Source organism: Arthrobacter sp. SW1, assembly GCF_001766675.1.
In the GTDB taxonomy this organism is placed as follows: Bacteria; Actinomycetota; Actinomycetes; order Actinomycetales; family Micrococcaceae; genus Arthrobacter.
This window is the reverse complement of record NZ_MJLT01000002.1, coordinates 1-115,343: the sequence shown is the minus strand read 5'-3', so window position 1 is coordinate 115,343 and position 115,343 is coordinate 1. Positions and strand designations below refer to the sequence as shown.

General features: G+C 61.9%; 91 protein-coding genes and 1 tRNA gene (1 of these 92 running past the window's edge). 47 read left to right on the top strand and 45 right to left on the bottom strand.

The annotated features are described in order from the left end of the window. From BIU82_RS03635 to BIU82_RS03620, 4 genes are all read right to left on the bottom strand, one after another. Positions 1-1,294, bottom strand: partial view of a DUF726 domain-containing protein gene (locus tag BIU82_RS03635; protein ID WP_070348106.1) — the 5' portion only. The gene continues 329 nt to the left of window position 1, outside the view; 1,294 of the gene's 1,623 nt are visible here — the first part of the coding sequence; it begins with the start codon at positions 1,292-1,294; its stop codon lies beyond the left edge, outside the window. Between the two features lie 93 nt (positions 1,295-1,387). Next, on the bottom strand, positions 1,388-1,909 hold the full coding sequence (locus BIU82_RS03630) for a hypothetical protein (RefSeq protein WP_070348105.1): 522 nt from the start codon (positions 1,907-1,909) through the stop codon (positions 1,388-1,390). Between the two features lie 86 nt (positions 1,910-1,995). Continuing rightward, positions 1,996-2,616 carry a hypothetical protein gene (locus tag BIU82_RS03625; protein WP_070348104.1) on the bottom strand — a complete coding sequence of 207 codons (621 nt, stop codon included), beginning with the start codon at positions 2,614-2,616 and terminating at the stop codon, positions 1,996-1,998. 54 nt (positions 2,617-2,670) lie between these two features. Continuing rightward, positions 2,671-3,255 carry a hypothetical protein gene (locus tag BIU82_RS03620; protein ID WP_070348103.1) on the bottom strand — a complete coding sequence of 195 codons (585 nt, stop codon included), beginning with the start codon at positions 3,253-3,255 and terminating at the stop codon, positions 2,671-2,673. 242 nt (positions 3,256-3,497) lie between these two features. Here BIU82_RS03620 and BIU82_RS03615 point away from each other — a divergent pair, with 242 nt between their 5' ends. The 7 genes from BIU82_RS03615 to BIU82_RS19250 all read left to right on the top strand — a co-directional run bounded on the left by BIU82_RS03615 (position 3,498) and on the right by BIU82_RS19250 (position 16,595). Beyond that, positions 3,498-5,600 (top strand): hypothetical protein, encoded by a 2,103-nt coding sequence (locus tag BIU82_RS03615; protein WP_070348102.1) that lies wholly within the window; start codon positions 3,498-3,500, stop codon positions 5,598-5,600. Beyond that, on the top strand, positions 5,600-7,222 hold the full coding sequence (locus tag BIU82_RS03610; RefSeq protein WP_070348101.1) for a class I SAM-dependent DNA methyltransferase: 1,623 nt from the start codon (positions 5,600-5,602) through the stop codon (positions 7,220-7,222). Before BIU82_RS03615 ends, BIU82_RS03610 begins: the two co-directional genes overlap by 1 nt. Positions 7,223-7,341: 119 nt before the next feature. After that, positions 7,342-8,442 (top strand): restriction endonuclease subunit S, encoded by a 1,101-nt coding sequence (locus BIU82_RS03605; RefSeq protein WP_216098988.1) that lies wholly within the window; start codon positions 7,342-7,344, stop codon positions 8,440-8,442. A 180-nt stretch (positions 8,443-8,622) separates the two neighbouring features. Then, positions 8,623-9,756, top strand: coding sequence for a PDDEXK nuclease domain-containing protein (locus BIU82_RS03600; protein ID WP_070348137.1), 1,134 nt, complete (start codon positions 8,623-8,625; stop codon positions 9,754-9,756). Next, positions 9,753-12,962, top strand: a complete 3,210-nt coding sequence (locus BIU82_RS03595; protein WP_253182673.1) for a type I restriction endonuclease subunit R — start codon at positions 9,753-9,755, stop codon at positions 12,960-12,962. Before BIU82_RS03600 ends, BIU82_RS03595 begins: the two co-directional genes overlap by 4 nt. A gap of 104 nt (positions 12,963-13,066) precedes the next feature. Continuing rightward, positions 13,067-13,672: a DUF4230 domain-containing protein gene (locus BIU82_RS03590; protein ID WP_070348099.1), complete on the top strand. Its 606-nt coding sequence runs from the start codon at positions 13,067-13,069 to the stop codon at positions 13,670-13,672. Positions 13,673-13,817: 145 nt separating this feature from the next. After that, positions 13,818-16,595: a DUF4365 domain-containing protein gene (locus BIU82_RS19250; RefSeq protein WP_074466403.1), complete on the top strand. Its 2,778-nt coding sequence runs from the start codon at positions 13,818-13,820 to the stop codon at positions 16,593-16,595. Positions 16,596-16,707: 112 nt separating this feature from the next. On the opposite strand, the gene nrdF is transcribed toward BIU82_RS19250, so the two are convergent. The 4 genes from nrdF to nrdH all read right to left on the bottom strand — a co-directional run bounded on the left by nrdF (position 16,708) and on the right by nrdH (position 20,711). Beyond that, positions 16,708-17,682 (bottom strand): class 1b ribonucleoside-diphosphate reductase subunit beta, encoded by a 975-nt coding sequence (nrdF, locus tag BIU82_RS03570; RefSeq protein WP_070348095.1) that lies wholly within the window; start codon positions 17,680-17,682, stop codon positions 16,708-16,710. Between the two features lie 112 nt (positions 17,683-17,794). After that, the gene (gene nrdE / locus BIU82_RS03565; protein ID WP_074466402.1) at positions 17,795-19,942 is read right to left on the bottom strand and encodes a class 1b ribonucleoside-diphosphate reductase subunit alpha; all 2,148 of its coding nucleotides are present in this window, start codon (positions 19,940-19,942) and stop codon (positions 17,795-17,797) included. A gap of 8 nt (positions 19,943-19,950) precedes the next feature. Then, on the bottom strand, positions 19,951-20,421 hold the full coding sequence (nrdI, locus tag BIU82_RS03560; RefSeq protein ID WP_070348094.1) for a class Ib ribonucleoside-diphosphate reductase assembly flavoprotein NrdI: 471 nt from the start codon (positions 20,419-20,421) through the stop codon (positions 19,951-19,953). Between the two features lie 47 nt (positions 20,422-20,468). Continuing rightward, complete coding sequence (nrdH, locus tag BIU82_RS03555; protein ID WP_070348093.1) at positions 20,469-20,711, bottom strand: glutaredoxin-like protein NrdH; 243 nt, start codon at positions 20,709-20,711, stop codon at positions 20,469-20,471. Between the two features lie 483 nt (positions 20,712-21,194). Here nrdH and BIU82_RS03550 point away from each other — a divergent pair, with 483 nt between their 5' ends. Further along, positions 21,195-22,172, top strand: coding sequence for a LysR family transcriptional regulator (locus tag BIU82_RS03550; protein ID WP_070348092.1), 978 nt, complete (start codon positions 21,195-21,197; stop codon positions 22,170-22,172). A 50-nt stretch (positions 22,173-22,222) separates the two neighbouring features. Continuing rightward, positions 22,223-22,729: a DUF2004 domain-containing protein gene (locus BIU82_RS03545; protein ID WP_070348091.1), complete on the top strand. Its 507-nt coding sequence runs from the start codon at positions 22,223-22,225 to the stop codon at positions 22,727-22,729. Between the two features lie 42 nt (positions 22,730-22,771). Here BIU82_RS03545 and BIU82_RS03540 read toward each other — a convergent pair whose 3' ends face one another. From BIU82_RS03540 to BIU82_RS03515, 6 genes are read right to left on the bottom strand one after another with little or no spacing between them, the layout of a single operon-like run. After that, positions 22,772-23,485, bottom strand: a complete 714-nt coding sequence (locus tag BIU82_RS03540; protein ID WP_070348090.1) for a hypothetical protein — start codon at positions 23,483-23,485, stop codon at positions 22,772-22,774. Continuing rightward, positions 23,482-24,477 carry a VWA domain-containing protein gene (locus tag BIU82_RS03535; RefSeq protein ID WP_253182672.1) on the bottom strand — a complete coding sequence of 332 codons (996 nt, stop codon included), beginning with the start codon at positions 24,475-24,477 and terminating at the stop codon, positions 23,482-23,484. Before BIU82_RS03535 ends, BIU82_RS03540 begins: the two co-directional genes overlap by 4 nt. Further along, a complete protein-coding gene (locus tag BIU82_RS03530) occupies positions 24,474-25,463 on the bottom strand; it encodes a VWA domain-containing protein (RefSeq protein WP_070348089.1) in 990 nt (329 codons plus the stop codon). Before BIU82_RS03530 ends, BIU82_RS03535 begins: the two co-directional genes overlap by 4 nt. Continuing rightward, the gene (locus BIU82_RS03525; protein ID WP_070348088.1) at positions 25,454-25,909 is read right to left on the bottom strand and encodes a hypothetical protein; all 456 of its coding nucleotides are present in this window, start codon (positions 25,907-25,909) and stop codon (positions 25,454-25,456) included. Before BIU82_RS03525 ends, BIU82_RS03530 begins: the two co-directional genes overlap by 10 nt. After that, positions 25,899-26,828, bottom strand: coding sequence for a DUF58 domain-containing protein (locus tag BIU82_RS03520; protein WP_070348087.1), 930 nt, complete (start codon positions 26,826-26,828; stop codon positions 25,899-25,901). The genes BIU82_RS03525 and BIU82_RS03520 overlap by 11 nt, the downstream gene beginning before the upstream one ends. Before the next feature lie 7 nt (positions 26,829-26,835). After that, positions 26,836-27,801, bottom strand: coding sequence for an AAA family ATPase (locus tag BIU82_RS03515; RefSeq protein ID WP_139146497.1), 966 nt, complete (start codon positions 27,799-27,801; stop codon positions 26,836-26,838). 159 nt (positions 27,802-27,960) lie between these two features. Between BIU82_RS03515 and BIU82_RS03510 the strand changes: the two genes are divergently transcribed. Next, positions 27,961-28,164 (top strand): hypothetical protein, encoded by a 204-nt coding sequence (locus BIU82_RS03510; protein WP_253182671.1) that lies wholly within the window; start codon positions 27,961-27,963, stop codon positions 28,162-28,164. Between the two features lie 162 nt (positions 28,165-28,326). Further along, on the top strand, positions 28,327-30,258 hold the full coding sequence (locus BIU82_RS03505; RefSeq protein WP_070348085.1) for a PKD domain-containing protein: 1,932 nt from the start codon (positions 28,327-28,329) through the stop codon (positions 30,256-30,258). Here the strand turns inward: BIU82_RS03505 and BIU82_RS03500 are convergent, their stop codons facing one another. From BIU82_RS03500 to BIU82_RS03485, 4 genes are all read right to left on the bottom strand, one after another. Further along, positions 30,259-31,119, bottom strand: a complete 861-nt coding sequence (locus BIU82_RS03500) for a carbohydrate ABC transporter permease (RefSeq protein ID WP_070348084.1) — start codon at positions 31,117-31,119, stop codon at positions 30,259-30,261. Then, entirely contained in the window at positions 31,116-32,063 is a 948-nt protein-coding gene (locus BIU82_RS03495; protein ID WP_083292176.1) for a sugar ABC transporter permease, read from the bottom strand. Before BIU82_RS03495 ends, BIU82_RS03500 begins: the two co-directional genes overlap by 4 nt. Positions 32,064-32,087: 24 nt before the next feature. Continuing rightward, entirely contained in the window at positions 32,088-33,428 is a 1,341-nt protein-coding gene (locus tag BIU82_RS03490) for an extracellular solute-binding protein (protein WP_070348131.1), read from the bottom strand. Between the two features lie 140 nt (positions 33,429-33,568). Then, a complete protein-coding gene (locus tag BIU82_RS03485; RefSeq protein WP_070348083.1) occupies positions 33,569-34,768 on the bottom strand; it encodes an ROK family protein in 1,200 nt (399 codons plus the stop codon). Positions 34,769-34,943: 175 nt separating this feature from the next. Between BIU82_RS03485 and BIU82_RS03480 the strand changes: the two genes are divergently transcribed. Next, positions 34,944-35,840 (top strand): aminoglycoside phosphotransferase family protein, encoded by an 897-nt coding sequence (locus BIU82_RS03480; RefSeq protein ID WP_070348082.1) that lies wholly within the window; start codon positions 34,944-34,946, stop codon positions 35,838-35,840. A 15-nt stretch (positions 35,841-35,855) separates the two neighbouring features. Here BIU82_RS03480 and BIU82_RS03475 read toward each other — a convergent pair whose 3' ends face one another. The 3 genes from BIU82_RS03475 to BIU82_RS03465 form a co-directional block, all read right to left on the bottom strand. Beyond that, positions 35,856-37,007, bottom strand: a complete 1,152-nt coding sequence (locus BIU82_RS03475; protein WP_070348081.1) for a methyltransferase — start codon at positions 37,005-37,007, stop codon at positions 35,856-35,858. Between the two features lie 69 nt (positions 37,008-37,076). After that, a tRNA-Ala gene (locus BIU82_RS03470) sits at positions 37,077-37,149 on the bottom strand. Between the two features lie 290 nt (positions 37,150-37,439). Beyond that, the gene (locus BIU82_RS03465) at positions 37,440-38,378 is read right to left on the bottom strand and encodes an NAD-dependent epimerase/dehydratase family protein (protein WP_171906487.1); all 939 of its coding nucleotides are present in this window, start codon (positions 38,376-38,378) and stop codon (positions 37,440-37,442) included. 79 nt (positions 38,379-38,457) lie between these two features. Here BIU82_RS03465 and BIU82_RS03460 point away from each other — a divergent pair, with 79 nt between their 5' ends. Then, positions 38,458-39,060, top strand: a complete 603-nt coding sequence (locus tag BIU82_RS03460; protein WP_070348079.1) for a ScbR family autoregulator-binding transcription factor — start codon at positions 38,458-38,460, stop codon at positions 39,058-39,060. 33 nt (positions 39,061-39,093) lie between these two features. Here the strand turns inward: BIU82_RS03460 and BIU82_RS03455 are convergent, their stop codons facing one another. After that, positions 39,094-40,002: a ScbA/BarX family gamma-butyrolactone biosynthesis protein gene (locus tag BIU82_RS03455; RefSeq protein WP_070348078.1), complete on the bottom strand. Its 909-nt coding sequence runs from the start codon at positions 40,000-40,002 to the stop codon at positions 39,094-39,096. A 170-nt stretch (positions 40,003-40,172) separates the two neighbouring features. Between BIU82_RS03455 and BIU82_RS03450 the strand changes: the two genes are divergently transcribed. The 5 genes from BIU82_RS03450 (at position 40,173) to BIU82_RS03430 (ending at position 48,280) form a co-directional block, all read left to right on the top strand. Continuing rightward, on the top strand, positions 40,173-40,841 hold the full coding sequence (locus BIU82_RS03450) for a hypothetical protein (protein WP_070348077.1): 669 nt from the start codon (positions 40,173-40,175) through the stop codon (positions 40,839-40,841). Positions 40,842-40,873: 32 nt separating this feature from the next. Beyond that, complete coding sequence (locus BIU82_RS03445) at positions 40,874-42,493, top strand: DNA polymerase Y family protein (RefSeq protein ID WP_070348076.1); 1,620 nt, start codon at positions 40,874-40,876, stop codon at positions 42,491-42,493. A gap of 48 nt (positions 42,494-42,541) precedes the next feature. Beyond that, positions 42,542-46,012, top strand: a complete 3,471-nt coding sequence (locus tag BIU82_RS03440; protein WP_070348075.1) for an error-prone DNA polymerase — start codon at positions 42,542-42,544, stop codon at positions 46,010-46,012. Between the two features lie 109 nt (positions 46,013-46,121). Beyond that, on the top strand, positions 46,122-47,321 hold the full coding sequence (locus tag BIU82_RS03435; RefSeq protein WP_070348074.1) for an aminotransferase class I/II-fold pyridoxal phosphate-dependent enzyme: 1,200 nt from the start codon (positions 46,122-46,124) through the stop codon (positions 47,319-47,321). Further along, complete coding sequence (locus BIU82_RS03430) at positions 47,318-48,280, top strand: D-glycerate dehydrogenase (RefSeq protein ID WP_070348073.1); 963 nt, start codon at positions 47,318-47,320, stop codon at positions 48,278-48,280. The genes BIU82_RS03435 and BIU82_RS03430 overlap by 4 nt, the downstream gene beginning before the upstream one ends. 75 nt (positions 48,281-48,355) lie before the next feature. On the opposite strand, the gene BIU82_RS03425 is transcribed toward BIU82_RS03430, so the two are convergent. Next, positions 48,356-49,366, bottom strand: a complete 1,011-nt coding sequence (locus BIU82_RS03425) for a hypothetical protein (RefSeq protein WP_070348072.1) — start codon at positions 49,364-49,366, stop codon at positions 48,356-48,358. 144 nt (positions 49,367-49,510) lie between these two features. Further along, positions 49,511-50,728: a formaldehyde dehydrogenase, glutathione-independent gene (gene fdhA / locus BIU82_RS03420; RefSeq protein ID WP_070348071.1), complete on the bottom strand. Its 1,218-nt coding sequence runs from the start codon at positions 50,726-50,728 to the stop codon at positions 49,511-49,513. Between the two features lie 953 nt (positions 50,729-51,681). Here fdhA and BIU82_RS19580 point away from each other — a divergent pair. After that, positions 51,682-52,620, top strand: coding sequence for an ETEC_3214 domain-containing protein (locus BIU82_RS19580; RefSeq protein ID WP_139146491.1), 939 nt, complete (start codon positions 51,682-51,684; stop codon positions 52,618-52,620). Positions 52,621-53,564: 944 nt separating this feature from the next. Here the strand turns inward: BIU82_RS19580 and BIU82_RS03410 are convergent. The 5 genes from BIU82_RS03410 to BIU82_RS03390 form a co-directional block, all read right to left on the bottom strand. Continuing rightward, positions 53,565-55,496: an ATP-dependent helicase gene (locus BIU82_RS03410; RefSeq protein WP_070348070.1), complete on the bottom strand. Its 1,932-nt coding sequence runs from the start codon at positions 55,494-55,496 to the stop codon at positions 53,565-53,567. Further along, on the bottom strand, positions 55,493-57,439 hold the full coding sequence (locus BIU82_RS03405; protein WP_070348069.1) for an AAA family ATPase: 1,947 nt from the start codon (positions 57,437-57,439) through the stop codon (positions 55,493-55,495). The genes BIU82_RS03410 and BIU82_RS03405 overlap by 4 nt, the downstream gene beginning before the upstream one ends. An 815-nt stretch (positions 57,440-58,254) precedes the next feature. Beyond that, a complete protein-coding gene (locus tag BIU82_RS03400; RefSeq protein WP_070348068.1) occupies positions 58,255-59,592 on the bottom strand; it encodes a cyclic GMP-AMP synthase DncV-like nucleotidyltransferase in 1,338 nt (445 codons plus the stop codon). Further along, complete coding sequence (locus BIU82_RS03395) at positions 59,589-60,551, bottom strand: CBASS cGAMP-activated phospholipase (RefSeq protein ID WP_070348067.1); 963 nt, start codon at positions 60,549-60,551, stop codon at positions 59,589-59,591. Before BIU82_RS03395 ends, BIU82_RS03400 begins: the two co-directional genes overlap by 4 nt. A 706-nt stretch (positions 60,552-61,257) precedes the next feature. Then, positions 61,258-62,244, bottom strand: coding sequence for a hypothetical protein (locus tag BIU82_RS03390; RefSeq protein WP_139146490.1), 987 nt, complete (start codon positions 62,242-62,244; stop codon positions 61,258-61,260). A gap of 773 nt (positions 62,245-63,017) precedes the next feature. Here BIU82_RS03390 and BIU82_RS19810 point away from each other — a divergent pair. The 5 genes from BIU82_RS19810 (at position 63,018) to BIU82_RS03365 (ending at position 68,551) form a co-directional block, all read left to right on the top strand. Further along, positions 63,018-63,194, top strand: a complete 177-nt coding sequence (locus BIU82_RS19810) for a hypothetical protein (RefSeq protein ID WP_171906486.1) — start codon at positions 63,018-63,020, stop codon at positions 63,192-63,194. Between the two features lie 990 nt (positions 63,195-64,184). Next, a complete protein-coding gene (locus BIU82_RS03380; protein ID WP_070348064.1) occupies positions 64,185-64,760 on the top strand; it encodes a hypothetical protein in 576 nt (191 codons plus the stop codon). Continuing rightward, entirely contained in the window at positions 64,757-66,181 is a 1,425-nt protein-coding gene (locus tag BIU82_RS03375; protein WP_070348063.1) for a hypothetical protein, read from the top strand. Before BIU82_RS03380 ends, BIU82_RS03375 begins: the two co-directional genes overlap by 4 nt. A gap of 183 nt (positions 66,182-66,364) precedes the next feature. Continuing rightward, a complete protein-coding gene (locus BIU82_RS03370) occupies positions 66,365-67,042 on the top strand; it encodes a DUF3846 domain-containing protein (RefSeq protein ID WP_139146489.1) in 678 nt (225 codons plus the stop codon). Between the two features lie 516 nt (positions 67,043-67,558). Then, on the top strand, positions 67,559-68,551 hold the full coding sequence (locus tag BIU82_RS03365) for a hypothetical protein (RefSeq protein ID WP_070348061.1): 993 nt from the start codon (positions 67,559-67,561) through the stop codon (positions 68,549-68,551). Positions 68,552-68,573: 22 nt separating this feature from the next. Here BIU82_RS03365 and BIU82_RS03360 read toward each other — a convergent pair whose 3' ends face one another. Continuing rightward, a complete protein-coding gene (locus tag BIU82_RS03360) occupies positions 68,574-68,855 on the bottom strand; it encodes a hypothetical protein (protein WP_070348060.1) in 282 nt (93 codons plus the stop codon). A 175-nt stretch (positions 68,856-69,030) separates the two neighbouring features. Between BIU82_RS03360 and BIU82_RS03355 the strand changes: the two genes are divergently transcribed. After that, positions 69,031-69,462: a hypothetical protein gene (locus BIU82_RS03355; protein ID WP_070348059.1), complete on the top strand. Its 432-nt coding sequence runs from the start codon at positions 69,031-69,033 to the stop codon at positions 69,460-69,462. A gap of 670 nt (positions 69,463-70,132) precedes the next feature. Here the strand turns inward: BIU82_RS03355 and BIU82_RS20300 are convergent. The 4 genes from BIU82_RS20300 to BIU82_RS03335 all read right to left on the bottom strand — a co-directional run bounded on the left by BIU82_RS20300 (position 70,133) and on the right by BIU82_RS03335 (position 74,085). Beyond that, on the bottom strand, positions 70,133-70,843 hold the full coding sequence (locus BIU82_RS20300) for a trypsin-like serine protease (protein ID WP_074466400.1): 711 nt from the start codon (positions 70,841-70,843) through the stop codon (positions 70,133-70,135). Beyond that, on the bottom strand, positions 70,816-71,202 hold the full coding sequence (locus BIU82_RS03345) for a hypothetical protein (protein ID WP_139146488.1): 387 nt from the start codon (positions 71,200-71,202) through the stop codon (positions 70,816-70,818). The genes BIU82_RS20300 and BIU82_RS03345 overlap by 28 nt, the downstream gene beginning before the upstream one ends. 210 nt (positions 71,203-71,412) lie before the next feature. Continuing rightward, positions 71,413-72,621 (bottom strand): hypothetical protein, encoded by a 1,209-nt coding sequence (locus BIU82_RS19575; protein WP_139146487.1) that lies wholly within the window; start codon positions 72,619-72,621, stop codon positions 71,413-71,415. A 1,074-nt stretch (positions 72,622-73,695) separates the two neighbouring features. Next, entirely contained in the window at positions 73,696-74,085 is a 390-nt protein-coding gene (locus BIU82_RS03335) for a DUF5956 family protein (protein WP_070348055.1), read from the bottom strand. Positions 74,086-74,486: 401 nt separating this feature from the next. Here BIU82_RS03335 and BIU82_RS19805 point away from each other — a divergent pair, with 401 nt between their 5' ends. From BIU82_RS19805 to chrA, 5 genes are all read left to right on the top strand, one after another. Beyond that, positions 74,487-74,660 carry a hypothetical protein gene (locus BIU82_RS19805; RefSeq protein WP_171906485.1) on the top strand — a complete coding sequence of 58 codons (174 nt, stop codon included), beginning with the start codon at positions 74,487-74,489 and terminating at the stop codon, positions 74,658-74,660. 3 nt (positions 74,661-74,663) lie between these two features. Beyond that, positions 74,664-75,566: a hypothetical protein gene (locus BIU82_RS03330; RefSeq protein ID WP_139146486.1), complete on the top strand. Its 903-nt coding sequence runs from the start codon at positions 74,664-74,666 to the stop codon at positions 75,564-75,566. A 226-nt stretch (positions 75,567-75,792) separates the two neighbouring features. Further along, the gene (locus BIU82_RS03325) at positions 75,793-76,737 is read left to right on the top strand and encodes a peptidoglycan-binding domain-containing protein (RefSeq protein ID WP_070348053.1); all 945 of its coding nucleotides are present in this window, start codon (positions 75,793-75,795) and stop codon (positions 76,735-76,737) included. Continuing rightward, on the top strand, positions 76,734-78,668 hold the full coding sequence (locus tag BIU82_RS03320; protein WP_070348052.1) for an ATP-binding cassette domain-containing protein: 1,935 nt from the start codon (positions 76,734-76,736) through the stop codon (positions 78,666-78,668). Before BIU82_RS03325 ends, BIU82_RS03320 begins: the two co-directional genes overlap by 4 nt. Before the next feature lie 422 nt (positions 78,669-79,090). Then, positions 79,091-80,311 carry a chromate efflux transporter gene (chrA, locus tag BIU82_RS03315; RefSeq protein WP_070348051.1) on the top strand — a complete coding sequence of 407 codons (1,221 nt, stop codon included), beginning with the start codon at positions 79,091-79,093 and terminating at the stop codon, positions 80,309-80,311. 51 nt (positions 80,312-80,362) lie between these two features. On the opposite strand, the gene BIU82_RS03310 is transcribed toward chrA, so the two are convergent. From BIU82_RS03310 to BIU82_RS03300, 3 genes are all read right to left on the bottom strand, one after another. Continuing rightward, on the bottom strand, positions 80,363-81,259 hold the full coding sequence (locus tag BIU82_RS03310) for an IS3 family transposase (RefSeq protein ID WP_139146485.1): 897 nt from the start codon (positions 81,257-81,259) through the stop codon (positions 80,363-80,365). A 165-nt stretch (positions 81,260-81,424) separates the two neighbouring features. Continuing rightward, complete coding sequence (locus BIU82_RS19480) at positions 81,425-81,718, bottom strand: helix-turn-helix domain-containing protein (RefSeq protein ID WP_171906483.1); 294 nt, start codon at positions 81,716-81,718, stop codon at positions 81,425-81,427. A 58-nt stretch (positions 81,719-81,776) separates the two neighbouring features. Further along, a complete protein-coding gene (locus BIU82_RS03300; RefSeq protein ID WP_070348048.1) occupies positions 81,777-82,373 on the bottom strand; it encodes a TetR/AcrR family transcriptional regulator in 597 nt (198 codons plus the stop codon). A 161-nt stretch (positions 82,374-82,534) separates the two neighbouring features. On the opposite strand from BIU82_RS03300, the gene BIU82_RS03295 reads away from it, so the two are divergent. The 8 genes from BIU82_RS03295 to BIU82_RS03260 all read left to right on the top strand — a co-directional run bounded on the left by BIU82_RS03295 (position 82,535) and on the right by BIU82_RS03260 (position 90,499). Further along, positions 82,535-83,308, top strand: coding sequence for an SDR family oxidoreductase (locus tag BIU82_RS03295; protein ID WP_070348047.1), 774 nt, complete (start codon positions 82,535-82,537; stop codon positions 83,306-83,308). A 75-nt stretch (positions 83,309-83,383) separates the two neighbouring features. Next, complete coding sequence (locus BIU82_RS03290) at positions 83,384-84,298, top strand: hypothetical protein (protein ID WP_139146484.1); 915 nt, start codon at positions 83,384-83,386, stop codon at positions 84,296-84,298. After that, positions 84,295-85,905, top strand: a complete 1,611-nt coding sequence (locus tag BIU82_RS03285) for an FAD-binding protein (RefSeq protein ID WP_083292170.1) — start codon at positions 84,295-84,297, stop codon at positions 85,903-85,905. The genes BIU82_RS03290 and BIU82_RS03285 overlap by 4 nt, the downstream gene beginning before the upstream one ends. Next, positions 85,880-87,052 (top strand): acyltransferase, encoded by a 1,173-nt coding sequence (locus BIU82_RS03280; protein ID WP_070348045.1) that lies wholly within the window; start codon positions 85,880-85,882, stop codon positions 87,050-87,052. Before BIU82_RS03285 ends, BIU82_RS03280 begins: the two co-directional genes overlap by 26 nt. A gap of 1 nt (position 87,053) precedes the next feature. Further along, the gene (locus BIU82_RS03275) at positions 87,054-88,229 is read left to right on the top strand and encodes a sedoheptulose 7-phosphate cyclase (RefSeq protein WP_070348044.1); all 1,176 of its coding nucleotides are present in this window, start codon (positions 87,054-87,056) and stop codon (positions 88,227-88,229) included. Then, positions 88,226-88,942 carry a cupin domain-containing protein gene (locus BIU82_RS03270; protein ID WP_070348043.1) on the top strand — a complete coding sequence of 239 codons (717 nt, stop codon included), beginning with the start codon at positions 88,226-88,228 and terminating at the stop codon, positions 88,940-88,942. Before BIU82_RS03275 ends, BIU82_RS03270 begins: the two co-directional genes overlap by 4 nt. A 2-nt stretch (positions 88,943-88,944) precedes the next feature. Further along, positions 88,945-89,295, top strand: coding sequence for a hypothetical protein (locus tag BIU82_RS03265; RefSeq protein WP_070348042.1), 351 nt, complete (start codon positions 88,945-88,947; stop codon positions 89,293-89,295). Between the two features lie 46 nt (positions 89,296-89,341). Next, positions 89,342-90,499, top strand: coding sequence for an MFS transporter (locus BIU82_RS03260; RefSeq protein ID WP_070348041.1), 1,158 nt, complete (start codon positions 89,342-89,344; stop codon positions 90,497-90,499). Positions 90,500-90,673: 174 nt separating this feature from the next. Here BIU82_RS03260 and BIU82_RS03255 read toward each other — a convergent pair whose 3' ends face one another. The 3 genes from BIU82_RS03255 to BIU82_RS03245 form a co-directional block, all read right to left on the bottom strand. Beyond that, complete coding sequence (locus BIU82_RS03255; protein WP_070348040.1) at positions 90,674-91,255, bottom strand: class F sortase; 582 nt, start codon at positions 91,253-91,255, stop codon at positions 90,674-90,676. 304 nt (positions 91,256-91,559) lie between these two features. Beyond that, complete coding sequence (locus BIU82_RS20015) at positions 91,560-92,867, bottom strand: hypothetical protein (RefSeq protein ID WP_216098987.1); 1,308 nt, start codon at positions 92,865-92,867, stop codon at positions 91,560-91,562. Positions 92,868-93,296: 429 nt separating this feature from the next. Next, a complete protein-coding gene (locus BIU82_RS03245; protein WP_139146483.1) occupies positions 93,297-93,914 on the bottom strand; it encodes a hypothetical protein in 618 nt (205 codons plus the stop codon). Between the two features lie 291 nt (positions 93,915-94,205). Between BIU82_RS03245 and BIU82_RS19565 the strand changes: the two genes are divergently transcribed. Further along, the gene (locus BIU82_RS19565) at positions 94,206-94,940 is read left to right on the top strand and encodes a hypothetical protein (protein WP_139146482.1); all 735 of its coding nucleotides are present in this window, start codon (positions 94,206-94,208) and stop codon (positions 94,938-94,940) included. A 55-nt stretch (positions 94,941-94,995) separates the two neighbouring features. On the opposite strand, the gene BIU82_RS03240 is transcribed toward BIU82_RS19565, so the two are convergent. Both BIU82_RS03240 and BIU82_RS03235 read right to left on the bottom strand, forming a co-directional pair. Further along, the gene (locus BIU82_RS03240) at positions 94,996-95,223 is read right to left on the bottom strand and encodes a helix-turn-helix transcriptional regulator (RefSeq protein WP_070348037.1); all 228 of its coding nucleotides are present in this window, start codon (positions 95,221-95,223) and stop codon (positions 94,996-94,998) included. After that, entirely contained in the window at positions 95,223-95,855 is a 633-nt protein-coding gene (locus tag BIU82_RS03235) for a hypothetical protein (protein WP_070348036.1), read from the bottom strand. Before BIU82_RS03235 ends, BIU82_RS03240 begins: the two co-directional genes overlap by 1 nt. A 434-nt stretch (positions 95,856-96,289) precedes the next feature. On the opposite strand from BIU82_RS03235, the gene BIU82_RS03230 reads away from it, so the two are divergent. From BIU82_RS03230 to BIU82_RS03205, 7 genes are all read left to right on the top strand, one after another. Continuing rightward, a complete protein-coding gene (locus tag BIU82_RS03230; protein ID WP_139146481.1) occupies positions 96,290-97,090 on the top strand; it encodes a VOC family protein in 801 nt (266 codons plus the stop codon). A 1,184-nt stretch (positions 97,091-98,274) separates the two neighbouring features. After that, positions 98,275-100,809, top strand: a complete 2,535-nt coding sequence (locus tag BIU82_RS03225) for a SpaA isopeptide-forming pilin-related protein (RefSeq protein ID WP_171906482.1) — start codon at positions 98,275-98,277, stop codon at positions 100,807-100,809. Between the two features lie 152 nt (positions 100,810-100,961). After that, the gene (locus tag BIU82_RS03220; protein ID WP_290439146.1) at positions 100,962-102,404 is read left to right on the top strand and encodes a SpaH/EbpB family LPXTG-anchored major pilin; all 1,443 of its coding nucleotides are present in this window, start codon (positions 100,962-100,964) and stop codon (positions 102,402-102,404) included. 109 nt (positions 102,405-102,513) lie between these two features. Further along, positions 102,514-103,455 carry a class C sortase gene (locus BIU82_RS03215; protein ID WP_070348033.1) on the top strand — a complete coding sequence of 314 codons (942 nt, stop codon included), beginning with the start codon at positions 102,514-102,516 and terminating at the stop codon, positions 103,453-103,455. A 169-nt stretch (positions 103,456-103,624) separates the two neighbouring features. Continuing rightward, positions 103,625-103,942 (top strand): Lsr2 family protein, encoded by a 318-nt coding sequence (locus BIU82_RS19230; protein WP_074466399.1) that lies wholly within the window; start codon positions 103,625-103,627, stop codon positions 103,940-103,942. A 292-nt stretch (positions 103,943-104,234) separates the two neighbouring features. Then, a complete protein-coding gene (locus BIU82_RS20115; protein WP_070348032.1) occupies positions 104,235-106,775 on the top strand; it encodes a LuxR C-terminal-related transcriptional regulator in 2,541 nt (846 codons plus the stop codon). A gap of 873 nt (positions 106,776-107,648) precedes the next feature. Then, the gene (locus BIU82_RS03205; protein ID WP_139146479.1) at positions 107,649-110,207 is read left to right on the top strand and encodes a LuxR C-terminal-related transcriptional regulator; all 2,559 of its coding nucleotides are present in this window, start codon (positions 107,649-107,651) and stop codon (positions 110,205-110,207) included. A gap of 700 nt (positions 110,208-110,907) precedes the next feature. On the opposite strand, the gene BIU82_RS03200 is transcribed toward BIU82_RS03205, so the two are convergent. The 3 genes from BIU82_RS03200 to BIU82_RS03190 form a co-directional block, all read right to left on the bottom strand. Then, entirely contained in the window at positions 110,908-112,119 is a 1,212-nt protein-coding gene (locus BIU82_RS03200; RefSeq protein ID WP_070348030.1) for a Gfo/Idh/MocA family oxidoreductase, read from the bottom strand. A 209-nt stretch (positions 112,120-112,328) separates the two neighbouring features. Further along, positions 112,329-113,330: a sugar phosphate isomerase/epimerase gene (locus BIU82_RS03195; protein WP_070348029.1), complete on the bottom strand. Its 1,002-nt coding sequence runs from the start codon at positions 113,328-113,330 to the stop codon at positions 112,329-112,331. Between the two features lie 10 nt (positions 113,331-113,340). After that, the gene (locus tag BIU82_RS03190) at positions 113,341-114,528 is read right to left on the bottom strand and encodes a Gfo/Idh/MocA family oxidoreductase (protein ID WP_083292164.1); all 1,188 of its coding nucleotides are present in this window, start codon (positions 114,526-114,528) and stop codon (positions 113,341-113,343) included. Between the two features lie 106 nt (positions 114,529-114,634). On the opposite strand from BIU82_RS03190, the gene BIU82_RS03185 reads away from it, so the two are divergent. Then, positions 114,635-115,343 (top strand): MFS transporter (locus tag BIU82_RS03185; protein ID WP_253182669.1); only part of this gene is annotated, 709 nt, incomplete at its 3' end.

Below are 115,343 nucleotides of genomic sequence, written 5' to 3'. Positions count from 1 at the left end.
GGCCAATGAGAACATATGAGTCAGTGGTTGTCCGGGCAAGCAGGTCCGCAACGATAGCGCCCGTCTTCTCGGCCCGGTTCTTGGCCACATGCCACGGATTCTTTGCTAAGTCGACTGCAAGCAAGGCCGGAGCCAGGGGACCAAGCTTCTTGGCAGCCAACTTCGCGGCTTTCGCCGCCGATTCTTTCAGTGCCGCGATGCCGAGTAACTTCACCGCACCTTCGCCGCCGAGCACAGTCAGGTGTTTGAGTTCCTTCGCGCCCCAATGGACCCGATATACGGGGGAGTCTGGGTATCGCTTTGTCACGAGCTCCCGCCATTCGCCCCAGCCCTTCCCGGTTTCGCTGAGGAATCCGTTGCAGACGATCACGGGCACCCCCGAACCACCCTGCAACATCTCAATATGGAACGACTTGTCCTGCCGGACATACGCATTCATGACGGAGGCACCCAAGGCGCCGCCCAATGCAGCACCGCATGCAGTGACAACCAAAGTCCCCCCGGCCATGCCCAAGCCGCCAGCGGCCACTGCACCACCACCGAGAAGGGCCAAGCCGTAGCTGGTGGCAGCCGCACCGGAGAATCCTCCAAGCAGCGATCCCACCGCCCCTCCAATAGCTGCTGCCCCCAGGTAGGCAAGCGGACCACCCGCGACAAGTCCCATACTGGTGAATCCCGCAATCTTGGTGGCGCGGGCGAGGTTCGGTTTGTCGTATTTCAGGAAATGTTTGTAATCCCCAAGGTCCCCTATCTTCCGGTCTGCCTTATCGAAGCCCGGAATCTCATGACGATGCTCCGCGCAATACCGCGGTACTTGGACGGCCCCGCGTCCACGTACCGCCATGTTGTTACAACCGATGCCCGCACAGGGCAGGGTGGGCGTGCCGCACTCGACGCACACAAACGCCGGGGTCTGCCCGACCGACAGCTTCGCCTTCCTATGCGGGTGCTCACCAAAGCAAGCAGAACACCAGCCCTGCTTTTCCTCATCAGTCAATTCGTCTGACACGACGGCGATCCACTCGGCTTCTTTTCGCAGAGATTCGGCCCGTTTCTCTGCGTTCCGCTGTAGTTCCTGCTCTGGCAGGCTGACAGCTTCCTGCCTAGCCCTCGCAAATGCCCAAGCCGTGCTCACCAGAACGCGGTTGGCTCCGAGGCCGGCCTCGTCGAAAGTGGGATTAGCGTCCGCAATATCACCGGACAGCACGAGCCGCTGACCGCTGGGCGAAGTGACCCGGCATTCGAGACGGTCACCGTCAATGACCCGGGCAACGACCTCTGACGACTTCTGCATGTTAGATAACCCCCATAGCGTTCCCCACTCGGAGTGGTGGGACGATGTCAATCTTTGCACTTCAAACCGTTGCAGAAATGCCTGCCTGGATTGTTACTCCGCCACGAAGGCTGATTCGTAGGCCTTCGCCTGAGTGGGTGTGAGTTTGCCGTTTACCCGCAACATAGCTGTCCCGGAGAAGTAGTGATATTCCGTGCCGGCCACCGGGCCCATTTCCTTCAGCATCTTCTGGATGTAGTCGGACCTGGTTTTCATATCTTCAGCGTTCGCGAACACTTCGATGACAGCTCCACCGTCGATGCCGCTCCTTTCGGGCATCGCGCGCTTGTCGCCAATCCACGCGAGCGAGACGTACTGGCCAGGACGCCCGAGGAGGTTATTTTCATCTGTAGCCTCGGTTACTGCCGTGACCTTTGCGATTTCGGGAATCCTCGCCTTCAGGGCGCTCGCCAAAGCGGTAGCGTCGGCGGGTTTTTCCTCCGGAGCCGGAGCCTCGCTCACCACGGCCGCTGAGGATTGTGCAGGCGCCGCATCGTTCCCACCACCAGTAGAGCAGCCCGTAAGGCTGATGGCGCCCACCACCAGCAAGATTGCGTACAACTTGAGCCTTTTCATGGTTCTCCTGTTTGTTTAGCCGTTCATGTTTAACGGCGCACGGATTCTGCCCGCCCCGCAGCCGCCTGGCTGCGGGGCGCCTTTGATCATCCGGGAATCTGGATCCGGGCCGCTTCCTTAAAGAGCGGATCCGAGATCGAGATCGTCACAGGCCCGGCAGTAATGTCGAAGACGATCAGCCCACGGGACTTGTCGCCTGGGAGGACATCCCCGACGGCCAGCTGGCCTTCAGCGAACATGTTCAGGGCTCCTTTGCGGCCGTTGGAGTCTTTTGCGGCGAAGTACAGCGGGTTCGAGCTCGTGGAGCCGGCTTCGGTCTCCCAGAGAACGTCGAGCACCAGGTAGCTTCCGTTCTTCGGCGGCGTGGAGAACGCCGAGTCCAGCGATGCCACCCGCTTCGCCGAAACGATGGTGATCCGGGCGGTGTTGCCGTTGCGCATATTCGCGCTAAAGGGCTTCCCGACCACCGCGCCCTTGGCTTCGGCGGTTGCAGCTTCCTTTGCATCCGGCGCCTGCGGGGCCTCCTTCGGCGCGTCCTTGGACGCAGCTACTTTGGGTGCCTCAGCGGACGATGCATTGCCCGCTTCCGGGCTGGTGCCTCCGGAACCGGCGGAGCAAGCACCGAGGCCCAGGCCGACGGCCAGGAAGCCGATTGTGGCGATCGCTTTGGCCCGCAGGCCGAAGGAAGAAGTGTGTTCGAGAGACATGGGAATCCTTTCCGTTGTGAGTTAATGCCGTTGAAAATCGCCGCAGGTAGCGGCCTACTGCTTTTCCCAGGTACCGCAGCGGCTGGACTTGAAGTCCTGGCCGGCGGCAACGGTCACGCTGGGCCGACCGCCGCCCGGCAGGTCGTTTTCGATGATGTCCCCGCCATTGGAGCCGCTCGTATAGAGGCCCCAGTAGCAAGAGGAGCCAACGTCGGCGGTCGCGCGGTACGTGCCCGGCGCGATGTCCCGGCCTACCGTCCAGGTGCCGTCGCCGACGGTATTCTTGGCCTTCTCCTTCTCGGTGGCAGTGACCGCCTCTTCGCGCTTCTTGACTGCGGCCTGCGCGGTCTTGAGTTCGGCTTCCGCGGCGGCAACATCCGTCTCGCGCTGGGCTGCCTTTGCCTCACGGGCAGCGATGCCGTCCTCCAAGGCCTTGTATTTGGCTGCCAGCTCTTCGAGCTGGCTCTGTGTGCCGGCCTTTTCTTCGACCACCACTTTGTATTCCGGGCTGGCCTTGGGATCGTGCAAGGCAGTCCCGACGACGACGGCGGCAACCAACAGCGCAAGCACGCCCACCGTCGCTGCGGCGACCTTCGCCGTCGTGCGTTTTGCTGCCGGCTTGCCGGTCTGTGCGTCCATGAATGTCCCCCATTCGTGTGTGCGATGAAAGTCGCGGAGGCGGAAATCCGGTCCCCATTCATCCGGTTTCCCGGCCTCCGCTCGACGCCAGGCTCGCATTCCCGGCGTCGTGGAATCACCGTAGAAGGCCGCCTGGAACAACAAACAAGAATTGCTTGATAACCCGGGTTATCAGCCAAACTGCCCGAAAATGTCCAGCGTCACCGATAGCCTGTCCCTACAACGCACGGAAGGGGGCCGCAATGGACAAGCTCAAGGCAGAGCTTCGGATGACGCTCAGCGATGTCGCTGCGCTTGCCAAAGTCCAGCGCCCCGTGGTGTCGATGTGGCGGAGCCGCAGCCTCGGAACAGCAACACCCTTCCCTGCTCCCGTATCCAGTGAGCGGGGGCGCGATCTATTCAGCGCAGCTGAGATCGTCACCTGGTTGCAGGCAACCGGGCGTGGGAACAATCCCGAGGCCGCCGGCGACGTCGCTGCGTTTGCGAGCCGTCCGGGCGCAGGTCCCGGAAACCGCCATGATTTTGAGGCCCTCACAGCGTGCCTGGCGCTGCGTTCCCTCGAAGGAACCTCACTTGCCGCCTTGGACCGGGACGAGCTGCTCGATCTTGCTGACGAACATGATCCCGACGATTCGTTCCTCTATTCCGAGCTGGAAACCGCGCCGGAAGTAGAAGCCTTGGCGGCGCACGCTGACGTGCTTGTCGACAGCCACTACAGTGCCCCTGCCGCGTTCGAAGCATTGCTCCAGGACCGGTTCCGGTCCGGAATCCGGGAACACGCCAGCATCGCTTTGACCGAACCCGCAATGGACCTTGTTGCCGCACTCGCGGTGGAGCTGGCCGCCGGCTTCGGGACCGATCCTGTTTTTGTTGATCCCACTGCGGGCGGCAGCGACCTGCTCCTGCAGATTGTCCAGCGCATTGACGACACCCGCCCGGTTTCCGTGCTGACCATGGAGGACGACCGCGCCGCGGCCCGTTTGGTGCGCCGCCGCCTCCTCGTGCACGGCGTGGACCACTCGGTGCTGGCTGTCCGGCCGGAAGGCATCTTTGAGTTTGAAGGGCCGGCAGTCTGGGTAGCCCAGTTCCCATCTCCGGGAGCCCCTGACCTGGACGGTTCAGGAATCCTCAACTCCATCCACCGTCTCGTGTACTCCATGGACCACACCCAATGGGCGGTAGTCATTGCCCCGGCGGCCGTCTTGAGTGATAGCCTGCCGCGCAAACTCGAGCTGGCACGGGCGGAACTGATTCGCTCATCTCGGGTCCGCGCCGTCGTTCGTTTGCCGCAGGGGCTGGTCCGCCAGAAGCCCCGTGAGGCACAGGCGCTGTGGGTGCTCGGCCCGCAAAACGATGTGGAGATCGCCGAACGCTGGACCATGGTGGCGGATATCAGCGTCCGCGATCTGTCCCCGGCAGTCAGCGGGAACCTTGTGAGCGACATCGTGGCCTCGGCGGGTAGCCGGGAAACAGTACGCGCCCACGCTTTCAGTTATGCCAAGCTTGTGCCCACCCGCCACCTTCTTGCCCGCAGCGGCGGCCTCACCTGGTCCATGCCCTCCCGGCGGGCTGTCCCGGAAAACCGGCAAGCGGAGACCGAGCTCAGGCTTGAGGCCCTGCTCCGCCGGCTGGACCTGGGCTCCGAGCTTGGCCGGTCCTTCGCCACCGCCGCGCATAGTACAGCTCCCCCGCCTGGCCCCGTCGCCGTCCAGGACATGCTCGCGGCCGGCCACCTCAAGTACATCAACGGGTCTCGCCTGGATGCGGCTGACCTGAACCCGGAAGAACCGCGGGGGCAGCGTCCGCCGGGCCTCCCCGTCATTGGTGTTCCCGAACTCCTTGACCGGGACGGCACTGTGCCGCAAGTGACTGTGCCGCAAGTGGTGAACCTGATCGGCCTGAGCCGGAAATACCCTTCCGCAAGGCTTACCCGCCGGGGCGACATCATTTTCTGTACCAGCCCGCACCCGAGGGCGATGGTGGATACGGAAGGCGGCTCCGTCATCGCGTTTCCGGCCCGGATCTTGAGGATCGACGACGGCGACCCCGGCGGGCTGAGCGCGGCTGTCGTGGCCGCTGACATCAACTCTGTCCCGGCCGCCGACAAGCTTTGGCGCCAGTGGCGGCTGCGCCGCACGCCGGACCGCCAGCACCAGGCGCTTGCCGCCGTCTTGGGCAGCCTGCAACACGAACGGGCCCGGGCACGGCAACGCCTCGAAGACCTCACTGAACTGGCTACGCTGATCCTTGACGGCGTAGCCGATGGAAGCCTGGCCCTGGCTGAAACAGGGCCAAACACCGCCGATCCCGGCACGCCCGCAGCACCGAAAGAAGGAACACCCTGATGCCCCCGAAAGCCAAGCCGAAGGTGGACGCCGCGCCGTCCACCATGAAGGAACTCAAGGACACCCTGTGGAAGGCCGCGGACAAGCTGCGCGGCTCCATGGATGCCTCGCAGTACAAGGATGTGATCCTGGGCCTGGTGTTCCTGAAGTACGTGTCCGATGCTTTCGAGGAACGGCGCGGAATCATCGCCGCCGAGCTGGAAGCGGACGGCCTCGATGAGGACCAGATCGCCCAGTTTATCGACGACGTGGACGAGTACACCGGCCACGGCGTGTTCTGGATTCCGGCCCGCGCCCGCTGGGGCTACCTTGCCGAAAACGCCAAGGGCCTGCCCGCCGCGATGGGTGAGCCCGCGAAGTCGGTGGGGCAGCTGATCGATGAAGCCATGGACATGGTCATGGACTCCAACCAGACCCTGAAGGCCACTCTCCCCCGCATTTTCAACCGGGACAACGTGGACCAGCGCCGCCTGGGCGAACTGCTGGACCTCTTCAACTCGGCGCGCTTCACGGGCGTTGGAGGCGGCCGTGCCCGCGATTTGCTGGGCGAGGTGTACGAATACTTCCTGGAGAAGTTCGCCCGTGCCGAAGGCAAGCGAGGCGGCGAGTTCTACACACCCGCCGGCGTGGTCCGTGTGCTGGTGGAGGTGCTGGAACCGCACAGCGGCCGCGTGTACGATCCGTGCTGCGGCTCGGGCGGCATGTTCGTGCAGACGGAGAAGTTCCTGGATGCGCACAACGAGGACCGCACCGCGATCTCGGTCTATGGGCAGGAGCTGAACGAGCGCACCTGGCGGATGGCCAAGATGAACCTTGCCATCCACGGCCTGAACGCCAACCTGGCCAACCGCTGGGGCGACACTTTCGCCCGGGACCAGCACCCGGACATGCAGGCCGACTACATCATGGCCAACCCGCCCTTCAACATCAAGGACTGGGCCCGTTCCGAGTCCGACCCCCGCTGGAAGTACGGCGTCCCGCCGGCCGGCAATGCCAACTACGCCTGGATCCAACACATCCTGTCCAAGCTGGCCCCTGGCGGATCCGCGGGCGTGGTGATGGCCAACGGTTCCATGTCCTCAAACTCCGGTGGCGAGGGCGATATCCGCGCCCAGATCGTGGAGGCGGACCTGGTCTCCTGCATGGTGGCGTTGCCCACGCAGCTGTTCCGCAGCACGGGCATCCCGGTGTGCACTTGGTTCTTCGCGAAAGACAAGACAGCCGGCCCTAAGGGTTCCGTGGACCGCACCGGCCAGGTGCTGTTCATCGACGCGCGGAACCTGGGCCACATGGTGGACCGCGCCGAGCGAGCCCTGTCCGATGAAGACATCGCGAAGATCGCGAACACCTTCCACGCCTGGCGCGGGACCGCTTCCGCTCTTTCCGCCGGGTTGGAGTACGACGACGAGCCCGGCTTCTGCTATTCAGCCACCCTCGCCGAGATCAAGGCAGCCGACTACGCGCTGACGCCCGGCCGTTACGTCGGAGCCGCCGAGGTAGAGGACGACGGCGAGCCGATCGACGAGAAGATCGCACGACTTTCCAAGGATCTGTTCGAGCAGTTCGAGGAATCGGAGCGCCTGGCGAAGGTTGTGCGCGAGCAGTTGGGGAGGGTGCTGTGAGTTGGACAAAGACAACTCTTGGTGAAGTGTGTGCCTCGGGCGGAGGAGCCATCCAGACCGGACCGTTCGGAAGCCAACTCCATGCTTCTGACTACGTCGAGACAGGCGTCCCAAGCGTGATGCCACAAAACATCGGTGACAACGCAATCGTCGAAGAAGGAATCGCCAGGATCACGGAGGCTGATGCCACCAGGCTCGCCAAGCACAGACTTCGCCCCAATGACATCGTCTACTCCCGCAGAGGAGATGTTGAGCGCCGCGCACTTGTCCGTCCCGAGAATGCAGGATGGTTGTGCGGGACCGGATGTCTCAAAGTAAGTTTCGGCGACGCCCCGGTAGTTAGTCCCGCCTTTATCTCTTACTACCTCGGCACCGAGGAATCTCGGGAATGGATTGTTCGGCATGCAGTCGGTGCCACGATGCTCAATCTCAACACAAAGATCCTCGCCGCAATTCCGCTAACGCTCCCGCCGCGCAGTGAACAGGAAGCCATCGCCGAAGTCCTCGGCGCCCTCGACGACAAGATCGCCGCCAACACCAAACTCGCCACCACTGCGGATAGCTTGGCGGTGGCCGAGTTCCAGCACGCCGTCCGAGATGTCGCCTTGTCCGAGCAAACATTCGCGGATCTCGCGACTGTTTCGGGAGGAGGAACTCCTAGTACCAAGGTGCTCGAATACTGGGATGGAAATATCTCTTGGGCAACCCCGACAGACGTGACGCCCCTTTCGGGCCCCTATCTCGAATCAACAAGCAGGTCCATTACCGAGGCCGGCTTGACTGCATGCGCTTCATCGCTTTATCCGGCCGGCTCAATTCTCATGACGTCGCGGGCAACCATTGGCGCTTTTGCATTCGCTCAGAAACCCATGGCAGTGAACCAGGGATTCATCGTTGTCCAACCGACAGATACTGAGCTCAGTCCGTGGATCTTCCATGAAATGCGCAGCCGTGTCGACGAATTCATCGCCCACGCAAACGGCGCAACCTTCCTGGAGCTCAGTCGCGGGAAATTTAAGAGTTTCAAGGTACGCCTCAGCACTTCTGCCGCAATGAATGCATTCGGCAAGGAAGCAGCAAGGCTCCATGAAGTTGCTTCACATGCTCTCCGTGAGAACCGCACTCTCGCCGCCACCCGCGACGCCCTCCTCCCCCAGCTCATGTCCGGCAAACTCCGCGTCAAGGACGCGGAGGCCGTCTTGGAGCAGGCCGGGGTGTAGGCATGCAACACATCTCGCGTAGGGAACCGTCAATTGGGCAACGCCTTGCACAATCTCTACAGCCCCTTCGCCAGGTCATAATGTCCGAGCCCATCGGTAGCTTGAAGGCAAGCAAGCCGACCGCGGAAAGGGACTCCCATGACGACTCCGAGTAAGCAGAACCCGGCAGATTCGAACAAGATGGGCATTGGTCCCGGAACGCGCAAGCACGCGGGCGGTGCCTCGTTCCCCGGGACTCCAGCGAAAAGCACCATGCCGCAGTGGTACCCGGAGTTGCTGGCGGCTGTCTCCAACGAAGTCTATTCAGGTCGTTCAAGGGCAGTATCGGCAGCCAACCACGAGATGCTGCTGTCATACTGGGCCGTCGGCAATGAACTGGTGAAGCGCGAGTCGGCAGAAGGCTGGGGCAGCAAAGTAGTTGTGCGACTGTCGGCAGACCTACGCTCGTCATTTCCTGGAGCCAGTGGTTTCTCGCCTCGAAACCTCCGCTACATGAAGTCGTTCGCTGAAGCATGGCCGGACTTCCCAATGTTGCAAGCGCCGCTTGCAACATTGCCCTGGTACCACCAGATCGCTTTGTTGGAGAAGCTCAGCGATCCCGGAGCCCGCCTCTGGTACGCGGCGGCCGCCGTCGAACACGGCTGGTCCCGCAACGTCCTGGTCCACCAAATCGAGGCCAAGGCGATGGAACGCTCCGGAAAGGCTGTCAGCAACTTCGTCGCGACGCTTCCGCCGGAGGATTCTGACCTGGCGCAGCAGTCATTCAAGGATCCTTACGTCTTCGATTTTGTCTCCATGACGGACAGGCGAAACGAACGCGAACTCGAAAACCAGCTCGTGGACCACATCCAAAAATTCCTGCTGGAACTCGGCCAGGGCTTCGCCTTCGTCGGCCGCCAGGTGCGGCTGGTCATCAACGAAGACGAGTTCTTCACGGACCTGCTCTTCTACCATTTGAAGCTCCGCGCCTACGTGGTCATCGAACTCAAAGCGACGAAATTCGACCCCAGCTACCTCGGCCAGCTTGGCATGTATATGGCCGCGGTGGACGACCTGCTGGCGCACAAGGATGACAAACCGACCATCGGCCTGCTCCTGTGCAAATCCAAGAATGACCTCGTGGCGGAATACGCCCTTCGGACCACGCAAATGCCCATCGGCGTCTCCGAATGGAAAACCGAAATCGTGGAATCATTGCCGGAAGAATTCGCAACAACCTTGCCCAGCGTCGAAGAGCTCGAAGCAGAGCTCTCCCAGGACATCCCGGCGCAGGACATCAGCAACACAACGGTTAATCAGGGGGACTCACCGTGACAGACACCATTGCAGGACAATTCCATCCGGCCGGCTTTTCCGAAGCCGACTGGGAGGGCCTTACGCTCGACCTCCTGGGTGACCTCGGCTGGGAGCCAAAAACCGGCGATCAGATCGCCCCCGGCACCGACGAACGCGACAGCTGGGACGAACTGCTCATCAGGCCTCGCCTCATGGAAGCGCTCCAGCGTCTGAACCCGCACGTGCCGGTCCAGTACCTCCACCAGGCCCTCTCCGAAATCGCCGCCCCCGGATCCAACGACGCCATCACCGAGAACCACCGCATCCACAACTACTTTGTAGACGGCTACCGGCTCAGCTACATCGACTCCGACGGAAGCGAAGTCAACCCCACCATCCGCCTCATCAGCGCCGAACCGAGCGAGAACAACTGGCTCGCAGTCAACCAAATAACGCTCGTCCAGGGCGATTACCGCCGTCGCCTGGACGCGGTTCTCTACCTCAACGGCATGCCCGTCAGCATCATCGAACTCAAGAAAGCCGGCAACCTCCACGCCGACGTCGCCGCCGCGCACGCCCAGCTCCAGACCTACCTGCGCGAATTCCCCATGGCATTCCGCTTCTGCGTCCTCACCCTCGTCTCCGACGGGATCGACGACAAATATGGAACGCCTTTCACTCCCCTTAATCACTTCTCGCCATGGAACGTCGACGACGACGGCGTCCCGGTTCCGCGCGGAACCCTCGACGAAAACGGCGACGCCGTCACCCCTCTGGAGACCGCCCTCGCCGGCCTGTACAACCCGGAGCGCTTCCTCCAGTTGCTCCGCAACTTCACCGCCTTCGACCAGGGATCCGACGGTCTGACGAAGCGGATCGCCAAGCCGCACCAGTACTTCGCCGTCACCAAAGCGGTGGGCAGCACCGTCCAGGCCGTCGAGAGCAATGGCAAGGCCGGCGTCGTCTGGCACACCCAGGGCTCCGGCAAGTCCATGGAAATGGAGCTGTACAGCAACTTGGTGGCGCGCCACCCCAAGCTGAAGAATCCCACGGTGGTGGTCATCACCGACCGCAACGAACTGGACGGCCAGCTTTACGAAGGTTTCGCGCGCAGCCTGCTCCTCGCCGAATCGCCCAAGCAGATCCGCCGACGTTCCGAGCTCCGCGAAGAACTGAGCAACCGCACCACCGGTGGCATCTACTTCACCACGCTGCAGAAGTTCGGACGCAGCAAGGCCGAGAGGGACTCCGGCACCGAGCACCCGCTGCTGTCAGACCGGCGGAACATCATCGTCGTCGTCGACGAAGCCCACCGCTCCCATTACGACGACCTGGACGGATACGCCCGCCACCTGCGCGACGCGCTGCCCAATGCCACCCTGATCGCCTTCACCGGAACGCCGATTACCTTCGAAGACCGCAACACGCGCGAGGTGTTCGGCGACTACATCGACATCTACGACCTCAGCCGTGCGGTGGAGGATGGCGCCACGGTCCCGGTTTACTTCGAGCCCCGGCTCATCAAGGTGGGGCTGGCCTCCGACATCACCGAGGACACCCTTGACGAAGCGGCGGACGAGGCGACCTTCGGCCTGGACGATACCGAGCGTGCACGCATCGAGGCGAGTGTCGCCGTCGTGAATGCCGTGTACGGTGCGCCGCAGCGCATCGCCGCCCTGGCGGAAGACCTCGTGGCCCACTGGGCGAACCGCCGCCAGCGCATGCACCAGTACGTGGAATCACCCGGCAAGGCGATGATCGTCGGCGCAACCCGGGAAATCTGCGCCAAACTGTACAACGCGATCGTGGAACTGCGCCCCGACTGGCACTCCGACGATCTCAGCCAGGGCAAGATCAAGGTGGTCTATTCGGGCACCGCATCGGATGTTGCGCCGGTTTCCATGCATGTCCGCCGCGACTCCCTGAACGCTGTGGTCAAGGAACGTCTCAAGGACGCCGAGGATGAACTCGAACTGGTGATCGTCAAGGACATGATGCTCACCGGTTTCGATGCTCCTCCCTTGCACACCCTGTACCTGGACCGTCCACTCAAGGGCGCCTTGCTCATGCAGACCCTGGCGCGGGTCAACCGCACTTTCCGCGGTAAGGAAGACGGACTGCTGGTGGCCTATGCCCCTCTGGCCGACAATCTGGCGAAGGCGCTGAGCGAGTACACGCAGGCGGACCAGGAACACCGGCCTGTGGGTCGGAACATCGATGAGGCCGCCGCGCACACCCGCCAGCTCGTTGACATTCTCCGCGGACTGCTTGCCGGGTATGACTGGAAGACAGTCTTGATGAAGGGCGGCCCGAAGGCTTACATCAATGCGGTCACCGGCGCCGTGAACTACCTGCGCGCTCCCGAAACTCCCGGCAATCAGCCGGCTGAAGGCGAAGAGTCGCTGGCTTCACGCTACCGCCGGCATGCAAGCCAGCTCTCCCGTGCCTGGGCAATTTCCTCCGGATCCGAAACTCTCGCCGAGCTCAGGCCGGAAATCCAGGTGTACGAGGAAATCCGGGTGTGGATGGCCAAGTACGACGCCATCGACCGCCAGGCTTCAGGCAAGCCAGTGCCGGAAGAAATCCGACGCCTGCTGGGTGAACTGATCGCTTCCGCTACCAGTTCCGGCGAGGTGCTCGACATCTACGAGGCCGCGGGTATGCCGAAGCCGTCCCTGGACGACCTGACCCCGGAATTCATGGCGAAAACGCAGAAGGCGAAGAATCCGCAGCTGGCCATCGAGGCGCTGCGCAAGCTGATTGCCGATGAGACTGTGAAGTCGACGCGCAACAACATCATCCGGCAGCGCGCCTTTTCGGAGCGGATCAACGAGCTCATGAGGAAGTACACCAACCAGCAGCTCACATCGGCCGAGGTCATCGCGGAGCTGGTGGAGCTCGCCCGCGAGGTGGCGGCCGAATCTAAGCGCGGCGAGCACTTCACTCCCCCGCTGAACTCGGACGAACTCGCCTTCTACGATGCCGTGGCACAGAACGAATCCGCCGTGGAAATCCAGGGCGAAGGCGTGTTGGCCGACATTGCCCGGGAGCTTGTCGCTGTAATGCGGCGAGACGTCCGCACCGACTGGACAGTCCGCGACGACGTCCGCGCGAAGCTCCGCTCATCCATCAAACGCCTTCTGGTCCGCTTCGGGTATCCGCCGGACAAGCAGCCCGAGGCCATCAAGCTCGTGATGGAACAGATGGAGTCCATGGCGCCGCGGTATGCGGAGAGCCACTCCTAGAATTTCCGCTAAGCAAGACTGAAAGCACTACGAAAAATGGGGAAAATGACTAGCTTTGGTGCAAGCAGAATCCGGCCGGTCCGGCAGCGGAAGGACGGATACCGATGATCAAGCGTCTTCTTGTTGTCTTTATGATCCTTGCCTTGGGCGGCCTCGGCGCGGCAAACATGTTCGGGGTCAATCCGCTTGCGTTCCTCCAGATCAACCAAGACCGACCAGCGCTGCTGAAATCCATCACCACCGTCAGCCAGCACCACGGCGCGATCGGCAACTTTGAGGTGATTCTCGATGAAAAGGACAGCAATGCCGAATGGCTGCCAACCTTTTTCGTGGGAAGGCGGACCTTGTTCGTCGCGGCGGGAAGTGTGAACGCCTATGTCGATCTTTCGGGCCTCACCGAGAATGACCTGACAGTGTCCCAGGACGGCAAATTGGTCACAGTACGCCTACCCGAAGCGCAACTCGACAAGCCGAAGCTTGATCTCGAGCGGTCGTATGCATTTTCGGAGGAACGTGGCGTTTTCGACCGGCTTGCGGACACGGTTCAGGCACCCCAACAGGCCCCGATTTACAAAGCCGCGGAAGAGAAAATCACCGCTGCTGCTGAAGAGTCGGAGCTTCGGACAAGGGCTTACGAAAGCACCAAGGCCATGCTGAGCGGGATGCTGAAGTCATTAGGGTATGAAGCGAAATTCGAGACTGGCCAGTGAGGCTAGCAACTACGTGTCTGGCCGAAGGAAACTATCTCTTGCCTGTATGCGCGATTCGCCCACAAATCTGGATCAAGGGGAGCCATAAGACCTTGATCCCACCACCAGGGCGGGATGGAATGAACAGCAGCGAAGGACTGCGCCGTTGAAACAGCCAAAACGGGTTCAACTGGGCGATGCCGGCGAAGACGCGGTGGGGGTTTTCTTCAAGCAGCTTGGATGGGGCCCGATTCCAACTAACCGGCAAGACTTGGGGACCGACCTCTTTATTCAGCTTCGCACTGAAGAGCAAGTCGATCTTGGAATGCTGCTGGGGGCGCAAATAAAGACCGGTGATAGCTGGCTCAGCGAACCAGCTATCTACAAGGGTCGTGAAGGCTATTGGTTTCGCGAAAAGGGGCGCGCCCATGCCTCGTACTGGACCAACCACGATGTACCGCACATCTTAGTTCTCCAAAGCGCGGACCTAGCCACGACCCGAGTTTGGGCCGCATTGAACAAACGGAACATCGTTCATACCCGCCGTGGCTTCAAAGTCTTCGTCCCAGCCGATCAGCGGCTTGATAGGACCTGGACCAACGAATGGCTCGAGCTTGCAGCCAAGGCTCGCGAAAAAATAGTCTTGGAAGGAAGCCGCTGGTCATTCTCCAAGGAAGATCTGGCTGAATCAGAATGGCCCAGGTTTTCCCTGATTGCTCCGCGCCTCATGTCCCCACACCCGAACAGAGGCTATGCGGAACCCATTGGATGGCCAGAGGCCGTCGCGATTTGTATCGAGGCGCATCCGGACCGGTGGGACTACTTTGCGGCCAAGCACGAATCGGTTCCTGATGTGGCGTCAGCTCTCCTCAGTACAGAACCCGGTTGGCGTTTCGCCTCAGCAGTCCACGCATGGATCACCGAAGGAGAATCTCGTGCCTTGCGCGGCCTCAATCTTGACGATGGTGGCCGCGAACTCCGCGTTGCTCGTGCGATCTGCCTGTCCGCAGCGGAGAGTGACAGGTTCGCATTCGACGAAGCCCTGAAGGCCCTCGAATCTGAGATGGTCGATGACGAGATTTCCGCCGAACAAGCATGGCTGAATCTTTATTATGCAAGGCTCTTGACTGAACGCGGCGAACCTATGAAGGCCTTATCCATACTTAGGCGTACCAGCGATCTGATTGCCGCCATCACCCCCGACGTTACAGTTTCCGCTCTCAGATCCGCCGCCCTCTGGGGAATCTACGAACTAACCGAGGACATCGGTACAGACTTCGCAAATGTAGTAACCGCGATGGACACCGCCACCGCATGGTGGCGGAATCAGGCCCTAGCGAGTGGGCTTGAGTCCGCAGCAGAACGCAGATTCGACACGTGGGCGAAATCCCAGGCGATCCATCTCGCTGGCACTCATTCAGCACACAACGAATTGCTAGCTGCCGCGATTTCTGCTCGCTTGGCCGGTAACCATGGAGGCTGGCGACACGCCCTTGGACTACTCGCGATGGTGGATCTATCAATGAGCCCGGTGAAGACTCTCGGAAGCAGCGGCATCTCCGTAGCTGACAGCCTGGATGCCATGCGAAAGGCAGGCGATCACAACAAGCTAGCCTTGGCCTTAAGGAAGATACGCGAAAACGGACCACTCACGGATCTCCAGCAATTCATGTCAACGATCCGCCCCAAGACCATCACCCGGACCACGTGGCGGGCAGACCTCGCGGCGTTGAATATTGCCGGCAGCTATTGCACACCAGAGACGGCGACTGAACTCATTTCCTTCCTCGCGGATGGGCTAGAAAACGAAGCAATGCACGGGGCAGCATTTGGTGACGTGCTCCCTGGAGATCGAATCTGTGAAGCACTGAATGGACTAAGCGATTTCTTCACGGCCTCAGACGAAGAACGACTGATTCACTATGCTTTGGGCCTTGAAGGCGACGCAACCGCGCTGCTAGAACGGCCTCTCTCAGGCCTCCTGCGGAAAATTACCCCCGAGATCCTTCAAGGGCACGAAGATGCGTTCGCTTCAAGAGCCAACGATGCGACGCCTGAGTGGCTACATCGTCTTTACGCGCTCTATTCGCCCAGAGCACGGGAAGTCCTGCACGAGGCCCTCATCCAAGGCGATTTGAGAGCAGTGGAACTTCTCGGACGATACGACCGACTCACTCTGGAAGAGGTCAACGCCCTAGTAGGAACATGTGCAAATTCGTTTGAACAGTTCAATCGAGCCAGTGGAAGAATCGCGGGACCTGGGATCGATGCCGGACACCTATGTGCCGCTCTCGCAATCAATTTCCCTGGTTCACAGGCATGGGATGTTCTCGTCGACTTCCTATGTGATTACGACGCCCACAAGGCACCAAAGCGCCGCGCTTGCAAAGCTGTTGCTGGAAATATCGAAGACCTTCCCGAAAGATTTCGAGCTCGGCTTGTGGAAGCTCTCAGGGCCTCAATAGCCGATCAACGACCTGACCAATCTGAACCGTTCTACCCAAACATTGGAGGAGCGTTTCACGAATTGCTTCTGAGTCTGCTCCCGGATTCCGATACGACTCGGTCCATTCTTGAAGGAGCTCTGCTATCCGGGACCGCGAATGCACGCTGCGACGCGGCTGACTATTTCTTCAGGAAAGAGGGTTCGGAGACGGTTCTGCTCGCACTCGCCGGTGACTCTCAAGATGAGGTCGCTGCACATGCGATCTTCAATCTCGCCAGAGCCGTGGCCCGAAATAGCGACGTCCACGCTGTCTACATAGAAGCTTTGAAGACGTTCTCGACCTTCGACGGAGAAAGAACCGCCCTGCAGATCATAGACGGGCTGGAAACGGGCACGGCACGGGAGGATCTCACTGAGCTCCTGAGTCGCCTCAGCAAGCATCCCAGCGTGGCTATCCGCCGTCGTGTGGACATCCTAGTACAGCAATTAGACGCCTAACGATCATTCACACTTGGTGGCTGGAGGTAGGGGACGATCCAAACTCAAGAAGTGGAACGGCGGCCGATTGGCCGAAGCCAACCAACCGCCGTCGTACATCACAAACGGAAGACTAGAACTCCCAGTCCTCGTCCTCGGTGTTCACGGCCTTGCCGATTACGTAGGAGGAACCCGAACCGGAGAAGAAGTCGTGGTTCTCGTCCGCGTTCGGGGACAGCGCCGAAAGGATCGCCGGGTTCACATCGGTCACGGAGGCCGGGAACATGGCCTCGTAGCCGAGGTTCATGAGGGCCTTGTTGGCGTTGTAGTGCAGGAACTTCTTGACGTCCTCGGCCAGGCCCACGCCGTCGTAGAGGTCGTGGGTGTACTGGACTTCGTTTTCGTACAGCTCGAAGAGCAGTTCGAAGGTGTAGTCCTTGATTTCCTGGCGCTTCTCCTCGGACACCTTTTCCAGGCCGCGCTGGAACTTGTAGCCGATGTAGTAGCCGTGGACGGCCTCGTCGCGGATGATGAGGCGGATCAGGTCAGCCGTGTTGGTGAGCTTGGCGCGCGAGGACCAGTACATGGGCAGGTAGAAGCCCGAGTAGAACAGGAAGCTCTCCAGCAGGGTGGAGGCCACCTTGCGCTTCAGCGGATCGTCGCCCTGGTAGTAGTCCATGACGATCTGCGCCTTCTTCTGCAGGTTCTCGTTCTCGAGGGACCAGCGGAAGGCGTCGTCGATCTCCTTGGTGGAGCACAGGGTGGAGAAGATCGAGGAGTAGCTCTTGGCGTGCACCGACTCCATGAACGCGATGTTCGTGTACACGGCTTCCTCGTGCGGGGTGAGCGCGTCCGGGATCAGCGACACCGCGCCGACCGTGCCCTGGATGGTGTCCAGCAGGGTCAGGCCCGTGAACACGCGCATGGTGAGCTGCTGCTCCTCCGGGGTCAGCGTGTGCCAGGACTGGACGTCGTTGGACAGCGGCACCTTCTCCGGCAGCCAGAAGTTGTTGACCAGGCGGTTCCACACCTCCACGTCCTTGTCGTCCTGGATGCGGTTCCAGTTGATCGCTTCGACGTGGCTGAGCAGCTTGACCTTCTCGGTCATTTCGTCCCCTTAACGTATGTGTTCTTTAAGGTAAGCGTACGACGCCGGGCGCGCGCCCGGCGTCGTACTCTTCAGTTTTTGAGGGTCTCGACAGGCTCGACCATCAGCGGCGTCAGAGCATGCAGCTGACGCAACCCTCGACTTCCGTTCCTTCCAGCGCGAGCTGGCGGAGGCGGATGTAGTAGAGCGTCTTGATGCCCTTGCGCCAGGCGTAGATCTGGGCCTTGTTGATGTCACGCGTGGTGGCGGTGTCCTTGAAGAACAGCGTCAGGGACAGGCCCTGGTCCACGTGCTGCGTGGCAGCGGCGTAGGTGTCGATGATCTTCTCGTAGCCGATCTCGTACGCATCCTGGTAGTAGTCCAGGTTGTCGTTGGTGAGGTACGGCGCCGGGTAGTAGACGCGGCCGATCTTGCCTTCCTTGCGGATTTCGATCTTGGCGGCCACCGGGTGGATCGACGAGGTGGAGTTGTTGATATAGCTGATGGAACCCGTGGGCGGCACGGCCTGCAGGTTCTGGTTGTAGATGCCGTGCTCCATGACGGAAGCCTTCAGCTCGCGCCAATCATCCTGGGTGGGGATGTGGTGGTTGGCGAAGAGCTCGCGGACACGCTCGGTGGCCGGAACCCATTCCTGCTCCGTGTACTTGTCGAAGAACTCGCCACTGGCATACTTGGAGTTCTCGAAACCGCCGAACTTCTCGCCGGTCTCCATGGCGAGCTTGTTGGAAGCGCGCAGCGCGTGGAACAGCACCGTGTAGAAGTAGATGTTGGTGAAGTCCAGGCCCTCTTCGGAACCGTAGTGGACCCGCTCGCGGGCCAGGTAGCCGTGCAGGTTCATCTGGCCGAGGCCGATCGCGTGGCTCTGGGCGTTGCCCTGGGCGATGGACGGCACCGAGTTGATGTAGGACATGTCCGACACCGCAGACAGCGCACGGATGGACGTCTCGATCGAGGCGCCGAAGTCCGGGGAGTCCATGGTCTTGGCAATGTTCATCGAGCCCAGGTTGCAGGAGATGTCCTTGCCGACAGTCTCGTAGCTGAGGTCTTCGGCGTAGATGGACGGCGTGGACACCTGCAGGATTTCCGAGCACAGGTTGCTCATGGTGATCTTGCCCGCGATCGGGTTGGCCCGGTTCACGGTGTCCTCGAACATGATGTACGGGTAGCCGGATTCGAACTGGATCTCCGCGAGGGTCTGGAAGAACTCGCGGGCGTTGATCTTGGTCTTCTTGATCCGGGAGTCGTCCACCATCTCGTAGTACTTCTCGGTGACCGAGATGTCGGAGAACGGCACACCGTAGACGCGTTCGACGTCGTACGGGGAGAACAGGTACATGTCCTCGTTCTTCTTGGCCAGCTCGAAGGTGATGTCCGGGATCACGACGCCGAGCGAGAGGGTCTTGATGCGGATCTTTTCGTCCGCGTTCTCACGCTTGGTGTCCAGGAAACGGTAGATGTCCGGGTGGTGCGCGTGCAGGTACACGGCGCCTGCGCCCTGGCGGGCACCGAGCTGGTTGGCGTAGGAGAAGCTGTCTTCGAGGAGCTTCATGACCGGGATGACGCCGGAGGACTGGTTCTCGATCTGCTTGATCGGCGCACCGTGCTCACGGATGTTGGTCAGGGACAGCGCCACGCCGCCGCCGCGCTTGGACAGCTGCAGGGCGGAGTTGATGCCGCGGGCAATCGACTCCATGTTGTCTTCGATGCGCAGCAGGAAGCAGGAAACCAGCTCGCCGCGCTGGGCCTTGCCGGCGTTGAGGAAGGTGGGGGTGGCCGGCTGGAAGCGGCCATCGATGATCTCGTCCACCAGGCGGGTGGCGAGCTCCTCGTTGCCGCGGCCCAGGTGCAGGGCCACCATGCAGACGCGGTCCTCGTAGCGTTCCAGGAAACGCTTGCCGTCGAAGGTCTTCAGCGTGTACGAGGTGTAGAACTTGAAGGCGCCCAGGAAGGTCTCGAAGCGGAACTTCTTCTTGTAGGCGCGGTTGAACAGCTCACGGATGAAGTTCATCGTGTACTGGTCGAGGGTTTCGCGCTCGTAGTACTGGTTCTTCACCAGGTAGTCGAGCTTCTCTTCCAGGTCGTGGAAGAACACGGTGTTGTTGTTGACGTGCTGCAGGAAGTACTGGTGGGCAGCTTCACGGTCGGCTTCGAACTGGATCTTTCCGTCCGCGCCGTACAGGTTCAGCATGGCGTTGAGCTCGTGGTAGCCCAGGCCCTTGTAGGCCTCGGGGAGCGGCTTCTTGTCCTGTCCTGTTTCCACGGAAGGCGCTACTCCTGCTTCTGCGACAGTCGATTCCAAAACGTGTCCAACCCTTCGTTGACACGGTGCACGTCTTCCGGCGTGCCCATGAGTTCGAATTTATAGAGATGCGGAACCTTGCACTTGGCGGCAATGATGTCGCCGGCCGCGCAGTAGTTGTCCGCGAAGTTCGTGTTGCCCGCTCCGATCACCCCGCGGATCAGGGCCCTGTTCTGCGGGTTGTTCAGGAACCTGATGACCTGCTTCGGCACCGAACCTTCACCGTTGGTGCCGCCATAGGTCGGCACTACCAGCACATAGGGTTCCAGCGCGAGCAGCGGGGCGTCTTTGGCGTAGAGGGGAATCCGGGCGGCATCCCGTCCCAGTTTCCGGACGAAACGCCGGGTGTTCTCCGAGGTGGAGGAAAAGTAGATGAGGTGACTCCTCGTGCTGACGGTTTCACCGTCGGTACGTGCAGTTGCTGTTGCCAGCGCTGCCATGGGGGTCACCTCATCTGTGTAAATCCTTGGTGGCCGGTGCGGTAGTCCTAGGCCACGGAAGCGGCCGCGACGGCCAGTTCTTCGATCTTGTCCGGGCGGAATCCAGACCAGTGGTCCTTTTCGGTCACCACAACGGGGGCCTGCATGTAGCCGAGGGCCTTCAGCCGCTCCAGTGCCTCAACATCCTGGGAGATGTCGACGCTCTGGTAGGCGATGCCCTTCTTGTCCAGCGCCCGGTACGTGGCGTTGCACTGAACACAGGCCGGCTTCGTGTAAACCGTGACGGTCATGATCCCTGTTCCCCTCAGTTGAAGTCTTGTTCTCGTATTCAGCAGGCACCTGCCGGAAGCTACTGCTGAATCCGATCCCGGCCCGCTTGCTGCAGTGGCGGCCAATGCTCTTTGCCGGCCCTGTTTGCCTTGGGTCCGTCTTGCGCGGCTTCCCGCCCAATCCGTAAATCGATACTACATGTAGTGCAAGGCGCTGGTGCGGACCCCAAGATGATGTATTACAAGTATGTCATTTAACGCACCGTTAGTCCACAGGCGGGGGCAGGAAAAATGGCCGGAAATCCGCCAAAAGCGCCTCCTCCGTCCACACCCTGTGGATGGGTTAATCACATTTGAATCCCCGCGTGTCGCGGCGCGCCGGGCGTGTCGCGGATAGTGTCCGCAGGCGTCCCGGATCACACCACGAAGGGAGCCGCAGCGGCCCGGCTACACTGGCTGGGCACGGATTCGCGCTCCCACATCTGACTCGCCGAAGGATCACTGATGGTCAACCTGCTCCACCTGCGCACGCTGCTTGAAGTGACGCGGCTCGGGTCCTTTGCCGCAGCCGCCGCACGGCTGGGGTACACGGCGTCGGCGGTCTCCCAGCAGATGGCCGCGCTGGAACGCGACACCGGCGTCGAACTCTTCCACCGCTCGGCCCGCAGCGTGGTTCCCACCGAGGCGGCGTCCACCATGGTGCGGCACGCGTCCAAGGTGCTCACCGACGTCGAAGCCCTGCTCGCGGCAGCGTCCCGCAGCCACGACTCCCCCGCCCAGGAACTCCGCCTGGGCATCTTCCCCAGCCTTGCCACCTACGTCCTCCCGGACATCCTGCGGAACCCACGGTGGAACGACCTCGGCATCGAACTGCGGGTTTCCGTGGCCGAACCCGCCCAGACCATCCAGGGCCTGCGCACCGGCGGCGATCTTGACGTGGCCCTCGTGTACCAGGTGGGCCAATCGGGCCTCGCCTGGCCGCACACCTTGGACCGCCAATGGATCGGCGACGACGACTTCCGGGTGGTGCTGCCCGCATCCTGGGGCATCCGCGAAGACGCCGAAATGCAGGCGAGCCAGCTTTCGGACATGCCGTGGATCATCCACCACCCGGGAACCAGCGACGCCCTGGTGATCGAACGCCTCTTCGCCAGCTGCAATCTGCATCCGCGGGTGGTGGCCTACAGTGACGACTTCCATGCCAGCCTCGAAATGGCGGCAGCGGGCCTCGGCGCGGCGCTGGTACCGGAACTGGCGCTGCGGCACCGGCCGGCCGGCGTCGTCGTCCTGGATGTTCCGGACATCCGCCTGGCCCGCAACGTCTTTGCCTTGCTCATCAATGAAAAGCGCACCGCGCAGGTGCAGCTCTTCACCGAACTGCTGGCCGATACGCTCCGAAGCACCTCGCTGGCTCCCGCCGTCAAGACCCAACCGGGCACCAAACGGCAGGCCGGAAAGTCACAAGCGGGACGCCTTCCCTGATTTCCTCCCGGATGCTGGAACAGCTCCGGTCTTGGGTCTACATTGTTGGCATGAGCAAGGTAGCGAGCAAACATTTCGGGGAGATTGAGCTCAACCACGGGCGGGAACACTGCTATGTGGCCTCGCACGAACTCGCCGGAACTCCCCTGGAACTTGACCTGAATGTGGGCGCGCACGACCACTTCGACGAGCGCGCTCTGCACAAGGTGGACTACCGTCTGGGCTATCTTCCCGAACTGGTCGAACAGATCCGCGACATGATCGCGGACGAGCTCGCACAGGAGGGCACCAACTCGCAGCAGTTCCTGCACTTCCACTCCACGCAGCTCAAGGAAGAGCAGCTGGAGGCCGTGTTCGGCGTCCGCGACAAGGACGAACTGACCCACGACGTATTCCTGAAGGCCCTCAGGCTCGGACACGTTGCCATCTATCCCGGGCAGCCCGAGCGGTACTTCGTACTGGACTTCACCCTCGGCTCGCACTTCACCGATGAAGTGCTGGTGGCGGCCGCCGATGAGGACGGGGTGGTGGATGACGAAATCCTCTGGGAGTCCTGAGTCCCTGACTTAAACCGCGCCCTTAAACCGCGACGCCGGGGCTCACCACGGGCGTTCGACCGTGCTGTTGGTCTCCGGGTTGCGGAGGTACTCGCTGCGCTGTTCGCTCTTCAAGCGCTCCTGCCGGGCTTGGCGCTGCGACTCTTCGAGCCGCTTCAGCTGCTCCTGTTCCGTGGCGTTTTCCTCCGGGGCGTCACCCCCGTCGCCGCCTTCGCCTCCGGCGTCACCGGACTTGGCGGCGAGGCGCTCCCGGGCATCGGACAACCGCCTGCCTTCGCCCGCAGCGTTGCCTGCTCCGCCCGCGTCGAAGCACCCGGCGGGCGCGCCCCGGACCACCTCGAGGCCTTCCGCGTACAGGGCTTTGGCGCCGGCGTCGTCACCCGCGGAGCGTTGTCCATCGCCGAGCCGCTCGATGCCGAGGACCAGGTTCACCCGGATCCTGCAGCCGTCGTTCTCCGGCGCAGAACGCAGGGCAGCTTCGAAGGACGCCCTGGCGGCAGCGAAATCACCGCGGAGCACGTGGGCGTCGCCCGTGGCGAAATCGGCCTTCCACGGCTCAATGAGGTTCACGGCACCAAGCCAGGCGGCTGCCGTCTCCAGCGCCCCGGCATCCTTGCCGTCGAAGGCATCGGCCGCGGCGGTGCCCAGCGGTCCGAGCGACAACATCTTCGCGGACGCGGCCAGCACCACGACGGCCGGCAACGCTGCCCACGCGAGGCGGCGCCGCCGTCGCACGTTCTTCGGTGAGGCATTCATGCGGAACCTCCCTTCCCGGGTCCGCGGAGCCGTCTCAGTTCCCCGAAGTGCCGCACTGGGCCGGGCAGTGCGAAGCCGAAGGCCAGGAGCGCGAGGATCCAGTACAGCTCCGTCCGGCCCGTTGCGTCCTCCTCGGAGGCGCTGAGGGTTCCGGGAGCGGCCTTGGCCAACGCCGGCGCGATGGCGTCGCCGGCGGACCGGTGCACGTACGGGACTCCAAGGCCATCCGCGATCCTGCGGAGTTGGGTCTCATCGATGCGGGAAAGCGCGTCCCGCCTGCCGCCGTCGGCGTTTTCCAACAGGTACGAGCCGTCCCCGCCGACGTCCTTCATGCGGCCGCCCTCCGCGGTTCCGTAGCCAAGCACCGCTCCCCCGGCCACCATGGCGCGGTCGATGCCGAGGTCCGGTGCGCCGGGCTTGGCGCTGGTGTTCTCGCCGTCGCCAAGATAGAACACGACGGCGGGCCGGCCGGGATGCTGCTCTCCCGCGGCCTGGAGCCGCTCCGCCAGGAGGGGGCCCGCCGCGGTGACGCTGCTCCCCTGGGAATACACCGCCGGCTGCGGTTGCAGCACCTCGACTGCCGCGGCCAGTGCGTTGGCGTCCTGGGTGAGCGGCATGCGCACGGCGGACGTGCCGTCGAAGGTGAGCAGGGCGAACTTGGCGCCGGCCAGCTCCCGGGCGATGGCCGCGATATCGGAGCGGACGCCATCGAGCCTGGGGACAGCGTCGCCGTAATCCTCGGCGGCCATGCTGGTGCTGCTGTCCACCACAAAGAAGACATCGAGTTCGGCGGTGGCGGCGCGGGCGTCCCCGCCCGGCCAGCCCGGCCGGAACGCGGCCGCGATAAGGAGCAGGGCGGCAAGCGAACGCAGCAGGACAGCGCGGCGGTGCGCCGGCGGACGGGCCAGCAGGATGGCGCTGACAACGACCCCCAGTGCCGCCGCGGCGAGCAGCCACCAGGGCAGGACCGGAGCAAAGCTCAGCGGGCTCACCGTTCAATCCTCCAGGCCGCGACCAGGAGCACCGCAGCGGCAAACAGCGCCGCGAGCAGCGGGAGCTCCGGCCGGTCGGACACGATCAGCTGCGGGGCACCTTTCAAGGCCGTGGCTTCGCCTTCCTGGACCTTCTGCACGATTCCGGGAACGGCTTCGGGACTGTCCGGCGCGAAGTAGCTGCCGCCACTGGCCTCGGCGACGGCCCTCAGCCGGGCGCCGGGCTGGTCCTTGCGGCCCCCGTAATCGAGATCGCCCGGATTGAGGGCATGGATCCGGATGTTCCTGGGCTTGGCGAGCTGTGCGGCTTGTTCCAGCGTGAAGATCGGGGCACCGGAAACGTAGTTGTCCGTAGCCAGGATGATGCTGCGGGAACGCTTGCTGTCCTCGCCGCCGGCGGCTGCTGCTGCCGGGAAGCTTCGGATGCAGCCGGCCAGTCCATCACCGATCAGCGATGTGCCGCTGCCACCCCACGTGCCGCTGAAGAAGGAGTCGCCGCCGTCGTCGAAAGCTTTGCGGGCCGTGGCAAGTTCCTGGGCAATGTAGTCGTAGTCGTCGCTCAGCGGGAAAAGCTGCACGGCGCGGCTGTCGAACATGACCATGCCGATACGTTCGCCGTCGAACTCCTTGGCGAGTTTTTCGAACACGGCGGTGATGGCGGCATCGGTGCTTGCCATCGACCCCGAGACGTCCAGGCACAGGATGATGTCGCGGTTGCGCAGTTCCGGCTGGGTGGTGGTCCGTTCCGCCGGGCGGGCGGCCGCGAGGGCTGTTGCCGCGATGAACAGGAATCCGGAGGCGACGGCGGCGGCGAGCCAACGGCGGTGACGTCGCAGGGCGCGCCGGTATTCCGGGAGGGCGGTGAGCCGTTCGCCGTGCGCGACCGGCCGGGCGTCATGGGTGCTCCTGCGCCGTGCGGCCAAGAAGAAGGCAAGGGCCACCGCCGCGGCGGCCAAAGGCAGCACCCACCAGAAGGTCAGTTCCATGTGTGCACCGCCTGCCGGGCGAGGGCTGCGGAGCGCTCCACGCTGGATTGCGTGGCGGCCGCGAATTCGGCCGGGTACATGCCCGCGACACCCTCGGCCACGGCTCCGAGCCCGTGGTCCCGCAGTTCAGCAAGGGTCATGTGTGTGGCGTTGACGCCGCGTACCTCGCCCGCGAAGCCGCGCAGCAGGAGGCTGAGCCGCTGATGCGCTTCGCGTTCCGGCACGCGGCCCGCGGCTGCATCAGCCACCACGGCGTCAATGGCGGCAAGGTAACGCGACCGCAGGGTGGACATGTCCGCCGGAGGCGTGCCAGGCGCTGCCGCCCTGCGCTCCTGCCGGGCCGGTCTCAGGAGCCAGGCGATGACGGCCGCCAGCAGCACGAGGCCCAACCACATCCATTGGCTTCCGTACTGCAGCGGGGCGTAGAAACCCAGGTCATCCTGCACGTTGCTGCCCCCTGCCCGCGGCGCGTCCCCCGGTGGAATGCGGGGGACGGGAGCGGTGCCGCTCCAGCATGGCGAAAAGCGCGGCGACTACCTCGGTACTGCTGCCGGCGCGGCCTTCGGCAATGCCAAGCCGACGGAAGAGATCCTGCCTGCGCTGCTCGCGTTCCCGCGAGGCCTGGTGGTAGGCCGCCCTGACCGCGGCGTTGCCCGCGAGGGCCGCCGGAATGCCGGAACCGTCGGCGACGTCGAAGGCATCGGCCGGATTGGATGCCGCCAGCTCGGCATCCCGGACGGTGAACCACAGCAGCTCATGCCTGGCCTGCAGGCGGCGCAGCAGCAGTTCCGTCCCGGCGTCGGGCATGACCTCATCGGCGACGACCACCACCAGCATCCGTCGCTTGAAGGTACGCAGCACGTCGTCGAGCTGCCGGCCGATGCCGCTCGGCCCGCCGTCGAGCGTTGTGCTGCGGTGGACCTCCTGCAGGAGGCGCTCGAGGTGGTCTTCGCCGCTGCGCGGCGGGATGGTGGAGGAGCCGACGGCGGTGCCGTGCACGAGGCCGACGACGTCGCCGTGCCGGTGTGCGAGATAGCCGAGGACGCCGAGGGCCTGGACGGCGATATCGCGCTTGGCTTCACCGGAGACGGCGAGCGCAGACATGTTCCGTCCCGTGTCCGTGACCAGCAGGACGGTCTGCCGGCGGATGGCGACGTAGCGCTTCACGAGGGGCGAGCCGTGGCGGGCGGTGGCTTTCCAGTCGATGTCGCGGACTTCGTCGCCGGGCGTGTAGGCGCGGAGTTCGTCGAAGTCAAGGCTGCGGCCCTTGAAGACGGAACCGTATTCGCCGTCGAGCAGTCCAAGGGTTTTGCGGTGCGCGAAGATGAACATCTTCGACTGCACCCGTTTGAGAAGGCTCGCCACGGGCGCCTCAGGGAGTCTGTACCGCGGCGAGGACGGCGTCGATGACCGTCTCCACCCGGATGTTTTCCACGACGGCGTCAAAGCCCAGCACCACACGGTGGCGCAGGATGCGGTGGGCGAGGTTCTTCACGTCCTCGGGGATCACATGGTCCCGCCCATTGAGCAGGGCCTGGGCCCGGGCGGCCTGGCTGAAGGCGATGCTGGCGCGCGGGCTGGCACCGAACTCCACCAGGTTGGCAAGCCTTGGTTCGAGGTATTGGGCGGCGTTCCGGGTGACGTAGGAGATCCCCACGATGTAGCGGACGATCGCGGGGTCGATGTAGATCCGGCGGACAATGTCCTGCGCTTCGACGATGGCGTCCAGGGACGCGGCCGCCGGGGGCTTCTGTGCCGCACTGTAGACCCCGGCGTCGATCCTGCGGATGATCTCCGCTTCCTCGGCCGGGCCCGGGTAGTCCAGCACGTCCTTGAGCATGAAGCGGTCCATCTGGGCTTCGGGGAGCCGGTAGGTGCCTTCCTGCTCAATGGGGTTCTGGGTGGCGAGCACCAGGAACGGCGAGGGCAGCGGATAGCTCTGCCCGCCGATGGAGGTCTGGCGTTCCTGCATGGCTTCGAGCATGGCGCTTTGGGTCTTGGCGCTGGAACGGTTGATTTCGTCCAGGAGCACGATGTTGGCGTGCACGGGCCCCAGCTGTGTGACGAAGGTGCCCTTGGCGGCGTCGTAGATCTGGGTGCCGGCGATGTCGCTCGGAAGCAGGTCCGGGGTGCACTGGATGCGGCGGAAGTCGGCGCTGACCGATTCTGCGATGGCCTGGGCCGCCGTGGTCTTGGCCAGGCCGGGCACGCTCTCCAACAGGACATGTCCACCCGTGAGGAGGGCGATCAGCAGGGTTTCACGCAAACGGCCCTGGCCCACCACCTTGGCGTCGAAACTGCGGGAAACGGCGGCAACGAGCTGCTGGGCCCGGGCCATTTCACCCGCTTCAATGCTGACTGTGGCGGTGTTCTGAAGCACCCGTTGCCCCCTCCGCTGGATTGCTTGTTCGATGTGCCGTTCCAGCCAAGCCGAACGGCTCCGGACCGGCAATGGGGAGCCCTCCCCATGACGGGTCCTGAGGTCTATCCTTTAGCCATGATTGAGCTCCCAGACAGTTACCAAGCGTATCTTGATGGCCAGGCTGAGCGGACCATCCAGGCCGTGCGCCCCATCCTGATGCAGTCGGCCGCGGACCAGCTCCACGGTGTCCGGATCACCTACAACCCCGGAGCAACCGGCCATCAGGCCCACCTCGACGAGAGCCTCCCCTACGGGACCATCGTGGAGGATATCGACTGACAGCGCGGCGGCCGGCCCGTTATCCACGCCGGCCACTGCGAGCGCCTCGAGCGGTCTCACGCCACGGACTCCCCCAGCCCCGGTGCTCCGTGACGGCATCGCCCTTCCCGGGCCGTGGCGCCGGACAGCGACGTCCGGAACGGCGGGCCGGAGGAGTGCGTGATGCGAAACGGACGGATTCCGGCGGCACTGGCCGCCGTCGTCGTGCTGTTGTTCGGCGGGGTTCCGCAGCAGCCGGGCGGCGCTCAACAGGCTGTAGTCGAAGCACAAGCAGTACCGGGGCAGTTGCACGTCACGGCCGCCGGCGACTACTCGGCGTCGGACGCCGCGGCAGGGGTGCTCTCCCGGATCGCTGCGCTGGGCCCGGAGCTGCACCTCGCCCTGGGCGACCTCTCCTATACGGCCGCCGCGCCTGAGCAGGCTTGGTGCGATTTCGTCACCGCCCGTACCGGCGCCGGGTTCCCCTTCGAGTTGGTGGCGGGTAACCACGAAAGCAACGGCCAGCACGGCTTCATCAACAACTACTCGGCGTGCCTGCCCAACCAGTTGCCCGGCGTCGTCGGAACTTACGGGCGCCAATACTACGTTGACGTTCCGCAGCAGGAACCGCTGGCGCGCTTCATCGTCATCTCCCCCGGCATCCCTTTCGAGGCGGGCAACCTCAACTACGCTCCCGGGAGCAGCAACTACCTGTGGACGTCCAACGCCATCGATTCCGCCCGTGCTGCCGGTATTCCCTGGGTGGTGGTGGGCATGCATACGCCGTGCCTGTCCGTGGGCCAGTACGTGTGCGCGTCCGGGGAAGCGATCGCCAACCTCCTGATCGCCAAGAAGGTGGACCTGGTTCTGAACGGGCATGAGCACTTGTACCAGCGCAGCAAGCAGCTCTCGACGGCGGCCGGCTGCACCGGGATCACCCCGGACGTTTACAACCCGGCATGCGTGCGCGACGCGGACAACGCCCTCGCCAAAGGCGCGGGCACCGTCTTCGCGACTGTTGGCACCGGCGGCGTGGCGCTGCGTGATGTCAACCCGGCCGACCCCGAGGCGCCGTACTTCGCGGCATGGTCCGGGCTGAACGCGAGCCCGAGCCATGGCCTCCTTGACCTGCAGTTCACCACCACGGCCTTGAGCGCGGCGTTCACCGCCACCAGCGGCAGCTTCAGCGACTCCTTCACCATCGCCCCGGCCGGCAGCAACACCCCGCCGCAGGCGTCGTTCACCAGCAGTTGCACGGGTCTGGGCTGCACCTTCGACGGAGGCGCGTCCCAGGATCCGGACGGCAGCATCGCCGGATACCTCTGGGACTTCGGCGACGGCACCACCTCCACCGCCCAGCCGGCAAGCAAGAACTACGCTTCCTCCGGGACCCGGACAGTGCGCCTGACCGTCACGGACAACCAGGGCGCGACGGCGGTCGCCACCCAGGCGGTCACCGTCACCGCCCCGGGCGGCCTGGCCGCGGACGGGTTCGGCAGGACGGTCAGCAACGGCCTGGGCACCGCGGATTCCGGAGGCACCTGGTCCACGACGGGCAGCACCGCGAACTACTCGGTCTCCGGCGGTGCCGCACGCCTGCGGCTGGCGGCCGCCGGAACCGGCAACTATGCCTACCTCCCCGCAGTGTCCTCCGCCGCGACGGAACTGTACGTGGAGGCCGCAAGCGACAAACCGGCCAGCGGATCCGGGATGTATCTCTCGGCGGTCGGCCGCAGGATTGCAGGAGCGGGCGAATACCGGTGCAAGGTGACGGTTTCCGCCAGCGGCGCCGTAGCGCTCTCCCTGGTCCGGACCGGCGCGAGCGGCGCGGAGACCACCATCCAGTCCGCGGTCGCCGTGCCGGGCGTGAGCTATGCCGTGGGCGACAGGCTCTCCATCCGGCTGCAGGTGACAGGCACGGGTCCCACGACCATCAGGGCCCGGGTGTGGGAGACGGGCACGCCCGAACCCGGAACGTGGCAGCGCAGCATCACCGACAGCACGGCCGCCCTCCAGGCGCCGGGTGCCATCGGCTTCACGAACTACCTCTCCGGCTCCGCCACGAACGCGCCCGTGACGGTACTGCTGGACAACCTCCAGGCGAACGTGCCGTAGTCAGCCCTTCATCGCCCCGGACATGGCGAAGGCGTTGCCGGAGCCGCGGGACATCAGCGTGTAGAGCAGCAGCACGGGCAGCGAGTAGAGGATCGAAAACGCGGCCAGCTCGCCGTAGGCGATGGCACCGTGCTGGCCGAAGAAGCTGAAGATGGATACGGCCGCCGGTTGCTTGGACGGTGAGAGCAGCAGGATGAAGGGGACGAAGAAGTTCCCCCAGGCCTGGATGAACACGAAAATGAACACCACGCCCAGGCCTTGCCGCATGAGGGGCAGCACCACCGTCCGCAATGCCGCCATGGCGGAGGCCCCGTCCACCCAGGCCGCTTCCTCCACCTCCAGGGGGACGGAGTCCATGAAGTTCTTGGTCATCCAGATGGCCATGGGCAGCGTGGTGGTGGCCATGAAGAAGATGGTCGCAGGCACCGAGTCCAGGAAGTTCAACTGCACGAACAACCCGTAGACCGGCACCATGATGGCGGTGACCGGCAGGGAAGTGCCGAAAAGCACCGAGTACATGAACGGCTTGTTGAAGCGCGAAGGATGCCGGGACAAGGGATACGCCGCCAGGACGGCTGCCAGGAGGTTCACGACGGCGGTCCCGCTCGCCAGCAGGAAGCTGTTCCACAGCGGAAGGAACAGGAGTTCCGGGGTCAGGACCGCGCCGAAGTTCTCCAGGGAGGGCTGCCGCGGGACCCGGGTGCCGTGCCCCGCCTCGGCATCCAGCGAGGCGAACACCAGCCACAGCAGCGGCAACAGGAAAGCGGCCCCGACGACGGCGAGCGCGGCGTTGGCGCCCCACCGCACCCGGCGGCGTCCGCGCAAGGCCGGGACCGGCGTCGTCGTTCCCTTCCGGCTCATCGCTTCGCCTCCCGCAGCAGGCGGACGTACACGATGCCGAACACCATGCCCACCAGGATCAGCACCGAGGCGATCGCCGTGCCATAGCCGATGTCGCCGAACTTGAACGCCTCCTGGTAGGCCAGGACGGGCAGCGTGGAACTTGCACCCGCGGGTCCGCCGGCGGTCATGACCCAGATCAGTGTGAAGACGGCGAGCGTCTGCAGGGTGATGAGCATGAGGTTGCTGGCGATGCTGTTCCGGATCATGGGCAGCGTGATGAAGAACAGCCGCTGGAGTCCGCCGGCGCCGTCCATGAGCGCGGCTTCCATGATGTCGGCGGGCACCTCGGCCAAGGCGGCGCGGTAGACGAGCATCGAGAAGGCGGTTCCCCGCCAGATGTTGGCCAGCACCACAGCCGCCATCGGGTAGGAGTAGAGCCAGTCGGCGCCCTCAAGGCCGGCCGTGCCGAGGATCTGGTTCAGGGTGCCGTCCCGGCTGAAATACGCATAGGCGGCGAAGGCGGCCACGATTTCCGGCAGCACCCAGGCGGCGACGACGGCGGTCCCCACCACGCGGGACAAGGCCCGGTTGCCCCGCTGCATCAGCAGGGCAAGGGCCAGGCCCAGGAGGTTCTGGCCGATGATCGCGGACGCGCCCACGAAGACAACGGTGAGCCAGAGGGCAAGCGGGAAGCCCTCTTCGTTGATCATCCGGCCATAGTTGTCCAGGCCGATCCAGGAAGGTTCGCGCGCGGCCTTGCCGCTCAGGGCAACGTCGGTGAAGGAGGCGTAAAAAGACCAGGCGACGGGGGCCAGCAGGAACAGGGCGAGCAACAGTACCGAAGGGAGGACCGGAAGCAGCCGGAGCCGCCGCCGCAGGGCACTGCCGCGCGGTACCGTGGGGCGCCGGACTTCACGGGAGCGCGGCTCTTCCGGAGAAGGCCCGCGGTCAAGGAAAAGCATGGGTCATTTCCGCAAGGACCATGGTCACTTCCGGATGACCTTGTCTTCGCCCACGATCTTCTTCACCGCGGCGCCATAGGCTGCCGCTGCTTCCGCGGGGCTCTGCTTCCCGGTGATCACGGCCTCCGTGGCTTCCTGCACGGCGCTGGAGATCCGCGGGTAGTCGGCAGTGGCGGGGCGGAAGTGCGTCACGTCCACCAGTGCGGACACATCTTTCACGAAGGGGTTGGCGGACTGGTATCCGGGGTCCGCCGCAACATCGCTGCGGACCGCGATCTGGGAGTTGGCGGTGTCGAAGGCCAGCGCGTTCTTGCGGTTCAGGGCGGTGGCCAGGAACTTGAAGGCCAGGTCCGGGCTCTTGGTCTTCGCCCCCACCGCCAGTGTCCAGCCGCCGGACATGCTTACGCCGCCCGGTTCCTGGCCGTTCTGGGTGGGGAACATCGCCACGCCCATGTCCTTGGCATAGCCGGGCCATTCGTAGGCGCCGCCTTTCTGCCAGAACGATGGCGTGTAGGAGCCTTCCACGGTGGCGCCCATCTTCCCCTTGGGAAGCCACTCGCCAAAGACCCGCTTCCAGACATTCGGGTCCAGTGCTTCCGCCGGCGTGACGGCGAGCTTCTCGTCATAGAGGGTCTTGAGGAACTGCAGCGAATCGGTGAAACCCTTGGAGCCCACTACCCACTTCTTTTCCTGCTCGTCATAGAGCGTGCTGCCCGTTCCATAAAGCAGTTCGTAGAAGCTCTGCATCACGGTGCCTTCGCCCGTGGCCTTGCCGGCGTACATGTTGAACGGGACGACGGCGGGGTCCGCAGCCTTCATTTTCCGGGCCGCCGTGAGGATGTCCTCCCAGGTCCTGGGCTGCCAGGGCACGGCGATGCCCGCTTTCTGCAGCACGGTCTTGTTGTACCAGATGGCCCGGGTGTCGGTACCGAGCGGCACCGCGTAGATTCCGCCGTCGTCCGCGCGGCCGGCGGCTTTGGCGGCGTCGGTGAAGTTGGCCCAGTCCGGCCAGGCGGCCAGGTGCTCGTCGAGTTTAAGGAGGTATCCGGCGTCGACGTCGGAACGCACCTTGAAGGTGTCCTCATAGAAGACGTCCGGCGCGGTTTCCGCCGAGCGGTGGGACAGCGCGAGCTTGGTGCCGTAATCGTCGTCATTGGCCTGGATGGGTTCCAACTGCACGGTGACACCGCTGTTGGCGGCCTCGAACTCCGTCTTCGCCGCTTTCAGGACGTCGTCCAGCGCGGTGAAGGAATCGGTCTTCTGGTAGACGACCTTGAGGGTCTTCGCTTCGGTGCCTTGCGGCGTACCTGGTGAGCACGCGGACAGGGCCAGCAGCCCGGCCGCTGCCAGCAATGCTGTCCCCATGCGGAACCGGCCCGAACGTGGCCGGCGCCGGCTGGTCTTCTCTTGGCTGGTCATGGCGCTCCGATCTCTCACGGCTGCAGCCCCCACACTCCATTCGGCCCAGCCAGTTCCCGATATTCAGATATGGTGATGCGGGCCTTTCAGCCCTCCAGCAGCAGGCGCTGCGCGCGGGGTGCCAAGGTGTGTTCAAGCACGAGGCACGCCGCCCCGATGGCGCCGACATCTTCGCCGACGCCCGTTCCGACAACTTCGATTCCATGGATGCTGTTGGCCGCACTGTTCGACGCGAGCAGCGGCGGCACGAGATCCAGGTAGCGGGAGGCCAGGCGGCCCCAGAACGGCCCGCCGAACACTACGCGTTCGACGTCCAGGGTGTTCGTCACGACGGCGACCGCGCGGGACACCAGCACCGCGGATTTGTCGATGATCGCCAGGGCGCGCTCGTCACCGGCGTCGGCGGCATCGCACAGGCGGGCGAAGCCTTCCTGGACTTCCGGCCCGTCGCTGCCATAGGGTCCGCCGGTGAGGATGCCCTGCTGCACGGCCGCGTTGACCAGCACCTGGGGGATCGCCGAGGACTTCACGCAGCCGTTGAGGCCGCAGTCGCAGGCGGGGCCGCCCGGGTCCACGATGATGTGGCCGATTTCGCCTGCGTTGCCGGAGGTGCCACGGACCACCTCGTCGTTCATCACGATTCCGCAGCCGATACCGGTACCCATGTACATGAAAACGAAGCTGCCGGTCCCGCTGATGCCGCCGGCCCAGGTCTCGGCGACGGCGGCGCTGGTGACGTCCTTGTCCACGAGGGTTTCCAGGCCGGTTGCTTCGGCAAGGGCCTCCCGCAGGTGGACACGGTGCCAGCCGCTGAGCAGCGGCGGATCCACCACGGTTCCTTCGTCCAGGTCGATCGGACCAGGAGCGGCAACACCCAGGCCGGCGATCCTGGACTGGTCCACGCCGGAATCCTTGATGAGGGTCTTGATTTCCCCGGCAATCGCGTCGATGATCACCGGCGGAGCGCCCGCAGGGGTGGCAATCCGGGAATGCCGGACAACATTGCCCACCAGGTCCAGCACCACGAAGGTAATGACGGCGGGGTCGAGGTGCACACCCACGGCGTACATGCCGCCGGGATTGAGCTGCAGGATGGTGCGCGGCTTGCCGGGGCCGCTGCCCTCCTTGCCGGCTTCCACGATCAGGTCCTGGTCCAGGAGCCTGCGGGAGATATTGGAGATGGTCTGCGGGGAAAGCCCCACGATCTGGGCAAGCTCCACCCGGCTCAGGCCGCTGGCCGAGCGCCTGATCGCATCCAGGATGACGGTGAGGTTGAAGTCACCCATGCGTGGCAGATTGGTTCCGCGCCTCGGAGTGGGCTGGCGGATCTCAGTCAAGGATTTCCCCTAAAATCAAACGGATGCGGTACTTGCATCTGCATCGTACGTCACGTGCGCCCCTGCCGGTATGTTCACACGCGGGCGCCTGCAAAGCGGCCCGGAGCGATGCGCCGGGGATGCCATGGCGCTGATGCCCGCGGCCGACGTCGAAATCACGCCGGGCCTGGTCCGCCGCCTGCTCCGCGAGCAGGTGCCGGCCCTCGCGTCCGAGCCTCTGGAGCCGGTGGCGAACGGCTGGGACAACGCCGTGTACCGCTTGGGCAGCACGCGCGCCGTCCGCTTGCCGCGGCGCGATGCCGCGGCAGGACTGGTGCTCCATGAACAGCGCTGGCTGCCCGGCTATGCCCGCCGCTCCCCCGTACCGCTTCCGGCGCCGCTGTTCGCCGGCCGGCCCGGAGCCGGATATCCCTGGCATTGGAGCGTCCTGCCGTGGTTCGAAGGCATTCCGGCCATGAGGCTGCCCCCTGTGGAGCGGAAGGCGGCTGCCGAAGAACTCGCTGCGTTCCTGGCCGCCATCCACGCACCGGCCCCGGCCGATGCCCCGGTCAATCCGTTCCGCGGCGTACCGCTCGCACACCGGTCGGCCGCGGTGCTGGAACGGCTTGGGGACAGGGATCGGTTTCCCGGAGCGGAACGCCTGCGTGCTGTCTGGGCGCAAGCCTTGGAGGCGCCGGTGCATGCGGGGCCGCCGCTGTGGTTGCACGGGGACCTGCACCCGGCCAACGTGCTGTTCACTCCGCCGCACGCAAGGGGCCCGGCGCTGGCCGCCGTGATCGATTTCGGCGATCTCGGCGCCGGGGACCCCGCCGTCGACCTCGCGGCCGCCTGGCTGATGTTCGACGACGGCGGCCGGCAGCGCTTCATGGCCGCCTACGGCGGTACCGGGGACATGTGGGAGAGGGCCAGGGGCTGGGCGCTGAACCTTGGGACCGCGCTCCTGGCGCATTCCGACGACAACCCGGCAATGCTGGAGACCGGCCGCTTCGCGCTGGGGGAACTCCTTGCGGAGCAGCGCTGACGGAGGACCGGACGCCTAGGCCTTGATGCTCCGCGTGACGGTGAACTTCGGATTCCGGCCGAGCTCTGTTGTGGCGCCGATCAGCCGCTCCAAGGCGGGGCGGTACTGCAGGTGGCTGTTGTACACCGTCCACAGTTCACCTCCCGGAGCGAGGACGCGTGCCGCGGCCTCGAACATCTTCAGGGCCGCCCCGGCATGGACGCTGGCACCCAGGTGGAAGGGCGGGTTGAGCAGGATCAGGTCCGCACTCCCCTCCCCGAAGCCGGACATCGCGTCGTCATGGACGACGGCGATGCGGCCGGCCAGTCCGTTGGCCACCGCGGTGGCGGTTGACGATGCGACGGCGGCGGCGGACTGGTCTGTGGCCGTGACCCGGGCGCGGGGATGGCTCCGGGCGTACATTGCGGCGAGGATGCCCGTTCCGCAGCCGAGATCCACGGCGTGCCGGGCGTCAGGCATACGGTCCAGGAAGGACAACAGGAAGCGGGTGCCGATGTCCAGTTTCCCGCCGGAGAACGCGGCACCGTGCGAAGCGACGGTGATTCCGAGTTCCGCTACCTCGTCCAACACCGGGAAGCGTGGCGGTCCGGCCGGCCGCTTCGGCCCGCGGGCCACCAGGACCCGGGACTTGCGTTCCGCCAGCTGCGGCTGGACACTCTCGAAAAAGCGTTCCAGTACGGAATTCATGCCCAGGGACATGTGCTTGACGCGGCCGCCGGCCAGCAGGACTGCATCGTCGGGCGCATGGCGCGCTACGGCATCGGCGATCTCCTCCAGTTCCGCAAGCGAGCGGGGCAGCTGGAGCAGGACCACAGAGGCGTCCTCAAAGAGCCTGGCGCCATAGAGCCCGCCGCCCTCCCCGGGGCCGACGGATTCGAAACGGCCGGCCAGGCCCGCCGCTTCGGCGTTGCGTTGCAGGGCGCTGCGCCCGGAGTAAAGGTCCTGCGCCACCCGGACTCCGGAAACGTCCAGCGCTGCGAGCGCGCCAAGGGTCAGCGCACCGTAGCGGTCTCCGACGACGGCGAGCCGCGCTCCGGGCGCCAAATGTTCGGCAGCGGTTTCGACCAGCAGGCGGTCGGTGGCGTCATGGGCGAAAAGATTGGGGGCCTCAACGTCCGGGAACCTCCGCAGGCCGGCCAAGATCCCTTCCAGCTCAGCTTCCCGCATCGAGCGGACCACCTTCCATCGCAAACAGAAAAACACCCCGCCCAACCGGGCGGGGTGTTTTTTCTTCCGTGGAGCTGAGGGGACTCGAACCCCTGACCCCCTGCATGCCATGCAGGTGCGCTACCAGCTGCGCCACAGCCCCGGAAATCACCCGGCAGGAACCTTTCCGTTCCCGCCGAAGCAACTCGTCAATACTAAACCACAACGGTGTGAGATAGGAAATCGAGCGTGATTCAGGCGTTGTGGCGGTTCGCGCAGCAGGTGCTGCGGATAAGGTGCGGTCGAACGGCCGCACCTCCCCCCATTTCCGCAGCACATGCTTCCAGGGACCGGCATGCGAACCGCCACTGGCCTGCCCCTCAGTGTAGGGTCATAATCAGTGTTAAACAAACCATGCATCCGGTTTCCGGGCTGAAAAGTTCAGGCAACGGATTATGACCGGAAAATCACGGTTTCGGGGACTGTTTCCGGAGCCACGCCACTGATCCGCCACAACCGCTCGGAGGGGTAGTAATGGTCCACCGTGACAAGGTCGATCTGGTGCCGGCTGAACCCGGCGTCCCACAGCGCCTCCCATGCTTCCGGAACGTCGCCCAGCATTTGAGGGCGCGGCCGGCCGGCTTCCCTGCAAAGCCCTTCGATCAGGCGCCGCACCGGTACCGGTTCAGGAAAAGCGGCATAGAAGGCCTTGCCGGGCTGCGGTCCGGCGAGCGCCAGTCCCGCTACCAATGCCCCCAGGCTTCCGGCGTCGATCACGGACAGGCGCGCGGTTCCGTCTCCCGGCCAACCGCCCGCGGCATCCAGGATCTTGAACAGTCCCGGCGCCACCCAGCGGTCGCCGTCGCCGAGCACCAGGTTCGGGCGCACCACTTCACCGCCGTAATCGAGGACCATCCGCTCGGCCGCAGCACGTGCGGCGCTGGCGGCCGACGCCGGCCGGTACGGACGCGGCCCGCCGCCCCGGTGCGGACCCATGCCATGGACGCTGGCCGTGCTGAGGTAGATGAGGCGGGGATTGCCGGCCCGGCGGCATTGCTCGATGACATGCCGCGTTCCCTCCTCATTGACCTGCCGCGCCAGGACCGGGTCCGGGCCGACATAGGAAACGGCATGGACCACCACGCCGGGCAGGCCGGCGCCTTCCAAAGCCGACAGCAGGCTACCGGGTACAGTGATGTCCACCATGGCTTTGTCCGCATGGCGCCCCTGCAGCCAGGCAGGGTCGCCCGGCTGCCGGTGGGAAGGATTCCGGGAAAGCAAGGCCACCCGGGCCTTTCCGGTATCGGCCAGTGCCGCGGCAATGCGGCGGCCGATGAAGCCGGTGGCGCCCAGCACGGCAATTCCGGAGAGCATGCCAGCAGTGCTTGTCATGCCCTGCGGGCCCTGGCAAACGATGGAATCATGAACCCAAGTATCCCGGACGGGGAACCGGAGAGGTCCTGACGCTGACATGCAACAACGAGCACAAGCCACGCGAACGGCGATTATCGAAGGCGCCGCTTCCATCTTCGAGGAAGTCGGCTACGGAAACGCCAGCCTGAGTGACGTCACCAAGCGGTCCCGCGTCACCAAAGGGGCGCTCTACTTCCATTTCAAATCCAAGGAAGACCTCGCCCTGGCCGTGATCGCCGAACAGCACAACATCGTACGGATCGCCGGCGAGAAGATCGCCGCAGCCAACCTTCCCGCACTGGAAACAATGGTCACCATGTGCAGGACGTTCGGGCAGCAGCTGCTCGATGAGCCCGTGGTGCGCGCGGGGATCAGGCTGACCTTTGAGGCCTCGGCCTTCAACGGGGACGTCAAGGGCCCGTACAAGGACTGGATGGCCACCATGGAGTACCTGACGCAGCAGGCCCAGAAAGAAGGGGACATCCGGGAAGACCTGGATGCCGGCGACTTCGCGCATTACCTTGTGGCCTCGTTCACCGGCAGCCAGATGGTGTCCAATGTGATGACAGGCAGGCAGGATGTCCTGAAGCGGATCGAAGACATGTGGGACTTCATGATGCCCGCCATCAGCCCCGCAGGCCGTGCGGCCGTCAAACCCTGACGCCGGCCCGGAGGGGGCAAGCCACAGGCAGCATCAGCCGCGGATGGCGGCACGCAGGAGCATCAGCACTTCCCCGTCATTGAGGACCCTGACCTCGAAGAGGTCCTGGCTTCCGGGGCCGGGAAGCGAGACGGCAAGTTCGGCGGGATCGGCGAGTTCCACGATCTTCACGAATTCCGCCTCAAAGCATGCGAAGTCCGCGCCGGGACACCCCGTGGCGGCGCGCACCGCCTGCCGCGCCGCTTCGATCAGGAGCATTCCAGGCACATGGTCCAGCGGATGGTCGAAGAAGATCGGATGGCTGGTGTCCACGCGCAAGGGCCAGACTCCCGGCCGGACCTCCCGGCCCAGCATGACGTTCCGGGCGCTCGCATGGCCCACTGCCGACGCCTCGAGCAGTTCGCCGCCACAGGCCGGCCGTCCCACCGCGGCGGAACGGCGGAAGCGTTCATAACCTGCCGGCGTCACGATCCTGGCTCCGGCGCTGCCCTCTCCGATGGTTTCGCCGTCCACCGTGAACCGCGCTTCGACACTGAGTGAAGCGGGTCTTCCCGCACTGAGCTTCACATCCCGGAGCTGCAGGTCCACCGACAGCTGGGTGGGGACCGAAGGATCCAGCGTGACGTTCTCCAGCGAGACGCCGATCCGGGGCATCAGGAATTTGTGGTCCATGGGAACCCCGTTGCGGTGCGCCAGCAGGATCACCGATTGCCTCAGCGTCTCCGCCATCAGCGCCGAGTCCGGACATCCGTCCCCGGACCCATAGAAGACGTGCCAGCGCGGCCACTGGGCTCCTGCCGTGAACCGCTGCGGAGCTACCTGGATAAAGTCCGTCAGGAAGACTTCCGACAGCGAAATCTTGTGGACCAGGCCCCGCCGCACGGAGGATTCGAAAAGCGCCCCGGCCCGCCTCCGGCCGTCGCCCGCATGCTGCTCACCCAACTCGATGCGCCTCTTATTCTTGACCCGTAAATGAGCAAATTTTACCGGCCTGCAGGGTTTTTAAAACAAGTGGATAGTCCTTCGGCGCCCACCTCCACGCCCGGCACTCCGGCGCTTCCGGCAGCCCGCTCCCGATTGACGTATTCGAACATATATTCGAACATTGAAGTATGCCAGCAGCACTGCCCGATCCTCTTCCCGCTCCCCTGCGCACCCCGCCGGGTGAGGATCTGCAGACCCGGATCCACCTCATGCAAGGCCGGCGTGCACGGGAGCATTCCCTGCCCGTGGTTCCGGCACTTAAGCGGGTCCTGCCCGCAGGCCTGCGGCCCGGCGGCGTCTATTCCTTGCAGGGTTCCATGTCCCTGGCCATGGCGCTCCTGGCCGGCCCGTCCTTGAACGGCGCCTGGTGCGGGGTGATGGGGCTTCCCGATTTCGGAGTGGAAGCCGCCGCAGGGTTCGGCGTCGCCTTGGACCGGCTGGTGCTGGTACCCGATCCCGGCGAGCGCTGGCTGCAGGTGCTCGCAGCCATGACGGATGTCCTTCCGGTGGTGCTTGCCTGTGCCCCGGCACGGACTGCTCCGGCGGATGCCGCGCGCCTCGGTGCCCGGCTCCGCGAGCGCGGCTCCGTCCTCCTCGTGGCAGGGAACTGGCCGCAAAGCGAAGCAGTGCTGAGGGTCAGCGGCCAGGACTGGGAGGGCTTGGGCCAAGGCCACGGCCACCTCTCCCGCCAGGAGCTCCGCGTTGAGGTGGCGTTGCGGGGTGCGTCCCGGACCGCCGTCGTGGATCTCTCCGGCGGAGTTCCGGAAAAGGCCTCCGCGTACCGGATCGGGGCCTGAGCGTGCGCCACAAAACGATGCGGCCACAAACAATGCCCCCGAAACCAGGGGTCCCGACGCCGGCCCCCGGCGGAACGGTTTCGCGGGCCATGGTGGCTTGGTTCCCGGACTGGCCGCTTGTTGCCGCCCGCTTGGCGGAGGATCTTCCGGCCGATGGTCCCGCAGCTGTCATCGCCCAGGGGAAAGTGGCGGCGTGTTCGGCCGAGGCCCGGAACGAAGGAGTGGTCCGGGGGCTGCGGATCAGGGAAGCCCAGACCCGCTGCACCACCCTGGCAGTGTGCCCTGCGGATCCCCTCCGTGATGCCCGGGAATTCGAGCCCGTCCTGGCTTCCCTCGAAGAGCGGAGCCCGGGCGTCGATGTGTTGCGCCCCGGCCTGTGTGCCATCCGGATCCGGGGCGCCGCCCGGTATTACGGCAGCGAGGAATCAGCTGCCGGGGCGGTGCTCGATGCCGCCGATTCCCTGGGTGTCGAAGCCCGGGTGGGGGTTGCCGATTCCGTTTTCGCGGCCGTGCAGGCCGCCCGGAGCACCACCGAAAGCGTCGCGTTCATGGTGCTGCCCCCGCACACCTCACGGGATTTCCTGGCTCCCTTCCCGGTGGAAGCGCTGGAGCAGCCGGGCCTGGCTTCCCTGCTGAAACGGCTTGGCATCCACACCCTGGGTGATTTCGCCCGGCTGCCGCTGTCCGATGTCCGATCCCGTTTCGGTGAGGCCGGGGTCCTGGCCCATGCCATGGCCCGCGGCGAAGACCCTACAGCGGTAGTGCCCCGGGTTCCGCCCAGGAAGCTTGACCGCCAGGTGGATTTCGATCCCGGTCTGGACCGTATCGACCAGATTGCCTTCCAGCTGCGTGCACCGGCCGGGGAGTTCATCGCGGCGCTGCAGGAAGCCGGCCTGGTATGCACGGAGCTGAAGGTCGCACTGACGGACGATTCCGGCACCCGTTCGGAGCGGCTGTGGGGGCATCCCCGCCACTTCATGGCGAGCGACGTCGTGGACCGGGTGCGCTGGCAGCTCCAGCCCCGCTCCGCAGACCCTTCCGGCATCCAGGGGGCGGGCGGGATCACCTCGGCGATTGTCCGGGTGGAGCTGATCCCCGGCCGGACGGATTCCATCACCGGCCATGGGCAGGACCTGTTCGGGGAAGGTGCCGAAGAGAAGATCCACCACGGGCTGAGCCGGCTCCAAAGCATGCTGGGGCAGGACGCCGTGCTGGTTCCCGCCGTCGCGGGCGGACGGGTGCTGCATGAGCGGCGGCTGCTCACCCCGTGGGGCGATCCCGTTCCGCGGGAGGCCGCCCTCCAGGCGGCCAGGCCGTGGCCGGGGAGCATCCCGGATCCCCAGCCGGCCACGGTTTTCGCCTCCCCTGTTCCTGTCCTGCTGCTGGATGCGGCCGGCGAAACAGTCCGCATCGATCCCCGCGGGGTGCTCCTTTCCCCGCCGGCCTGGTTCTGCCCGGATGCCGACGGCGGAAGCCGGGCACCGCGGCGGCAGGTCACCGAATGGACCGGCCCCTGGCCGCTGCGGCAGCGCTGGTGGGATGAGGACCGCCGTCGCCATGCCGAACGCTTCCAGATTGTCGACGGCGACGGCGACGCCTGGCTCCTGCTCCTGTCCGGCGAACGCTGGTGGGCCGAAGCCCGCTACGACTAAGGGCACCGCTCCCCCGCTGCCCCGGCAACACCAAGCAAGAAAGACACCATGGGCTGGCACAATTCACCACTGACCTGGGCGCAATTCGAAGGCACCCTCTCCGGCAGGCTCCCGCGCGAAGGCGACGGGCCCCGGGACCATACGCGCAAGGGCGACGGCGGGGACAGTCCGGCCTGGTCCCGGAAACGCGGCCCCTACCGTCCCCGGCCCGAACTTCCCGCCCGCGGAGCGGTTCCCTATGCGGAGCTGCACGCCCATTCGCACTACAGCTTCCTCGACGGCGCTTCCTCGCCCGAGGAACTCGTGGAGGAAGCGGTACGGCTGGGACTGCATGCCCTCGCGCTCAGCGACCACAACGGTTTCTACGGGATCGTGCGGATGGCCGAAGCCGCGGAGGCCTACCAGCTGAAGACCGTGTTCGGCAGTGAGCTCTCCCTCGGCCTGCGCAAACCCCAGCACGGCGAAGCCGACCCCGAAGGCGAACACCTGCTGGTCCTGGCCCGCAAGGAGGAGGGCTACCACCGCCTGGCTTCCGCCCTGACCGCTGCCCACCTGGATCCCGGCGCGGAAAAAGGCAAGCCGGTCTACAGCCTCGATGCCCTGGCCGACACCCTGCACGGCCACTGCCTGGTCCTGACCGGATGCCGCAAAGGCTCCGTGCGCCGCGCCCTGGTCTCGGAGGGCGAAGCGGCCGCGGCACGGGAACTCGATGCCCTGCTGGAACGCTTCGGGCACGGAAACGTGGCGGTGGAAATCTTCGACCACGGCAACCCCTTGGACACGGACCACAACGATGCCCTCGCCCGGATCGCCCAGCGCGCCCGGGTTCCCCTGATCGCCAGCAATGCCGTGCACTACGCCGTGCCGGAGCAATATCCCGTGGCCACGGCGCTCGCCGCGGTCAGGGCACGGCGCAGCCTGGATGAACTGGACGCCTGGCTTCCGTCCGGCTCCGGAGCGCACCTGCGCAGCGGGGCCGAAATGGCTGCGCGGTTCGCCCGCTATCCGGGGGCCGTGGAACGCACGGTGGAGCTGGCCGACGATCTCGCATTCCAGCTGCGAGCGGCCCGGCCGAAGCTTCCCAAGCTCGATGTCCCGGACGGCCACACGCCCATTTCCTGGCTGAGGGAACTCGTCAGGCGGGGCGTGGCGGAGAAGTATCCGGGCAACCGTGCCGACGTCCATGCCAGGATCGAACAGGAACTGGCCGTGATCGAGGCGAAGGACTTCCCCGGCTACTTCCTGATCGTCCACGACATCGTGCAGTTCGCCCGCTCCCGCGGCATCCTCTGCCAGGGCCGTGGTTCGGCGGCGAATTCCGCCGTCTGTTACGCCTTGGGGATCACCGCCGTCGACAGCATCTTCTACAAGCTGCCGTTCGAACGGTTCCTCTCCAGCCTCCGCGAGGAAGAGCCTGATATCGACGTCGACTTCGATTCGGACCGCCGGGAGGAGGTCATCCAGTACGTCTACGGCAAGTACGGCCGCTTCAACGCAGCACAGGTGGCCAACGTCATCAGCTACCGACCGAAGAACGCCGTCCGGGACATGGCCAAGGCGCTGGGCTACAGCCAGGGGCAGCAGGACGCCTGGTCCAAACGGATCGACCGTTGGAACGGCGTCGAGGAAGGCCAGGAGGACGGCATCCCGGGCCCGGTGCTGGAACTTGCCGAACAGATCATGGGTTTCCCCCGGCACCTGGGCATCCACTCGGGCGGCATGGTCCTCACGGAACGGCCGGTGGGCGAAGTGGTGCCGATCGAACATGCCCGGATGGAAGACCGCACGGTGCTGCAGTGGGACAAAGACGACTGCGAATGGATGGGCTTGGTCAAGTTCGACCTCCTGGGCCTGGGAATGCTCGCGGCGCTGCAGTACTGCTTCGATCTGATCCGGGACAACTTCGGCGAGCAATGGACCATCGAGACCATCCCCAAGGAGGAGGCCGCGGTGTACGACATGCTGTGCCGGGCCGATTCGATCGGGGTGTTCCAGGTGGAATCCCGGGCCCAGATCAGCACGCTGCCCCGGCTGAAACCGCGGGAGTACTACGACCTCGTGGTGGAGATCGCGCTCATCCGGCCCGGCCCGGTCCAGGGCGGGGCTGTGCACCCCTACATCCGCCGCCGCTCCGGCGAGGAGGACATCACCTATCTCCATCCGCTGCTGGAACCCGTGCTGGAACGGACCCTTGGCGTTCCGCTGTTCCAGGAGCAGCTCATGCAGATGGCCGTCGCCGTCGGCGGTTGCACCGCGGAGGACGCCGATCTGCTCCGCCGCGCCATGGGATCCAAGCGCGGGGTGGAACGGATCGAATCCCTCAAGGCCAAGCTGTATGACGGCATGGCGGCCAACGGGATCAGCAAGGACGATGCCGACCAGATCTACGCCAAGATCGAAGCCTTCGCGAACTTCGGCTTCGCGGAGTCCCACTCGCTCAGCTTCGCGGTGCTGGTCTATGCGAGCTCCTGGCTGAAGCTGCACTACCCGGGGGCGTTCCTGGCGGCGCTGCTCCGGGCACAGCCCATGGGCTTCTACTCCCCGCAGAGCCTGGTGGCCGATGCCCGCCGGCACGGGGTCAAGGTGCTCCGGCCGGACATCCTCCGCTCCCGGGCCGAGGCGACCCTCGAGGCACTGGAGGAACCGGAGCCTTGGGAAGACAACGGCGAAGGGAACGACGGCGGCCGGCCGGCGGGCGCGCCAGCCGCCCCTTCCCGGGGGATGGACTCCTGCCTGCTCCCCGAGCATCCCAAGCCCGGGCCGTTCGACCCGGCGCTTCCGGTGGAAGACCACCTGCACCGCAGGGACGCCACCCATGCAGTACGCCTTGGCCTGGACGGGGTCACGAGCATCGGAAGCGAGGTGGCCCAACGGATCGTCGCCGAACGGGAGGAGAACGGCCCCTATCTGGACATGGCCGATCTTTCCCGGCGGGCGGAACTCAGCGCCGAACAGTTGGAGGCGCTCGCCTCCTCCGGTGCCCTCGATTCCCTGGGCCTGAGCCGCCGGGAAGCCTTGTGGCAGGCGGGCAGCGCCGCCTTGGAGCGGAAAGGGCAGCTTCCGGGAACGCAGCTTCCCGTCCAGCTGCCGCTGCTGCCGGAGCTCTCGCCGCAGGAGAGCGTCATCCAGGACCTGTGGGCCACGGGGGTCAGCACGGACGACCATCCCATGCGCCATGTCCGCGGCACGCTGGAGAAGCGCGGCGTGGTGCGGATCGACGGCTTGGCGGACGTTGCACCGGGCACCCGGATCGAAGCCGCCGGGCTCGTCACGCACCGGCAACGGCCGCAGACCGCGCAGGGCATCACTTTCGTCAACCTCGAAGACGAAGGCGGCATCCTGAACGTGATCTGCAGCGTAGGGCTGTGGAAGCGCCACCGCCGGGTGGCCCGGGAAGCCGTGGCCTTGATCGTGCGTGGTTTCCTGGAGCGTTCGCCGGACGGCGTCACCAACCTGGTTGCGGACAAGCTGGAGGCCCTGGGTTTGCCGGCCGCGCCGAAGTCGCGGGACTTCAGATAGACACCGTTCCTGTGATTTATATCACATCTGCGCGACTGATATATCAGTTCTATATTAGATTGGGCTCGTCGTAGACCGACCGTCAACTCGATGAGGAGTGAAACAGCACATGCAGAAACTCGCGCAACGGCTCGAACGCCTGGGCACGGAAACCGCCTTCAGCGTCGCTCAAGCCGCCGCAGCCTGGAAGGCCAAGGGGAACCTGGTGTACCCCTTCCATCTGGGCGATATCAACATCCCCACCGCTGCGAACATCGTGGAAGCGATGAACCGCGCAATCGCTGACGGTTACACGGGCTACTGCCCCGGCCCCGGCATCCCCCAGCTGCGCGAGGCCCTCGCCGAGGACCTCGGCTCGCGCCGCGGCGTCACCTTCTCTCCCGACAACGTGGTGGTGATGACCGGCGGCAAGCCCGTCATCACGAAGTTCCTGCAGGCCGTCATGAACCCCGGCCAGGAAGTGCTCTACCCCAACCCGGGCTTCCCGATCTACGAATCGCAGATCGAATACCTCGGCGGCACGGCCGTGCCCTACCGTTACGTGCCCACCAGCACCGGCTTCGCGATTGACTTGGACCAGATCCGGGCCTCGATCACCCCGAACACCACCGCGATCATCTACAACGACCTGCAGAACCCGATTTCCGCGGAGTCCACTGCGGCCGAGCGCGAGGCCATTGCCCAGATCGCCATCGAGCATGACCTCTGGGTGCTGTCCGACGAGGCGTACTTCGAAACCCGCTACGAGGGCGTGTCGAGCTCGATCGTCTCCCTGCCGGGCATGGCGGAGCGCACGGTCATCCTCTACACCTTCAGCAAGAAGTTCGCCATGACCGGCTCCCGCCTCGGCTGCGCCGTCGCGCCGCTGGAAATCGCCCAGGTGCTGAGCAAGCTCAACACCAACGATGAATCCTGCACCACGCACTACGTACAGTGGGCCGGCATCGAAGCACTCCGCGGGCCGCAGGATTCCGTGCAGCAGATGCTCGATACCCTGCAGAAGCGTCGCGACACTGCCTGTGAACTCGTCAACTCCATCCCCGGCATGCATGTCGCCGTGCCGCAGTCGACGTTCTACCTCTTCCCGGACGTCACCGGTGCCATGGAGCGCCTTGGCTACACCGCGGTCGGCGACTTCGCCACCGCCGCCCTGCACAACACCGGTGTTTCCTTCTGCACCCGTGAACACTTCGGCCGGCGCCTGCCGGGCGAGGAACGGCAGTACATCCGGCTGGCCTACTCGGGCATCGAAGCCGCGGACATCCGTGACGGCCTTGGCCGCCTGCGCGAATGGATCGAGTCCGCATGAGCCGCGTAGTCGTTACCGGACGGGTGCCCGAGGCCGCACTCGAAAAGCTCCGCGCCGAACATGACGTCGACGCCTGGACCGGCACGGAATCAATCAGCCGCGAGGAACTGCTGCAGCGCGTGGCGGGAGCGGACGCCGTCGTCAGCCTCCTCACCGAACGCATCGATGATGAACTGCTCGACGCCGCCGGGCCGCAGCTCAAGGTCGTCTCGAACGTCGCTGTCGGCTACGACAACATCAGCGTGCCGGCATGCACCGCACGGGGAATCGTCGCCACGAACACCCCGGGCGTCCTCACCGAGGCGACTGCCGACATCGCCTTCGGGCTGATCCTCATGGCAACCCGCCGCCTCGGCGAGGGTGAACGGCTCATCCGCGCCGGCCAGCCGTGGAAGTGGGGCATGTTCTTCCTGCTCGGCAGCAGCCTGCAAGGCAAGACACTCGGCATTGTCGGCATGGGCGGCATCGGGCAGGCGACTGCCCGCCGGGCCAAAGCCTTCGGCATGGAGGTCGTGTACCAGTCCCGCAGCGAGATCGATCCCGCCATCGCGGCCGAACTCGGCGCCCGCCGGGTGGAGCTGGATGAACTGCTGGCGGTATCCGACGTCGTCTCCCTGCACTGCCCGTACGGCGACGCCACGCATCACCTGATCGGCGCCGAAGAGCTCGCCGCCATGAAGGACACGGCCTACCTGGTGAACACCGCCCGCGGGCCGATCATCGATGAAGCGGCACTTGCCACCGCACTGCGCAACGGCGTGATCGCCGGCGCCGGGCTGGATGTCTTCGAAAAGGAACCGCAGGTCTACCCCGAACTGCTCGAGCTCGAGAACGTGGTCCTCGTACCGCACCTCGGCTCGGCCACGGTGGAGACCCGGACCGCGATGGCGGTCCTCGCCGCCGAGAACACGCTCGCCGTACTCCGCGGAGACCAGCCGCCGACGCCGATCGTCAAGTAGCGTCCGCCAGGAACCGCAGCGGGCCCCGTCCGGAAGGACGGGGCCCGCTGTCGTCGCGAACAGCCCGGGAGCTGTTCACCAGTCAAGCCAGCCGAAGATTCCCGAGTCGCTGTCCCGCGCCGCGTGCGAGCCCGGCGACGGTTTGGGAAGATGCGCGAGCGACGCCGGCCGCTGCACCCAATCGGCGGTATAGAACGGCGGACGTTCCCACTGAGGGCGCTGCCCGGCGGCCTCGCCCAAGGCTGCGATCAGGTCCATCACGCGGGACGTGAGTGAAAGAATCCACGCCCAGCGCTCGGGTTCATCGGTGGAAACATCGAAACTGTAGCCGTACAGGAAGATCCAGGAACCGGTCACCTCGACATCGAATGACGCCGTGACGTGCGTCATCAGGCGCAGGGTATCGCCCGTAAGGAAGGCCCGTACGTAGGCCTCCTGCCCCGGTTCGCAATAGGTGCGAAAGTGCTTATCGGTTTCCCCATCCAGAACGATGGTCTCCCGCCGCGCAAACCGTCCCAAGGGAGTCCCGGAGTCCGAGCCGCGGTAGTTTTCGTTCAGGCTGGAGTAGTTGTCTTTCCGTGCATAGATCCCTGCCCAAGCGTTCGGCCGCTCGGAATCGTTGGCCAGCGAGTCCAGCACAAGGTGCGGAAGCGCCAGGTCATGCCGGACGGCAACGTAACCGAATGCGCGCGCCACCTCGGAACCGACAGAACGGTGGTTGCCGAACTCCACGGCCGGAGGCCCCTGATAGCCTAGGATGTCCTCGCATTCTCCCGTAAAGATCAGCCCCGGCATGCTGTCGGGCCGGTGCATGTCGTATGCCTGGCGCTTGTAAAGCAGGCCGTTTGCCTGCCCGAACCGTTCCAGCTTGCGGGGCGGGCCGCCGTAGGTCCACCAATCCGTCGCCATGCCCTTCACATCGGCATTGACCAGGGCGGCAACGCGGTCCTTCACTGATTTGCTGCCAGACCACGCCTTGCGGAAATTGCTCCGGGCGGGCCGCAGCTCGTCGGGAACCGGCGGGGCCGCCTCAACCAGGGGGCCCGCATCGAACCAGTATTCATTCGCCTTCTCAGACTCAACCATGGCCCAACCTCCATCAGTGCCGGAAAGTGATTCACAGCCTAGCGAATGGCGCGGCTTCCGGGCCCCTGGAACAGCGAGCGGCAGCCGGTACAACAAAAGATCCCGCGGATTTCCATCCGCGGGATCTCTTGTGACAACGGGTACTCAGACCTTGATGTAGCCGTTGGGGTTCAGCACGTACTTCTTGGCGGCACCCTGGTCGAACTCGGCGTAACCGCGCGGTGCGTCGTCGAGCGAGATCGGGGTGGCATTGACGGCCTTGGCGATCTGCACCTTGTCGTGCAGGATGGCCATCATCAGCTGGCGGTTGTAGCGCATCACGGGGCACTGGCCGGTGGCGAACGAGAGCGATTTGGCCCAGCCGAGGCCCAGGCGCAACGAGAGCGAACCAACCTGGGCGGCCTCGTCGATTCCGCCCGGGTCGCCCGTCACGTACAGTCCGGGAATACCGATGCCGCCGCCGGCGGCGGTGATGTCCATGAGCGAGTTGAGCACGGTGGCAGGCGCCTCGTGTCCTGCATCCGCCCCGTGTCCGCGGGCTTCGAAGCCGACGGCGTCCACGGCGGAGTCGACCTCGGGCACCCCGAGGATCTGCTCGATCTGGTCACGCGGATCACCCTTGGATACGTCGACCGTCTCGCAGCCGAACGAACGGGCCTGAGCGAGACGGTCCTCGTTGAGGTCACCGACGATCACGGCTGCAGCGCCGAGGAGCTGGGCGCCAACGGCGGCAGCGATGCCGACAGGGCCGGCACCCGCGATGTAGACGGTCGAACCGGGACCGACGCCCGCGGTGACTGCGCCGTGGAAGCCGGTGGGGAAAATGTCGGAGAGCATCGTCAGGTCGAGGATCTTCTCCAGCGCCTGGTCACGGTCCGGGAACTTCAGCAGGTTCCAGTCCGCGTACGGAACGAGGACGTACTCGGCCTGCCCGCCGACCCATCCACCCATATCGACATAGCCGTAAGCGCTGCCGGGCCGGTCGGGGTTCACGTTGAGGCAGATTCCGGTCTTGCCCTCTTTACAGTTGCGGCAGCGTCCGCAGGAAATGTTGAACGGCACGGAGACAATGTCGCCCACCTTGATGAACTCAACATCGGGGCCGACCTCAACCACTTCGCCGGTGATTTCGTGACCGAGCACGAGCCCTTCAGGCGCCGTGGTCCGGCCGCGGACCATGTGCTGGTCAGAGCCACAGATATTCGTGCTCACAGTCCGCAGGATGGCGCCGTGCGGCACCTTCCGTCCGACGTTCGCGGGGTTGACCCCGGGTCCATCCTTCAGTTCGAAGGTCGGGTAGTCGGTGTCGATTACTTCAACGACACCGGGCCCCTTGTAGGCGACTGCCTTGTTCCCAGACATCCTTGTCCTTCCTGTATGCGGCGTTAACCGTCCACCCCCGAGTCTGCTGCCGCAGGAGGGCGCGACCAACGCCCCTACCGGACAGGTGGACCCATACTTTCGGGTAGGCATCCTGGCATGGCACACCACAGGATAGATAAGAATGATTCTTGATAAGCCAACAATAGCCTGATGAACCGGGATTTACGCAAGTAGCAAGGACTGAATGCACCTCGCAGCGGCCGGAAGCCGGAGCGCTTAAACCAAAAAGTCCCGCGGATTTCCATCCGCGGGACCTCTTTTTGGTGGTACTAACCGACCCTGATGCGAAACAATTCTTTACAGGAGTCAGCAAGCTTCACGCCTACCTCCAGAACCAGGCTAGCCAGACCGACGCGCCGGCTTCGGCCCCGGACCAAGGCTCAGCCCGCCGATCGATTCAGATGCAACGCAGACTCACGCCCAAGCAGGTCGAGCGGCTTGTAGACAGATACCAGGGCGGTGCCACCGTCTACGAGTTAGCCGACGAGTTCAAGTGCAGCCGAGGGACCGTAAGCAAGAAGCTCAAAACAGCCGGCGTCACCCTGAGACGTACTCCCCCGACCAAGAAGCAGATCGATGAGATGGTCAGGCTTTACGAGTCAGGGCTTTCGTTGGAGCGGACTGGAGAACGAGCGGGGTTCACCGCACATACAGTGCTTAAGTACTTGCAAGGGCGTGGGGTACGGACGAGGGATACCCATGGCAACGCGAGGTAAGCCTTGAATTGGTGTGCGCTGGACCGGAAGTAAGGGATCGAACCAGCTGTAGTGAAATACCACAGACCGAACAGGGCGCACCATTGGTGCGCCTCATCAGAGGTGCTCCTGGGGTTCGGATCCTTCGCTGGAGGTCAGGTGCCAACCATCTCGCTCCGGAGCAGGAGTCCTGTACCGTCAGGCCAGATCGTAATTGATTGCACAAAAGGAGATTTGATGGCAATGCGGAAGAAGACTAGGCAAGTTCATGTTCGAAAGGAGGAGTTATCGAAATCGACCCTGGCGAAAGAGCAGAGGTTTCCCAAGTGGGAGATGCGGACATTCGGCAATTGGGCTTACCGGATGTTCCTCGGTGTCGGGGCAGTCATCACGGCGTGGGTGACAATCGCAGCATTCTTTCCGTCCGCGCAGAAGAACCTGTTCCCGAACGACTACTGGTACGGAATTCTCAAGGAACTGCATGCGGGCTTCAGCGACGATATCTTTCGCGAGAAGCTGGGAACGCCGGCAATTATCTCGGAGGTCTCTTCGGCACCAAAACTGACCCAGCGTATTTATCTGCAGGAGAAGTTCGCTGTCATGACGGTTTCGAACCAAGATGGCAATGTTAATATCTATTCTGTGCTAGCTTGCGCAGAAGACTTTAAGCCAACATTTAGCACCCCATCGTCAACCACTGTTCGAATCCAGGACCGTCCCCTTAATAGACTAGAGATGGCAGCTAATTGGCAGCCCTCGAACGAACGTGAACTGGTGTACGTACCGGGACGGACAGTTTCGAGCCTTGATCAGCTTATCGAAATTGGTGCGGGAAACGGCAATAACGCCGTTCGTAACCGACACTATTTCGTCGGAGTGAATCAAGGATGCGGTCGGCCCAAAATGCCTGACTGGGTTAGTTGGAACGAGGTCGCTTATTCAGGTCCTTCGTCGGAAGCAACCGAAAGTGTGCGTGCGATTAGAGCATCAACACCGGCCAATTTCTATGCAGAATCCTTAGGCCTCGACATTTCCGTCGAGAAGGAGTGGGGTCACTTACTACTTCCTGGACGCTCGCATGAAACTAAGGATGCCTACAAGCTGACGATATCTCCACACCATTTCCTCTTACCAGCGGATTTCCTTGCCCGAGGCCGTCTCGCGATGCAGCGTTAGGGCCGCACAGCGTGGTCGATAGCGCCGGCCAATGCATCAAGATCCAGCTCCCTGACTCTCCGCCGTTCTTGTGCTTCTCGGGACCACGGTGAGCTTGTCTCTCATTTCGTTCTTGGTGTTCAACGCACAACCGGGAGTCATGCGATGCGCATCGTCTGGGAGTTGGCCTACTCAAGCGCGCTTATAGCACTACAAACTCTCACACTCGCCAGTTCTGGTGAAAAACGGCCAGCCCGCCAGCTCTATTTACGTCCTACTATTCAAGTCTCGATCGCACGCGGTGCCCTCGTCGGGGGCTTGCAATCGATTCGAGCGGGCCCCGCACGGCTTTCGGACGAATTGACCCTCTCCATAGTCAGCATCGGGTCAACAGTCTTGGTGGCCCGCCCCTGGTGGGTTCGCGCCTCGCCCGGGGTATCCAACCACCCGTAGCTAGGATCACTGCTAACCGAACCCAAGTCCGCGAAGGAAGTAGCGTCTTGATGCCCAACCAATCACTCCCACCACTAGGCACCCGCCGCATTGCCGCCGAAATTCGCTGCAGTCGCGGCAGTGTCAAGAAGTTCCTTGGCAGCACAGGATCTTAAGGCAACTCAGTCGATGTCCTACTGTTCGGACACTGCTCCCCCATTGCGCTGAATACCGCAGCTAACTTCTGTAGATCCGGCGACGGCCGAAGAACTGCCTGCACCGTGATGTGTCGCGTCGCTCACCTGTGCCAATCCGTCGCAACACCTTCTCGACAATGATGCGGCAGCAGCTTGGTACGCAGCCTTGTCCAGAAGAATGCAGCTCAGCTTGCCAGCCACCTGACGGAAACCGTCCAGACACAGATGGGCAATTGTTCCTGTGGCGACGAGCTCCGCTTACAACACACAACGGCGAAGCAATCCTTGAGAGGACCTGTCCGGCAGTAGTCCAAGATCCCAGACATCATTGTTGACTCAACACCTGGGCTGTTGCCAGTTGGTGACCTTCGCCCCTCCTTGAGTCAAATATCCATACAGTTCTTGGACTTTGCGTTTCTGGCTTCGTTCAAAGGACGTAAAAACGAGACGATGACCAGCGCGGGAGAATCCCACGAAGAACGTCGCAAGGGCTTCCTCTTTGTTCCGAGCAATCGACCACCATTGCTCGTCATCCAGCCCGAGAACGAATACCGTATGATACTCAAGCCCCTTGCTCCGATGAATGGTCATGAGCGATACAGCGTCATCTGAGCGAAATGCGCCAACAAGATCATCCCAATCCGGAGCATTATCGATCGCGAATTCGAGTCTCTTGGTGAAGGCTTCAAGAAAGAGCTGGACCTCGTCGCCACTGTGCATGCCGCGAACGAACCTTGATAGGGAGGTCTCGCCAACGATCGCTGTCATCCGCCGGACAAGGTCACTCGCGTTCGCTGATGTCATCGGAGTGTTCCTGATCCATTGTGCGAACGCGGACGTGAACTGACCAAGGTGGTCGGAGGCTGTCCGTGCCGATCTCTCGTCTTGGTCGTTGCCAATGAGGCGGCGTAGAAGAGCAAGCGTCTCCGTCCATTCCGCAACCAGTCCGGCGTTCTGGATCGAAAGGCGAAGCACCCCTAGGAGGAAGTGAGTCAGATCATGCTTGAGCAGGTCCTGAAGACGCATCCCGCCGTACTGGGTGTCGTCATTGCGCAAAGTGATCTCATGCTTCGAAAATTCAGCTATCAGCGCCGGCTCAAGTTCACCAACCTTCTGGCGAGCGACAAGAACGAAGTCCTCTGCAGTGCGGCCCGATGCTCTTATATCCTGAGCAATCCAGGCTGCGATGTGCTCTGATTGGTGCTTCTCATCGTTGAAAGTCCAGATCTCTATCGGATCATGTCCTTCCTCCACTTTCGCCATAGATGTGACAGGCTCCGCATTCGGATCCAAGCTCGAGGCAATCGTGCGCTGTGCCGAGACGAGGGCAGATGAGGATCGGAAGTTCCATAGCAAGCTAAACTTTTTAGCTTGGAAATCCGTCTCGTATCGCTGCATTGCCTCTTCAACGGCTCCTGCGAAGCCCATGATTCGTTGCTTGCGGTCGCCTACCGCGGTAACGGTGACCCCTGGGCAACAGAACAGGGCCTTCAGGAAGCTCAATTGGGCACCGGTCGTATCCTGAAATTCATCGATGAAGACAAATGGGTACGTTGCGCGAATAGCCCTTTGAAGAGCCGGACTGTTCCGCACCGTCAGTTCGGCCAACCGATTGATCATCACGAAATCCACAGCTGGACTCTGAGTATCAAGGTACCGTGCTCGCCACCATGTCCAGGCTGCGTATTCAGCAGCTGTAACGGGCGGAGTGCCAGGGTCGGCTGGCAGAGAGTATGTCCCTACGACTTCGGCAAGGAACTTCCATGGGTCGAGTCCAGAAATTTCGCGACGCAAGTCATCCGGGGCGTCGGCCAAACAATCATCAAGAAAAACCTGAACCTCGCGACTCGTCCAGAACCGAATGTCATAGGTTCTCGGGCTAACGAGCCACGGCGTAGGCAGAAGCGCCGCGAAGCGGTCAAAGAGGCCCTTCGCAAACGCATCGAAAGTCATGGAGACAAATCTGTCTGCGTGTTCCGGAACTCGCGACGCGACTCTTCGGGCGAGATTCGCAGCTGAGTCCCGTTTGAAAGAAATCGCAAGGATCCTTCTTGGGTTTGGGCATGTTTCGGTCTGCAAAAGGTACGCCGCACGTTGGGCGAGAAACTCAGTCTTTCCCGCTCCTGGGCCAGCCGTCACTGCGGTGCATCCATCATGCCGCAACGCCGCCCAAGCCGCTGGTTCCAAATCTTCAACCCCAGTAGGCTTCCATTGCGACTGAAGCCGTGCCTGACGGCTCGGACGGAGCTCACGATCTGCATCGCTCATCGATTCGCAAGCCTGTCACCTGCGAATCGCACAATCGCCTCGAGGACTTCTGGCGGTTCCTGGAGAGATTCCTGTTTCAGACGGCTGAGGGCCTGCAGGTGCGTCGTCGGCTTCGACCGGTTCGAAAAAAGATACCGATACCAACGCAGCGCCTCGGCCCTCTTCTCTCCTTCTTCTCCGGGGGGCGTCCAGTATTCCTTACTGCGTTCACCCCCACCTGTACCCAAAACCGCCTCAAACGCATCGCTCTCTTGTGGACCACGTTGGCTGCCCTCAATTCTTTGGTAAGCGTCCGCGTAATGAGTCATCATCAACATGTCCAGATCGAGAGGGGAAGAAAAAAATATCCCTTTCGTCCTCAGCCCCTCAAACAGCGGACTCAAATCCTTCTGCCCGTCGTCATCGTCGAGCTCCTCTAGAGCGATATCGCCTAAGACTTCAGTGAGGTCCACTCCGACCGCCGCTAGGTTCTTACAGGCATCCCTTAGCCTGCCGCGCCCACCACCCGCGCGTCCGTAGTCCAGGTCCAACAAGGTTGCATGAGGAATCTCCAGATCGGTGAGTAGGCGCCAAAAATGATTCGTGTGGCGACCTCCTAGTGGCACCATGGCAACAAAAGAAGGGTCGAGATCAATACCCAATGCCTTTGCGACTGCCGGTACGACCACCTGCTCAGAGTCACCCTCCCCCAGGATCACGAAACGAGCGAAGTAAAGCTCCGGATACGCCCGGACTGCCTCTCTAACATAGATACCAGCATCGCTAGCCTCCTCCGGGAGGGTAATCGATCTCACCGTGGCGCGCCCGTTCTGAACATCATGCCGGAAATAACGGATCATGTCTGGCTCGACCCGCCCTAGGGAACTTGCGGAGTGGCTTGAAAGGAGGACCTGCGCCTTGGGCGACTCTCCGAGTTCCAAAAGCTGCTGAATTATTCGGGACAGGTAGAAAGCGGACAAGTTGTTCTCCGGCTCCTCGACCCCGAGAATAGTCAGCGACGGAAGGTGGGCGGCAGCAATTTCGAATTTTGACTCATGGCGTCCGGCCCCGAATGAAAGCTCGATATCGAGAGATGCCGTAGTCAGGGCAAGATGGAGCAGAGACTTCTGGCCGTCGCTGAGGAGTTTAGCTGGACGTGACGTCTTGGTGTGATCCGGCTCAAACGCAAGATCAACGTCACGCAGAAATTCGTTGACATCCGGCTCAAACACCCTCAGCTTGGGAAATGCATGCGTACCTGCTCCGTGCAATTCTGCCCACCGACGCCCAAAGGCGGCCTCGACCGTTTTCGTCGCGCTTTCACCATGAAACTTTTCATCGATCTTGGCGCTGGTCTCCCGGACCAGGGCTTTCATGTCTTCGGACCACCGTGCAGCGCGCCATAGCCTCCCGCGTAAGAAGCTGGTGACTTGCCGGGCGCCGTCCCGAGACGCCGGCACATAGACGAACTGGATTCGAGACCGCTCCGCTGCTGGCAGCGCAGTCGTTTGCTCCGCCGTGTAAGCCTTTTCAAATGTCGAGACAGTGACCAACTTGGTCTCGATTGTTCCATCAACAGTGCCGTCTTCAGTCCACTGAGACTCAAGTACTATCCGGCATTTGAGCTTTCCATCCTCTGCGGCTGCGAGATGCCGGAAGAAGTCAGGCACCGCAGAAATGTCCAAGGACGGCACCTGAAGTTCCGGGAAAGCCAAGGTGACGTCGATGCGAAGGGTTCGAAACTCAGGGGGATCAACTTCTGAAGCAGGTACGTGAAAGTCATCCAGCCGGACCGTGCGCTCTTCAGAGCTAATGCCGAACACTCGTTGAAGGGCCTGGCAAACAGCTGTTTTCCCGGACCCGTTGGTCCCAATGAAGGCCGTCAGTTTTTCATCGAGATCAACCGTCTCACCGCCGTCGCCAAAACACTTGAAGTTTGTCAGGCCAACTGATTCAACATGCAATGCTCCCCCTAGTTTTCTCGATGTCTAACTGTCGATAATAGCGGCTCTCCCTCGTGTATTTGCGGTCCGGCCTCAGATTCAAACTGTCGCGTTTGAGCGAGGTTCAGATGCCAAGGAACTCAGTGTCAGACCCCTGCGGTTGGGTCAGGTAGAGCGGGTTGAAATCGGCACGGTCAACGAGGTCCAGGGCGTGGTCAACGCTTCGTGAGATTAGCGGGGCCAGATATGTCGGCTTGCAAACTTTGTGGGACCCGAAAGGACGCGGGGCGAGCTGGCGTCGCACGTCAGTGAGCTCAAGAGCTCCGGCCAGCGAAGGGAGCCACAGTCGGAGCCACGACGGACCAAAGTCTCCGTACTGCTGGCCGTCCAAGTTGAATAGCTCCCTGGTGCATACCGGGGCCGGCAGCACGAGCAAGAAGTTCGCAGCCCAGTATCACCTCGACACTCGCCGGCTCCTCACGCTTCTGCGTGAACACGGTGTTGCCGCCCGTCGCCATCCACCCACGCCTCAACAACCAAGACGAGCAATCAAACTCTGCGGGAAGAGACTATGCATAAGAAACATCGCCGACCAGCTCGATGTTGCGTCGACGACGCTCACTAATCATCTACGCAAAGCAGGATCACTCTGCGCCCGAGCGGCGGTTCAAGGACTCCGACTAAGTAAGGAGAACGGACCAGATCTCAACACAGTAATCCCGCTAGAGTGGTCCAGAGCGCGGCACTACAGGACCACCTAGCGGCGCTTTACCTCAGGAGTTTCATCGCGGAACTCAACTTGGACGCTCCGTAGACCCATCCAGCTCATGGCCAAGCTACTTGATGATTACGTCGTGGTGGTCCATTGCGACACAAGCGTCGTTGACTACTACATACACCTCGACGAAGTGATGGCCCCTGTAGGCAGTAGGTTCGGTTCTTTGCAGGTTGCCGGAGTCCTTCTCTAGCTGACCTCGAATAGCATTGGCCTTGATCGCCTCTGCGCCAGTGTTCCTGACTTTCCAATACAAATCAAAGCTGCCTGGAATATTATGGGAAACGCGGAACCGGATCTTTTGATTCCTCATCACGACGTTCCCCTTGGTGCTCAGCTCATATTCTCTGAACCCGCTGCGCTTCGCAACGCGCGCACCGATTTTCACCTTCAGCCGTGGGTCGAGGCGGAGGCCAAACCTGTCGGTGATGCTTTGCTCAGTGTCAGACACGCCCGGAACACCTTTGTGCGCCTCTGTGCTCTTCTTGACTTCTGAATATGTTCCAAACTTATCGCCAAAGAGCTTGCGCCACTTGATCTTACTCTCTTCGACATCAGTCTCTTCATAAGCGTCGTCGATCCAGCCCCTGTATAGGTGGAGCTTGTTGCGGAAGTTAGCATATTCTTCTTGGCTCAAGCGGTGATTGAAGTTCTCCGTTGGCTCGCTCGGATCATCAATGCTAGGCATCGTCACATTTTCTTGAAGATAGTCGTCAAGGGCCCCAACGATGCTCTTCAGCGCAGTTGGCAGATCGGAATACTCGTCATTGGCTCCCCAAACAGCCTGGTCATTTACGCGATTACCCAAAAGGATGGTTAGGATGACCGACTTCACGGAGAAGGTGTTTTTGAAGTCACGGAGATACTTCATCAGGCGGATCACCTTGATAAGATGGCCGCTGGCGAGCTTGTTGCGCTCAACGAGCCAGTCATTGAATGCTTCGGGATTCGTGAGCTCGAACTCGTTTGTGATTCGGTTAGTGATGAAGTGTTGACCGTGTCGCTCCATGTACGGCACGACGTCAATGTGAAACTCGTTGGCGTAGTCGACCTTGACGCACCGGTCGTGCCGGCTCACCATGTCGCGGTAAACAGAACTACCTCGGAACTTCTTGTAGAGTTCCTCTACGTAATCTTCAGATTCCCACCCGTCGATCTCGTTCATCTCGAGAAGAACGTCGGCATCAAACTCGTCCGACGAACCGACCGGGTTGATTATTGTCCGGTGGGCGTACGAACCTTGCGGGATAAGATCTATGAAGTTGCCGGCAAAGTCATCCTCGCCGCGCCGCAGGAAGTTCTCGACGGCCTCAACCCGCGAGTCGAGCAAGTCAATTCGCGCGTCACTGAGGTTGACCTTGTTCTTCAGGAAAGCATCAAGGTGCTTGGTCAACTTCATGATTTACCCCCGTCGGTCATGTCGAGCGCTCTCATTGGCTTGAACGGTTCAGCCGGCTCGGTGAAAAAGATTGGCTTCAGTTTTGGTGACTCAATCCGAGACTGGCTTGAACCGAGACCACGAAGCGACGAAATCCCATCGATACCGTCAAGCTTGAACCGCTTGGGGCCGACCGTAGGTGATACGCGAACAACATTGTCATGGCCAAGCAAGAGTTGAGCGGTACCCAAAGATGAAGATGATTGGCCGGCCATGAATACGCTGACAAGCCTCGTAGCCCAATAATTCATTCCAAGTTGACGTTTTCGATCCGCGTTCATCGAGAACGCTTCGTCGGTGCAGCCAACGCTCAGCAGCTTCACGTCGCCCTTCGACCACTCTAGAATGCCGAGTGCTTCGACTGCCGCCGGCCCCATCGGATTGTTTGCCCACATTCCACCGTCAACGAGAGGAATTCCGGCAGCAAGACGATGGGTTGGAAAGTACGTAGGAGCGGCTGCGGTTGCGAGCGCTGCGTCGACGGCTAGCATCTTGTAATCCCGCTCGAATCGGGGATGGTGAGCGGTCTTCATAACATGAACCGCACCAGTCTCGAGATCAAGAGAGGGGATCATGAGGCGCGTTGAGCTCTCACCAAGTTTTCGATCTCCGAAGACATCGATAAGCGCTGCCTCCAGAGGGGCGGGATTGTATTTTGCGGTGAAGAGTTGCTTCAGCCGACCGACCCCCTTGCCTCCCCGGAAAATCTCGGGTCCACGTTCCTCATAGAAGCGAAGGATGTCGCGGGCGGGGATGCCGAGGCCTAGTCCGATCGCGATAATACCGCCTGTGGATGTGCCGACAATCAGGTCAAAATAAGAGGCAACGGGCTGACCAAGTTCGTCCTCGAGGTCGGCCAGGAAGGCTGCGGGGAACACCCCTTTGATTCCGCCACCATCGATAGTCAAGATGCGTTTCATATTAGTTGCAAATTATAGCATGAATGAGAAATTATTCTGCCCTCTAAGCTTCAATAAAGGGTCGCTGACTTGGTTCTTCTCCGTACCTCCTACCGTCGGTGCACTCGGGGTGAAGGAAGCCTCTTGAATTGACCACACTGTTGCTAGGCAGGCAGCCCAGAAAGTGTTCGCCGACTGCATAATAGGGTTATCCACATAGCGCAGACGTGCCCTTCTAGACAGGAGCTGGCAGTGATGAGATTGCCATATGGAGTACGACGACATCATTCTACTTGGCCAGGTCAGGATTGACGTGATCCAAGAACATCTCGACGAACGTTGTTGGTGCGGCGAAAAATGGGATCACTCTTGAAGAAACGCCTCGTTGCCACTGACGACGCCTGTGGAACTCGAGGCCCTGGCACTGAGAGCAGCCAGTAGACATCCCAAACCACTTTCGGTGGTCCGCATGATGAGTCGGGGCACGCCTGAACGGCTAGGCCGCAGCATCCTCCGGCAAGGACTTGCCCCTCGCGACTGCCTCGATATCCGGTATATCCTCGCACCTTCTGCGTTAGTACGAGTCGATATCCGTTGCCACCCCAGACGCTCGACAGTTACGACAACCAATCGGTTCCGCTAGTAAGAGTGGCTACGGAACGCAGAGATTACTCTGCGCCCGCGCGGCGACTCAGGTCGCGGAGCAAACGAGACCTTGCCACTGAACTCAGAAAAATGTAGCGATCTCGCTCGAGTGGTCTGCAGCGCGGTATTTCAAGCCCACTTGGTAGCGCTTCACCCGAGCTTCCGCGTCGGGGAACTCAACTTGGACGGTAAACATCGATGCGTCCAGCTCGGGTACTCGCTCCGCTCCCCGACTACCTTCAATGAACCTGAGGTTATAGACCAGCCCAGAGGATATCTTCTCTTTGATCGCCCCGATCAGAAGGTCCTTATCGATCCCGAAGAGGCCTGCGCGTTGGAGAGATGCTCCGTGATTGTCCTGGAGATACGTGATTCTCAAGTCGCTCGCGAATACGTCTCCGTCTGTAAGAGGCGAGAAGTTACCTCCTAGGAGGCTCAAAGCTATGCGACTGTCATCTCTCGCCCAATCGGGCACACCGTTGTCCAATCGATGATCGAGAAGCACCGAGTACTGATCGTCATCAACGCCTATGGTTTCAAATCCATTAGCTTCAAAGGGATATCCCGGCAGGTTTGCGTTGCCATCCTCGTCGGATGTTGTGATGATCTTGGTCCCGACGCGAAGGCCAACCTGCGGCAGAAGCATCGCAAATTTCAGCGGGTTCCAGACGGTACAGTCCACATAGCCAAGGTAAGAAGTGTTCCTCGCCCGTAGTTCGCTGTCCATCTTGTTGAGCTGTCCTGCGGTGAGATTCGTCATGTAGGTGACGAAATAGAGCTCTGGAGAAAGCAGTGGGAATCCCTTCGGACCAATTATGTGCTGATGCAATGCCACCCATGTCAGTTCCGCTGGCAATCCGATGAAATCACCGACACCTATCGCGGTCTTCTCAGGCCCCATCTTGCTTAGAACAGGGATCCAGTCCTTAGCTAGTTCCAAACCGTAGTGCCAGCTTTCAACGCGGCTCAAGTCGAAAATGAAAGCAACTTCGAGCTTCTTGGGTGCCGGAGTAAGTGCATTCCGAAGATCGGAGTATTCAATGCCCTCAGCGCGGAGACGTTCAGACACCTGACGATGCATACCTAGTACCAGGTCGCGCATTTCGCTCGGCTCAATACCAAACATTCCGATCATGGATCCCAGCAACCCGTGCGTGTACGCGTTGATGGAATGAATGGTAAATGGCGTGCTCACATGCCCCCCAGGTTCGACGTCCGCGCGTAGCGCTGCGTTCTTCCTTAGTAGGGTACTCGCCGGCGAGTTCTTCGACATCGGCTGAGTTGCTCCACTACCAAGAATTGGACGGTACCTGCGATTGGCCGCACCAGGCACCGTCCAAGAAGGAGGCTACAGGATCTGACGTGGCGAACGAAGCACTATCCGCTCACGGGCTACGAGACCTTATTGCTGTTGCAAACTGCTAACAGTCATCGAAATTCGCAGGCGGAGCAAAGCTCATTTGAGGATGCCCTCGCGTAGCAGGGAACAGACTCAGGGGCATACGAACGAATTCTTGGACATTCCCCCTCTTCGTACTCCACCGACATAAGCCGGTCGCGGGTTCCTCCGCCAGACCAGGTCCTCCGGCTCCTTCAAGCCGTCGTTCACCGATCCCGCCGACGGAACACGGCCGGCCGTCAAGACCTTCCACTTCGCGCGCCGCCACGGTCCGACAACAGCGAGACGTTCCAAATACTGTCAGAGCCCAATGAGATCCTGGCTATCGCGCCTGACGAAGCGCACCGGCCCCCGAGGATGGACTTGCTGGACGCGCCAGCCTCCTCTCGCGAGACCGGGCATTTTCGTATGCCCTGTGAACGACTGCCCTAGAAGGATGCACGATGCCTGAGCTTGAAACCGCCCCTCTAACCAGCGACGTCCTGGTCGAACTGAGCGAGGTGGTCGGTCGGGAGCTCACCCTACAAGAAGTGATCGACATCGTGTCCGAGAAGACCCAGCGCGGGGGGAATCTTGCTTTCGCCGGAAAACAGCGTGCTAATGCCGCAAGGATCGTCTAGCGATATGCGAACGAAGCGCTAGGTAGGTCAGAAGCTAGTTGGGCATACGAGCTGGTCCACCCTGTAACGAGTCCGGCTTCGCCGGCAGTGTCTTCCTAGGCGAAAAATCAACTTTCCACGAATCCAGTTCAAACAACTCATTGTTTTGGTCTAAGTTCAGACTTACAACTATCGGCACTTGGTCTGAGTCTAAGTACCAGGCCTCAGAGATAGTTCTGCCATAACGCGGGTCCTTGGTCGGTGAGACAAAGCGCAGGCTACCCATACCACCGTCGTCCATTTCTTCGGCTTCGATAATTTCAAGAACCGTCGATTTCCACTCTCCCGGAGGTGAACGTCGCAGGAGCTCTCGAACAACGACTATCTCTCCTTTGGCGAGCTTTCTGCATGTCATCACAAGATCCTAATGCTGGAGACATTGATGTGGCCTGGGCTCAACCGAAATGCGCTATAGCTCAGCGCTTGGCCATCAACTGTCAATGAACCATTGAAACCTTCGCGAAGTCCCAGCTGAATCCCCCGAAATTCGGAGATGTTCGCGGATCGCGTCTGAAAGCGCCTCCCTCGATAGACCGGCCTTGTCCGAGTGACGGACGGTGTAGTAGATCTGATTGGCGTTCTGGCCGAAGGTGATCGAGTCATCATCGTCATCCGGAGTGGAGAAGCCCGTGTTGGTTGGGCCTCCGCCGCCGTCACCCATGCCTCCGTTTGTGCCGACGCCGGCCGCAGCGTCCCTAGACTGTCCCTCCTTACCCAGTTTCACTGTTGCGGCCTCGGATGCGGCGTGCAGTCGTGCGTTCTCAGCCAGGCCGGCTGCACGCGCAGCCGCCATGGCCGCGGCGGCGTCAAAGCTTGATCCGCCACCTCTCATGAGCCGTAACGGCCTTAGCGCGTATGCAGCCCAGCAAGGAAACAACGAGGACTACCCACACCCGTGTCAAAATGCTGTCAGGCCCAAGAATTCCTGTGGCCACGGATAAAGTGTGAAGCATGACCGCGGAGGAAACCCAGGAGCTAGGACGCGAAGGCGTTGCCATCATTAAGCGCTGGCTGGAAGCAACTACGTTCATCGAGCTTCCCTTTGACGCCTACAACAACACTCTCGATTGCGTTCAACCACACCTAAACGGGCGGAAGACGTTCGATCTAAAGGGTCATTTTCTAGTCGGCAAGAAGGAACCGATCGTTGTCGAGTGCAAACGTTACTCCAGTCCGGGCGGTCAGTATGCGGAGTTCCAGCACTTTCTAGCGATAGCCTACAGTTCCAGCATCAAAGAACTGGACGATCTCGGCGGAATACGCGCGCGCCACTTCCTCTGGGTGACGTATCACCCCTTCAACCTAACCAACTGGACGCAACTGGAAACTAGGGATCAGATGGTCAAGGCTCTCGAGGAACATCCCGAATATCTTCAAGGACGGGACATCGATGAAGATCTCGTCCGCGCAATTTCGTCCAGAATCATGGTTCTAGTGTTCAACCCCAAGCAAGAAGCCCTCAGCTTGACTCGCAGCGAGCTGAATCTGTTCCGTGTCCACATCGATCGAAAGGCAGACTCGCTGTGAATGATCTGACTGCGGCCTTGAGCGCAGCGAGAGATGAATATCGCGAAGAAGAGTACGTGCATCGTGTCAAGGACCTAATCAACTCCAAGATTCGGGAGCTTGATCGCGATGCTGTCGTCGAAGACACCCGATACTTCAACCACAGCGCAATCCCAGACTTCGTTGTGACCTGGTCGGGAGAGAAAGCCTCCCGGGACCTCTACATTCGAGGCAGTTACGCCTCGATTCTCGCCGCCAAGGACGTAGAGGAAACTGGGCAGGGAGATCCCGTGTTCTTGTCGCTCGACTCCAATCAGGACTTCTCCCGGGAGAACCCACCGATTCTGCCGAGCATGGTCAAAGAAGAGTCGAGAAAGACGACTCACACCCTCCTGACTGACGTGCGCGCGATGGGCGAAATGCTAAAGCCAACTGGTGCAGCTGCCACCCCTCTAGCGGGCCTCGTTAAGGCAAGCTTCTTACGGGGAGGACGGGGGCTCATTGACGAGGAGCGTGCCGAAACCCTCGTTTCCAGTTCCTCAGATTCAGAGCTCACAGCCCTAGTCCGCGAGAACTTCTTCGAGAATGTAGCGTTGAAGATGGAACGCACAGCAACGATAGTAGGGATCGCTCTCGCTGCGTCAAGCGATCACAGTCTGAACGACCAGGTGCTCCAAGCACTCGAGGGCCGGCTATCACGCTCCGAGCTAAAGGCCATTCTGCCGTGGCTTCTTACCCAAGAACATCCGGTCGAGGACGCCAGGTTCTGGCGACGTCTTGCCTCCATGTTCTCCTTCAAAGATCTCGAGTCAATCGCCCCCGACCTCGAGGGCCTCGACCTAGGGTCTTTGGTTACTTCAAGCGCCGAGGTTTGGGAAGCTCCACGGGCCTATCTCGGGGTATCAAGCAGGATGATGGCGGAAGACGAGGTAGCGAGGAATCAACTACCAACATGGTCATTCCGGAACGGAATTTTGGGAGTTGATGCAGGAATTCACCGGGTATCGTTCAGCTCTGACGGCAGGGTTCTGAAGGGACGCGATGAGGCCGGAGCCCCAACATGGGCTGACTTGCGCGAGGAATTGAATGCTTTCCGCCTTGCGTCTGTCAATCTTCGGGGAATCACCCGTTCCGTGCGCGTAGATGCGGAGCAAAGTGACGACATCCGCCACGATGTTGAAAGCGTTGCGAGTTCTCTAAATGACAACTACTCCGTATCGGATCTCGCGCTGAGCTTCTCCCCGCGGGAAACTGCAGACGGCTCGGCTACGATTCTTATCCGATATGGAAAGGGACTAGCGATCTCCGAAGGAGGCGCAACAATCGCCGACATGACCCGAGCATCACTTCGCGTCCTCGCATACAGAAGTCCTCTTTCAGAGGCGGAAGTTTCTGAGGTGCTGCACCCAGGGGGCTGGTGGAATGAAGAAATGAGTGATTAGGGCAACGCTCTCGTCGACAGTTTGCGATCTTGATGGTTGTAACCCATTCGCCGTGTTGAGTTGGCTCTTAGCGAAATCGATACCCTGAGGCTACTCTTGGGGGCTATGCCCGATTGCAAGCCAGCATGAGAAAGGCACCGTCCGTGCGACCGTTGTGTAATTTACGCTTCAGCCAGTTCGCCATTGACCGAAGTCTCCCCTTGCTTCATAACTAGATACGCGGAGACGGAAGGCAGCGAATCCACGTCACCACTCTACCATCCGAGAATTCTGGATGAGCCCCGCAACAAAGCCCTTCCAAATCAGATCGCTGTTGTGAATCTCCAGCCACGTTGGCTGGAGAAAACAACCACGATCAGGAAGGTGACGATCATGCCACTGGGTGCGCTACTCCCCCACGACGAAGACCAAGCACCACGCTTGGTAAACCTCGCAACCCTCCGCGACTTCCAAACAGCAGTCGGTGGGTACATTGAGGCCGTAACCATAGAGAGTCCGGCGACGACGCTGTTCGTAGACGAGGACGGCAAGGTCAAAGGTTCGCCTGTCAACCGGCGGGCGACAATCCTGTGGTGGCTCCTCGTTCCACAGGCAAGACATCAGGATGTGCTGCGTGGAAATATCGTCCTCATCGGCCCGCCCAACAAAGAGGGACAATCCACAGACTTACCTGAAGAGCTGCGGCACCTGCTCTTCGACGCCAAGTCGTTCAAGATCGAAGTGCAAACCATCGACAGCCAGGACACTTGGAGCGGGAACCGGCAAGTGTTCACCGACTACTTCACCGCAGCGACCAGCGCACTGAGCCTGGCAGACCGTTGGACAACTGTTGAGCTGGTACGTGTCGTCACCACTGATTAGAAGAGGTTCACGCCCCTGCAGGCTCATGTCTGCAGGGGCTCTCCCAGTGTTAACTGATCCAACGAGCGCCGGTCTTGACCACTAGGCGCCGTTTCCGGACGTGGAGCTCTCGCCACTATGAGGCCCAACTCGGGCCGGCGACAGCTCCGGCAAAGCGTCGACCCATGGGGTTCTATTGTGGCGGCATCTCCTGATGAGGGTTACACATTCAATCGGCGGCACGTCACACGAGTGCATCTGGAGCTTTAGTACAGCAAAATAGGCGCATCATCGGCCTTACGATCAAATGGGGGAAAGATGAAACTGCTGGGTCGGCTTGTTCGGACTTGCAGCGCGGTTGTTGCACTAATGATCTTTGCAATTTCCTGTTCCACTATGACGGATCAGTCACCTTCGGTAAAGGATAGTCCCACGCCTGTGTCCGAATTTCTCGCTCCCTCGGAGGCGTCGAAATTTTCCGGGTGGGGTCCGGGCCGCAAACTCTACACAACTAAGAGTCCAAGTCCCATCCCGACGATGAATTCCATCGTAGACAACCCCGTTTATGGCGATGAACTGCAGTTCATTCAACTGCGTCAGAAGGGCCAAAGCAAGACTGCCTACCGCACAACCGCGCAAGCTCAAATCGGGCAGACCTACGAAATAGTGATCTACTACGAGAACTCTGCTGCACCAAACAAGGAAGCCGCCCGGGACGTCCGCGTCGGAGTGAGCTATCCCGAAGTCGTCAATGGAGCGGCCGCCGTCCAAGCGATGATCACATCGACAAACACAACGCCCAAGGCGGTATGGAGCTTCGTCGGAATCGATGTCGGATCAGGCACCTTTGCTAGCCTCGCCCCAGTCGACGGCAGCGCAGTCCTTCACACCAATGGGGAGATGGAAGGTCGCAAGCTGAAAGTCAAGGACCTCGTTTCGAGACAGGGAGCCTTAGTTGGTTGCGACCAGCTAAACGGGATCATATCTGGGGAGTCCCGCTGCTCGGGATACATTACGTTTGATGTAAGAGTCGATGAGATTCCCCGCCCAAACTTCACGGTCACAGCGCTCGGGAACCCTGGCTCGTCTAGCTCAGATCTCACGAAAACTCCTGCAATAAAAGTCGGCAATGAAATCCGCTTCCGGGTTGAGTACAAGAATGTTGGAAATATCCAACAGGACAACGTGACCGTTTCAGCGTCCGGCCTTGATAGCGACTTCTCGGCGGTCCCGTCGTCCATGGGCATCCGGAACTCAAAAACTGTCGCAGAGCACCCCAATGAGAAGTACGTCCCACTGTCGAGAAACCCAGCGATCGAGCGTGTGAACATAGGCTCCTACGCGCCAGGCGGGAACTGCTTCATCACCTTCACAATGAAGACGTCCGATTCGGGGAAATTTTCCTACGACAAAGGGGAACGCTTCGCCTGGATCAAGTTTAAAGTTGAGACGGAAGCCGGGTGGAAAGAAGACACAGTCACGGTCGTCATCTTTGGCCCCCAGCAGAAAGTAATAACCCCGGGACCGTAGTCCCGGGGTTGCAAACCCGCACTCATCTGCGCTGCCGTCGTTCAACTCGGCTCAACCGGACACACTGCCAGATAAAGCCCAGAATCGCGGCGACAATCGAACCTGTGTAGATCCACGCAAAAATCTGAAACTGATGCTGGATCCCAAAGAACGGCTCGTCGAGGTCGCCCACGAGACGCCATAAGGCGGGGCGCCCGTGGATAAGAGGATCGACGACCAGCATGCACGCCCAGAGCGAGCCGTGAACAACTATCCAAACGAAAAGCATGCCGGGAGTGAAAAACTTGGGTTGATCGGCGTCCATCGCGATCGTCCTCACTGACTGGTAGTGAATCCCGAGTTGGGAGGACGTTTCGTTGGAACGCCCGCCAAACACACTTGCTAGCTGCAATTGGCGGGGGTCCGAACCGGACAGCTTATTTAATATATCATATTTATTTATTAAAGTCAACAGTTCGGAGTCTGAATTGACTATTCGAATGGCGAATATTCTCGCCGAAATACGATCCAAGCGGATCGAAATCGCTTTGACCCTAGTTGGGCTCGTCGTTGGCAGTCTGTGGATACCGTCCGCAATTGATTCGAACGCGGCGGGTCGTCAACGCCAATCGGACTGTTTCCGTGCTGTGCTTGACCTCCGCCGGTCCGCTGAGCAGCTCGATAGAGGCTACGCTATCCATCCGGAGCTCCGGCAGGAAAGGCTCGCCGACCTCGACTCGGTGAATTTGAATCTGAAGGCAACGGATTTTTCCTGTCAGAATGTCGAAGAACATCGAGAGCTGCGAACGGAGCTAGCGACAATTTCGAATAACTTCGGCGAAGTTCGGCGGAACGCGTCTGTGGGGATCGAGACACCGGAGTACGCTCGCGGAATCTTGAGCTGGACCGATAGGAGGATGCAGGCGAAGTAGGGTCCGGACGACGCTACAGTATTTTGACTGCTCGCCGAAAGAGACCTCCAGTGAAGCACGGCCGCCGTGAAACGGAGAGCTCAGGATCGTTGGTCCCCGTCTAACGAGTGACGCCTAGGACCCAAATGACCCACTCGGCAGGGCGTGTCCCCCGCTTCTACAACATGGATGATACTTGCTGCCCTCATGCCCTGGGTTCTCGGCGCATACACGGTCTATGTGGTGTCGGCACAGTACACGGATCTGGGGCTCGTTGAGTCATACCAAGCCTTCCCAGGTGGTTCGAATACAGGTAACGTCATACGGCTTGCCGGCTGGAGCCTGACTGCATTGACCATCATCTGAGTTTCGACCGCCAAGGAATCCAAGCCACGGAGCCGCGCTGCAAGGGGCTGCTTAGCGCATGATCGTCTACGGTGCGACTGCCTAGCTGCTGGGCTACGAGATGCGGCCATGCGTTTCGCGGTCACTCACGTGCGAGAGACCAGCGACAACTACCGACCGGACTCTTGGCTTGTCGAGGTCCTAGTGACCAGCGGCCGTGTTTCGTTGATTATCGGGCTCATCCTGGTGCCTAATCTCAGTATCAACCAAAAGCCGGCGAGCCCCAGCCCTGGGCTCAACTCCGCCCAATAAGTAGTCTCCGAAACCCGTCGAAGTCCTTGCGCGGCTACCGGGCCAAGGAAAGGCCTTGGCCCTCGAACCATGACTCTAGTGACGCGACCTTGGCATAGACACCGGGTGCCCCTTGCCGACAACTCGAACCGCTTGACGTAATGGCGATGACCCTTCCTTGGCTATCAACGACACCAGATCCAGAATCGCCTGAGCAGGTGTTCGAGCCGATACCGGTGGCGCAAAGGGCGGACTCTCCCGAGGCACATCCTGAAGTGGCCTGGAGTTCAACCGTTCGGCTCGTGCAACGGCCCGCTTCACCGGCTGATGTCCCCCACCCAGTTGCCGCCCAGGTGGCACTCTGGGGTCGAGCCGGAGGGGTGCGAGGCCTGCTGAGATCGACTTGGACAACAGCAATGTCAGCGCCGTTCTCTGGTCTCACCCAGGCTTCCGTAATTGCTGTTCCTCGTTCCGGTGTCCCGTCACACAGGTCGACAGGATCCAGAATCACCCGGAGAGGGCGTCCCGACCCGAGGCAATGCGCCGCTGTGACGACGAGGTCGCCGACCGTCACACCGGAACACAAAATATCCGCGGCCCCTACCGGGGTGCTGTTCGCGTAGGCGATGAGGACCACGCCATCAGCGTTCAAGCCTGGCAAGGCATCTTCAGGTGCGTTCTCGTTGTTCTCCAGGCAGGCCGGGAGGCTAATGCCGACCAGACCTGCTACTAACCCGATTAGCAGGGTTCGGTAGAGGCGCCGCATATCAGCATTCCAAAGGGGATCTCCAGGGAGTACTGGCGGTCACTGACCTCGTACTCCACGATTGCCCTACGCCAGCCTCCTCCGTCGTCGCCAGTCTTTCGGATGCCAATTTGGACCTCCGACAGCTGGTCCTTGTCGTTGCAGGAGTGCGGCGAGGACCCGGCAATCGGGCTGAACCGTTCTCCGGCCCGACCGGCAGGCGGACTTCCTGGCGAGGCGATCGTGATCCCGTCCGCCGCGCGGAAGGTAGCGAGCCGCGTGGATTCCACGCTGAACCCGTTTCCAATGCTCTCGGCCGGTTTGACGGAGACAATCTTGGCCTCATCTGTCAGCGCACAAAGCAGGAAGCCGAAGGTCACGCTGTCAGAGTCCTTCTTCGTTGGCCTGGCGACGTACTGCGAGTAGTCGCCAGGCAACGGAGGCTGCCGCTCTGCGGTCTGGGAAACGATTCCAATCGGTTCACCGCTAACAGGAGTTACCTTTGACTGGGGTGCCTCCGTCGTAGGTGTGCAGGCCACCACTGACAGTGAGATGGCAAACCCTGCGGCAGCGAATTGAGCGAATTTCATTTATGCGAAGGCGCCGATAATACGTGAAGCGCTGCTCGGGTAGGTATTGTTTCCGCACAGCTTGTACTTGCCGGAGACTGGCTGCTTGTAATAGAGCCTATTGTTTCCATCCCAATTCGAAGTCGATGAAACATCGAAGCCGACCAAGTTTGAAATCTTGAATCCAATCGACCAGTTCCAAGCACTTCCTGCCGAGTCGTACCGCGACCAGGTTCCAGCGGCAAGAGCACCCGTGCAGTACGGCGCCGAGAACACAGTCACGCCTTCGGTCGAATAGCCGCCTGTGAGCCTGATCGGGATGTAACTCCACTTCGTATAGTTGTAGTAGGAGTACCCGTTCATTACGATATAGCAAACGTCCTTGTAGTAGCCCAATTCCGACTCCAGCCGGTACCCCCTATTCAGGGCCGATTCAGCAAAACTGGCGTCAAAACCGCTTGACCGGGAAATAGTACCGCCGGCTTTCCAACCGACGGAGTCATTGCTCATGTCCATTGCGGTTCCAAGTGAAACGGACTGGGATGCGGTATAGGTCAACCAAGACGTCTGCTTGTAGTCCGGCGTGACGCTCTCTCCGATGCGTGCATTATTCTTGTATCCGCGGCTAAGCAGGGTGGTTGTACAGGTTTCCCACGCCTTGCCGAAACTCGCGCTTGGCTGTGACTTCTGGGCTCCATCAGGCTTGACCGTGGCGACAGCCGCGGGACGCTCAAGTGTCGGGGAGCTGAACGCGGACACCATAGTCTCGCCCTGCTGCCGACCATCCCACGCAACAAGAACTAGATCAACCTGACCGTCCGAGCTGCGATACTCCGCCGGAACAGCAGCAAGGTCGGCGCGGAGTTTGAAACCGCCAGAGCGATCAGCCCGACCATGGGCGATCGGCCATCGGTGAAATGAATCCCCGGGCTGCATCGCATTCAGATAAGCGGCCGACGGAAGTGCCGACGCAAATACGCGCACGCCGGTTCCATGATCTGTGAATCCTGGCAAGGATCCGCTCGCAATGACCGGCGCCGATGACTGCGCACTGTCAGGTAATTCGGATAATGCTGCCAGGCTGACATTTACCGGGACACCCGGGTCCTCTGCAGCAGACGCCGGCGCCGGTGCAGAAAGCAGAGTGGCCGCCAAGCACAGTGCGGCAATACTTCTAAAATTCAGGCGCGAAAACATAGTAAACCCCCAATACACGATACGAGCGCGCATGATTGGATGGCCCACTATCATTTTTCTCCAGCCCAAGGGCGATCCAGCGCTGGTCAGAAGTTAGCACTGCGAAGATTCCCTAACAAGAGTTTCAAGAGGGCAAAAAGTGCACTGCTGATGTCCTTTGACTATGAGAAGTTTCATATCTCTCGTCACCGATTGCCACCCGGTCCTGCATTACCGCACACCTAGCGCTTGCTCGAGAAGCGGCCCTAGTCACCATGACGTCGACCAAAACGTCTGGATCTCCACACCAAAGAGGCCTAAAGGCAGCTTTACCCGGCCACATCGATAAGCGTCAGGAGCCGGCTCCTGTTGGCGATCGGTCCTTCGGCTCCGCAAGACGACCGACTCCGTTCGCTGGCCCTTGGCTGGACAAGACCCTTTTGAGACCGATCCTGCATGTTCAAAACCCTCCAATGGCAGCGAAGAAGGCGCGAAACCATGGGGCCGTCGTCACAGGGTATCCGCGTAGGGAAACAGTACGAACCAGCCGGGCCACAGGATCCTTTCGCCTCCATCCGAGAGTCCGCCCACTTGCTCGAACACCGTGCATCTACCAGTCCCAAGCAACACGGCGTCCGGCAATGGACGCGCCACGTTGGGCTATGGCGCGAACACGCCGGAGCCCATCTGCCCCACAAAGGGTCTGCATAGGGTGACGCCGATATGCTGGTGAAGCTGTAAGTCCCCTACCACCGGTGGGGTGAAGGCGCTGACGGCATGGTCCTGTTCTACTACCGAGTGGAACCGCCCGCCTTTGTTGAAACGACCTAGGCCTTGCCAGCTGCTGCCTTGAATCCGCGATGGCCGTGCCACTCGCATGTGTGGCACGTCGGGCGAGGGAAGGCTAAGAATTACTGCCGTACCCGATGCTCATCGCCTTGACAGGAGGAGGGCTTTCGTCCGAGCTTATTGCCTGCAGGGTTTTCGGGGCCGGCCTTCTGTGGTTGATTGTGCCGAGCCTGGCCAATTCCGCTAGCTGCCCGGCTACATGGATCGTTAGACCTTTTGAACGTATGAGCGCTCGTCCCGATTCACGGACGAGCGCTCAAGAAATATTGGGCTTGTGAACTACGAAACTCTGGAGTAGCTCTCTCGGAAGAAATCAATGAGCAGGTCACGTTGTTCCGCCGGGTGGGTAGCCGGACGGGTGCTCTTGTCAATATGCCGATTGAGTGCTTCATGCAGGGCTTCCAGAGTTGCGAAATCTGGCGTCGGTCGGATGAACCACGCGTAACCATGCGGGCGGAGCGGGATCTGCGCATCGGCCAGGTGCAGGTCAGTCATTTCATCGATAACCGCCTGATCGTCGGCGCTCAGTTCGCGGTTGAGGCGCGGGATCCTGCGGACGTTGGCGCTGCCAGCAGTCGCTGAAATGAGCGCATCCCAAGTGGAGTCCTCAAGTCCTATCCACCCCTCAGTGGAATCCAGGAATGCGATCTCATCCCAGTCAGTGTTCATTGTTCTCCTCGTGTTGTTGCCCCGGGTTGCTTCATGCTACCCGCGTACGGAACTCGGAGCTGACCATGCCTGACGCAGGAAACCACCAGAGAAACATACCGGCTGAATGGTTTTAAAAGGCTTTGGTCGTGGTAGCCTCCCGTCATTCAAGCGCTGCGCTTGGATAGAGAAAATGGGGGTTTCAATTGAAAGTAGCGAAGAAACTTGCCGCTTGGGGTGTGACAGCGGCTCTTGCGGCGGGGGCGCTGGCTGTAACGGCTGCACCTGCTCACGCAGCCGGAGAATGCACCACCAGCGGCACGGTTTGCCTGTGGGACGGCTGGTGGTTCGTCACTCCGAAAAGGACGTTCAACTGGGTCACCTATTACGTTGGCGCTGACGCTAACGACAAGGCGAGTTCCTTGTCTGTTGCGTACACCAACCCGGCATCGCCATATGTCTACTTCTACCGTGACTACAACTACGGAGAGCCCCACGTCATTTTCAAGGAAGGCGGCGGGTCCAACGACCTCAGGAACCAGATGATGACGAGTACCCGTAACTGGGACGACGAAATTTCGAGCATCAAGGGATAGCACGTGCATACAAAACAAGGGCGATCTTGGAAAACAGTCGCTCTGGGCCTGCTGGCGGTGGCAGTTGCCTCCGCCAGCACGGCGTGCACCGCGCCCGCGGTTGCTGATCCGGAGCCCGAGCCAAGTATCAGCCTGCCGGCGGTGGACCGAAAAGCATTCAGCAGCGTTAGGGCGTCACTGAACGAAGAGACCGGCGAAGTCGTCCTGCCAATGGACAAATATTGGTACTCGGAACGTGAAAATGTCATCGTCAATAATGCGGTCGCGTTCCTCCTCGAGGACTGTGTGGAGGCAGCCGGTTTCACCATGATGCCGTGGGGCGGTGACCATGAGGCCAAGCAGGATTCCAGCTTTGGGCAATGGTCGCGTCAACTTGCTGCCAGAAACGGCACCCGGCCCCATTTCCGCGTCGTCCCAGGGGTTCACGACAAGGCGAATGTCACCGTGAGCGAGGCTGACAAGCAGGCCTACAAGAAGTGTTCTTCTCAGGTGGGGCGTGCCGGGTTCCCGGAGCTGCTGCCAGGACTTGCGGGAGACACGAGCATCCAAAACAAGATCATGTTGGTTGTTCTGGGTCTCACCGAGCGTGACGCCGAATTCGTTCAATACCGTCAGTCTTGGGAAGCATGCATCAAGGCCAACGGGTTGACACTCCCTGAAGACGAATCCTGGGTGCCGATGACCAATGGCCAGGAAGATGACATCCGAGCCGCTCTCATCGTCATCGATTGCAAGGAGAAAGCTGGCGGGGTGCAAAAACCCTATGACATCCTCGCGCAGTATCAAGCTGCTCAGATCAAGAATCATCAGGCCGAATTGAACGCCTTGGCCGAACAGAAGGCCGCTGCTGTCGAACGGGCGAAACAGGTTCTCCGGGACCATGGAGTCGCCGATGCCAAGCTCTGACGAAGAGCTATCGAGGGCCTTGCGCAGGGTGCCCCGTTGGTGGGTGATACCTCTGGTTGCAGTCCTTTCAATTGGTGGTTTGTTTGCAGCGTTCTGGGCGGGGGCCGCGTCGGCACCCGCTAGCGCTCCGTCCGCAGTCCAGACTGCCGTTCCGGTGACTGCGACGGTCGAACGACGGGCTGTATCCCAGCAGGTCACCCTGCCAGGAAAGGTTGCTGCAGGTGCAATGTCCACCGTCGTCGCGACACGGCCGCCGGGCGTGGACCGTCTCGTTGTCATGGCGCCGTCCAGAAACCTCGGCGACACGGTTACTCCTGGTGAATTGTTGGCAGTTGTTTCCGATCGGCCATTGCTCGTTTTGCCGGCAAGCGTCCCGCTCTATCGGGACCTATTCCTGGGAGACACAGGAAGCGATGTCACCGCGTTGCAGCACGCTCTGACGGACTTGGGCTACAGCTCGAACATCAGCGGCACCTTCGATGCGTCCACTCAGGCGGCGTTGGAAGCCTGGTACGAAGCAGTAGGGCAGACCGCGCCGTTCGGGAGCCCCGTCTCCGCCTCTGGACCGGACTCGGAGACGTCCTCCCCCGCCCAATCCGAGGCGACAGCTCCGCAGACGCAGGGAGTCGTCTTCCGGTGGCGTGAGTTTGTCCAGATACCACGCGACTCAGGCAGGATAGCGAGCATGGCAAGCGTCGGCACCGTACTTGGTGAGGACGGAGTCCTGGCACGGCTAACGATCGCTGATGACACCATCGTTGCAAGAGCCGATCTGCTTCAGGCTGATGCATTTTCTGTCGGAAGCCTCGTCACGGTACGAGCCGGTTCCAATACTGCGGACCTGAAGGTAACCTCACTTAGCGCATTCAAAGACGGCGACCCGGGCCAGAATCTGATTCCAGGCAAAGATCTCGTCATCGCGCTTCCCCCCGGGGCCAAAGGATTCTCCCGAGACCAGTCGGTCACCATTACCTCCGGAAAAGAAGCATCAAAATCCCTCGCCGTTCCTTTGATCGCGATCCGGCAGGAGCAGGGCGCCGCCTTCGTGGAAGTCGAAACTCCCGAAGGCCTCAAGCGCGTCGAAGTCGAAGTAACCGCACAAGCGGACGGTTGGGCCGGTATCGCCGAAAACAAGGACCTGCCTGTCACCACCCGCGTGAGACTTCCGTGACCGAGCTCCTGATGCGGGAGGAATCTGCTCCTTTGCTTAGGCTCGACAAAGTTTCCCGCACCTTTCGGGAGACATCGGCCCTTGCCGATGTCTCCCTCGAAATCCGTTCCGGCGAGTTCGTCGCGATCATAGGGCCATCGGGCTCGGGGAAATCAACGCTGCTCAACATCCTCGGTTTGTTGGACCGTCCAACTTCAGGCAGCTACGAGATCCACGAACAAAGTGTCGCCACGCTCCGCGATATACAACTGACTGAGCTACGTGCCCGTACATTCGGCTTCGTCTTCCAGGAATCCCACATGGTTGGCAGGGATACCGCCGCGCGAAACGCGGCTCTCGGACTGAGGGCCCGCGGGATCGGGCAAGAAACGCAGAAAGCCTTGCTGGGGCCGGCCCTCGAACGCTTGGGGCTGAGCCACCGCTTGTCCTCTCCTGCTTCCAATCTCTCCGGCGGGGAACGGCAACGATTGGCCATCACCCGGGCAGTCATTGGTGAACCCGCCGTCATTCTTGCAGACGAACCAACCGGAAGCCTGGATACGAAAAACGGCAAGATCGTCCTGCGTCACCTGCGGGCCCTTCATGCCACCGGAACAACTGTCATCATGGTCACTCACGACCCCGAGATTGCGGCATCTGCCGATCGGGTCATCACCATGCAGGATGGGCGGATCACCGGCGACTCCGGCTCCGGCGCGATTAGCGACGTCCCAGCAGAAGACCGTGGTCACCGCGTTGCGTTAGTCAGGCATTGGCGCCATGAGCTGACTGAACTGGCTGCAGACGCTCTTTCCGCGTTAACCACAAAGCCAGCGAAAGCCTTTCTGCTCGCTATCGCGTTCCTTCTCGGCAGCGGCGGCTTGGTTGCTTCGATCGGACTCAGCGAGAGCGCGGCAGTAAGGGTGTCTGACCGGATCGACGCGGCTTCCAACGATGAGGTAAGAGGAACCCGTGAAGGCGGGTATGCATCGTGGGGCGAGGTAAAGGCCGATGTGAGCAAGGCAAAAACGCTCCCCGGGGTACGTGGCGTGGGCATCATTGCCGACCTCCCCGCTGCCGATGCCCGGCCGTCTGCCCTCCGGCCGGGATCGCTCCCTGGCCAGGCTACTTTCACCGGCTCACTTCGGGTCTCCGATTCCGAGTACCTCCACATCCAAGGCGCACAAACCAGTTCCGGAGACCCGAAACTCCTCGATAGCTCCTTTGGAGGGCCGGTTGCTTTTCTCGGCCGGGCGGCCGCAGCTGAACTGGGCGTTGCCAAGCCCGGACCTGGAACCGTGGTGTGGCTTTACGGCAGCCCCGTACCTGTCGTCGGGCTGATCACCAACCCGGGCAGGGACCTTGTCCTTGACGACGCGGTAGTCGTGGGGACCGGTTCCTATCCTGTAAGGACGCGAGTCGCTGCAACCTTTGTCGTCCGAACGGAACAAGGCATGCCCGCTAGCCTTGCCGATGCTTTACCCAAGGCGATCAATCCTGCCAAAACAGGCGACATCAAAATACAAACAGTCGCCGATCTCAGGGAACTAAAGCAAGGGATCAACAAAGACCTCGCTCGCCTGGTTGCAATCGTCTCAAGCATCCTGCTGGTCATCGCGTGTCTCAGTGCCGGAACCACCATGTACCTGGGTGTTCTCGCTCGATCCAGCGAAATCGCCCTCCGTCGGGCCTTAGGGATGCGGCGCAGCTCCCTCGCCGCAATGTTCCTCTCGGAAGGATCGTTAGTCGGTACCTTGGGCGGTGTCGCCGGTAGTGCTGCAGGAACTGCGGCCGTTCTCATCTATTCCGCCGCTGAAGGGTGGGCACCGAGTATTCCTTGGTACACCGCAGCATGGGGAATCGGCGTCGGTTTGATCAGCGGAATCGCATCAGCAGTCTACCCGGCGCTGGCAGCGACGAAAGCCGATCCGGCCCAGCTAATCAGGACGTGATAACCCTTTAGCATCCAAATTCCAAAAAGCTCATGGGCGACTTGAATGGGAGTCAACGGAAGAACAGTGAAACCAGTGGAGGGCCGGCATTGAACTGCACCCCAAAAGTTGGAGTCGCAATGTGCGAGGTTTCCACCTTACGGTAGCGACCCGGTCCTTTGCAGAAGGCCTCGTCCCATTCCGGGATGAGGCCTTCGGTGGTTAAGCCTGGCCCGTGGGGTAGGACGTGTCGTTAGCCAGCGATGCTTTGTATTGCGCTGCCACCGACTCTGATCGCCTTGAAATTAGTATCCTGATCCGCGTCAGAGTCTTTGAGACTGGTTTTAGCCGGGTGATTCGAGGCTTCAGACCCTGTTCAAAACGCGAAGGACGCCACCTGTGTTGGAGCGCGTTCAGATCTTTATCCGGAAGGGAACCCAAGAATGACTGATGCCGTGTCCGCACCAACAAGGACCACGCACGGCTCCGCCTGGGAGGTTTTCCGCGTCTTCCTGAAGCTCGGAGTGACGTCCTTCGGTGGCCCGATCGCGCATCTGGGCTATTTCCGCACTGAAGTTGTCGAGCGCCGGAAATGGCTGGGCGACAAGGAGTACGCCGACCTTGTCGCGCTGTGCCAGTTCCTTCCGGGACCCGCTTCGAGCCAAGTCGGATTTGCGATCGGCCTGCACCGTGCGGGTGCTCTCGGCTCGCTGGCGGCATTCCTGGCTTTCACCCTGCCCTCGGCGGCGTTGCTGGCCGCGTTCGCCTTTGGCGCTTCGCTGTTCACGGGCCCCGTCGGTGTGGGTCTGCTTGCCGGATTGAAGATCGTCGCGGTCGCCATCATCGCTCAAGCAGTTCTCGGGATGGCCAAAACACTGACCCCTGACACCCGGCGTGCGTCGATCGCCGTAGTCGCCGCTGCTGCAGCGCTGCTACTGGGTGGCTCGCTCGGACAGATCCTCGCTATCATCCTCGGCGCAGTTGCCGGATATCTGTTCTGTCGCGCCGACGATACGCCGAACGGTAGTGCCCTGCATTTCCCGGTCCGCCGACGCACCGGTGTCACCAGCCTGGTCTTGTTCGCAGCACTCTTGTTCGGCTTGCCCTTGGCCGTGCTCGCCACCGGGTCCGGTGACCTCGCCCTGTTCGACGCGTTCTACCGGGCAGGGGCATTGGTCTTCGGTGGCGGCCACGTTGTCTTACCGCTGCTCCAGGCAGGAGTCGTGGACACTGGCTGGGTATCGAACCAGGAATTCCTTGCCGGTTATGGAGTCGCACAAGCCGTCCCTGGCCCCCTGTTCACGTTCGCTGCATACCTGGGCACCATCTCTACAACCGAGCCCGGCAATATCCCAGGAGCGATGATCGCACTGGCAGCAATCTTCCTGCCCGGATTCCTGCTACTGATCGGCGTGCTGCCGTTCTGGAACATGCTGCGGCACCGTACTTGGGCGCAGGCCGTCATGCGGGGTGCGAATGCAGCGGTCGTAGGCATCCTCGCAGCCGCGCTCTACACGCCGGTATTCTCCACAGCCATCACCGGCCCGGCCCCATTCACTTTGGCACTGGCATGCTTCGTGCTCTTGATTACCTGGAAACTCCCACCCTGGGCAGTCGTCCTCGTTGGCGCCGCGGGAGGAGTAATCCTCTCACTCCTGCCCTAGCTATCGACAGCCGCGGAAGCGCACTCCAGACAGAAATGGTCATGATCTCGCTCAACCACTCCTAGCGCCCATCTCCGTGCGGAACTGGACCGGGCTGAGTCCGCGCAGGCTTTGCTTGATTCGGACATGGTTGTACCAGTGGATATAGGCATCGAGTTCTTTCGTGAATTCCGCCGGTGAAGAGAAACGCCGCGCCCGGTAGAACTCTTCCTTCAAATGACCGAAAAAGCTCTCAACAAGGGCGTTGTCCAGGCAGTTGCCCTTGCGAGACATTGACTGCTTGATCCCGTGCCGTGCCAATAATCGCCGGTAAGCAAGGTTCTGATACTGCCAACCCTGATCCGAATGCAGGACCGGACGGTCCCCAGGGCCAAGCCGTACGATCGCATCCGTGAGCATGCCGGTGACCATCGCCATTGAAGGGCTGGAACTGACCTTGTACGAGACGATCTCTCCGTTGAACATGTCGATGACAGGTGAGAGATAGATCCGTCGCCCGGCAACCTTGAATTCGGTCACGTCCGTGCCCCACTTGGTGTTCGGAGCCTTTGCACGGAAGTTGCGCTTCAGAACGTTCGGCGCTGTCTTGCCGGCTTCGCCCTTATAGGAACGGTACTTGCGCCGCCGGATCCGGCAGATACAACCGGAACGGGACATCTCCCTTAGCACCGTTTTGCCGCTCATCCGGACATCGTGCCGCCTGGCCAGCTCGATCCGGATCCGCCGATGCCCGTACCGGCCACGTGCTTCGTCGAAGATCTCTTTAATCAGGGCCCTGCTGGCGGCGTACTTGTCCTCCTTGCGGGCCTTCGCCCGGTGATAGTAATAGGTGCTCGACGGCAGACCGACAAAGCCAAGCAAGGCCTTGACCGGATACATTCGCTCCAGCGACGCGACCACGCTTACCTTGATTCGCGTGCTCGCCTTGGGGCCGCCAAAGCCTGCAATTTTTTTAGTGCAGCATTTTCCATCTCAAGCCGCTGCACCTTCTCTTCCAGAGATTCCTCACCAGCCGACACGACATGCTTTCGAGGCCGGCCCGTAGGCTTTCGAGGCTCAAGCCCTGCAGGACCGTCCTCCCGATAGGCCCTAACCCACCGGTCGAGGGAAGCGTCACTGCGGATGCTTGACCGTTCCGGCCAGAACCGCCTCCACCGCAGCGATCTTCGTCTGCACGGAATACTTCATCGGCACCGTCGCTCGCTCCAATCCCTCGTCACCCTGACGACGGTAGCGCCCAAGCCACTTCACAACCGTATTCCGCCGCACGTTCAACCGCCCGGCAATCGCCCACGCGCCGTACCCCTGCTCGAACAACTCAACAGCGGCACGGCGCGTCTCGGCTCCATACTCCCCACGAACCGGCACTGAACAACCCCTCCAAGAAATCAGACTCTCAACTTTCAAGTCCAACTTTTGGGGTGCAGTTCACATGTGCCGGCCCTCCACTGGTTGACGGCCATTTTTATGCGCCGATTGCCGTGATGGCGTAGTGGGCGATGCGTTTGAGATCGTCTTGGGTGGCGCCGTCGCGGGCTTGTTGGCTCATGCCTTGGAGCGTTGCTCCGATGAAGGCTGCCATGGCTTTGGTGTCGGTGTCTGGCGGGATGTGGCCAGCGTCGCGGTCGCGGGTGAGTGCTTCGGCCATGGCGTTGATGTTGTCGTTGCGCATTTTGGCGAGGCGGTTGGCGACGTGACGGTTGGTGGCGGTGACGGTCACGGCGGCGCTGATGACCAGGCATCCGCCGGGGTAGGTTGTGGAGGCGTAGTGCTCTGCGGCTTCGAGGAGCAGGCGTCGCATGAGGGTGAGTCCGGTGGTTTCCTCGGCGAAGGCTATGGCCATGAAGTTGCCGTGGGTGGCGTTGTAGTGGTCGACGACGGAGAAGAAGAGTTCCTCTTTGGAGCCGAAGGCTTTGTAGAGGCTGGGCGGGTTGATGCCCATGGCCTGGGTGAGTTCCGCCAGGGATGTGCCTTCGTAGCCGTGGTCCCAGAAGACGAGGGTTGCCGCTTCCAGGGCCTCGTCGAGATCGAATTTGCGCCCTTGTCCTGCTTTTCCTGACACCGTTGTCCTTTCGTTTCCGCCGCGTTTAGACGCCCCCTGTTTCGTCCGGTTCGTCTTACCAGTGTCCCTTAGCCAGCTCTGTTGACGCTGTGTGAAGCAGCGAAACGGGGCGGCGGTTTCTTTCTTGTAGTGATCGCTACACGTATGTAAGTATCTCATCCATGAGCGAATCAACCAAAGATCAGATTGCTGTTGTTACGGGTGGAAGCCGTGGAATCGGTGCCGCCATTTCGTCCCGGCTTGCCGCTGACGGGTTCATTGTGGGTGTGCATTACGGCCGCGACGAGAACGCGGCTGCCGAGACGGTCGCCGCGATCAAGGCGGCCGGTGGCACCGCGTTTTCTTTCCGCGCCGATCTTGCTGCCGATACGGCTGCCGAAGATTTCTGGGCTTCTTTCGACAAGGCCGCTGCGGGTGCCGGGGTGATCGGCCAGCCGTTGCAGGTGCTGGTCAATAACGCCGGCGTCACTTTGCGTGGAGCGATTGAGGAGTTCAGCCGCGAGGACTTCCTGACCCAGCAGGCGGTGAACGTCAACGCTCCCTACTTCATCGCCAAGGAAGCGCTGCCCCGTCTTTCCGACGGTGGCCGGATCGTGAACATCTCCTCAGGCGTGACCCGGATCGCCTTCCCGGAAATCATCGGCTACGCCCTGACAAAGGGCGCCATTGACGCCTTCACCCTTACTTTGGCCAAGCACCTCGGTCCGCGCGGTATCACCGTCAACGCTGTTGCCCCGGGAGTGGTGGATACCGATATCAACGCGTCCTGGCTGCGTGACAACCAGGAGGCCATCGAGGGTGTCGCTGCCAGCACGGCGCTGGGCAGGGTCGGACAGCCGGATGACATCGCGAGCATCGTCGCGTTCCTCGCCTCCGACGGCGGCCGTTGGGTCACCGGCCAGACCATCGACGCCACCGGCGGAACCAACCTCTAACCGATCAACCACACCCGTACCGCATCTCCAGGCGCCGGCCCTTCGTCGGCAGCCACCGCATCAGACATAGGGGGAATGATGAACCGTGCCCGCGTACGCGGCATTGACCATGTTGGTCTGACTGTGCGATCGCTTGAGGAAGCGATCCATGATTTAAGGAACGCGCTCGGCGCCGGCCTCTGCTACATCGAAGGACCCATCCAAGATCCGGAACCGGGCTGGATGGCGCGCAAGTTGGGTTCCCGCGGTTCCTGCATTTTGCGGGTCGCTGCGATGAACGCACTGGGAACCAACCTTGAGCTCTTCGAGTACGCCGGCGCCGATCGGCGGTCGTGGACTGCAACGGCAGGTGAGGCGGGGACGTTCTTCCTGCTGTTGCGCACCCCAAGGCCTGAACGGATTGTCTCCCGCCTCTTTACCGAGAACGCCGTCGTCCGCCCGGTCGAGGAACCCGTCTTCGGTTACGAGATCGCTCTGCCTTCCGGTATCCAGCTTGCTATCCAGCGCAGCACCTCCGGTGACGAAGACGCCGGACGCCTCATTGGTGCCGTGTGCCTGAACCGCTACGACTACCAGGGTGCAGTCTCCGAGCTGCAAGGCACTTTCGGTCTGCACCAGGCGGGAGAGGTGACTGCGTTCGGGGCCTCCGGGGTCTTGCTGACGGGAGCTCATGGGGCCCAGTTGGCGGTCCTTCACGGGCATTCGCCTTCGCCCCGCCCGGCGAACAGTGACGTGGGCGGTCATCATGTGGCGTTCCACGCCGATGACGTCGATGCTTCCATCGACGCGTTGCGCCTCGCCGGCGGGTATGCGGCGCGGGGGGATGCGGAAACCATCACGGAAGGCCCGATTGCGGGTGATCGCTGGGTGTACCTCGATTCGCCTTTTGGGCTTCAGCTGGAACTGATCAATATGCCTGACGGGATGCTTCCCTACGAAGCAGAAGCTGAGACGCGTCGCAGGCCGATCGCGGCGGGGGTGCTGGCATGAGTACCACCACCACTGCTTCCCGGAGGGCCTTCCTCGGCGCGGGCGGCGCCCTCGCCGGCGTATTCGCCCTGAGCCAGTCACCTTCCGCCCAGGCAGCACCGAGTACGACGGTGGCCCGTACCCCGTATCGGGTGATCACTCCCGGGTCAGAACAGTACGAGGACCTGCTGCAGGGCACGAACCTGCGTTGGAAGGGCGCTGCCCAGCGGATCGCGTTCCCGCGGACCTCAGCCGAAGTAGCCGAAGAACTGCGCACCGTCCTGGCACTGGGGCTTCGGCCTTCGGCCCGTAGCGGCGGGCACTGCTACGAGAACTTTGTCGCCAACGGCGACGTCCAGGCAGTGATCGACACCTCGGCCATGGATCAGGTCCGGTGGGACCCGGAAATGAAGGCCTTCGAAATCGGTGCGGGCGCACAGCTTGGGCTGGTGTACCAGCTTCTGTACAAGCAGTGGGGCGTTTACGCGCCGGCCGGGAACTGCCCGACCGTGGCCGCGGGCGGGCACATCGCCGGCGGCGGCTACGGCAGCATGAACCGGCGCGACGGTCTCGTCGTAGATCACCTCCTGGCTGTCGAAGCCGTCCACGTCCGAACAGACGGGACCGTGGCCATCAGCCGTGGAACACGCGATCCCCGCGACCCGCACCACGATCTCTGGTGGGCTTACACCGGAGGAGGCGGCGGCAACTTCGGTATCGCGACCCGGTACTGGCTGCGCTCCCCTGCTGCCAGCGGTGACCGTCCGGAGAAGGCGTTGCCTGCCCCGCCCCGACATGTCTGGCTCAGTACGGTCGCCTGGGACTGGGACAGCATTGATGAGGCAGCGTTCACCCGGCTGCTAGACAACCATGGCCGCTGGCACGAAACCCATTCCGCCCCAGGGAGCCCGGAAGCGACGCTGTTCGCCCAGTTGAAAACCTGGCACCGCTCCAACGGCTCGATCACGATGGACACGATCGTCGATGCCGGCGCCCCTGACGCCAGCGGGATCCTGGAGCGCTACCTGGCTGCCGTCGCCGACGGCATCCCCGCACCAAAGGTCCTTCAGTACAGGCTCGTGCCGTGGCTGCAGGCCACCCAGTGGAGCGGTTTCACCGGCCCGGATTCCACCCGCCGCTTCAAAGGAAAGTCCGCGTACCTGCGCCGCAGCTACACGCCCGAAGCCATCGCTGCTGCCTACCGGGGCCTGAACGACCCGTCGATTTCCAACCCGACTGCGCTGCTGATGATCGCCTCTTACGGCGGAGCTGTAAACGCCGTCGCCCCGGCGGCGACTGCCGTGCCGCAGCGTGACTCCATCATCAAGTTCCAGGTCGTTTCCATCTGGGATAACCCCGAGGATGACGACGCGAACGTGGCCTGGACACGGGCGACGTACAGGAACATGTTCGCCTCTACCGGCGGGGTACCGCTGCCGAACGCGGACGCTGACGGCGCGTTTGTCAACTACGCCGACGTCGATCTCAACGACCGGGCCTGGAACAGCTCCGGTCAGAGTTCCTTCGAGCTCTACTACAAATCCAACTTGCCGCGCCTGAAACGGGCCCGGAATACCTATGACCCGAAGGGAGTGTTCTCCCATGCCCAAAGCATCCCTCTTGCCTGAAACCACTGCCCTGGTGACCCCGGGGGTTGCCCGGCTCGATGCCCTGACCGGGCTTCGTTTCCACGCTGCGCTGCTGGTCTTTGCCTTCCATCTCAGCCTTAACCGCTTCTTCGCCGATGATGCAGCCGCGGTGGAACCGCTGCGGTTCCTGTTGAAGAACGGTGGCTGGTTCGGTGTCACGTTCTTCTTCGTCCTCTCCGGATTCGTGCTGACGTGGTCCGTCAGGGCGGGGGACACTCCGGGTCGGTTCATCTGGCGTCGGCTGGCCAAGATCGTCCCCAACCACGTGGTGACCTTTGTCATCGCGCTCGGGATCGCCGGTCTGGGCGCGGCCACGGTCGGCGAGGCCGCAGCCAATTTCTTCCTCCTGCATGCCTGGGTGCCTGCCGATACGGCGTTCTTCAGCATCAACCACCCCAGCTGGTCGCTCTCGGCCGAGCTGTTCTTCTACCTGGCGTTCCCCTTCGTGCTCCCGTTGGTCAGGCGGATACCCGGCCGGAACCTCCTGCCTGCCGCGGCAGGCCTGATCGTGCTGATCACCGCCGCTCCCCTGCTTGCCGGGATGTTGCCCGCAGGCGCGGTTTTCGGTCCCAACCATGCGCAGTCCCCTCTTCACGGGGCGTCGATCCCGCAGATCTGGGCCGTTTACGCCCTTCCCCCGGTACGGTTCCTCGAATTCGTTGTCGGGATGCTCGCCGCCCGTGCTGTCGCTGAACGGCAGCTCCCCCGGATCCCGCTGGGTATTGCGGCGGTGTTCGCCGCAGCCGGGTACGGGCTGAGCCTGTTCCTTCCGCTGCCCTGGCAGATGGATGCCGCTTATGTGCTGCCGGTGACCGTCCTGGTCATCGCTGCCGCACAGGACCCGGCCCCGCCGAAGGCCCTCAGTTCGCCGCTCGCAGTGCGGCTGGGCGAGCTTTCCTTCGCTTTCTACATGGTGCACGACATCGTCCTTGGCGCTACGCGCAGCTTGATCGGGCCCGGCGCCCTGCCGGGCCCGGCTGCCGTCGGGGTGGGCTTGGCGGCATTCGCCGCCAGCCTGGCCTTCGCCTGGTTGCTATGGCGGGCTGTTGAAGTGCCGGCCAACAACGCCCTGCGGTCCCTGAACCCTTTCACTACCCGACGTTCCATCACTACTCGAGAGGCCTGACATGACTACGACCAACCGCTCCTGGACCGTCTCTGCACAGCAGGATGTCCGATACCGCGTCGAAACAAGCTTCGACATCCTGAACCCGGCCAACCCGGCTCTCATCGACGGCGAGTACGGCTCCCGCCGCCTCATTGTCACCGACACCACCGTGGACGCGCTCTACGGCGACAAGATCCGTGCCTACGCCTCGGCCAACCTGAGCGAGCACCGGATCCTCGTCCTGCCGCACGGAGAGAGCAATAAACGCTGGACCGCCGTCGAAGCCGTCCTCGAAGCCATCGAATCATTCAAACTGGACCGCCGCCGCGAACCCGTCATCGCGATCGGAGGCGGCGTCCTGACCGATATCGTCGGCTTTGCCTGCAGCATCTACCGGCGCAACACCCCCTTCGTCCGGGTACCCACGACCCTCATCGGTATTGTCGACGCCAGCGTCGGTGTGAAGACCGGAGTGAACTTCCAGACCGGAAAGAACAAGATCGGCACCTACTTCGCCGCCTCACGCAGTCTCCTGGATACCTCGTTCCTGGCCAGCCTCGGTGCCCGCCACGTCTCCAACGGGCTCGCCGAAATCCTCAAGATCGCGCTCATCAAAGACCGTGAACTCTTTACCCTCCTTGAAGAGCACGGCGCCACCGCCCTGGGAGGCCGCTTCCAGGACCACAACGAGGCAGAACAGGCCATCATTGACCGGGCCATCGCCGGGATGCTCGAAGAACTCGAACCCAACCTCTGGGAACAAACACTCGAACGTCTCGTCGACTACGGCCACAGTTTCTCACCTACCGTGGAAATGAAAGCCCTGCCCGAACTCCTGCACGGCGAAGCCGTCTGCCTCGACATGGCACTCACCACAGCGATCAGCGTCCACCGCGGCCTCGTCTCCACCGAACAAGCCCGGCGCATTTTCACCGTCATGGGCGAGCTTGGCCTTCCCGTCACGCACCCGGCCATGACAGCCGAGAACCTCCTTGACGGTCTCGCCGACACCACCCGTCACCGCAACGGACTGCAGCGCTTGCCCCTGCCGGTCGGCATCGGATCTGCCGTGTTCGTCAACGACCTCGGCCCTGCGGACATCACCTCCGCCTTGGAGATCCTCGCCTCCGCCGCGCGCTCCGGAAACACTGCGCGGGTTGCAGACAACGCACGGCTTGAAGGTGCTGTCGTATGAGCGTCCTGCCCCAGGTCCCGCCCCGCCCGCGCACCCCGGCCGGACATGCAACGGTGCTCGGAGTACATGGCGCCGAAGGACAAACCGGTTGGAAAGCGTTCTACACCCGCCGGGAGCTCGCGTCCCCAACCGAAGCTGTTGAATGGGCAACCCTGCCACCAGGCGCGGTCAGCGGCGAACACCGCCACACCCGCACCGAAGAGATCTATCTCATCCTCGACGGAACCGGGGAGTTCTTCCTCAACGGCGCCCCGCACCCTGTCCGGCGCGGGACTCTTGCACTCACCACACCCGGGAACGTCCACGGGCTGCGCAACAGCGGCGCCACGACCCTTAACTGGTGGGTCATCGAAACCCTCACACCCCGCACCCAGAACGCCCTGAACGGCACGAGCCACACGGAGACTGCACCCATGTCAGCACAAATCTTCGACCTCAACACCACCGCTAGGATCGACACCCAAGGAACCTTCGATGGTCCCCTGACCGCTGTCGAACGCCACACGACCATGCCCGGCCACACCCTCACATTCGGGCAGGACAACACCGAAATCGCAGGATTCCTCAACCAAGGCACTGCCCAGCTGTCCTTCCCCGGTTCCACCGCCCGCATCCAAGCGCCCGCGTCATTCCTCGTCCCAGCCGGAACCTCTGCAACACTCACGCCGGAAACGGACGGCGAACTGTTCACCGTCGAGCTGAAGATCGCCTAGCCATGATCATCAGCACCGTTGACCCGGACGACTACTGGAGCTGCCTGATCCGCCGAGGCATGCTGCACAGCGAAACTGAATCCGTCGAACACTTCACCCTCGCTCCCGGCCAGGAGCTCCATCTCGGAACCCAAGGCGTCCACGAAGCGGCCATCATCCTCTCCGGCACCACCAGCTACCAAGACCAGGACCTCACCGCCGGAGCCGTACTGCTCGCGCCGGCCGGGGAACAAGCAACACTCACGGCAGTCGCTGCCACGACGATCCTGAACATTCGCGCCTACCCCGAACCGGTCACCACACTCCTGCCGGCCCGGGTACCGGAACTGCCAGAGGCCGAACGTGTCATCTAACCCTGTTGGGGCAGGGCCGCGCAGCACCGCGGCCCTGCCTTTGGCAGTGTTCTTCGCCGTCACCGTCGAGATGGCTCCGGCCGGCGCCCTGAGCCACATCGCTACGGCTCTGCACACGGATATCGGCTCAGTAGCCGCCGGATCCAGTCTCTACGCCCTCAGCACAGCCTTGCTCGCCCTGCCGCTGGCCGGCCTCGCTCAACGGTTCGATCTGCGCAAGGCAACCATCATTGCCGGGATCGCTTTCACGATCCTCGGCCTGGCTGCTGCCGCGGGGCCTGACCTCACCGGCTACCTCGCTTTCCGGGCCCTGAACGGAGCAGCCCACGCTGCATTCTTCCCCCTTGTACTCGCCCTCGCAGCGGCCGCAGCACCCCGAAACACAGCGCAAGCCGTCGCGCGGGTCCTCCTCGGCAACGGCCTCGCCCTGGCCCTCGGCGTACCCGCGGCGGAAGCCTTGGCCGCGCTCGATTGGCGCCTGCCCCTCGCACTCGGGTCCGTTGGCGTCGCCACAGCGATCTCCTTCGCCCCACGTCCGACACCACAGGAGAGACCGATAGCAGAGGAAGCCGTGGACGGTTCACCGGGCAGGATCGTGTGGCTCGCCGCGCTCTTCGCAATAGCCCTGGCCGGACACTTCGCCTACTACACCTTCCTCGCACCTTCCGCAGAGACCAGCAGCCTCCCAGCCTCTCTGGTCCTCGGTATCTACGGCGCTGCAGTCATCGCTGCAACCGCGATCTCCGGAGCCATCGCAAAACGAAACCGACTCGGCCGAGCAGTAGCTGTCATCGCAATCGAAAGCATCCTCCTCGCGGTCACTGCGATCATTCCCGGACCAGTAACCACAATCATTGCAACGGTGATAGCCGGAGCCTGCTTCGGGTTCCTCCCGACCCTCATCCAAACCGAAATGCTCCACCGGGCGCCAGGTAACCAAACCCTCGTCTCCGGAGCAGCAGTCGTCGCGTTCAACACCGGTATCGCAGCCGGCTCCGCGGCCGGGGCCGCGTTTGCTGGGCATTCGACAATCTTCCCGAGTCTTCTTGGAGCAGTACTTCTCATAACCAGTGGCATCGGTTTCGCCGTACTTCGGGCAGTCGGCAGATCGCGGTGGATGCACAGCAAAGGAGGTCGAGTCACTACCGCACGAGCCTGCCTTCCCCCTCAAGCTGACTCCCAGACACACAACGCGCTCCGGTAGGTGTGGCGCTGCATCTGGCCAATAGACACAGTCCGCAACTGCGTTGACTTAGCCGTCCGGCCGCGAGTACAAGGCCCGGGCCGTCGACGTCGTTGCGATCCAGGTTCGGTTTCTCGAAGCTCCCGGTAGCAACTCGGACGATTCACGTCTCTGAGCGCTAGTAGGCAGCTCGTGTTATGAAGTCCGGTCGGCGACGACGATCGTACGGCGGCTGTATGTTTGGCTGTTTTTCTCCCAGGCGCCTGCGCAGGTCATGAGGATTAGATATTCGCCATGAGGGCCCGGCGCGGCGAGGAGGCGGCGCATATCGATTTGCGCGGCGTCCTGTTCGACAACCTTGGTGACGGTGTAGCGGAGGGTGGTGCCGTCGCCTCGTTCTAACTGCACTTCGTCGTAGGGTTTGAGCCGGGCAAGGCGGCTGAACACCCCTGATCTGCTGGTACCGCCGTAATGCGCGTCGATAAAGCTGACCCCGGTGATTCCAGGGAGATCGCTGCCGTTGTACCAGGCGGTGTCGTCGATGTTCTTGGGTGTGTCGATGTTCCCGTTACTGGTGATCCCGACGTGCAGGATGCGTGCTTCGACGCCGAGGCTGGGAATTTTCAGGATCCGTGGCTTGTCGGCAGCGACGACGTAGGCCTGCTTTTGCTGCTCACTGACCGGCGCTTCGCTAACATCTGCCGGGACCCCGGTCGCACTGGCAATAGCGCCGCCGGCCTGTTGTCGGAAGCCTCGATTCGTCAGCCAGGTATCCACTGCCAGGAGTCCGCCGACGAAGAGGACAAGACAGGTGCACGTAGTCGGAAGGATCTTTCGCAGCGACGAAACCCTTCGAGCCGGCTGTGCTGACGCGGGCATGGCCGCGGCCGACGGGGCCGGAACTGGCATTGCGCTAAGAGCCGTCGGTGGTAAATCGGATGCCCCCCGCCGACCCGTCGTGGACTGCTGCGCTGCGGCGGTCATGTCGTGGTCGGTCACGGGCGGCCAGGTTTCCGGGTGGATTGGGCGTATTGGCGGAGGCGCCGGCCGCGTGGGAGTGATGTCAGCAATGAGTAAGCCGTTACGCATGCCGTGCAGTCAGCCTTATGGCCGCGAGGATGAGTGCGGCACTAGCGATCGTTGCACCCGCGATAAGGAGAGGGTTGTTCAAGCTCGCGACCGCAACACCTGTGTTCGGCACGCCCGGTGTGTCAGTGGCCGGTGCGACGTGTGGCTGGACCAAGAAGGAGTTGCTAGCACCGTTGTCGTCGGCGGCTGTCAGGGTTATGGCCGCGGTAAGCGCGTTGGGGGTATGGACGCTCAGCGAGGTGTCGCTGTTGACCGTGAAGCAGGCCACAGTTGGATGGGCAGGGCACGGCGAGGTGGCGATGACCTCAGAGCCAAGCGTGACCGAGGTTGTACCAAGAAAACCTGCACCGCCAGCCGTGATCAGGGTACCTGTGCCACTCGGCGTGATAGCGGCCGCTGAGATGACTGGCGGTTGGATGGAGGCCAGCTCGAGGCGAGCAATAGTGCTTCCAAAATATTCAGTGAACCAGAGGTTGCCGTCAGGTCCGAACGTGATCTTGGCAGGATTGGAAAAGGCAGTCGGAAGCGGGTATTCGGTGAACGTGCCGTCCGGCGTGATTCGACCGATGTTGTTGCCCTGCAACTGCGTGAACCAGAGGTTGCCATCCGGAGCAGCAGTAATACCTATGGGATAACTGGAAGCTGTTGGAATGTCATATTCGGTCATCGTCCCGGAAGGTGTAATTCGTCCGATCCTATTGCCGTTTGCCTCGGTGAACCACAAGTTGCCGTCAGGTCCGGCAGCGATACCGTATGGGCTACTGATGTCGGCCGGAATCAGATACTCAGTGATCGTGCCGCTCGGAGTCATTCGACCGATCTTATTACCGGCGTATTCGGTAAACCACAGGTTGCCGTCGGGTCCGGACGTGATCATGGCAGGAGCGGAAAAGGCGGTCGGAACCGGATACTCAGTAATGGCGCCACCTGGCGTGATCTTGCCGATCTTATTGCCAGCGCTTTCCGTGAACCACAGGTTGCCGTCCGGAGCAGCAGTGATACCTATGGGATAACTGGAAGCGGTTGGAATGTCGTATTCGGTAACGGTACCGCTCGGGGTGATCTTGCCGATCTTGTTGGCCCTATTTTCAGTGAACCATAGGTTGCCGTCCGGCCCGGGGGCGATGAATGCAGGGCCGCTGTCAACAGTCGGAATCGGGTATTCGGTGATGGTACCGCTCGGTGTGATTCGGCCGATCTTATTGCCGTTCGCCTCGGTGAACCACAAGTTGCCGTCTGGGCCAGTGACGATGCCGAAGGGTTGGCTGTCGCTGGTCGGGGTCGGGTACTCGATGATCAAGGGGCTCGCCCACGCGGCGCTGGGAAGCAGGACCGTCACGACAGCCGCCAGCAGGACACCTCCTCGTATCAAGCGCCCTAGTGCCTTTCCTTGAAGCCGACTCCCTGAATTGCTACATAACACACCCGCCGTTTCCATATTTTGATTTTCCCGATTAACTTTTTCTACCATTTTAACAGATTGATGAATGAATGTGATGGGTAGAAATTACAACAAACGAGCGATGCCGCTCGTTTCCGGCGCGGTTAAAAATATGGCATTCGTCTTGAGCTTGGAACTGCCGTTGAACGTACTCCCCCATTAAGAGAGCATGCATTTTGGCCGACCAGCTCATAAAGCACAAGGGTTCCTGCCACTGAACTACTTGTCGTAATTATTTGCGACCGCCGCCCTCATGGCTGTCCCTCTGGGCATCCGTGTGGGCACAGCCTAGGGGCGGACTAGGGTCCACGCTGCAATCACGCCGGTGACTGCCATTGCTCCAAACGAAACAGCGCGGGACCAGACAGACAAACTTGAAGACACGCGTTCAAATGAATCTGAGGACGCACGCGAGGTGTTCCGGATCGTGATGTCCGCCAACTCTATACGGGATTCGATCTGTGGGATCCCGTCGCATAAGTACGATCCATGGATGCTGAATCCCTTAGGCAGGAGGGACGGCGGGAGTACCAAAGAAGTTTCGCCTGAGGCATATTTCAGGCGGGCGCCTACCGTTTCCATGCTGGTGGATTGTTCAATCTCGCCCAAAATCGGAACGTTCAGCTCGATGATCACCGGCTTATTTCCGTCGAAGCTGGTTGACGAAATATCTGCTCGGCCGGTTGATGCCATTCGAACCGTGACTAGGTACGGGTGGGCCAGTGGCGAGCCGTCGTAAGAGACGGCCAGCTTGTCTAAGCCTCGGATCTTCGAACTGACCAGCGGTGAGGCCGTCACCTCGTAAGCGAACTCTCGACGAGGATTTCGTTTCCTGTCGAGGTAGAACATCACACCGATTGTGATTACTGCCACGACGACGGCAGCGATCGCCCACATTTCGCTCATGACAAAAGGGTAACCACGCCCGACTGAACCAGAGGATTGCATGCAATCCAAATCTCATGTTCCCGTGGAGTTGAAGCCAGCCCATCGGGGTTCCGTCGCAAGACCAGCCCGGGCAATCACAGCTTCCGGTAACCGAACCGCAGCCAACCGAGGCAGCAGACCAAGCCGACGAGGAGCTGCAAGGCCAAGTCCGCGAGGAGTCCCAAGCCTTCCGGCCCGCTAGTCCCTTCGAGCCGTAGAGACCGACGCCATCAGGCGTCCACTTTCCTACGCTCTCGAAAGGAGCGCCTAATGTTTGAGAACGAAGCCCAGCGTGAAGCTGCGCTCGTCGAGGCCAAGGCAATGGAACTGGGCCGGGACCTGACCGAGTCCGAATCCGCAGAGGTCGAAGGCATCACCAACGATGCCAAGGACTTTGACCGCACCAAGCGCCAGCTACGGGGGACCAACCTGTTGAAGACCATCGGCGGGATGGGCAGCTCGGGCGCGGTCCAGCAGCAACGGCACGTGGACCCACAGCGGCCCGTCCGGCGCGGGCGTCCAGTACCTCGACCTCGGCTCGAAGCCCACAGCGAAAGCCTTCACGGCGACGTCGGGCATACCTCCGATGGGTTCCAAGGCCCTTGTGACCACCGGCTCTGTCGTGGTCGATGTTCCGATGATCGGGGATTTGCCGATCACCCTCGGGCGACCTATCCGCTCGTTCCTGCAAGCGATTCCCACAGTCGTCCGGCCCGCGTCCTAAGCATGGCTCCAGCAGACCGTCCGCACCGAGAATGCCGCCATCGTTGCCAGCGGCGGACTGAAGCCGACCAGCGTCGTCACCCTGGTCCGCAAGGAAGGCAAACTCAGGGTGTCACGTCGGGACCAAGAACCGCGAAGAAGGCCGCGTCGACGGATTCGACTGCGGCATTCGCGGCGTTGACTAGCATTTGGCCGGCCGCGGGTGATTTCGAGTGCTTTGGCCCGCGTGTCGGATGGGTATGGAAGGCGTTGCATGTGACCGATGGATTCAAGCGCCCGTAGCACCTGCGACGTCATCAAGGTACTGCCTGCGCCAGCAGTGTGGAACGGCATACCGTCACGTGCCGTGCGCGAGCGACAATAGATCACCGACCTCACAGTCGAGCACTTCACAGATCGCAGTGAGGGTTGAGAACCGGATTGCTTTGGCCCGGTCATTCTTGAGCACGGACAGATTGACCAGGCTGACTCCGACTCGCCTACTTAGCTCGGTCAGGGTCATGTCGCGGTCCGTCAGCAGCTCGTCCAGGTGACAGTGAATGCTCGATAGTTCTTCCGCCGGCATCAGACCAGCCCCTCGGTATCCTTCTGCAGCCGGCGGCCATACTCGAAGACCCCCGCAACCAGTAGCAGGGCGATGCCCAGCATCAACGGGCCGGTGTCGAACTGCGCCGAAAAGATCAGGGACTCTCCCGGGGTCCGGGCATTCACCCCGATCATTTCGGAAATCCTCTTGCGGGCGGCGCTATCGAGGACCTGGCCGGACGTGCCGACTATCGCAAGGACCACTCCGGCCGCCCCGACCATGTGGGCAGACATGACAGTAAAGAGGGTCCCGCTCTGAAGCCGATAGGCAAGCAGGAACACGAGCGCCAGTATCGTCAAAATCCCAAACTGGTCGAGAACGCCCGCCCAGGCGAGCTGCACAGCCGGACCAGAGGGCAGGACCGGAATCGTTGCTTCAACTGAGGTGAAGTGTCCCGCGGCCTCCAATGACAGACCGGGAGCCATGTGATGCGACGTGGCCACCGGAAGCACCAGCGTTACCGGGCCGGTAAACAGCACAACGGCGCTGGACACGGCGGTGACAGTTGTAACGACCGCCGCAAGGGATGAGGCGATCATCAGGATGATTGCATCGGCTCTCGACACAACATTCTTCGGGCCGCCACCAGCCAACCTGCGAATGTGTTTCATGACCCTCCATATCGATATTCGTTATTAACGATAATCGTTAATCTAGGAGTGTTGCAGCTGCTGGTCAACGGCATCCCAGCGAAAGCTCGTCTCTAGCCTCTTGGGAGAACCCACCTTGCCGAGTGGTCGGCAACTGCCTTGTCATCCGGTGATTAGCGCGGGCGGGCAACCCCTCGAAGACGGGTTGGCGTCGAGGTCAGCGGCTCCGACGGAATCACGGTGCGCAGAGGTTGCGGCAATACGGAGCTGGCGCTTCGGGAGCACTTAGATGACTGAGCGACGGCTAACTTGCTAGTGCATTGGATTGTGGCTGGTACTGAGACCTGCGCCGCCATGTCAGAGGACGCGACTGCCGGCATAGGGCAGCTGCACTGCCCTGGCTTTTCCGAACCGCTAAGGGTGCGCGCATCAGTCTGAACACGAAAGGTTGCCATATGGTTGTTCGCTCGGAAGGCTGTCCTCCGGGAACTCCGAACTGGGTTGAAGGCCGGTTTGACGACGCCAAGGCCGCCGCTGGCTTCTACGCAAGACTCTTTGGCTGGAAAATCGTAAAGTCCGACTCTGCAGGAGAGACCTATTACGAAGCGTCCCTCGGCGCTTCCGCAGTGGCAGGCATTCGCTCCAGACAAGAAGAAGAACACATGCCGCGGCCTGGTTGGATACCATATTTTGCCGTGGCCGACCTCGACTCAGCCTCCAACAAGGTGGACGGGGCCGGTGGCCATTTCCTGATCCCGCCATTCGAGGGGTTTGGTAAGACTCGCGCTGCCGTGGCGATCGACAACGGTGGAGCGACGTTCGGTATGCGCGAGTCGAGCGAGGGGCTTGATCGTGTTCGCGGTCCCGGCACCATGCAGTGGAACGAGCTCCATGCCCGGGACTACCAAAGCGCTCGCAACTTCTACGCCGAGCTCTTCGGATTCAGCTATACAGAGATCGGCCACGGCACGGAGTTTGTAAATTCAACGATCGAACGCGCCTCAGACGGACGCACGGTTGGCGGAATCACGTATGAGGACACGATCCCCGATGAGGGACCCGCCTATTGGCTGCCCTGGTTTCAGGTCAGGGATCCGGCTATCACCGCGGAGCACGCTACTTCATGGGGCGCCCGGCAAGTCCTTCCAGCCACCGATAGCGCCCTTGGGCGAATCGCAATTCTACGCGGCCCGCAAGGAGAATCCTTCGGAGTATTCAATCGCTCACTAGGCCAGAAGTACGACGACGGAATCTAGACGGCCAAGCCACGCCACCTCTCTCTTTTCAACTAATAGCCGCACTAGATCGAACGCAGGCCGCTCGTGAGAGATTCGCCGCCGTTTCCCGTCAGAGCCGCAAAGTGATGGCGTGCTTGCCTCCGATCCCAGCCCGGCGCCACGCAGAGCAGTACCACCAGGGCACGTAATTCCCCACTGCCCGCCACCTACTCACCATTCCCACGAATAATGTACCGGGTGGGCAGCTGCCCACCCGGAGCACGTTGGAGCTACCCCCAGGCAAGATCGTGCGGAAATTCGTCGCTTGAGACCCGGCGGATTCTGCGGCCAGCAATTGACCCGGCTGGCCGCACCGGGTCCCTTCTGCGTTCGAGCAGCGCGCAATTGTCCAACCGCATTGCACCTCGGCGAGCCCGAAAGACGCACGCCAGCGCTCGCTGCTTTGCTGGGGTCTCGGGGTGCGCCACGACAGCGAATCCGACAGCCTGTCATTGACCCGTGCCCATGACTCCGCGGGCGCTTGCACGCGAACAGGAAACCTCCTTCAAGCCTTAGGCAAGTCGCGCCCGTAATCCAACCGGCCGGGGCAAGCTTGCTTGCACGCGGCCGCCTCCGGGCACATTAATAAACACCACCGGGCAGTCGGGGCGTGATTGAATCTGTGCTAATTCAGTTCCCTCAGTATTCGGCCCTCACCTGCTACACCTCGTTAGCACGAGTGGACGGTGGACCGGGCCCCCGGCTCACGGACCGCTAAAAGAGCGTTTGCCGCTACGGAGGTGCGCTACTTAACTACTTAATCCGAAAAATTCCGGCTCGCAGACGAAAACAGGCGCGAAAACGAAATTCAGCATTGTCGCGGCCCAGCGCCGGACAGATCAAAGCAAACCGGCGCCATTCACCTGGCTGGGCAACAGGTCTCTCTACTGAGGACGATCCCCTGCGCGCCACTGATTTTCGCTGAGCAGATCATCTACGTGGCGTAGACGACCCCTAGCGTGACTTCCATGATGGCTCAACAAAAGCGAAGTTCTAGCGCGGACAGGACCCGTAGCGCGCCGACATCCAAGGCCGCCCGTGTAGGGGTGTTCCTTGTTGTCCTGGTTGCGCTTGTGCTGGCCAATTTGGGGGCACTGCCTGCGACGAACACGGCCCCTGCGGTGGCTCTCCCAGGCCTTCCGGGAACCCCTCAGCCCGGAACCTTGGTTTACAGCGAGGACTTCTCCAACATGAGCGCGGCGGCAGCGCCTATCGCCATTGGCTCGTACACCGGTGGGGCTGCTGCACAGCTTGAGCAGTACACAGCCGACGCTGCTTGGAGCCCCGGCGCAGGAGCGTGCAACGGGTGGATCATGCGCAAAGGGACGCCGCTGCCTTCGTCCGCCATCTGGCCCAATTACGACGAGTGTGGCCTCAACAGGGCTTTCACCAACCTCGGCAACCTTGCTTTTGCCATGGGGAAGTACCAGGGCATGACCGACACACAGGCATCGGTAAACCAGATCCTGAGCGAGTACACCAACAGCCCCTGGGGAACCCAGAGTACCGGAACCCAGCTCCAGACCCGGCGGAATACGATCCCGACGATCGCCGGCCACTTTTACGCCGTCTCGGCCATCTTTGGGGAGACGAACTGCTTCGCCGCCCACGCCAAGCAGGAGTTCGCCATCCTGGTCAATGGCTCTGCCGTCGTGGTCGGATCAAATCTCGATCCTTGCACGGACCCAAGCCGTAAGGGATACGACCAAGACCCCATCACCGGCGTCTACAACACATATGTGTCGAAGCTTCAGTCTGGAGCCATTCAGGTTCCAGTGACGGGGACGCTCCCGACGCTCGGCATCCGGGTCCGGAATCTGACGGCTACCGGCGAAGGCAACGATGTCGGCTTCGACCTGCCCCAGCTGGTGGACGTCACCCCACAGTTGGACAAGGCGTTCGTCCCCTCCACCATCCTCCAGGGCCAGACCACCACGCTGACCTATACGGTGACGAACACCAGTGATCTGCAGGCTAAGAACGGCTGGCATTTTGTTGACACCATTCCGGCCGGCCTAACCCCGACTGGTGCCATCGGCGGCACCTGCACGCGCACTGCATCCAGCATCTCGGGCCGCACCATCGACGTCACTGGCAATATTGCCCTGGGCAGTGCTTCGTGCACGGTCACGGTGACGGTGACCAGCAACACCCCTGGCGTCTATAACAATTCAGGCTGCGTTGCCAACGACGGAACTACCATTCCGAACTGCACCAATAACTTCTCCACCATTACCGGCCTGTACGGCCCAGGGACGGCACCGTTGACGGTCCGGCCTGTCGTGGATCTGACCATCACCAAGGACGACAACCTCAGCGCCTACGTCCCCGGCCAACCCATCACCTACACGGTGACAGTACACAACAACGGACCCAGCGACGCAGTCAATGCCATCGTCACGGATCCCCTTCCCACGGCTCTTCAGAACGCCACATGGACTTGCGCCGTTGCCGTGCAAGGGACGTCGAATCTTCCGCCGGCGGGACCAACCTCCTGCAGCCCCAACGGGACCGGCAGCATCTCGGACACAGTGCGGATCAACACCGGTGGCACCATCACCTACACCATCACCGGAACCGTAGCGTTGGGAACAAGCGGGATCCTGTCCAATACGGCCACGGTGAAGCCTGCCGCGCAAACGGCCATCCCGAACATGCCAGGCGGCGGGCCCATCCCTGTACCGGGATCAACGACGCTTGTTCCGACTTCCGATCCGGCGTGCCCCCCGTCCCCCGGAGCTGGATGCTCCGCGACGGTGACGACACCTATTGCACCCGAGTGGACCATCTCCAAGACCGCCTCGGTTAACGGCACTCCCTCGAACGGACAGTTCGTCAATCCGGGCGACACGATCACCTATACCGTCACTGCACGTAGCACGCGAGGCCAGATCGATGGCGTTGTTCTCAAGGACCAACTTTCCGATGTCTTGGATCAGGCCACGTTCGTCACAGGCTCGGCGGCACTGACCATCGGCGCCGCGGCACCCGTTCCCGTTGCCGGCCCGGTGGCTCCTTCAACCGTCTTGACAACCCCTGCGTTCACGCTGCCCGCTGGCCAGACGGCAACATTGACCTACAAAGTCGTTGTCAACAGCGGGGCCTGGAGTGCTCGGCTTGTCAACGTTGTGACCGGAACAGGCAGTGTCCAACCCACAAGATGCGTCACCAGCACCAACCCGGTGGCTCCCGAGTGCACTACTACGCATTGGACAACGGCAAAGGTTCTCGTTGAAAAGATCGGCGAGTCGTCCGAGTCCTCTTGGGTGCCCATGGCGGGTTCTACCTGGGCTGTCCACAGCGACAACGGTGGGACCCCCGGTGCTGTCATCACCAGCCCGTCAGTGACGCCGGTTTCAGGCCAGACTGGACGGTTTCAGCTGGAAGGCATCCAGCCCGGCGTTTATTGGCTCGAAGAAACCAAGGCCCCTGCCGGTTTCAGCCTGCTGGCCGAGCCTGTGCAGTTCACCATCGCAGCCAATGGAACGGTGAGTCTCGGCGGTGGCGCCGGCGGGTCGGTGGTAACAGCCGCTGACAGCGATGGGGACGGGATTTTCCTCATTACGGTCCGCGACGTTCCAGCACTGAAACTGCCCGAATCCGGTGGCCCCGGAACGTGGCTGTTCACCGCAGCAGGCATCGCCGTTCTGCTGGCTTCGGCCGGCCTGGGAATTGCCGGCGTCAGGCGTCAGCGCTAAACGGACCCGGGCGAAACCGCACATCGCGCCCCACTAGACCACCGAAGGCACAACAGCCTTCGGGGAATCCCCGCCACGAAGAATCACTTCGAGCATCAGCACCATCAATAGGAAATGAGGATAAGTTGAGCAATCAAAGTTTTGGGCGGCTTGTGAAAGCCGCCGCCGCGACCATGGCTGGGGCGGTGTTTGCGCTCACGGTCCCCGTCAGTGCGGCCTCTGCTGCCCCTGTCGTAGATGACAGCCAGCTTGGATCCATCACGATCCATAAGTTTGAGCGCCCGAGTACACCCACCGGACTGCCGAATAACGGGACCGCCGTCGACACCACCGGACTGACGCCGCTCGCGGGCATCGGTTTCACGATCCAGCAGGTCAACACCATTGACCTCTCGACCAACGCGGGCTGGGACGCAGCGCACAACCTGAGCAGCGTCTTCAACCCAGCAGACCCTGCCGGGTCCATCACCGGCGCCGGTTACACCCTCGGCACCGGAGTAACCCAGACTACCGCGACGGACGGTACGGCGGCCTTCGGCAGCTTGCCCGTGGGCCTCTACCTGGTCACCGAAACCAGCTACCCCTCCGGCGTCACTCCCTCGGCACCGTTCTTGATCTCCGTCCCGCTGACCGACCCGAACAACCAGAACAACTGGATCTACGACGTTCACGCCTACCCCAAGAACTCGGTTACCGGGGCAGAAAAGACGGTCACGGACATTGATGACGTCAAGCTTGGCGACCAGATCGAGTTCACGATCACCGGCGACATCCCCAACGAAGCAGTCATCGACGGCTACAAGATTGTGGATCAGCTGAACACCAAGCTCACCTACGTCGGCGCCGTTGCCACGCTCGTCGACGGCAGCGCAACCCTCGTCGCCGGCACCGACTACAACGTGATCTTCGACGCGGCCACCAACACTGTCTCTGTTGAATTCACTGACGCAGGCCGGGCCGTGCTCGCAGCCCACAACACCACCAAGGTCCAGGTGGTTCTGACCACCACCGTCAATGCAATCGGTGAAATCGCCAACGTCGCTTCGGTGTACCCGAACGCGGCCAGCTTCTCCATCGCTCCGGGCCAGCCTGGCGGTCCCGTCGTCACTCCCCCGGTTGAGACCAAGTGGGGCGAAATCACGCTGAAGAAGATCGACCAGAACGGTGCGGCCCTTGCCGGCGCTTCATTCTCTGTCTACGCCACTGAGGCCGACGCTCTGGCAGGAACCAACCCGATCACGCTTGGCGGGCAGACCGTCTTCACCGTTGCCGCCGACGGCACACTGACGATCTCCGGTCTGCGTTACTCGGATTTCGCCAATGACGGAACCGTGACCCCGCGCAACTACTACCTGGTCGAAACCACCGCGCCGGACGGCTACGAACTGCTCGCCGAACCGATCGCCTTCCAGGTGAACGCCACCACCACTGTCGCCGGTGTTGACCTCAATGTCACCAACACGCCGTCCAACGCAGGATTCCAGCTTCCACTGACCGGTGGCGCGGGAACGGGTCTGCTTTACGTTGCTGGCGGCCTCATCGTCGCCGGCGCCGGCTTGCTGTTCTTCCGCTCACGGCGCACCAGCGAAAACTAAGCCCGGCGCCAGCCCGGACTTAGTCCAATGACGGGCGGGGGGCGGAACGCGGTCTGCGTTCCACCCCCCGTTTCGTCACATACACGCGCAAACCCTGCAGGAAAACCCGATGACTCAGCTCCACCCGCCACTCCGACGCTCACAGAGGAAGTCTCGCCGCCGATGGAGCAAACAACGCATTCTCATTGTCTTGGCCACGGTCGTCGGCGTCGGAACACTGCTGTACCCCACAGCCGCTTCCTGGTTCTCTGACAGAGTGCACGCCACGGAGATCAGCGGATACGTTGATTCCGTGAAGAACATCGACCCCAAGGAACAGGAAGCCATGCTGAGTGCGGCCCGCTCTTTCAACGCCGGCTTGCCGTCGGGGCCGCTTCGTGATCCTTATGCCTTGGATCAAGATGGGAAACAAACGGTCATCGGAGCTGGATCCGATGCCTATAGAAAACTGCTTGCTGTGGGACCAAGCGGAATGATGGGACGCATCAGCATCCCCTCCATCAAAGCCGATCTCCCGATCTTTCACGGCACAGACGAAACCACGCTCTCCAAAGGGGTGGGACACCTTTTCGGCTCTGCCCTCCCTGTTGGCGGTGACAGCACCCATGCCGTGCTCACCGCCCACTCTGGTTTTGTCAACGCCACTTTGTTCGATCACTTAGACCAGGTCACCCAAGGAGACATCTTCAGCATTTCTACCCTGGGCGAGACGCTGTACTACAAGGTGGACCAGATCCAGAAAGTCCTGCCTGAAGAGACCGATGCCCTTCGCAAGATTGCGGGCAAGGACTATGTGACGTTGGTGACCTGCACTCCAAAGGGCGTAAATAGTCATCGTCTGCTTGTCAGAGGTGAACGCGTTGAGGCTCCTCCGGCCAACGACGGTCAGCGAGTCCTACCAAGCGCTACGGCGGATCCAGGCTTCCCGTGGTGGGCCCTCGCCCTTACAGGCACTATCGTCCTGGCTGTCCTGGCTACTCGGCAGGGTAGGCGCCGAAATGGCCTCCGTAAAATCTCCACTGAGGATCAGCCACGGGTCGATGCTCCTTAGGGACAAGGCAAAGTCCGCCCTACGCTGGCGGCCAACCGACAGATTCGAACAGCTCGCATTCACAATGAAGCGATCTCCACTTCGACGACCTAGCCCGGACATCAGCGGGCATTCGCTCAATGGCGACCTAACCCCTGACCTCGCAATCTCACCCTGCGCAAGGAAAAGAATGGCAACAATTACACAGAAGATCGACGACCTCGACGGCGGGATTGCGGTGGAATCCGTCCGGATCGAACTGGATGGCGCGGTGTTTGAACTCGACTTGTCTGAATCGAATTTGGAAACACTCCGCGCCGTACTCGCACCCTATATCCTCAAGGCAAGAAGAATCTCACGGAAGAAGAGTGGAGTTACATCTTCTTCCGCGGGATTCGATCGCCTTGTACGCCAGTGGGCAGTCGCAAACGGACACCGCGTCAATCGACGAGGCCAAGTAGCACGTCACCTCAAAGAAGCCTATCTAAAGGCACAGTCCACAGACTGACGCAACATCGGTCTCGCAGCACCAACCGGCACCACTTTCCGGGGGTCGAGCACCTGGCAGATCTGGGCTTGATGCTCCGAGAACAACACAGCGGGTAATACGCGTAGACCGGCCGAACCGGACCGCAATTTTTCCGATAGCGCCTGTCTCGGAAGACGCAGCTCCGACCTCGTAACGAGAATGTCAGTTCCTCCCCATATCAGCACCTGGCGCCATACTGTTGCTATGACTTTAGCGGCGTTCCCAGGCGGTCGCTGAGGCCGCTCTATTCGCCTGGAAGGAGCCTTGCGCCTTGTTTGAACGAGAGATCGCTCAAGTCTTGGACTACGTCGCCCAAGGCTATGGAGTAAGAGTCGTCGGCGTCCCTGGTAGTGGACGAACGACAGTGGCGCGGATGCTTGTGACCGCTTTGGAGGATCGCGGCACGAATGTCTATAGCGTTTTCGCGATCCGGTCGTTGAAGACCGTGCCGTACGCAGGAATTCTCTCGATGGGATTTGACCTGCGATCACGTACTCTCGGGATTCTCGGGATCGCAGAGGAACTCACCCGGCAACTCCTGCGCAAGGACCTGCATGCCCTTGTCGTGGATGGTATTGACGACCTCGACCGTGAGTCCCTCGCCATCGTGGATGTGGTCCATCGACGGACAGGGGTTCCATTGATCGTCACTACCGACGGTGGACCGCTTCGGCAGGGTTCCGCTGCCGCGCTCCTTGAGCAATGGCCGCAAGCAACCGTTGCACTCAGTTCTCTGCATTACGACCAGGCCAGCGGACTCATTGCCGAAATTCTCGGAGCGCCGGCTGACGTGGATACCACCGCACTCATCCTCACAAAATCAGGCGGCAACTTGCGACTCATGGTGCGCATCTTGGAATCCGCCAGGCTAAGCGGGCGCCTCGTACTGAAGGGAAGCCTCTGGCACCTAAGAAGCGGTCAGAACTTAACAAACGAACACCTGTCCGGGACCATCGAAGCACTTCTGCACGGCCTCACGTCAGATGAGGCACGGGTGCTTAGTCTCTTGGCCCTCCGTGGGCCTTCCCCTGTCTCCGAGATTCAGGCTGACGCCGGTGAGGACAAGCTTGGAACGCTCGACGCACTCGAGCACCGCGGCCTCATCTCGGTAACGGCGGGGCCTGATGGCAGGCTGTTGGCTTCGGTATTTCCGCCCATTGTCGAAGAACATCTCCGCGCGCATGCCCGCTCAAAGAGAAAGATCCTGCGCAGTTCCATACCGGAAGGCGCGACGTTAGAACTCGAATCAGGATCATCCACGGATCCCGCGATCGCACTGGCCGCTCTCAGGGGCGAAATGACCGGGAACCATGCTGCGATGGCCCGTCATTTCCAGAAGGGCCTTGAAGCTCTCGAAGAACTGCACTATGGCCGTTGGAACAGTGACCGCAGCATGGCCAACGCCGTTTCATTCCTTCGAGTCTATTGGGGAGCTCCGGTAAATCGCCGGCGAGTTCTGGACGTGTTTGAACACACCGACTCCGCCGGATCCGATCCGGCCGATCTTCTGTTCTTCATAATCACCCGTTCACTATGGACAGTGCTCGACGCGGGCGATCTGCCCGCGGCGATGCAGGCCTTGGACCGGTTCGCAGCTGAGGAACCGGAATGGCAGTCGGAGATTCGGGCCTGGTCGTTGTTCCTCGATGCCTGTTACAACCGAATGCCTGGGGACTGGGACGCGGTCCTAAATGCTCTTCCGGCCGGGCACCTTGACAGCGGCGTAATTCTTGTTGTCCGCGCCTTGCTTGAGTTGTTCAGGTTCAATCCCGAAGCTGCTCTTCACACGATCGACGCAGCACCTGCTCCGGACACACTGCCCCGATACGAGATCCTGGTCCGTGGACTTGCTTTGTTCTCATCCGGTCGGACAGACGAAGCACTAGGTTACGCACTAGACCGCCGACGCGACGCATTGGAGCGAATCGATCAGTTCAGCCTCGTGGTCAGCAGCTACGTTGCTGCGCTCGCGCTGCTGTATCGGGGCCTGTTCGACGAAGCCGAGTACCTTATGGGATGGGCCTTCTCGCTCCGCCGACCAGGGTTTCTCCTCGGCTCAATCTACAACGCCATGCTTCGGCTATCTTCCCTTCGCACAGGAGCAACGTCCCCTTCGCTAGGAGAACAGGCCGGCACCGAGACCCGTGAGGTGGGGCCGCTGCCCGCAGTAGGTACCGGTGTTTACAACCTTGTCGCTCGGCCGCCCACAGATGCTGACAGTTTCGACCGCGCTGGCGCACGCCTCGTGCAAGACCACATCGAGCATGGCTACACCTTTGAGGCCGTCTATTCCGGGCTGATCCTTCTGTGCCTCTTTCCCGGTACCCGTCTGAAGCACACACTGAACGGTGTTCTTCAAGACATGAACAACACCACTCACCGCCAGCTGCTTCAAGTCGCTGAAGCTGCCATTGAGGGAAACACGACTCACCTCGACACGGTTCTTGAGGATTACACGAGCGACGAAGACACATACCAGATTGCAATGCTCCTCCAAGGGGCTGTCCGTCGGCACCGCGCCTCCGGGAGTCTGGCCGTTGCCGCTGCCATCGAAGAGCGCGCCCGTCGCTTCGTTGACCGTTTCGGTCCTGAAGGCACATTCATTCCCTTTGCGCCCGTGTCTGACGCATCACTGACAGCGCGTGAACGAGAAGTGGCACTCCTCGCCGGACTCAGCAGTAACGCCGATATTGCCGACAAGCTGGGCCTCAGCGTGCGCACCGTTGAGACCCATATCTCAAACGCACGCCGAAAGACCGGGGCCACTACCCGCTCACAACTCTCCGCGATGGTGCGGGCGAGAAGTTCTTAAGCATGGCTGCAGGCACAGGGTTCTGTCCGATTGGCGCCTATGGTCGCTACTAAGTCTCCTCTTCGTCAGCGAACCCCACGGTCGCTGGCGAAGAAGGCTCCAATCGACGCCATTCAGAGCAAGTACCAGTTTGCCGACCGCGCTTGCGCAACCAAACAGCTGGCAACCAAAGACAACCCACACAAACGACGACAATCACACCTGATATGACTGACATGACAGCAAGCATTGCAATTCCGAGAACAGCCGTTCCCAGCAGCACAGCAACGTCCAGGTCCACCTTCGGCTCTCCTCACTATGTCTAGAGACTTCGCGCGGCAAGCGACCGTCCCCTCGAATGGACCCGGCTCTCAGGAAAACCCGCCCTCGCGGTAATCGCGGCGCACCTCAGAAGAAGCCATGGGATCCACTCAGATGCAACACCTGATTCACATAGACCACGTTGCCACGACGCTACAGAGTGTTCTCAGCACTGAGAGACCACCCCATCGTTTCCTCCGTGGAAGACAACACGGATCACTTCTCCTCAGCGTCTGTCGGACCCCAGCCAGGTCCGAATTCCGTATTTTCCGGAACCCGACTCATACGTACCCACCTAGTTCAACGTGCACCAGCACTGAGGGAGGATCGCTCTTCCTCTCGGAGGACCACCCACGCCTGCGCGAAGAGGCAATGCAGTTGGAAAGTGGCCCTACATTCCCGCACCAACTGCGTAACAGAATGCGACCGATCCACGCTCACTCCGGCTGCTGACACTTAGGTGCAACACAACGTGCCACTGAGATGGGTTGACTTGGTTGTAGCTTCGCCTTACATGCAGCGGGGGCTTTGCAAAGCTAGACGGCCCCACGCCGAGAATGATGGGGTCTGAAGTTGTTTGAGAAAGAAATCAGCCTGGTACTTAGCTATGTCAGCCAAGGACTGGGAGTTCGAATTGTCGGCAGGGCCGGAAGCGGCAGAACCACAATCACGAAGCAAATCATTACCCAGCTCGAAGAACAAGGGGTGAAGGTTCACAGCATATTCGCCATTCCACACCTCCAAACAGTTCCATTCGCAGGAATCGCTTCATTGGGCCTTGAACTCCGGTCACGGCCTGCCGGAGTTCTTGGCCTTTCCGACATACTGTCCGAACAACTGTCAAGACCGGGGCCAAGAGTTGTAGTCGTCGACGATATCGAAAGTTTGGATCGTGAATCGCTCTCGGTCCTTGACATCGCCCAGTCGAACGCTCGGGTTCCCCTCGTCGTCACGGCAGGCCGGGAGCCGTCGCCGTCCGGCTCCCATGCTGTGTCTACCATGGGGCGATGGTCCCAAGCGACGGTGAATTTGCCACCCCTGCAATACGAACAGGTCAATTCCCTCATCAATGAAATGCTTGGCGCGCCTGCGGATGTGGAGGTGACAGCCCAGGTGCTCGCAAAATCCGGCGGAGTGTTGCGGCTGGCTGTACGTCTTGTTGAAACCGCTGTCTTAAGTAACAGACTCACTCTCCGGAAAGGTCGGTGGCGTCTCAACGGACCAAGCCTCGTCAACGAGCATCTTCTCGGCACTCTTCAAGCACTCATGCACGGGTTACGGCGAGAAGAAGTCCGGGCTCTGGAGACGATCGCGGCAATCGGTCCCGGAAGCGTTGATCGACTGACCGCTCTTATCGGCAACGAAACCCTCGACACTCTGGAAGGACGAGGCCTGGTCTCCGTCGTCCAGGCCGAGGACGGGGCTCTACTTGCATCGGTATTTCCACCGCTTCTCGAAGACTTCCTGAAGACGCAAGTAGACGCCTCCCGGAAAATCCTCCGGAAGATGTTGGCGCCCTCATCCCCGTCGTATCTGCACAACTCAGCCGCAGACTCGCAGGCGGCATCGGCTCTTGCTGCTCTCAGAGTGGAAATCGCCACAGGCCAGGCCGTGGAGGCCCACGTCTTTCGCAGCCGACAAAGGGCCCTGGAGGATGAGCGTTACGGGTTTTGGGAAACAACCCGCAGCCTGGAGGATGCCGTGGGGTTCCTCCAGGTCTACTGGGGCGGCCCTGTTGATCGAGACCGCGCCCGGTACGTGTTCTCCCATACAGAGAAGACCAGCGGCGATCTCCAGGACCTCCTCCTTTTCACAATGACACATGCGATGTGGCTAATAACGGAAACCGGCGACGTGTCAGAGGCGACAGCCCTCCTGGCTCAACTTGCTGCTTCGGTTCCTACATTGGCGCCCGACGCAACAGCGTGGTCCGTCTTTCTGGAAGTCACCTACGATCGGGTCCGGCCCGATCTGGACAGTATTCTCAACTTCCTGACCCAACAAGCCCCATCAAGCGATGTTCTTGCAGCGGTAAAGGGGCTAGTCGGGCTTTACCGCTTCAACCCAGATGAAGCAAGAGACGCCTTTGAGCCGGCAGGGGAAACAAAGAGGTTCCCTCGCTTCGAACCGCTTGTGCACGGACTGGCCATGTTCATCAACGGCCGTGTTGACGATGCTCTGAGTCATGCCCTCGCTGGACGCAAAGCGGCCCTCCGGGCACTCGACCAGTTCAGTGTGGTGGCGCACAGCTATGTTGCTGCTCTTTCCCTGCTGCACCGCGGACTGTCTGAAGAAGCCGAATACATCATGGGATCGACATTCGCTTTAGGCCGCCCCGGATTTCTCGTCGACGCACTCTACAACGCCATGTTGAGGCTCGCCTCCCTCCGTGACAAAGCAAGAGCCAGATCACTTGGGGCACAGGCCGGGTCGTCAGCACGGGATGTGGGGCCACTTCCTGCGGCCGGCAAGGGTCTTTATGACCTCGTAACCGTCCCGGTGACTGACCTCAAGGATTTCGAAGAGTCCGCAAACAGACTTATCGACCAACAGCTTGACCACGGGTACATTTTCGACGCAGCGCATACAGCCCTTGTATCATCATGCTTCCTCCCGGCGACGTCACTTCTTGAGCGACTCCGGAGCCTTCTCGAAAAACGCAATGTTGCCCAGCACGACGCTCTGTTGCAGATCGCGAAAGCCGCGCTCGATGCTAACCTTCCCCAGCTCGAAGAACTCTTGGCTGCCTACACGCCCGACGGCGATACTTACCACATCGGAGAGCTTCTGCGGGGCGCAGCTAAGCGTCATCGACTCGCCGGGATGCACCTCACTTCGGCACAAATTGAGAGGGTTCTACATGTCTTCGCGGAGAGATTCGCCTTGCGTAATCTCCTGTCACCAGTAGAGAACGAAAGCCTCCGTGCATTATTGACCCCTAGGGAGAACGAGATTGCATTGCTGGCGGGGAACCGTAGCAACCATGAAATCGCACAACTTCTCGGACTAAGCGTGCGAACGATCGAGACACACATTTCAAACTCGCTCCGCAAGACAAACACAGCGAGTCGGAAGCAGCTAGCCGTCTTCGCACGCGGCGAGCAACCCTCGGCCAACAAGGCGTCCATGTAGCTGGGACCGAGCCAACCACGGACCTCCACAATTGGGCACATGCTGAGTAACTTCGCTCCGAAACTACCGACTGCGTGTTTCAATCCCGACGGCGCGCCCGCAATCTCAACTTGATTGTCCAGACCGGGACGACAAGCAATTCCGTCAAGAGCAAACCAATGGAGGCTGGGCCTCGGTAGACCATCACAAGAGTGTCCAATGCACAGGATCCAAGCTGGTGCCAGCGCCACAAGCCAGGCCCCAACTAGCCACCACATACGCCCAGACTCCTGCACCACCGGGGAAAGGAAAGAACACCAAACCAAGCAGCCAGCTCAAGAAAGTGCGGCACCGAAAGACAAAAGACCCCGAGAGGGCCATCCCAAGACGTCGAGGCTGCACTCGGCTGTCAACCGGCTCCTGAGCTGGGACAACATGTACCGGAGGTGGGGGCTCAAACCGTGGCTCCCAGGCCCCTAGATTCCGCCCTCCTCAGAAACATCGGCAAAGTGGACCAGTCCGGTCGACGTTACGGCCCAGTCCGATGGCAACGTGTGGACAGAGTCTTCCTTTTTCTCCATTCCGAAGATCGGCGGCCGGTTGCCAGCTCTGCATTCCGCAGGCCTTGGACGGCCGCGAGGTCCAGAGCTGGTTCCGGCAACCAGGTGGCTGACGCCGGACGGATCCTTCGTCGAAAATGGTCCGGTGTAAGCGGAGCTCGTCAGGCGCCGGCGGCCGTGGTGCCGCCCAGTACCGGAACCATCTTCCACTGGCCGTCCGCGGCGGAAGCTTCGGCGGCGGACACTATCGCCGCTGCGGAGGCGGCGTCGTGGATGTTGGAATTCAGCTGCTCTCCTCCGGTGACGGCCACCAGGAACTTCTTCGCCTCGATCACTTTCAGGTCGTCAAAACCCATAGCGCAGCCGGGTCCGGGCTGGAAGCGGGAGTAGTCTCCGTACCTTGGGCTGCCGATCACCGTGGTGTAGCCCTGTTCGTCATTCTTCCGACCCAACACGACCTGCAGTTCATTCATCCGCTCGAAGTCCCACTTCAGAGAGCCCTCGGTGCCGTAGACCTCGATCCGGTAGCCACAGTCCCGGCCCACCGCCACCCGTGAGGATTCAATCGTTCCCACCGCCCCTTCGCCGCCGGCACCGGCCGCGAAGCGGACCAGCGCCGCAGCGTAGTCCTCGTTCTCCACCTGACCCATCTCACCGCCTTGGATCACCGCGAAGTGGGTGCTCTGGCCCATCGCCACTTTCGGGCGCTCGGTATGGATCGTGCTGGTCAACGCCGTGATGGCCGAGATGGGGCCGACGACGTACTGGCACAGGTCCGCCGCGTGGCTGAACAGGTCGCCCAGTACCCCGCTACCTGCGAGCGCGCGGTTGAAGCGCCAGGACAGCGCTCCGTTGGGTTCGGCCGAGTAACCGGCCATGAATTCGGCGCGGACGTTGGTGATGCGGCCCAGCTTGCCTTTCGCCACCAGTTCCCGCGCATGCTCGACGGCGGGTGCGTGCCGGTAGTTGAACCCGATGGAGCTGTGGACACCGGCTTCGATTGCGGCGCTGCGCACCGCTTCGGTCTCCTCGATCCCCCGGCCAACAGGCTTCTCGACCCAGAAGTGCTTGCCGGCCTTCGCCGCAGCGATGCCGATCTCAGCGTGCAGGAAGTTCGGTGCGCATATAGAGACGACGTCGACCTCCGGGTGCGCGAGGACCTCGCGGTAGTCGGTGGTGCCCTCCGCGAAACCCAGGACGTCCTTAGCGTAGTCAATCCTGCCGGGTTCGGTGTCCGCGGCGATGACTAGCCGGGGACGGATCCCCAGTTCCGGATACACCAGCGGCAACTGCGTATAAGCCTTAGCGTGCAGCTTCCCCATCCAGCCAACGCTGATCAGGCCTACGCCGACATTACGGATTTCAGGGAACATGGGGCTTGCCTTTCAGCCGTCGGAGGAGTGCGCGCCACGGCGGTGAGGCGCGCCCACGTAGAACGCCGGACGATCATATGGAACGCAATTTTGTCCTGTCAATAGGACCTGTATGCCGAGGGAGCGATGGTGTTGAGCACTCATTTATGGCGGGTTCTCCATGAAGAAGATCGTCACAAATGAGCCCTCAACTCCCTGCGGGCCGACGCCTACGCGTCGACGAGGGCCTTGGCATTCTTGAGGACCGTGGCTGCGATCTCCAAGCCCTCGATGCGGCCCAGGGACACGTCCTCGTGCTCGATGTTGACCATCATGTCCGGGTCCACCTCTTGCAGGGCCCGGAGGAACTCCGACCAGTACGCGGTGTCGTGCCCGCGGCCGAGCGCCACGAAGTCCCAGGCGGAGTCCTTGGGCCACTCGTTGGCCCATTCGTCGCCACCGAGGTTGGTGCGCGGCTCATCCGGGGAGAGCCGGCGGAAGCGGTTGTCCAAAACGCCGTACAGCCGGGCATGTTCCGTGTTGACCCGCACGTCCTTGGCGGCGGCGTGGAACACCAGGGGGCCGAGCTCGCGGACTACGGCCACCGGATCCATCTGCTGCCAGAACAGGTGCGAGGCGTCCAGCTCGACGCCGACATTCGTGGCGCCCGTGAGGTCGACGAGCCGGTACACGTCCGCGGTGTTGAAGACCAGGTTCTGCGGGTGCAGTTCGAGGGCGACCTTGACGCCGTGATCGGCCGCGAGCCGGTCCGTTTCGCGCCAGAACTTTGCCGCCACCTTCCATTGGTAGTCCAGCACGTCCAGGGCCGCGGAGTTCCAGGCGTTGACGATCCAGTTGGTCACGCTCGCACCGGGTTCGCCGCCGGGAAGCCCGGACATCGTGACCACCCGGTCCTGCCCCAGGCGTTCGGCCAGCCGGATGGATCGGCGGACGTCCTCGGCATGCTTTTTGCCGATCTCCGCCTTGGGGTGCAGCGGGTTGCCGTTGCAGTTCAGCCCTGCGATGGTCACGCCGGTTCCTTCAAAGACCGCCAGGTAGTCGTCCCGTGCGGCGTCGCTGACGAGGATCTGGTCCATGGTGGGCACGTGGACTGCGGGCAGGAAGCCGCCGGTATTGATCTCGATTCCCGTGAGGCCAAGGTCAGCGATGACCTTGAGGGCATCCCCAAGCGGGCGGTCGTGGAGGATGGCGTTGTAGACACCGAGTTTCATGCGCCTGTCCTTAGAGGCTGACGCGGGTGCCGTGTCCGGCAGCCGAGCGGGCAACGGCGTCGAGGACCTGCATGTTGCGCAGGCCTTCAGCGAAAGTGGCACAGCGGGGAAGCGATTCCTCCTCCGGGATTCCGGCGACCTCCTCAAGGAAGGCCCGGGCCTGGAACGTGAAGGCCTCGTTCTGGCCGAAGCCGACGCCGGGCGCGTCCATGGGCAGACCGCCGGCGAGGTAGGGGTGGCCCGGGCCGAGCAGGACCTGGCGGAAGCCGTTCTGCTCGTAGGGGCCGTGGTTCAGGTACAGCCCGATCTCCGAGGGCCGGTCCTGGTTGAAGAGGGCGGCGCCGTTTTCGCAGAAGATTTCGAAAGTCAGGGAGTTCGGGTGGCCGGCGGCAACCCGGGACACCTCGAGGCTGCCGATGCAGCTTTCGAATTCCGCGGAGAAGGTGGCGTAATCATCATTCTCCACTTCCTCGAAGACATCGCTGACGGCCGCATGGTCGTGGCCCATCACGGTGCCCAGCGGCAGAGGCCGCTTCGTGATCGCGGTGTGAAGGCTGCCACCGGAGACGGCCTTGGTCTCTCCACACAGGAATTCGGCGATGTACGTCAGGTGGCTTCCTACGTCGGCCAGGGCGCCGGAGCCTGCCCCGCCCTTATAGCGCCAGCTCATCGGCGCGTCCGGGCTGCAGGAATAGTCGGTCCAGTAGCGGCCGGAGAAGTGCAGCGGCTTTCCCAGCGTGCCGTTGCTGACAAGTTCGCGGATGGCAGCAATCCCTGGAGTGCGGCGGAAGGTGAAGCCGATGCGGCCCAGGACTCCGTTCTCCTCGGCTGCACGGGCGGCAGCTGCCATCGCTGCCGCATTCTCCAGGGTGTCCGAGAGCGGCTTCTCGCACAGCACGTGCTTGCCGGCGGCAAGGAGGCCCTCAACCACCTCGCGGTGCAGGGAGTTGGCGACCACCACAGAGACAACGTCGATATCATCCGCTTCCGCGATGGCCTGCCAACTGGAGTCATGGCGCTCGTAGCCAAAGCGATCGGCCGCGGCCTGGCCGAATCCGGCGTTCACGTCGCCGATGGAGACGAGCCGGATCTCCGGCAGGCTTGGAGCAAAAACGGTGCTCGCACTGCGGTAGGCCGCGGCGTGGGCCTTCCCTGCCATTCCGGCACCGATGACGGCCACGCCGAGGGGCTTGTTCATGGGGTTCCTCCTTTGGAATCCAAGATGGGCTCGCCTAAATTTGGAGCGCTCCAAACGAGCGTAGGACGCTAAACTTTGTCCTGTCAATGCATCAAGGAGGCTTCATTTGCAGCAGATCCCACGAGCGGCGGCCCCACCGGCACCCAAGGCCCCGGGCCGCGGCCTCGCCACGCTCGTCGCGGCCGCGTTTTTCATGGAGTTCCTCGACGGCACGGCACTGGCTACCGCCCTGCCCGCAATCGGGCATGACTTCGGCATCGCACCGGCCGATGCGAACGTAGCCATCACCGCCTACCTGCTCGCCGTCACCATGGGCATCCCCGCCAGTTCCTGGCTGGCCGAACGGTTCGGCGCCCGGCGGGTCTTCTGCACCGCAATCGCCGTCTTCACCTTGGCCTCCCTGCTGTGTTCACTCAGCCCCGGCATCTGGGAACTGACGGCCTTCCGCGCCCTCCAGGGCTTCGGTGGCGCCCTGATGGTTCCGGTGGGCACCCTGGTGGTCCTCCGCGATACCCCCAAGGAGCAGCTCTTCAGGGCCACCGCCTACCTCGTGTGGCCGGGGCTGGCGGCACCCGTCCTCGCCCCTTTGGTGGGCGGCATGCTGACGCAATACCTCTCCTGGCACTGGATCTTCCTGGTCAACCTGCCCCTGGGGGCGGCCGCCTTCCTCGCCGCACTGCGCCTGGTGCCCCGCGGCGGCCACGACCGCAGCCGCAGGATGGACTGGCCCGGCCTCGCGCTGGCCACCCTCGGAGTCGGCGCCTTCGTGGTCGGGCTCGAACTGCTGTCCGGCCACGGCGGCGGCGCGGAAGGCA

Excerpts from the sequence above, each read along its gene's own strand:
- BIU82_RS03430 (WP_070348073.1), top strand. The coding sequence starts at position 47,318 with ATGAGCCGCGTAGTCGTTACCGGACGGGTGCCCGAGGCCGCACTCGAA.
- BIU82_RS03435 (WP_070348074.1), top strand. The coding sequence starts at position 46,122 with ATGCAGAAACTCGCGCAACGGCTCGAACGCCTGGGCACGGAAACCGCC.
- BIU82_RS03515 (WP_139146497.1), bottom strand. The coding sequence starts at position 27,801 with ATGGCCCGGGCCCAGCAGCTCGTTGCCGCCGTTTCCCGCAGTTTCGAC.
- BIU82_RS03230 (WP_139146481.1), top strand. The coding sequence starts at position 96,290 with ATGGTTGTTCGCTCGGAAGGCTGTCCTCCGGGAACTCCGAACTGGGTT.
- BIU82_RS03450 (WP_070348077.1), top strand. The coding sequence starts at position 40,173 with ATGCCAGCAGCACTGCCCGATCCTCTTCCCGCTCCCCTGCGCACCCCG.
- BIU82_RS03440 (WP_070348075.1), top strand. The coding sequence starts at position 42,542 with ATGGGCTGGCACAATTCACCACTGACCTGGGCGCAATTCGAAGGCACC.
- BIU82_RS03510 (WP_253182671.1), top strand. The coding sequence starts at position 27,961 with ATGATTGAGCTCCCAGACAGTTACCAAGCGTATCTTGATGGCCAGGCT.
- BIU82_RS03395 (WP_070348067.1), bottom strand. The coding sequence starts at position 60,551 with ATGAAACGCATCTTGACTATCGATGGTGGCGGAATCAAAGGGGTGTTC.
- BIU82_RS03475 (WP_070348081.1), bottom strand. The coding sequence starts at position 37,007 with ATGCGGGAAGCTGAGCTGGAAGGGATCTTGGCCGGCCTGCGGAGGTTC.
- BIU82_RS03490 (WP_070348131.1), bottom strand. The coding sequence starts at position 33,428 with ATGGGGACAGCATTGCTGGCAGCGGCCGGGCTGCTGGCCCTGTCCGCG.
- BIU82_RS03335 (WP_070348055.1), bottom strand. The coding sequence starts at position 74,085 with ATGAACACTGACTGGGATGAGATCGCATTCCTGGATTCCACTGAGGGG.
- BIU82_RS03275 (WP_070348044.1), top strand. The coding sequence starts at position 87,054 with ATGACTACGACCAACCGCTCCTGGACCGTCTCTGCACAGCAGGATGTC.
- nrdI (WP_070348094.1), bottom strand. The coding sequence starts at position 20,421 with ATGGCAGCGCTGGCAACAGCAACTGCACGTACCGACGGTGAAACCGTC.
- BIU82_RS03620 (WP_070348103.1), bottom strand. The coding sequence starts at position 3,255 with ATGGACGCACAGACCGGCAAGCCGGCAGCAAAACGCACGACGGCGAAG.
- BIU82_RS03600 (WP_070348137.1), top strand. The coding sequence starts at position 8,623 with ATGGGCATTGGTCCCGGAACGCGCAAGCACGCGGGCGGTGCCTCGTTC.
- BIU82_RS03195 (WP_070348029.1), bottom strand. The coding sequence starts at position 113,330 with ATGAAACTCGGTGTCTACAACGCCATCCTCCACGACCGCCCGCTTGGG.
- BIU82_RS03610 (WP_070348101.1), top strand. The coding sequence starts at position 5,600 with ATGCCCCCGAAAGCCAAGCCGAAGGTGGACGCCGCGCCGTCCACCATG.
- BIU82_RS03215 (WP_070348033.1), top strand. The coding sequence starts at position 102,514 with ATGACTCAGCTCCACCCGCCACTCCGACGCTCACAGAGGAAGTCTCGC.
- BIU82_RS03355 (WP_070348059.1), top strand. The coding sequence starts at position 69,031 with ATGGCGAATATTCTCGCCGAAATACGATCCAAGCGGATCGAAATCGCT.
- BIU82_RS03465 (WP_171906487.1), bottom strand. The coding sequence starts at position 38,378 with ATGACAAGCACTGCTGGCATGCTCTCCGGAATTGCCGTGCTGGGCGCC.
- BIU82_RS03200 (WP_070348030.1), bottom strand. The coding sequence starts at position 112,119 with ATGTTCCCTGAAATCCGTAATGTCGGCGTAGGCCTGATCAGCGTTGGC.
- BIU82_RS03285 (WP_083292170.1), top strand. The coding sequence starts at position 84,295 with ATGAGTACCACCACCACTGCTTCCCGGAGGGCCTTCCTCGGCGCGGGC.
- BIU82_RS03625 (WP_070348104.1), bottom strand. The coding sequence starts at position 2,616 with ATGTCTCTCGAACACACTTCTTCCTTCGGCCTGCGGGCCAAAGCGATC.
- BIU82_RS03550 (WP_070348092.1), top strand. The coding sequence starts at position 21,195 with ATGGTCAACCTGCTCCACCTGCGCACGCTGCTTGAAGTGACGCGGCTC.
- BIU82_RS03605 (WP_216098988.1), top strand. The coding sequence starts at position 7,342 with ATGCCACAAAACATCGGTGACAACGCAATCGTCGAAGAAGGAATCGCC.
- BIU82_RS03240 (WP_070348037.1), bottom strand. The coding sequence starts at position 95,223 with ATGCCGGCGGAAGAACTATCGAGCATTCACTGTCACCTGGACGAGCTG.
- BIU82_RS03325 (WP_070348053.1), top strand. The coding sequence starts at position 75,793 with ATGTCCACCGTCGTCGCGACACGGCCGCCGGGCGTGGACCGTCTCGTT.
- BIU82_RS03235 (WP_070348036.1), bottom strand. The coding sequence starts at position 95,855 with ATGAAACACATTCGCAGGTTGGCTGGTGGCGGCCCGAAGAATGTTGTG.
- BIU82_RS03590 (WP_070348099.1), top strand. The coding sequence starts at position 13,067 with ATGATCAAGCGTCTTCTTGTTGTCTTTATGATCCTTGCCTTGGGCGGC.
- nrdH (WP_070348093.1), bottom strand. The coding sequence starts at position 20,711 with ATGACCGTCACGGTTTACACGAAGCCGGCCTGTGTTCAGTGCAACGCC.
- chrA (WP_070348051.1), top strand. The coding sequence starts at position 79,091 with ATGACTGATGCCGTGTCCGCACCAACAAGGACCACGCACGGCTCCGCC.
- BIU82_RS03245 (WP_139146483.1), bottom strand. The coding sequence starts at position 93,914 with ATGAGCGAAATGTGGGCGATCGCTGCCGTCGTCGTGGCAGTAATCACA.
- BIU82_RS03265 (WP_070348042.1), top strand. The coding sequence starts at position 88,945 with ATGATCATCAGCACCGTTGACCCGGACGACTACTGGAGCTGCCTGATC.
- BIU82_RS03480 (WP_070348082.1), top strand. The coding sequence starts at position 34,944 with ATGGCGCTGATGCCCGCGGCCGACGTCGAAATCACGCCGGGCCTGGTC.
- BIU82_RS03290 (WP_139146484.1), top strand. The coding sequence starts at position 83,384 with ATGATGAACCGTGCCCGCGTACGCGGCATTGACCATGTTGGTCTGACT.
- BIU82_RS19565 (WP_139146482.1), top strand. The coding sequence starts at position 94,206 with ATGTTTGAGAACGAAGCCCAGCGTGAAGCTGCGCTCGTCGAGGCCAAG.
- BIU82_RS03295 (WP_070348047.1), top strand. The coding sequence starts at position 82,535 with ATGAGCGAATCAACCAAAGATCAGATTGCTGTTGTTACGGGTGGAAGC.
- BIU82_RS03425 (WP_070348072.1), bottom strand. The coding sequence starts at position 49,366 with ATGGTTGAGTCTGAGAAGGCGAATGAATACTGGTTCGATGCGGGCCCC.
- BIU82_RS03485 (WP_070348083.1), bottom strand. The coding sequence starts at position 34,768 with ATGGGTGACTTCAACCTCACCGTCATCCTGGATGCGATCAGGCGCTCG.
- BIU82_RS19230 (WP_074466399.1), top strand. The coding sequence starts at position 103,625 with ATGGCAACAATTACACAGAAGATCGACGACCTCGACGGCGGGATTGCG.
- BIU82_RS19575 (WP_139146487.1), bottom strand. The coding sequence starts at position 72,621 with ATGCGCGCTCGTATCGTGTATTGGGGGTTTACTATGTTTTCGCGCCTG.
- BIU82_RS03270 (WP_070348043.1), top strand. The coding sequence starts at position 88,226 with ATGAGCGTCCTGCCCCAGGTCCCGCCCCGCCCGCGCACCCCGGCCGGA.
- BIU82_RS03530 (WP_070348089.1), bottom strand. The coding sequence starts at position 25,463 with ATGGAACTGACCTTCTGGTGGGTGCTGCCTTTGGCCGCCGCGGCGGTG.
- BIU82_RS03445 (WP_070348076.1), top strand. The coding sequence starts at position 40,874 with ATGCCCCCGAAACCAGGGGTCCCGACGCCGGCCCCCGGCGGAACGGTT.
- BIU82_RS03360 (WP_070348060.1), bottom strand. The coding sequence starts at position 68,855 with ATGGACGCCGATCAACCCAAGTTTTTCACTCCCGGCATGCTTTTCGTT.
- BIU82_RS03630 (WP_070348105.1), bottom strand. The coding sequence starts at position 1,909 with ATGAAAAGGCTCAAGTTGTACGCAATCTTGCTGGTGGTGGGCGCCATC.
- BIU82_RS03190 (WP_083292164.1), bottom strand. The coding sequence starts at position 114,528 with ATGAACAAGCCCCTCGGCGTGGCCGTCATCGGTGCCGGAATGGCAGGG.
- nrdF (WP_070348095.1), bottom strand. The coding sequence starts at position 17,682 with ATGACCGAGAAGGTCAAGCTGCTCAGCCACGTCGAAGCGATCAACTGG.
- BIU82_RS03615 (WP_070348102.1), top strand. The coding sequence starts at position 3,498 with ATGGACAAGCTCAAGGCAGAGCTTCGGATGACGCTCAGCGATGTCGCT.
- BIU82_RS03380 (WP_070348064.1), top strand. The coding sequence starts at position 64,185 with ATGACCGCGGAGGAAACCCAGGAGCTAGGACGCGAAGGCGTTGCCATC.
- BIU82_RS03410 (WP_070348070.1), bottom strand. The coding sequence starts at position 55,496 with ATGAGCGATGCAGATCGTGAGCTCCGTCCGAGCCGTCAGGCACGGCTT.
- BIU82_RS19580 (WP_139146491.1), top strand. The coding sequence starts at position 51,682 with ATGGCAATGCGGAAGAAGACTAGGCAAGTTCATGTTCGAAAGGAGGAG.
- BIU82_RS03365 (WP_070348061.1), top strand. The coding sequence starts at position 67,559 with ATGAATTCCATCGTAGACAACCCCGTTTATGGCGATGAACTGCAGTTC.
- BIU82_RS03545 (WP_070348091.1), top strand. The coding sequence starts at position 22,223 with ATGAGCAAGGTAGCGAGCAAACATTTCGGGGAGATTGAGCTCAACCAC.
- BIU82_RS03500 (WP_070348084.1), bottom strand. The coding sequence starts at position 31,119 with ATGAGCCGGAAGGGAACGACGACGCCGGTCCCGGCCTTGCGCGGACGC.
- BIU82_RS03540 (WP_070348090.1), bottom strand. The coding sequence starts at position 23,485 with ATGAATGCCTCACCGAAGAACGTGCGACGGCGGCGCCGCCTCGCGTGG.
- BIU82_RS03460 (WP_070348079.1), top strand. The coding sequence starts at position 38,458 with ATGCAACAACGAGCACAAGCCACGCGAACGGCGATTATCGAAGGCGCC.
- BIU82_RS19810 (WP_171906486.1), top strand. The coding sequence starts at position 63,018 with ATGCCTGAGCTTGAAACCGCCCCTCTAACCAGCGACGTCCTGGTCGAA.
- fdhA (WP_070348071.1), bottom strand. The coding sequence starts at position 50,728 with ATGTCTGGGAACAAGGCAGTCGCCTACAAGGGGCCCGGTGTCGTTGAA.
- BIU82_RS03400 (WP_070348068.1), bottom strand. The coding sequence starts at position 59,592 with ATGAAGTTGACCAAGCACCTTGATGCTTTCCTGAAGAACAAGGTCAAC.
- BIU82_RS03495 (WP_083292176.1), bottom strand. The coding sequence starts at position 32,063 with ATGCTTTTCCTTGACCGCGGGCCTTCTCCGGAAGAGCCGCGCTCCCGT.
- BIU82_RS03505 (WP_070348085.1), top strand. The coding sequence starts at position 28,327 with ATGCGAAACGGACGGATTCCGGCGGCACTGGCCGCCGTCGTCGTGCTG.
- BIU82_RS20300 (WP_074466400.1), bottom strand. The coding sequence starts at position 70,843 with ATGCGGCGCCTCTACCGAACCCTGCTAATCGGGTTAGTAGCAGGTCTG.
- BIU82_RS03280 (WP_070348045.1), top strand. The coding sequence starts at position 85,880 with ATGCCCAAAGCATCCCTCTTGCCTGAAACCACTGCCCTGGTGACCCCG.